Here is a 101428-nt window from a genome sequence, read left to right as displayed (position 1 = left end):
CATCCCGCCCTGCCCGGTCGACTGCATCGAGCTGATCGCAATCTAGCAGTCTCGCTGGTAGCTGCCTTGCAGCTGCACTTGCAGGTGCTTTTGTAGGAGCGGCGTAAGCCGCGAAGCTGATGGAAATCCAGCTGGCGAAGATTCCAATCGCAGGCATGTATCTGGCGAGCCTTGGCTGCCCAAGATCATGTTGAACGCTGCAATCCAAATGCCGCAGGCCTCGCGGCTGACGCCGCTCCTACAAAAGCACAGGAGCCGGCTTCGTCAGCGAGTGAGTGTGGGAGCGGCGTCAGCCGCGAAGCTGGTGGAAATCCAGCTGACAAAGATTCCAATCGCAGGCGTGCATCTAGCGATGCCTTGGCTGCCCGGAATCATGCTGAACACTGCAATCCACTTGTAATCGGCTTCGCGGCTGATGCCACTCCCACAAAACAGCAGAGCGGCCAAAGCGGCACGCCTGCTCAGTATTCGTCGTCTTCCGCTTTCGGCGGCAACGGCGGCACCGTGTACTGGCGGCCGTGTGCGTGACAATCCGCGATCAAGGCCTCCGCGTCCGCGCGCACTATCGCACGCGTGCCCAGCGGGAACCGATCATCCTCGACCAGATCCGTGCGCAGGTCGGTGACCGGCGAGAACGAGGCCGACACTGCATACCGCTCCTCCGACGTGGCCAGCGCATCACCACCCCACCAGCGGATCAACCACTGGGCGTTGTCCCAAAGCAGCACTGTCTCCAACTGGCCACTCCCCAGCTGATAACCCACCGCGCAGAATCGATTGGGTACGCTGCGGTCGCCATGGCGTCGCACCGTGTTGCGCAGCTCCGCTTCGATCAGCTTGAACTGCAGGTAGTCCTGCGGCTCGATGCGCTGCAACGGTGCCTGCTTGTAGATCAGTTTCGTCAGCGCGGCTTGCGCCGGTGCCGCCGCATGCAGTGCACCGCTGGCAGCCACGGCTGCGAACAACAGGTAACGCATCATTTCCATCCCTGCCTCGCTGCAAAAAAACCAAACCAATCAAGCGGCTGTCTGCCCCGGACACCGTAGCCTCCAGGGCAGACGACTGCTATCGCAGCAGCTGCTTACGGCACTGCAGCGGTAATCACGATCTCGATCTTCCACGCCGGGTTGGCCAGCTTGGCCTGCACGGTGGCGCGCGCCGGCGTCGCACCCTGCGGTACCCACTTGTCCCAGGCTTCGTTCATGCCTGCGAAGTCGGCCATGTCGGCGATGAAGATTTCCGCACGCAGGATGTTGCTCTTGTCGGTCGGCGCCAGACGCAGCAGATCGTCAATGGCCTGCAATACCTGCTGGGTCTGGCCAACGATATCGGCGCTGGTGTCTTCCGGCACCTGCCCGGCCAGGTAGGCCACGCCGTGGTGGATGGTCATTTCGGACATGCGCGGACCGGTATCGAAGCGTTGGATCATGGCTGACTCGCTGTTGTGAATGTACCCATCATTGTGCCCCCAAGTGGAAGTTTCAGGCGTTTCTTTGCGTGAACGCCGCCATGACGCCAGCGCAACGAGCAGCAGCCAGCCCACCACGGTGGCAATCACCAGCTTCTGGCCCAGCCCACGCGGGCTGTCACGCCACAGCACGTGCAGCCACAAGGCGGCAAACGCAACCCACGCCCACCACCAGGCCAGTCGATGCTGATGCTGCCAGCGCGGATCGCGTCCGAACCACCATGCCTGCAACAGCATTGCCACGGTCACGCACAGGAACGCGGTCTGCGCCGCAAATCCGTGCAGCAAGGGTGCCAGCAGCGGCGCATGCTGCGGCAGCCAGCTGTCACCGATGGCCACCGCTGCCAGTGCCACTCCTGCAACCACGAACAGCACTGCCGGCAAGCCCCGCCGCGCAGGCCCGTTCGCCTGCCGGTACAACATCACGCCGAGTGCGGCGATGGCCGATGCCAGCAGGCAATAGGCCACGCGCAGCAGCACGCCATAAGGGCCATGCAGATAAAGGCTGAGGGTGGCGCGCATCCAGTCCAGATCATCACGGGCAAACTGCAGCGCGATGGCGATCAGCAAAAACGTCAGCAATGCCAACACCACCGCCACGACCAGTGCCGGACGTGGCAACCCGGCCCCTTGCGAACCACCACCCATGCCCTCTCCCCTACGCCTGAGCCTTGAGCCACCCAGTCTAGTGCGCCTGCCACCGCCGCGCCGACTGAAGCCGATGGAAACGCCCTGCAGGCGACATGCAGCCATCATCACGCACTACCGCTAGTCTTATGACTCCGCGCCGTACCAGCGCCCAGCCCGCCGAACCTGCATGACCGCGTCTGCCACGCCTTCGCACCCGTCCGCACCGGGCTGGCGACGTATTGCCGCCATCCTGGTAACCCTGGCCATCATGGCAATGGCCCTGCATGCCTTGGCCGGGGAGTTCAGCGACCACGGCTACCACCAGATCCGCGCGGCGGTGCGCGGGCTGTCATGGTCGCAGCTGGGGCTGGCGACGCTGCTGGGCATGGCCAGCTACGCCTGCCTGATCGGGTTCGACGCCATTGGCCTGCGTCGCGCCAGGCATCCCTTGCCGGCCACCCGGGTGGCTCTCACCGCCTTCCTCGCCCACGCCGCCGGGCAGACGCTGGGGTTTGCGGCACTGACCGGTGGTGCCGTCCGCGTGCGCAGCTATGGCCGCGCAGGGCTCAGCCTTGCCGAAATCGGCCAGGTGGTGCTGATGAGCACGCTGGGCTTCGTGTTTGGCGCCTGGCTGTTGCTGGGCTTTGCCCTGTTGCTGGAGCCGGGCGCGGCCGCGCTGGCCTTGCCGATCCCGGCAATGGCAGTACACGCAGTGGGCGTGGCCATGCTGGTCGGCTTCGCTGCGATGTTGCTGCTGGTTGGGCGCCAGGGCCGCAGCATCGGTTGGGGCCAACACCGCATGTGGATACCCGACCGGCGCACGGTGCTGGAAGTCACCGCCTTGAGCGTGGTCGAGTTATGCCTGGCATCGGCGGCGTTCTATGTGCTGCTGCCGGCACAGGGCGAGGTCGGTTTTGTCGGCTTCGTTGGCCTGTATCTGGTGGCGGTGGTGGCGGGCCTGGTTTCCACCGTGCCGGCCGGGCTGGGCGTATTCGAATGGAGCCTGCTCAAGCTGCTGCCGCATGTGGCACCGGCGGCCCTGCTGGCCGCCGCCGTGGCCTACCGGGTCACCTACTACCTGCTGCCCTTGTTCCTGTCCGCATTGCTGGCGGCACTGGCCAGCGTGCGCCGGCCACTGCGTAGTGGCGCCGGCACCGCCTGGACGGTAGTGCGGCCGTGGCTGCCGCAGCTGATAGCGCTGGCGGTATTCGCCGCCGGCGCGCTGCTGCTGATCGATGGCACCTTGCCGGTACCGCATCAGCGGGTTCTACCGGCGCCGCTGCCCATCGTGGAAACCTCGCATCTGCTGGGCAGCCTCGGCGGCATCCTGCTGTTGTTGATCGGCCAGGGCCTGCAGCGGCGCAGTCATGCCGCCTGGATGCTGGCATTCGCGCTGTGCATCGCGCTGCCGTTGCCGGCCTGGTTGCGCGGCGGCCATCTCACCGTGGCACTTACCCTGCCGCTGTTGGCGATGGCCTTGTGGGCGGCACGGCGCGAGTTCTACCGCGAGGGCGCGTTGCTGGATGAAGCCTGGTCCTGGCCCTGGCTGCGCAATGTGGCGCTGGTGCTGGTGGCCACGGTATGGCTGTTGTTCTTCGTCTACAGCCACGTCGAATACCAGAGCGAGCTCTGGTGGCAGTTCGCCACCTCCGGCAATGCACCGCGTGCGCTGCGTGCCCTGTTGCTGGTCTGCATCGCCGTGGTCATCTTCGGCTTGGCACGGCTGCTGCACAGCACCCGCAGTCCACTGCCCTTGCCCGATGACGCCACGCTGGAACAGCTGCGGCCGATCCTGGCGCAGGCCGAGGACACCCAGGCCTGCGTGGCGATGACCGGCGACAAGGCGATCCTGCGCAGCGAAGCCGGCGATGGCTTCGTGATGCTGCAGCGCTATGGCGGCTCACTGGTAGCCATGGGCGACCCGGTCGGGCCGGCGCAGGTGGCCACGGCGCTGATCTGGAAATTCCGTGAAGAAGCGGACCGCCTCGGCCTGCGCCCGGTGTTCTATCAGACCAGCGGCAAGTACTGGCAGAACTATCTGGACCTGGGCCTGACCCTGGTGAAACTGGGCGAGGAAGCGATGGTGCCGCTGAATGATTTCAGCCTGGCCGGCAGCGAACGCGCCGACCTGCGCCAGGCATGGAACAAGGGCAAGCGCATGGGCCTGAGCTTCAAGCTGGTGGCGGCGGGCGAGGTGCCGGCGCTGCTGGATGCGCTGGCCGAAATCTCGGACGCCTGGCTGGACGAAAAAGCCGGCGAGGAGAAAGGCTTCTCACTGGGCAGCTTCGAGCCCGGCTACATGAGCCGCTTCCCGGTGGCGTTGGTCGAGGCCGAAGGACGCATCGTCGCCTTCGCCAATATCTGGCAGGCACCGGCCGGCAAGGAGCTCTCCGTCGATCTGATGCGGCACCGCCCGGATGCGCCCAAGGGCACGATGGATTTCCTGTTCATCGAGCTGTTCCTGTGGGGCGCGGCCAATGGCTATACCCGCTTCTCGCTGGGCATGGCACCGCTGACCGGTCTGGCCCAGCACCGTCTGGCCGGCCGCTGGAATCGCTTCGCCAATCTGGTCGCGCGGCATGGCGAGCGCTTCTATGGTTTCACCGGCTTGCGCCGTTTCAAATCCAAGTTCGCGCCGGAATGGCGGCCGCGTTATCTGGCCGCCCCCGGCGGTGTGCATCTGCCGGCGGCACTGCTGGATGTGACCCGGCTGATTTCGCTGGATCCAAGCAGAAAGTAGTCGTTTTGATTTGCTGGTTTGCTGGTTTGCTGGTTTGTGGGAGCGGCGTCAGCCGCGAAGCTGGTGAACCGAAACGACGTCAGCTTCGCGGCTCACGCCGCTCCCACAAGCACTTCAACAACGTAGCGGTGGCATTTGTAGGAGCGGCGTCAGCCGCGAAGCCGGTGAACTGAAACGACGTCAGCTTCGCGGCTTACGCCGCTCCTACAGGTGGTCGTTTGGGATTGCCGGCTTCGCGGCTTACGCCGCTCCCACAAGCACATCGATGCTGCTGCCAGGCCTTATCGGCTCTGCACGTGCTGCAGGATCACCTTGGCCAGGCCGGCGTAGTCGCCTTCGAAATGGTGATCGCCGGGCAGCTTCAGCAACTGCGCGCTGCCGGCTGGCAGCTTCGGGCACAGCGCGTCGTCGTCGTCCTCGCCATAGATGCACAAGGTGCGGTCGGCGGCCAGCTTGCGCATTTCCGGCGCGATCGGCAGGCCATCATCGCCGCCGCTGGAAATCCAGTTGCTGACATGGAATTCGTAGTCCGCGCGCTCGCCCAGCGACATCAGTGCGGTCATGCTCAGCATCTGCGCGCTGGGCGGCGGCAGCTTGTTGATCGCCGCAGGCAATACGTCGGCGCCCTGCGAGAAACCGACCAGCAGCAGTTTCGGCCGCTGCCAGTGGTTGGCGTAGTAGCGCGCGATGCGATCCAGATCAGTGGCAAACCCGGCCGGTGTGCGTTCGCTCCAGAAGTAACGCAGCGAATCCACGCCCACCACCGGAATACCGGCCTGCGCCAGGGCGCCTGCGACCTCCTTGTCCAATCCCGCCCAGCCACCATCGCCGGAGACGAACACCGCGAAGGTATCGCCCGGCCCGCTGGTCGGCACTTCCACCAGCGGCAGACCATCCAAGTCCGCTGGCACCGCAGGCAGACTGACGCCGTGTTGCGCGCCCAGCACCCGCGCGGCAGCAAGCTCACCGGGCAAGGCACTGCCCGCACGGGTACGCGCAAACGGCCGCGCCCACGGCACCGCGGCGGTGAAGGTATTGACCGTCGTCGCCGGGCAAGCCTGCGCAGTGCCGGCGGCAGCATTCAACCACGGGAAACGCAGCGGCTGCGGCTGCAGACTGCGGCCCTTGATGGCATCACCGCAGATCATCGTCGCGTTGTGCAGTTGCGGGCAGAAATCCTCGGTCAGCAAGCCGGCAAACACGTCCGCATCGGCCTGTGTTGCCACCGCATAGGCCAAGGCCGCACCGGCACCGTCGCCGCCAAGTATCGGCAGACGGTAGGTGGGCACACGGTAGTAGGCTTGTACGTAGCGCGAGAAGTTCTCCACGTCACCGGCCGAAAAGCCGCAATGCGCGCCTTCCTTGGCCAGTACCTGGTACAGCTGGCGGGTGTCGATATCGACCACCATGGCGCCGTCATCGCGCAGCGCCTGCAGCCGCGCCTGATGCTGCGCCGCCGGCGCGTGGCCATCGCCGAACCACAGCACCACCCGTTCTGCTGGGGTGCCGGGCAATAACACCGGTACGTTTTGAAAACGGCCATGGCTGACCTGTTCGGCCGCCAATGCCGTCACCACGGGTGCCACCAGCAGGCTCAGCGCCAGCACACTTCTTCCCCAGATCACACGCGCCATCCATCCAGTCCCGGTTTCTAACCGGCCCAGCCTACGCCTGCTGTTGGCAGAAAGATGTCGAAAGCGCTGGCTCAGGCCTGTGCTTCGGGATGCCGTGCGGTCCAATCGGCCAGGCGCTGCCGGTAGGCGGCCAGTTCGTCGGCATAGATGTCCATCACGCAGATGGGGCAGCCACTTTCGCAGCATTCATTCGGCCCCGGTGCTTCAGGCGGTTGCGGGCGCGGATCGGGATCCGGCGCGGCAGGATCATGGACGGGCAGTTCGTTCATCACAGCGGCCAACGCGGCCTTATCAACGGTGGGACAACCGCTAGTTTAGCCAAGCACTGCGCTCAGCCCGCAACCCGGCGCAGATTTACCCGCGCCTGTGCATCGTAACGTTCATGGAAAAAATCGCTGAAGAAGATCCGCGGCTGCGCCAATACCTTGCGCAGGAAACGACGCCGATTGAGCCGGAACAGGAAGCCCGGCACCTTGCCCTGGTACTCCTCGGCGATGCCGCGGTCATAGGCGTCGAAGATCGCATCCGGGGCACCGAGGATGGCCATGTCGCTGTCCAGGAACAGCGCGGCATCAGCATCCAGGGCATCCGCGCCAAGGCTGCCGTGCTGTGCGGTGAGTTCGATCAGCGCCACCACCCGCGCCACATCCACCGTGGTATCCGGCAACCAGCGCTCGATACCCGCCGCCGCCAACTGGGCCGAACGCGCCTCGTTGTCGCCCCGCCCGGCCTCATAGATCGCATCGTGGTACAGCACGGCCAGCAGCACCTCCAACGGCTGCTGCCAGCCGGGCCCGGCGGCGACATCGCGGTAATGCTGCAACAAGGCCTGCACATGGCCGAAGTTGTGATAAGCGCGCGGCGGCTGCGCGTAAGCGGTTTTCAGCTCGGCCAGCAGCGGAGGCGGCAAGGTCTGCAGCAAGTCGTTCATGCCTGCATCTTGGCATGAAGCCGTGACCACCAAACAGGATTTGCGGGGGCTGGCCGACGCTGAGACCACACAGCGCTCCCTCAACCGCAGGCGCTCAACCCAGCTGCCAACGGCCTTCAATCTGGTATCTCCCCTGGCCGAGGAAACTGCGCACGAGGATGAATTCGCGCACGAACCAGCGGAACGGCTGCACCGGCTGGATCGGCAGACGCCGCCTGTCGTACAGCAGGGTCATGTGCGGAGTGAAGCGCGGGTCCAGCTTGCCGCCTACGCCGTGCAGGCAGCGCGCCAGTTCCTCGTGCAGGCCATTCAACAACTCGGCGCCGTATTCACTGCGCAGCACGAACGGGTTCTTCGCACCGCCGGCAAAGCTGCCCACCTGATCAAAGCAGACCTCGAACTCGGGCATGCGCACCCGCGCCGCAGCTTGGCGGACCTTGGGCAGCAGGCTCGGCGGCAGGCCAGCGTAGTCACCCAGGTGGTGCAGGGTCACGTGCAGGCGCTCGGGCGCCAACGGATGCCCGAGCAGGCCATGTTCCTCGCGCAAGCCGTCGGCCAGCTCGGCCACGCGCTCGGCCGTCATCGGGTCCGGCATCACGGCAAAGAACAGGCGCTCGGTTGGAATGTCGCTGCCCAGGCCCAGCGTCATCTGGGCCTCGGTGGAGGAAAGCTGCTTCGTCATGGTCTGGTATCGAAAGCCGGCCGTCGTACCCGCTCCGTTGCGGCGGCCAATACTGTCTGGGGCCGCGGATACTAGCAGACAGCGCCGGCCGCGGCCCGGCCATGGCGAAAATTTCACCACCACTTACCGAGCCACGCCGCACAAGGGCTGCCGGTAGTTATCCACATGTTTGCACAGGGCTGGTCCACACCCGCTGTGGATTTGTACCCGCCGGCTGCCATCCACCGGCAACAGGCCTACACTGGGCATGCCGCAGCAAACTCCGGGTGATCGCCATGATCGGTTGGAATGCGTTAGTCCTGCTCGCCGCCAGCAGCGTAGCCTTGGCCGCGCCAGCGCCCTCCCCTACTCCTGTGTCGGCAGCTGCCCCAGCGCCGGTTCCCACGCCGGAGCAGGTAATGGCAATCCCAGCGGAAGTACGTGCGCAACTGCAGGAACGGGTGATCAACCTCGCCAACTCCCCCGAGCAGCGCTTGCACCTGCTGGTTGAGCTGGTGTTCCGCCCGGAGGGGCTGGGACTGGAATACGACACCGAGGCGACCTTGACGGTGGCCGAGACCTGGCAGCAGCACCGAGCCAACTGTCTGTCCTTCACCCTGTTGTTTGTTGCCCTGGCCCGCGAGATCGGCCTGGACGCGCGCATGCAGGAAGTCGGGCAAGTGGTGTCCTGGTACCAGGACCAGGGTCTGATCTTCAATGCCGGCCACGTCAATGTCGGTATGCGTGTGGACGGCCGCAGCGCCACCTTGGACCTGGACAGCAATGTGCTGTACGACCGCCGCGGGCCACAGCCCATCGGTGACAGGCGCGCCCTGGCCCATTTCTACAACAACCGCGGTGCCGAGCAGTTGGCCGCGCACGATTACCCCAGCGCCCGTGCCTACTTTGAAGCATCCCTGCGGATGGATCGGCGCTTCGTGCCGGCATGGAGCAACCTGGGCGTACTCGAATCGCGCGAGAACGACCTGGATGCGGCCGCCAGGGATCTTGAAACCGCACTGGCGATCAACGCCACGCACGCCCCCGCCCTGCACAACGCCACCAAGCTTTACCAGCGCATGGGTGATACACGCCGCGTCGCGCAGCTGCAGACGCGACTGGAACAGGTACGCAAGCGTGATCCGTTCTATCAGTACATGCAGGGCAATAGCGCCGAAACAGCCGGCGACTATGCTCTTGCAGCGCACTACTACCGCGAAGCGGTGCGGCTGTACGGCAATGCCCATCAGTTCCATTTCGGCCTTGCCCGCGCCTACTTCCTAAGCGGCAACAACCGGCTGGCCGAGCGCGAAATGAAACGTGCCCGCGACCTGGGCGGCGATCCACTGCGGGCGGTGTACCAGAGCAAGCTCGACGGCATCCGCCGGCTGGAAGCGCGCCACGCGGCGCGCTGATCGCACGCCACTGCGCGGTGCAGTGTGGCTGCGCCGCGCGAAGCTGGCTCAGGCCTTGCGCAGGAAGCAGGTCTTCAGCACCAGGCCCTTGATCTTTTCCGAGTTGCCTTCGATGTGTTCGGCATCGTCCTCGACCAGGCGGATGTTGCGGATCACCGTGCCCTGCTTGAGCGGGATCGACGAACCCTTGACCTTCAGGTCCTTGATCACGGTGACGGTGTCGCCAGCCACCAGCACATTGCCGTTGCTGTCGCGTACCACCAGGCTCGACTCGGCCGCTTCACCTGCGGTCCATTCATGGCCGCAATCGGCACAGATCCACAACGCGCCATCGGCATAGACGTTTTCCAGCGAACACTGCGGGCAGGAAGCAACAGACATGGGGGACTCCCGGACATTGAATAGCCGCCTATTCTAGCCGCTGGGGTCACAGTCGCTCACACCACCGCCACGCAGCGGGCGGGAAAGTGGCCGCGCGGCAGCCTGCGCCGCGCTGGCAGGACAACAAGTGGCAAAAAAAAGCGGCTCGCGATTCGTCATCTATGTGGCCCTCGCCGGCAATCTCGGCATTGCCGTGGCCAAATTCATTGCCGCAGCGGTTTCTGGCAGCTCGGCGATGTTCAGTGAAGGCGTACATTCGCTGGTGGACACCACCAATGAAGTGCTGTTGCTGCACGGCCTCAACCGTGCCAGCCAACCACCGGACCGGACCCATCCGTTCGGCCGTGGCCGCGAGCTGTACTTCTGGAGTTTCATCGTTGCGGTGCTGGTATTTGCGATGGGTGCGGGCATCTCGCTGTACCAGGGCATCGTCCATCTGCGCGATCCCGAACCGGTCGCCAACCCCACCATCGCCTACATCGTGCTGGCCGTGTCGCTGCTGTTCGAGGGCACCTCGTGGTGGGTTGCACTGCGCGAGTTCCGTGCCAGCAAAGGCCGCTATGGCTATTTCGAAGCGTTCCGGCGCAGCAAGGACCCCAGCACCTTCACCGTGCTGCTGGAAGACAGCGCGGCGATGCTCGGTCTGCTGATCGCCCTGGCCGGCCTGGCGGGCGCGCAGTGGCTGGGCATTCCTGAACTCGATGCACTGGCATCGATCGGCATAGCCGCGGTGCTGGCGGTGGCGGCCTACCTGCTGGCGCGCGAAACCAAGGGCCTGCTGATCGGCGAGCCCGCCCATCCTGAATTGGGCCAGGCCCTGCTGCAGCGGGCCAACGCCGATCCCGACATTGAAAGCGCGAACGGCGTGCTGACCATCCAGGTTGGCCCGAACCAGGTGCTGGCCACGCTCAGCGCGGCGTTTGACGACCGTTGCACCACCGTGCAGATCGAAGCCTGTGTAGCCCGCATCGAGCAGGCCGCGCGCCAGCACCACCCGGAGATCGTCGCATTGTTCGTCAAGCCGGAGACCCCACAGGCCTGGCAGGCCCGGCTGGATGCACTGGAACCGGAATCGAAACCGGGGCCGGCCAACGGCATGTGAAGCCAGCGGCGCGGCCGCGTAGTAAAGTGCGCGGCCGATTCAGCAGCAAGACGTGCAGGCATGATGAAACTCGGCATCGACTTTGGCACCAGCAACTCGGCCGCCGCCGCCCATATCGACGGCAAGGTGGTACCGGTCAGTTTTGGTGAAGCCCAGCAATTCCGCACCACGGTGTACTTCCCCGAGGTGATGCGCGACCCCAACGACTTCGAGCTGACCCCGGCGCTGGAACAGCAGGTCGACGAACTGATCGAATCCGGCCGCCGCAGCGCGCGCGCAGCAGGCACCACGCGCAGCCAGGAGCAGCTGCGCGGCGATGCGATCCGTGTGGTCCGCCGCCAATGGATGGAAGAGCGCATCCGCGAACCCCGCAGCTCCACCGCGCTGCTGCAGAACGCGGTCTATGGCGACGACGCGCTGGAAGCCTACTTCGAAGAGAACGAAGGCAACCTGGTGCAGAGCCCGAAATCGATGCTGGGCTACAACCTGCATCCGCGCGCCAAGCAGACCATCACCGGCATCGCCACCCACATCCTGGAACACATCCGCCTGACCGCTTCGCGCCAGCTGCAGCAGAACGTGCGCAGCGCCCTGCTTGGCCGCCCGGTGCAGTTCCGCAGCTCGATTGGCGCGGCCGGCAACGACCAGGCGCTGGATATCCTGCGCAACGCGGCAATGGCGGCCGGCTTTGACGAAGTGGATTTCCTTGAAGAACCCGCCGCTGCCGCAATGCACTACCACGCTGTCAGCAGCGAGCGCCATGAAGCGGTGATCGTCGACGTCGGCGGCGGCACCACCGACATCGCCCATGCCAGCGTGGGTGGCAATACCTCGCCACAGATCCACCGCGCCTGGGGTATCGCCCGTGGCGGTACCGATATCGATCTGGCCTTGAGCCTGGCCGGCTACATGCCGCTGTTCGGCCGTGGCATCACCCGCGTGCCGGCGCACCACTACGTGGAAGCGGCGATGGTGCAGGACATGACCCGCCAGCGCGATTTCCGCCAGCACAACTACGATGCGGTGGATTTACCGTACGGCCCGCGCCTGCAGGCATTGCAGGACACCGGCAACACCGCGCGCCTGTACCGCGCGGTGGAGCACTGCAAGATCGCCCTGAGCAGCCAGCCCAACCACAGCAGCGCGCTGGACTTCATCGAGCCGGGCCTGTCGGTCGACATCGATGCTCCGCATCTGACCGCGGCGGCCGGTGGCTACCTGTCCGAACTGGAGACTCTGCTGCAGCAGGTGCGCGCTGATATCGGGCACGATCCAGCAGCGGTATTCCTGACCGGCGGCATGTCGCGCGCCGGTTACATCCAGCAGGCGGCAGCGGCGGCGTTCCCGAATGCCAAGCTGGTGCACGGCGACCCATCGTTCGGCGTGGTGCAGGGGCTGGCGTTGGCAGCGGCAGCAAACACCGCAGGTGTGGGAGTGGCGTAAGCCACGAAGCTGAAGCTCTCAAAAGCCGAGAGCTACCCCTCCCCAACCCTCCCCTTGCCTACGGCAAAGGGAGGGAGCTTTTGAAGCTACCCCTCCCCAACCCTCCCCTTGCCTGCGGCAAAGGGAGGGAGCTTTTGAAGCCATCCCTCCCAACCTCCCCTTACCTGCGGCAAAAGGAGGGAGCTTTTGAAGCCATCCCTCCCAACCTCCCCTTACCTGCGGCAAAAGGAGGGAGCGGATGTATCAGCGGTCCAGATTCACCCGCACGGTGCCCGAATGCGACTGGATCGAAATATCGCCGTCGCCGCCACCGATGCGTGCATCAAGATTCTTGCCTGGCCCGTAACGCGGGCTCTCCACCTGGCCTACATCGGAGCGGATGCTGCCGCTGAAGGTGCTGACCTTCAACTGCGCCGAAGTACTGGCCGGCAAGCCAAGCGTGACCGAGCCACTCACCGTCTCCAGGTTGACCCGGCCGCCGGGCTGCAAGCCAGCGCTGCGCACGCCCAGACTGCCTGATACCGACTCGGCATTGAGCCGTTGCACCTTGGCCAGATCCAGCGTGATACCACCCGACACGGTGTTCGCTGAAACCTCGCCACCGCTGCCACCGGCCGCATTGATTCCACCGCTGACCGTTCTGGTCTCCAGGCGCGTTGTCTGCAGCTGCGAGCGGATCGCGCCGCTGACCGTGGTCAACTCCGCCTCACCAGCGCGCCCATTGGCGGTGATGCTGCCACTGACGGTGGAGCTCTGCAGTCGACGCAGATCCACCTCGGCCACATCCACCGTCGCGCTGACCGTGCTGGTCTGCAACTGCGCCGCGCGCGGCACCCGCAGCTCCAGCACCGCGCCACGATTGCTGCTGCGGTTCTGTGGATAGACCACTTTCAGCGCCACGCGGTTGGCGCTGCTTTCCACCTCCAGGCGCTGGCCTTCGCCGAGCGAGCCGGTCAGCTGCACTTCATTGCGGTCCCAGCCACGCACGGTCACCGAGCCGGCAATATTGCTCAATTCCACCCGGCCACCGCTGGACAGCGGCAGGCTGCGGTTGACGGCGGTCTGCGCGAACGCGCTGGTCAGGGGCGCAAGCAACAGGGCTGCTGCCAATAGCCGCTGCAAAGAAACATTCATGAGGAGCTCCTTCAAGTCGAAATTCCGGTCGGGTTGACGCCCTTGCGGGTGAGTTCCAGCCGCAGCGCATAGGTACGCTGCAACTGTCCAAGTAGAAACGTGGCATCGGGGCTCTGCGCGATGGCGCTGCGGATGCTGCCGGCGCTCGCATCCAGCTCGCGCAGTGCCGGTTGCAGCTCGACAGGCAGCGACTGCTGCGGCAGCGTCGCCATCGCCTGCCGGTACTGATAGGTGATGGTATTGGCCTGCTGCTGCAGCGCCGATTCCGTCACCGCCACTGCGGCAGGCGGCTGCTGTGGCAGCAACAGCATGCTTGCCACGCCGACCAAGGCGACTACGCCCGCCGCAGCGGCGTAGCGCGGCCAATGCCGGCGCAGGGCGCGCATTGCGGGTGCGGCGCTGGTGGCAGGAACCGCTGCCACGGGCGGCTGCAGCAAGCGCGGTGTCTGCTCCAGCTGGGCGGCGATGCGCTGCCATACCGCCGCCGGTGCTACCCGTTCGGACGGCAACCCGCGCAGGCGCTGCGCCAGCGCATCATCGTGATCGTTGTCGTGGTGGTTCATCATGCGTCTCCAAGCCGCGTGCGCAACAAGCTGCGCGCACGATGCAGCTGTGCCTTGGAACTGCCGACAGCCATCTGCAGTTCCACGGCGATTTCCTGGTGTTTCCAGCCTTCAATGTCGTGCAATACCAGCACCGCACGAGCACGCGGTGGCAGCGTCAACAGCGCCCGTTCCAGGTCCATGCCGGTGGCATGGCAGCGCGGGGTGTCGGCCATTTCGGCCAATATGTCCATCCCCGACTCACCAATATCCAGCGACTCGAACGTCGCCGCGCGCAGCTCCATCAGCGCCGTATTCACCGCCAGCCGATGCAACCAGGTGGCCAGCGCGCTCTCGAAGCGGAACTGCGGCAGCTTGCGCCAGGCCTGGATGAAGGTCTCCTGCAGCACATCCTCGGCACGCGCGGCGTTGCCGCCGCACAGGCGCCACAACAACGCATACAGGCGCGGCGAATGCCGCCGGTAGATGCGCTCGTAGGCGCGGGTGTCGCCTTCGGCGGCGGCACGGGCCAGCGCGGCATCGTCGATGACGGGCGGTGAGGGAGCGGCAGCGGTCACAAGGGTGTCGAGCATATCCATTGGATGCGGCAAGCAGCAAAAAGGTTTAAAGCCATCGCAAATGTTTTGCCGAAGCGGCTGGCAGCCCGGCCGCGACTGGCAGCAAAGGCCGCGCTGGCCGACAATCGTGGTTTACCAGACCTTTGCTGCCGAATGTTGCGTACCCCTGCCCTGCTGCTCTGCACCGCCCTTGCCCTGGCCGGTTGCGCCAGCACACCTGCCGCCACCGAGGCCGCCACCGACGCGGCAACAGCTGCAGCCGGCCTGCCGCGCGACGCGCAGGCACCGGTGATCCTGGTCTCCATCGATGGCTTCCGCAACGACTATCTGCAGCGTGGCCTGACCCCGACACTGGCGGCGATGGCCGCCAACGGTGCCCGTGCCGAGTACATGCGTCCCTCGTACCCGTCGATTACCTTCCCCAACCACTACACCCTGGTCACCGGCCTGCGCCCGGATCACCACGGCGTGATCGCCAACTTCATGACCGACCCGGATATTCCCGGCGTGCGCTTCAGCATGTTCGACCCGGCCACGGTCGGCGACGAGCGCTGGTGGGACGGCGGCAAGCCGCTGTGGACCAGCGTACGCGAACAGGGCGGACGTGCCGCGGCCATGTTCTGGGTAGGCTCGGAGGCGCCGGTGCACGGCGCGCGGCCCGAATTCTGGCGCCCGTTCGACATCAAGGTGAACTCGCAGCAGCGCGTGCAGCAGGTATTGCAGTGGCTGGCACTGCCCGCCGAACAGCGCCCGCATTTCATCACCCTGTACTTCGACAAGGTCGACACCATCGGCCACCGCCATGGACCCGACTCGGCCGAATTGAACGCAGCGCTGGGCGAGGTGGACGCTGCGATGGCTGAGTTGCTGGCCGGCATCGCCGCGCAGGGCCTGCAGCAGAAGATCAACATCGTGGTCACCTCCGACCACGGCATGACCAACACCAGCCCGGCCCAGCAGATCTACCTGGATGACCTGGTCGATGTCAGCCAGCTGGACTTCGGCTGGACCGGCGCCTACGCCTCGTTCAATGCCCTGCCCGGCGGTGAAGCCGCCGCGCAGCAGCTGCTGTCGGGCAGCTACCCGCACATCACCTGCATGACCCGCGAGCAGATCCCGGCCCGCTTTGAATATGGGCATCACCCCCGTGTACCGTCCTATATCTGCAGCGCCGAGCTGGGCTGGCAGGTCACCACCCGCCAGGCCGAGAAGCGCAAGGGCCACGAGCTATTGGGCGAGCACGGTTACGACAACACTTTGCCGGACATGTATTCACCGTTCATCGGTCATGGCCCGGCCTTCGCCCAGGGCGTGACCATCGCGCCCATCGACAATGTCGACATCTATCCGCTGCTGGCCCGCCTGTTGAACATCACCCCGGCCAGCAACGACGGCAATCCCCGCCATACCGACGCTGCACTGAAGCGCTGACGCACTCGCAAGGAAAACGCATGAAGCACTACCTCCCCACCTCGATGCAGCAATGGATTGAACCCATCAATACCGGCTTGAGCATCCTGCTGATCCTGGTCGTGGCCTGGCTGCTGCGCCTGCTCACACGGCGCCTGCTGGCACGGGTGGGCAAGCACTACACGCTGCCGGCGCAGATCGAGATGGCGATCCGCCGCCTGTCCAACTTCATCATCGGCGCGGTGGCACTGATAGCCATCCTGCAGGCATTGAACGTCCAGGCCAGCGTGCTGTGGACCGCCTTCACGGGCTTCGCCGCAGTGGGTGCGGTGGCGTTTTTTGCGGCCTGGAGCGTGCTGTCCAACATTTTCTGCACCTTCCTGATCTTCACTACCCGCCCGTTCCGCCTCGGTGACCAGATCGAGCTGCTGGAAAACGGCGAGAAACCGGGCCTGAAGGGCGTGGTCACCGACATCAACCTGATCTACACCACCCTGCACGAAGTCGGCGGGCCGAGCGAAGGCACGCTGATGCAGATCCCCAACAGCCTGTTCTTCCAGCGCGGCCTGCGCCGCTGGCGTGGCAGCGACACCCTGCCCACCACTGTGCAGGGAGACGGCTGAGCCGCCACGACGCCTGCTGCAGGTTGGCCGCCTCATCCCCACCGAGTTGGGGATGACGGCCGCGACAGAACAACGCATACAGCCGCAACATCGCCTCGCAATCAGCGCCTGCAGCGCATTGCGGGGCCGGACCGGGCCGCCAGCGGCATCACCCAACTGAACAAAGCCGCCACGCGCTCGCCCCAATCCACAGTGTTCCGCTCCCGTCCACACAGTGCGTGCGAAAATTGCCGGTATTGAGCGACCGGCCCGGTCGCAAGCCCCCGCACGTAATGTCCGCCTCTCCCAATACTTCCTGCCCTGCCCCGCAGGCAGGCGACGCTTTTGCCGTTGCCGACGTCCAGCAACCCCGCTCCGACCGCCAACGCTGGCTCAGCGTCATCGCCCTGGCGCTGGCCGCCTTTGTCTTCAACACCAGTGAATTCGTTCCGGTAGGCCTGCTCAGCGACATCGGCGCCGACTTCGGCAAACCGATCGAACATGTCGGCCTGATGCTGACCATCTACGCATGGGTGGTAGCACTGACCTCGCTGCCGTGCATGCTGCTGACCCGCAATTTCGACCGCCGCAAGCTGCTGCTCGCCGTGTTCGCGGTGTTCATCCTCAGCCACGTGCTGTCAGCCATCGCCTGGAGCTACCCGGTGCTGATGGCCAGCCGCGTCGGCATTGCCCTGGCCCATGCGGTGTTCTGGTCGATCACCGCTTCGCTGGCTGTGCGCGTGGCGCCGCAGGACAAACGCCCGCAGGCGCTGGGCCTGTTGGCTACCGGCACCTCGGTGGCGATGGTGCTGGGCATCCCGTTGGGTCGTATCGTCGGCGAGCTGCTGGGCTGGCGCATCACTTTCGTCGCCATCGGCGGCGTCGCCCTGCTGGTGATGCTGGTGCTGGCCCGGCTGCTGCCGGCCCTGCCCAGCCAGAACAGCGGCTCGGCCAGCAGCATCCCGGTACTGCTGCGACGCCCGGCATTGATGGCCTTGTACCTGCTGGTGATGGTGGTGGTGTCGGCGCAGTTCACCGGCTACAGCTACATCGAACCGTTCGTGCAGAAGATCGGCGGCTTCGATGCGCATGTGACCACGCTGGTGCTGCTGTTGTTCGGCGGCATGGGTTTCCTCGGCAGCGTGCTGTTCTCGCGCTACGGCCTGCGCTGGCCGCGCGGTTTCCTGTTGAGTGCCATCGGCACCCTGGCCGCCAGCCTGTTGCTGCTGCGCACCGGCCTGCACAGTAATTTGTTGCTGTATGTGCTGGTCTCGGTATGGGGCGTGGCGATGATCAGCTTTGCGTTGTCTATGCAGTCGAAGGTATTGAACCTGGCCTCCGATGCCACCGACGTGGCGATGGCGCTGTTCTCCGGCATCTTCAACATCGGTATTGGCGCCGGCGCGCTGATCGGCAGCCAGGTCAGCCTGCAGCTGGGCATGCAACATATCGGCCTGGTTGGCGGCCTGATCGCCACCGCCGGCTGGCTGTGGTGCGTGTACGCGATGCTGCGCTGGAGCGGCAGTTTCCGCCATGGCGGCGTAAACCACTGAGCTGCGGGGGCGCACACATTTACAGTGCGCCCGCTGCAGGTATGCTTCCGCCCACGCCCCTGCTTCCGGGGGTGCTGGTTGGGGGGAGCAAGTGGATCAGGACATCACTGTGCGCGACGCAAACGTCGCCGACGCCGACGCGCTGAGCGCGCTGGTCACGCCGCTGGCACGGCACCTGCTGGATGCCGATAGCGGCGCCAACGCGCATGCCTTCCTCGCGTCATTGACCCCGGCCAGCTTTGCCGAGCGCCTGGGCAACAAGGAATTCGCGCATTACGTGGTTGACGATGCCGGCGCGCTCGCCGGCATGATCGCAATGCGTGGCGACAGCCACATCCATCATCTGTTTGTCAGCCGCAGCTGCCGTAGACGCGGCATTTCCCGTTTGCTGTGGGAGCACGCCTTGCGCGTGCATGGGCGCCGCGAGTACACGGTCAACTCGTCCGAAATCGCGGTGCCGGTGTATGAGCGTTTTGGCTTCATCAGCAAGGCCGCGCCGCAGACAGTGAAGGGCGTGCGCTTCGTACTGATGGAACGGCCGCGGCTGGTGCAGCGTGTCGTGCAGAAGCAATACTTGAACGATGTGCTGCCGCTGGCGGGCAAAAGCTGAGGGTTTCAGTTTTTTTGCCTGCACATGCGCATTCACGGCTGCGCGGGAATGGCAGGCCGATACCACCAGCACGGTCACAGCAGCGCTAGCGCAGCTGGCTGTCCTTGCTGCCGCGCCGGTTGTAGCCGGCAAATGCTTCGTCTTCGTCCTGCGCCTGCTGGCAGGCAATGCACAGCCTCACACCCGGCACGGCCTTGCGCCGCGCTTCGGGAATGGGCGCATCACATTCTTCGCAGTGTTCCAGCCCCGGACCGCTGGGCATGCGGCTGCGCGCACGCTTGATGGCGTCCTCGACGGTGGCATCAATCTGATCCTGAACGGCGGTATCGCCCGCCCAACCGGTGGCCATGACCTGTCTCCACGTACAGCAACAGGTTCAAGCTGCCGCCTGCGCGGCCACAATTCAAGGCCTGCGTGCGCGCCGTTCAGCTATCTGCAGCGCGCCGCAGGCCTTCTTTCACCACATCAGGTCGTCGGGCACCTGGAACTGCGCGTAGTAGGCATCGTCTTCGGCATTGCCGGTGGTAACCGGCGTGTCCGCACTCTGGCCGTGGTCGAGCACGATCAGGCTGGCATCGCGCTCACGCACCTTTTCGGCTGCCACTCGCGGCAGCAGCTCGAAGCCGTCGCCGTGCCGCGCGATCACCAGTGCGCCATTGGCCAGCTGGGCGCGCAGCGCTTCAGTGACCAGGATCGTGCGGATCAACGTACCGTCATTGAAGCGATATTCCAGCTCGCCGGCGCGCGGCAGCTTGCGGTCACTGATGATCTGCCGGGCCTGCGCGCGCAGTTCATCGGCGCGGCGCTGGGCATTGCGCTCGGCGGCCAGCAGGCGGTCCTTTTCGGCCTTTTCGGCGCGTGCACGCTCAGCCTCGCGCTGGCTGTCGGTCGCCGTCGCCGGGCCTTTGCCATGGCGAGCCTTGACCTGCTCACGCGCCACCTGCGAGACCTGTGATTTCTTCACCAGACCAGCCTTGAGCAGCTGTTCCTGCAGCGGATTACCCTTTGCCATCGTCGTTGTTCATGGTTTTGTTGCCGAGGCTGCCATGATAGCGGCCTGCCCGGCCCTACCCAACTCCCCTGCCCGAATCCCGATGCTTGCGCTGAAATACCTGAATGGCTATCCCGAACACCTGCAGCAGCGCGCCCGCGAGCTGCTGGACGCAGGCAAGCTGGGCGAAGCCGTGCGCAAGCGCTATGCCGAGCCGCACGCGGTGCGCAACGACCGCCAGCTCTACGACTACGTACAGGCCATCAAGGAGCGCCACCTGCGCCAGTCGGTACCGCTGGGCAAGGTGCTGTATGACGGCAAGCTGCAGGTGGTCAAGCACGCGCTGGGCACGCATACCGCCATTTCCCGCAACCATGGCGGCAAGCTCAAGGCCAGCCGCGAGATCCGCATCGCCAGCGTGTTCCGCGAGGCGCCGGCCGGGTTCCTGCGGATGATCGTGGTGCACGAGCTGGCGCATATCAAGGAGGCCGACCACAACAAGGCCTTCTACCAGTTGTGCCTGCATATGGAGCCGGATTACCACCAGCTGGAGTTCGACCTGCGCCTGTACCTGACCGCCTTGGAACATGAACCCGCCTGAGCCGCCCATCGCCCAGGCCCCGCCACGGCGCTACACTCCCCGCCCTTCGTAGAACCCTTTGACGCCATGACCACCCCGATCCGTCTCGACAAGCGCGTTTCCGCGCAGCTGCAGTGCTCGCGCTCGCAGGCCCAGCAGTACATCGAAGGCGGCTGGATCAGCGTCGACGGCGTGGTGGTGGAAACCCCGCAGACCATGGTGACCGAGGAAGTCATCACCCTGGGCAGTGAGGGCAGCACCGAGGCCGCCGAAGCGGCCACTTTCCTGATCAACAAGCCGGCCGGCTGCAGCGCCGACCAGCTGGTCGCCCTGCTGAGCGACGACAACCGCTTTGCCGACGACGCTTCCGGCATCCGCCCACTGAGCCGTCATTTCCAGCGCCTGGACTATCTGATGCCACTGGACGATGCCGCCACCGGCCTGGTGGTGCTGACCCAGGACTGGCGCGTGCGCCGCCACCTGCAGGAGTCCGGTTCCAGCCTGGAGCAGGAGTACGTGGTCGAAGTCAGCGGTGAACCCAGCCCGTGGGCCATGCCCAAGCTCACCCACGGCCTGATCTATGAAGGTCGCGGCCTGCCGCAGGCCAAGATCAGCTGGCAGAGCGAGCAGCGCCTGCGTTTCGCGATCAAGGATGTGCGCCTGGGGCAGCTGCAGAACATGTGCGGCCAGGTCGGTCTGAAGGCCGAGCAGATCCGCCGCCTGCGCATCGGCCGTGTCGGCCTGAGCAAGATGCCCGAAGGCCAGTGGCGTTATCTGGCTGCCGATCAGAAGTTCTAGGCCAAGGCCCGCTCCGGCGCCGCAGGAGCCGCCGCTTTGTAGGAGCGGCGTAAGCCGCGAAGCTGGCCGTCTCTCCGGTCACGAAACAAGACGCCATCAAACAATCTGCAGTGACAGGCGATCAGTGGCCGAACGAAGTCCGGCTTCGCGGCTCAAGTTCCACGCCAAGACCTCTCCGTCTGTGCAGGAGCCGCAGTTTTGTGGGAGCTGCGTAAGCCGCGAAGCTGACCATCTCTCCGGTCACGAAACAAAACGCCATCAAACAATCTGCAGTGACAGGCGATCAGCGCGCGGACAAAGCACCGGCTTCGCGGCTTACGCCGCTCCTACAACCGCCAGCAGCGCTCAAAGCAACCGTATAGCCGCCGCTGCCGCCGCACCCACAATCACCACCAGCAGAAACGGCAGCCGCAGCATCAACGCAAGCGCCGCTGCCAGCAACGCGCCTATGCGTGCGTCGAAGGCCAGCCCCTGCCCGGCCGAAACGGTATTCATCGCCGTCAACGAGGCCAGCAAGCCTATCGTCAGGCAACCGGCAACACGGTTCATGCGCGGTGACTGCAGCCAGCGCACCGGCACCAGATAGCCGGCAAACTTGATCGCCCATGCGGCAATACAGCCCAGCACGATCCACGCCCACAGCGTCATCGCTCCAACTCCGGCCCGGTCGTGGGCGCGACATCCGGCTCCAACCCTTCATCGGCAGGGCCGTGCCCGAACCAGCCCCACACCGCCGCAACGGCAGCGGCGAACAGAATCGGCACCCCGGCAGGCAGCCACGGCAGCGCCAGCACTGTCACCAGCGCGCAGACCACGGCAATGGCCACCGGCTCACGTGAGCGCAGACGCGGCCACAGCAGCCCGAGGAAAGCGGCCACCGCCGCGCCATCCAATCCCCATTGGCGGGGGTCGCCCAGCGCATCACCGAGCAGCGCTCCCAACAGGGTGAACAGGTTCCAGCACAGGTACACGCCCAGCCCGGCTACCCAGAAACCGCGCCGCTGCTCCCGCGGATCGCTCTGGCTGGCGGCGGTTGCCGCCGATTCGTCAATGGTGACCTGTGCTGCCACCGGCTTGAGCCAGCCACGCGGGCTCAGCATGCGGTTGATCTGCGCGCCGTATACCGCGTTGCGGATACCCAGCAAGGTGGCTGCGCCAAACGCCGCCGCCCCCGCACCACCGGCGCCGATCACGCCGATGAAGGCAAACTGCGAGCCGCCGGTGAACATCAACAGGCTCAACGCAGCGGTCTGCGCCACGCTGAAACCCGATGCCACCGCCAATGCACCAAACGAGATGCCGTACAGGCCAGTCGCAATCGCTATCGAAATGCCGATGCGTACCGCTGGCGTGATACGCCCAGCGGTGGCCATCAGCCGCGTCCGCGCGCTTGTTCGGCCGCAGCCACAAACACCACGTCGGTGGACGAGTTCAAGGCGGTTTCAGCCGAGTCCTGGACCACGCCGACGATGAAGCCCACCGCCACCACCTGCATCGCTATGTCGTTGGGAATGCCGAACAACCCACAGGCCAGCGGAATCAGCAGCAAAGAACCGCCAGGCACACCGGAGGCACCACAGGCACCCACCGCTGCCAGCACGCTGAGCAGCAAAGCGGTCGGCAGATCGACCGGATAGCCCAGGGTATTGACCGCAGCCAGGGTCAGCACCGAGATCGTGATTGCCGCACCGGCCATGTTGATGGTCGCCCCCAGCGGAATGGCGACCGAATAGGTTTCCTCATGCAGGCCAAGCTTGCGGCACAGCTCCATGTTGACCGGGATGTTGGCGGCCGAGGAACGGGTGAAGAACGCGGTGATGCCGCTCTCACGCAGGCAGCGCAGCACCAGCGGATACGGATTGCGCCGCGTCACCACCGCCACGATCAGCGGGTTGCCGATAAAGGCCATGAACAGCATCGCGCCAACCAGCACCGCCAGCAGATGCGCATATTGCTTCAATGCGCCCAACCCGGACTCGGCCAACAGCGAGGCGACAATGCCGAACACACCCAGCGGTGCCAGCTTGATCACCAGCCGCACCACCCAGGTGATGGCATCGGACAGATCGCTGACCAGCGTGCGCGTGGTCTGACTGGCGTGACGCAAGGCCAGGCCCAGGCCCACCGCCCAGGCAAGCAAGCCGATGTAGTTGGCATTGAGCAGCGCATGCACCGGGTTGTCGACGATCTGCATCAACAAGGTCTTGAGCACCTCGCCAATGCCACCTGGCGCGCTCATGCCAGCCTCGGCAGCCTTCAGCGCCAGCTTGCTCGGGAACAGGAAGCTGGCTGCAACGCCAACCAATGCCGCGGCCAGGGTGCCGATCACATACAGCAGCAGAATCATCCGGATATGGGTCTTCTGCCCGTGCTGGTGGTTGGCGATGGACGCCGTCACCAGCACCAGCACCAGGACCGGCGCCACCGCCTTCAGCGCGGAAATGAACACCGTGCCGAGCAGGCCAACGGCGGTCGCCCCGGCCGGCCAGGCCATCGCCAACACGATGCCGGCGATCAGGCCGATGACAATCTGCAGCACCAGACTGGGCGCTCGGAAGGAGGAAGAACGTTCGGTCATTACGGGGCTCGCGGCAAACGCAAACCCCGATTCTCGCCCAGCCGGGGCACCCACCGCACCCCCGGAACGTCATGGCTGCAGGACAAAATGCCGCCAACACACGAACACCGCTAGGATGCGCACATGAACAAGCCGCCTCGCCCCCACCGTCTGCTGCGCTTGATGGCCTATCTGTTCGGCGCGCTGCTGTTGCTGGTTGGCAGCGGCTTGCTGCTGGGCGATCACCTGACGCCCAAGGCCGTTGGCCTGCCTTCGCAGGTCTTGCCGCTGCAGCCACAGCAGACCTTGATCGACCGCCAGCTGCAGCCACTGCTGGCCCAGAACCCTGGCAAAAGCGGCGCGGTCTACCTCTCAGACGGGCTCGAAGCGTATGCAGCACGCTCCATCGTCACCCGCCAGGCGGGGCGCAGCCTGGACCTGCAGTACTACATGTGGCACGACGACCTGCTCGGCCACCTGCTGGCCCACGATGTCTACCAGGCCGCCGAGCGCGGTGTACGCGTGCGCCTGCTGCTGGACGACATGAATGCCGCCGGCCTGGACCCGCAGATGCTGGCACTGGACCAGCACCCCAACATCGAGATCCGCCTGTACAACCCGTTCCGCAACCGCGACGGCCTGTGGCGCCTGGTCGAAATGGTGCAAAGGGCCTTCAGCATCAACCACCGCATGCACAACAAGGCATGGATCGCAGATGGCCGTGTGGCCATCGTCGGTGGTCGCAATATCGGCGCCGAATATTTCGACGCGCGCCCGGACGTGAACTTCCGCGACCTCGATCTATTGCTGGCCGGCCCGGTTGCCAGCGATGCGAGCAGCATCTTCGATGACTTCTGGAACAGCGACGCGGTGGTGCCGATCGCCGCCCTGCATTACAGCACCGACCAGCAGATGGCCAATTTCGTCAGCCAGGCCGAAGTGGACGCACGCCAGCAGGAGGCCGCGCCATACCTGCAGCGCGTGCGCGCACGGCTCAGCGATGCCTACCTCAGCAAACAATTGGACCTGCATTGGACCAAGGACGTACGCATCCGTTCCGATCCGCCGCGCAAACCCAGTGGTGGTGACAGCAGCCAATGGCTGGTCACCCGCCTGATCGAGGTACTGAGCAGCGCCGAGCATAAATCACTGCTGATATCGCCCTACTTCGTCCCCGGCGCGACCGGCACCAAGGCCTTGATCGAGCAGGTGCGCGACGGCGTGCAGATCGGCATCATCACCAACTCGCTGGCCGCCAACGACGTGGCCGCCGTGCATAGCGGCTACATGCATTACCGCCGCCCGCTGCTGGCCGGCGGCGTGCAGCTGTACGAACTGAAATCACACGGGCATACCAGCAAGGCCTCGCCGTTCGGCAGCAGCGGTGCCAGCCTGCATACCAAGGCCTTCCTGGTTGACGACCGGCGCGGCTTTGTCGGCTCGTTCAACCTCGACCCGCGCTCGGCCTACCTCAATACCGAAATGGGCGCCCTGTTCGACGACCCGGTATTGGCCGCGCGCCTGCACCAGGAATATCTACGCCTCTCCAGCCCCGAGCTGAGTTACTGGGTGTATTTGAACAAGGATCACGAACTGCGTTGGCTGGACCGCGCCAGGACCCCGCCGATCAGCATGCGCACCGAACCGGATACCAACTTCATGCAACGCGCCAGCACGCGGGTGATCAGCTGGTTGCCGTTGGAGTCGCAGCTGTAGGCCGCCCGTGCCGCCATGTAGCGCACAACGCAAGGCCAATGCAGTACCGCTTCACCGGGCTGCGCGGCCTATTCCTGCACGCCATCCGCCTGATTCATCCGCTTCCATAGCCACGTCGCCACATGTTCTGGCAGCTCGCTGGCAAGCGCGGCACAGGCATCGGCCTCGCTCATCCAGCCCTGCGCGTGCAGCATCGCCGCGCTGGCCGCAAGCTGGCCTATCTGCAGCGAGCGCGCCAGACCGGTAGCTGCGGCGGCGTCCACCTGTTTGAGTGCCTGCACTATCGCCGCCGACAGCTTCCAGTGCTCGGCGATACGCACGGCGGTAGGCGCCGTGCAGCGTTCCAGTATGTCCAGCAAGGTACCCGGCTCGCGCGTCCGTAGCGGTGGCCGCACCAGCACATCGGCCGCAGCCTGCATCGCCATGGCTGCGCTCAGCCCCAACAACAGGCCAGCCAGCTGTGCGGCAAAGCCATCCTCGCGCTCCACGCTGCGGGCATGGTCTGCCGCCGCCAGCGACACACGCAAGGTGTACTCCCACAACAGGCGTGCGAACTCGGCGTCCACCCCGCTGGCAGACTCCATCACCGGCTGCACCAGCGCAGCGGAAATGATCTGGCGGATGCCATCGTTGCCGATCAGGGTGACCGCACGCTCGATGCTCTGCACATCCTGTTGCTGCAGCCGGTACAGCGGACTGTTGGCGATGCGCAGCAAGGTGGCCGCCAGCACCGCATCGCTGCCGATGATCCGCGCGATCGAACGCGAGGAGGCCGTGCTGTCATTGACGCTCTGGATCAGCTGCGGCAACAGATTTGGCCGCCGTGGCGTGTAGCGCGAGGACAAATCGGCACGACTGAGCGCTGCCACCACGTCATCGACCACCGCCCGCTGCACCCGCAGCGCGTCGGCCGGTATTTCCGCTGCGCCAAGCGCGCTCAACAGAAAGCGCCGCTGCAGGTCGTCGGCGCAGATCGCCGGACCGGGCGTTCCGGCTGGGGAGGCCGCAACAGCCGGGGCCACATACACGCGGCGCCGCGGCTGCGGCGCGTCGTCACGGCCTCGCAGCCAGAGCCAGACCAAGCCTCCGACCACAACTGCTGCAAGCACTGCCGAAATAATCACCATGAGAAAGCAGAAAACATCCACGCGGAAGCCTGCCTGCTATATCGGCCCGCCCTCACCCTTCTTTAGCCACCCAGCCGGACCGCTGCACAGGCCAATGAAACAACATCTGCAGGTCCACGGCGCGCCGCCGCCAAACCTGCCTTTAGGACGAATCTCAAAATAACCGGAAATGCGAAATTCCATATTGTAAATTCCGAAAAAATGGTAATTATTAAAACCAATAATTACGGTAATGGAAGGTCACGAAAAACCAGCCCGCCAGGCCGAAAATTCCCAACTGAATCCCAATAAAACCCTTACAAATCAATCATTCACCAAAATTCCCCTCATTAGATCGCTGACACCAGACTCAAGCCGCACGCGAGACTTTGAAGGGCAGCATCAAATACTTGGTTTCACCCGCTAAACCATAATCACGCTGCACAGCAACGGCCAAGGGAAGGCCATATCCAAACCAAGCAAACAGTGCGCACCAAATACCAGATTTGTGAATAACAGCACAGGCAAATGGCAACTTCCCCGATTGCAGTAAATCCAATCATTGCTATGGTCAATAGAAGTTTATGTATTTGGATTTAGTTCCAAATATAAAACCACTCCCTCAATAGCCACGCACGGGCAAACCATATGCGCTGTAAAACCGGCTGCAACACAATGCGGGTGCGCGGCGGGCGCCGCTTTGCCACCACGATGAAAGGCAAGGAGCCCCGCAGTTTCCTGGTCGATGGCGGCTACGCCACCGAAGCTGGTCTGTCCGCTTGGCCATGCCGTGCAACGCGAGGGTTTCTTCAGGGACAGCAGAGGCAAGTACCCGCTGCCTTGAGCGGTGGCCGGCATCCGCTGCGGCCGCTGTCTGCAATGCCACCGATACCCCACCGACATCGACGACACCTTCCGTACCCGCCGTCCAGCCTGGCGGGTTTCGTCAGCGCACAGCGCCTGCCCGTCAATGGCGGCTTTGTCTTCAACTAAAGGGAAGACGGTAATGTCATCGCCCCATGCAACACCCTTGAAAGAACAGACCCGCTACATGGTGCCGGCTCTGGAGAAAGGCCTGAACATGTTGCAGCTGTTTGGACAGAATGGCGAGCTGAGTTTCACCCAGGTCTGTCAGCGCACTGGTCTGCCCAAAGCATCGGTGTACCGCACGGTGCAGACGCTGGAGCAGATGCGTTTCCTTACACGCAATAGCGCCAGTGGCGGCTATAGCCTGGGCATCAGCGTGCTGCGCCTTGGCTTTGACTATCTGTCATCAATGGACATCGTGCAGATCGGGCGGCCGGTGATACAGCGCCTGCGCGATATCACCAGCTATTCGGCACAGCTGTGCGTGCTGGATGGTCGCGAGATCGTCTACGTCGCACGGGCCAGCGCGGTTGGCGAAGCAGCGGCTGCGGTGGGCGTGGGTACGCGCCTGCCTGCGCATTCCACCGCCATTGGCCGGGTATTGCTGATGGCCCTGCCACAGCAGGACCTCAGCCAACTGTTCCCCGAGCCCAGCCTCTCCTTCACCACCGAGCAGGGCCCGAAGACGCCGCAGGAGCTGATCGAACTGCTCGGCAGCGACTACCGGCGTGGCCATGCCATCAGCGAGTCTTTCTACCAGCCCGGGGTATCCGCGGTGGCCTACCCGCTGCGGGACCGTGACGGCAACGTGGTGGCGTCGATCAGCGTCATGGTTCCGCGCTCGGTCCTGCCAGCAGACCTGAAGACCTCACTGAGCACGCAGGTGCAGAAGGCCGCGCATGAACTCGAAAAGTTCCTGCACACCGTCTAGCTGCGCGCCAGGCGCGGCCAGAAACCGGGTTGTTGCCACACGTCCAGTCATCCGCCCTTTGTATGCCGGCGCCAGCTGCTGCAAGCGCGGAGCGGCGCAGCGCCAGCTCCCCTTCGTTGCCCTGCAAGCGTAATCGTGCCCGTTACCAGCGTCGTCGCAACGCGGTAGCGGTATTGGCTTACTTTTCCTGCTTCTGCAGACGGACGCCCATCGGCCCCTGCAGCGAACCGTCCTCATTGAGCGTGAACTCCAGCATCTCGCCGTTGCTGTCAGGTACCTCGACCTTCAGCGTGTCGCCTTCGCGGGCGTAGTGGGTCTGCTGCGACTTGCCCAGCATTTCGACCATCACCTTGCCATCGGAGGCAAAGGTGTAGCTCACCATGCCCATGCTGTCGCTCCAGGTGCCGCTCAAACCCTGGCTGCACGCGGCCAGCAGCGCCGCCAGCACGACGATCAGTAATTTCTTCATGCACCACTCCCGTAGAATCCGCCGCCGCAGCGGTGTCGCTGCAATTATTCTGGCACAGCACCAATCAGGCTACGCTGCTGCAATCCACAACAGAGTCCGCCGCCATGGGTCGCATTGTTTTATCGCTTTGCCTGCTGGGCCTGCTGCTGGGCTGCAGCAGTACGCCCACCTCAGCTACCAGCACCCAGGCGCATGGGCGGTTCGTGGCGCGGCAGCTGGATTTCGAAGGCCACCAATTCCGTTATCAGGTATTTGTACCGGCCACTGCGGCAACGCCGCCCGGTGCCCGCCCGCTGGTGTTGTTCCTGCACGGCTCGGGCGAACGTGGCGATGACGGGCTCAAGCCAACGCTGGCCGGCATTGGCCCTTGGCTGACCCAGAACCCCGATACGTTCCCGGCGCTGGTGGTGTTCCCACAAGTGCCGGAGAACGAGGAATGGCGCGGGCGCAATGCACGCATGGCGCTGGCCGTGCTGGATGCGGCCAGCGCCGAGTTCGCTGCCGACCCGCGCCGCATCTATCTCACTGGTATCTCGATGGGCGGCTACGGCAGCTGGGAACTGGCCCTGACCCGGCCCGATCAGTTCGCCGCGCTGGTCCCGATCTGCGGCGCCCTGCGCGCACCGCGTGCCGACCGCCCGGGCCTGATGGTGGACCAGGTAGCCAACGCCGACGATCCCTACCAGGCCACGGTGGCGCGCCTGCGCGATGTGCCGACCTGGATCTTCCATGGCGCGCTGGACCAACTGGTCCCCACCACCGATGACCGCGCCATCGCCGCCGCCAGCCAGCAACTGGGCGCGGGCTGGCGCTATACGGAGTACCCCGACGTCCCCCACAACGCCTGGGACCCGACCTATCGCAATCCTGCCATGTGGCAATGGCTGTTCAGCCAGCAGCGCCATTGACCGGCCGGCGGCGCCGCCTGCCCTTTGCGCAGGCGGCAAACCCACCGCAGTGCCCATGTTTGCATGCCTCGGCGGCGAGCCGATGCGCCAGCAGCGATAGCTTGATGGCAATCACGCACCAGCCGCCCCGCCTACACCGTTCCTACACAGCGTGGATTGGACAGTTGCAGGCACAGGCGCACGCTTCTGCATCCCTTCACAAACAAGGACGGTTCGTGCCATAACAGCGCCACGCCGTGCCTGCCACCTGCGGCTGCGGCGATGCAACGCATTACGCTGTAACGGAAACCGGAGACTCAGGCTTGGCAACTACCGCATCGGCAACGTTTGACCCGTTGCCGCGTCCCCGTGGTCTCTATTCGCGGCTGCACCTGCTCATTCTTGCCACCCTGTTGCCACTGCTGGTGATCGGCGCCTTTGCGGTCTGGAATGCAGCGCGCGACTACCGCCAAAGCTCGGAGCAGCGCCTGCAGGAGACCGCTACCGCCCTGGCCCGCGGCGTGGATCAAGGCATCGAGGACAACATCAACCAGCTGCGCCTGCTGTCGTTGCTGGCGCCGCAGTTGCAGCACACCGCCCCGGAACTGCAGGCATGGGCACGCCAGAATCCGGACATCCGGCTGATCCAGGACGACAGTGCGGATGCCCGCACCCTGCCCTCAGACCTGCTGTACGACGCACGCCGCGAGGGCAAGGTGCAGGTCTCGGACCTGTTCACCAATATCGACAGCAAGGCCCCTGAAGTGGCCATCGCGTTGCCCTTCGAAGCTGCCGGAACCACCCGCGTGCTGACCCTGGTGCAGCCCTCCAACCGCTTGATCGCCAGCATCACCGGCGCCGGCAGTGACCACCACCTGCTCGCTGCCGTGGTCGACAGCAAGGGCGTCATTGCCGCACGCTCACTGTCGCCGGAACGTTTCATCGGCAAACCCGTGCCCGACTGGGACATCCTGCAACGCCGCGGCGGCCAGCAGGGCCTGATCGACGCCAACAGCAAGGAAGGCACACCGATCATCCTGGCCTTCCACATGCTGCAGGCCGCGCCCGGCTGGGCATTGGTGGTGGGTGAACCACAACAGAGCTTCCAGGCACGCTGGCAACAGCCCCTGCTCGGGATCATTTTCGGTGGCATCGTGGCGGCGCTGATCGCCCTTCTGTTCGCCCATGCCATTGCCCGCAGCATCCTGCTGCCGATCCGCTCGCTGGCCCAGCGCAGCCACAGCGTTGTGGCCAACACGCCCGGCCCTCCCGATCCGCAACCGTCCAGCATCCGCGAAGTACGCAGCCTGCAGAGCAGCCTCAGTGGCACCGTGGATGCATTGAAGAAAAGCGCCGATGAAGCGCGCGATCTTGCCCGTGACCTCAAGGCCAGCGAACAGCGTTACCGCGCCGTGGCCGAAGCTGGAGCGCTGGTACTTTGGCAATCGGACCGCAACGGCCGGGTGCTTTCGGCCACCGGTTGGCGCGAGTTGACCGGCCAGCCCGATGATCATGCGCTCGGCAAGGGATGGCTGCGCCGGGTCAACGAGGACGATCTGGCACAGATCGAAATCGCGCTGGAGCAGAGCTTCACCGCCGCGACCTTGACGCCATTGGATGTGGAGTTCCGCATCCTCGATCTGCATGGGAATTGGCGCTGGCTGCGGGCACGCGGCGCGCGCATCGGCCACACCCAGAGCAGTTGGGCCGGCGTGTTGGAAGATGTGGACGCACGCCGCCAGGCCCAGGCCCGCATCGCCTATCTGGCCCAGCACGATCCACTGACCGGGTTACCCAATCGCGCTGTGTTGTTTGAAAAACTCGAACACGCCCTTCTCGCTGCCCGCCGTGGCCACCGCAGTGCCTTGCTGCTGTTGGACCTGGACCGCTTCAAGGAGGTCAACGACAGCCTCGGCCATCCCAGCGGCGACCGCCTGCTGCAGCAGGTTGCACAGCGCATCCTCGGCTGTGTGCGCGGCAATGATCTGGTGGCCCGCCTGGGCGGTGATGAGTTCGCGGTGCTGATGGCACCGGAGAGCCGTGCTCCCGAAGCCGCATCCTCGCTGGCCGCACGGCTGGTGGAGGAACTGGGCCGCAGCGTCGAGTTGGAGGGACATCAATTCGTGGTCAGCACCAGCATCGGCATCGTACTGATCGACAGCCAGTCCACTGCCACCGATAGCCTGATGCGCAATGCCGACCTGGCGCTGTACCGGGCCAAGGATGAGGGCCGTGGCTGCTATCGCTTCTTCGAGGCGGAGATGGACACCCGCATGCAGCGCCGCCGGCAACTGGAAACCGAACTTCGCACGGCGCTGCAACAGCAGCAGTTTGAACTGCACTACCAACCCCTGGTGGATCTGCGCCAGCGCAGCGTCAGTGGCTTCGAAGCCCTGCTGCGCTGGAACCATCCACAGCGCGGCCTGCTTGAACCCGTCCACTTCCTGGGCCTGGCCGAGGACATCGGCATGATGGTGGTCTTGGGTGACTGGGTGTTGCGCCGGGCCGCGCACGACGCCTGCCAATGGCCGGAGCAGATGAAGGTGGCGGTGAACCTGTCGGTATCGCAGCTGGCCCAGCCCAACCTGGCCGAGGCCGTTGAACAGGTTCTGGCCGCAACCGGCCTGGCGCCGTCCCGGCTGAAGTTGGAAATCACCGAGAACGCCCTGATCGCCAACATCCAGGCGGCATCGGCGCACCTGCTGCGGCTGAAGATGGCCGGCGTATCGATCGTGATGGACGACTTCGGCACGGGTTACTCGTCGCTGGGCTATCTGCGCGCGTTCCCGTTCGACAAGGTAAAGATCGACAAGTCCTTCATCCGCGACCTTGGCGAACAGAGCCAGGGCAGCGCCATCATCGGTGCGGTTTCGCACCTGTGCGCCAAGCTCGGCATCACCTCCACCATTGAAGGGGTGGAGACCCAGGCGCAACTGGCGCAGCTCACCGAAGAGCACTGCGCCGAAGGCCAGGGCTATGTATTCGGCAGGCCGATGCCGCTGGCGCAGGTGGATGAGTTCATCCGCGACTGGCCCATGCGCTGGAACCGCGACAGCTGAGCCACCGCAACCCGGCCTGCTGCCGGCCCAGCAGAAGCTGTGCCGGCAACTGCGGGTTTAGTTCACCCCGCGGATCGCCAGGGTCAATGCAAGCACACTCAGGATCACCGCGATGGTGCCATCCAGAATCCGCCAGGTGGACGGCTTGGTGAACAACGGTGCCAGCATCCGCGCGCCCAGCCCCTGCACGGTCAGCCACACGCCGCTGGCGGTGACCACACCGGCAGCAAACGCCATGCGCGAATCACCAAAGTTGTCGGCAATGGAACCGATCACCATCATGTCCAGCCAGAAATGCGGGTTGATGATGGAGAAACCGGCCGCCGCCATCAGCGCGGTACGCAGTGACTGCTCGCCGTTGTCGTCCAGCTTCATGCCGCCACCGCCCACTACCGCGCGGCGCGCCGACTGCAGCGCATACCAGGTAAGGAAGGCCACGCCACCCCAGAGCAGCACGGTGGTCAGCCACGGCAGCTGATCGGTCAGCTGGCGCAAGCCGGCCACGCTGGCCAGGATGAACACCGCGTCGATGGCGAAACAGGTGGCGATGATCGGAATCACGTGCTGGCGCATGATGCCTTGGCGCAGGATGAACGCACTCTGCGCACCAACGATGGCGAACAGACCAATACCGATACCGGCACCACTGAGCCAGGCACTGCCTGCGGCTTGGGCGGAAATGACCGAAAACATGGGAAACAACCTTGTTACTTGGGGGGATGGACGCAGCGGGAGAACCCACCGGCACGTCCGGACGCGACAATTGTCGCAATGCAGCATCAAAAAGTAGAGCTAAACTTAGTTAACCGTCTTTAGCAGAACTTAATATGCGCATCGACCACGCCCAGCTGCGGGCCTTGGCTGCAGTGATCCGTGAAGGCAGCTTCGAGCGTGCCGCGTTGTCGTTGAATGTCACCGCCTCGGCGGTATCGCAGCGGATCAAGGCGCTGGAGGACAGAGTCGGCAAACTGCTGATCAAGCGCACCATCCCCACCGAGGCGACACCGGAAGGCCAGGTGCTGGTACAGCTGGCCGAGCAGACCGCCCTGCTCGAGCGTGATGCGTTCGAACGTATTGGCCTCAGCGATGCCGAGCTGCCACGTGCCAGCATCCCGGTGGCGGTCAACCACGACAGCATGGAAACCTGGTTCCCGGAGGCGGTGCAGAGCTTCTCGCAGAGCACCTCCACCACCCTGGACCTGCATACCGAAGACCAGGACCATACCGTCGCCCTGCTGCGCCAGGGCGCGGTGATGGGCGCGGTCACCACCCTGTCCGAGCCGGTGCAGGGCTGCCAGATCCACGCCCTGGGCAGCATCCGCTACGCCGCCACCTGCACCCCCGAGTTCCATGCCCGCTACTTTGCCAAGGGCGTCACCGCACAGGCTTTGGCCCAGGCGCCGGTGCTGGTGTTCAACCGCAAGGACGATATGCAGGCCCGCTATGCGCGGCGTCTGGCCGGGGTCGAACAGCCACACAACGCGCCCACCTGGTGGATTCCTTCAACCCGCGCCTTTGTCCACGCCAATCTTGGCGGGCTGGGCTGGACCATGAACCCGCTGCCGCTGGTGCGCCGGCACCTGGACAGCGGCCGCCTGGTCTACGTCAAGGCGCGCGCCTGGGAAGACGTGCCGCTGTACTGGCAGCACTGGAAGGGCGAGGTCAAGACCATGGCCCTGCTGACCCGCGCCATCCTGCAGGCCTCGACCTCGCTGGTGCGCAAGCGCAAGTAAGCAGGCGGCTGGCGGACGAACACATGCTGCGTTGCAAGTTTCCCTAAAGGACACTGTCTGTACCCGGCGCCCGGGCGGATGCTGCGTTGATCGCAACGCCCACCCGTGAGGAGCTGCCAGATGTCGATCAACCGGTCTGTCCCCGTCGTTTCCTGCTGGCTGCTCGGTGCGCTGGCCGCGCCGCTGGCCGGTGCCATGCTGATGTTGATGCCGGCCCGTGCCGAGGCGCTGGACTGTGGCAGCAACAATGGCTACACCTGCAGCGGCACCGCCAACCAGTACGCCGGCGGCTTCAACCCAGGCGTCGGCCAGGGCGGTTTTGGCGGTGGTAGCTGCACCGCGACCAAGACCCCGGTGGTGTTCATCCCCGGCAATGGCGACAGCGCGATCAGCTTCGACATGCCAGCCGGCGCGGTGAGCGGCTTCACCACCCCGCCACGCTCGATCTATGCCGAGCTCAAGGCAGCCGGCTACAACGATTGCGAACTGTTCGGAATCACCTACCTCAGCGCCAGCGAGCGCGCCGCGCCGCAGTACAACTACCACTCCCCGGCTACCTATCAGGTGCTCAAGACCTTCATCGACAAGGTCAAGGCCTATACCGGCAAGAGCCAGGTCGACATCGTCAGCCATTCGCTGGGTTCAACCATGGCGCTGGCGATGATCAAGTACTCCGGCAACCAGGCCAGCGTGCGGCGCTTCATCAATATCGCCGGCGGCCTGCGCGGCCTGCAGACCTGCCGCAGCACCGGCTATCAATCCACGCTGGCGCCCACCTGCAATGCCGAGGCCTACGTCTACCCGTACAACTACTACACCTTTGGCCTGTACCCAAGCACCGGCGTCAGCTACTACGGCTACAACCGCTGGACCGGCAGTGGCAGCGGCAGCCTGCGGACCTTCCCGGCCAGCTATACCGGCATCCGCTTCTACACCATCACCGCCGGCTCGCGTGACCAGGTGCATTGCTTCACCACCAGCTACAGCGCTGGCTGTGCCGATGGCGCGCTGTTCAACAGCAGCACCAATGTTTACGCCCAGGTCGATGTAGGCGCCGGCAGCAGCGCCTACAGCTTCGACTGGAACTGGAGCGATGGCAGCCCTTACAACTTCGGTGGCGGCGATACCAGCAGCGGCGTTGGCCACTTCCGCTCCAAGAACAACGCCGGCCTGATCGTCCGCAACATGCTCGGCAGTGATTGCAGCAGCGATTGCGCGGCAGGCTACAGCGGCGTTTACGGGCCCGCGCTGAATCGCTGAGCGCACCGCTCAGTCGAAGTAGATCGACACGCCCAGCCCGCCCTGCCAGTCGATGGTGTCCGCATCCAGTCCACGCAACACCGAGGCATCCAGCTGCAGGCGCGGGCGCGCCATCCAGGTGACACCGGCACCGGCCGCACGCATGTATTGCGCGCCGGTGCCGTAACCGGCTTCGACATAGGCCGAAACATCGTCGGCCACCGTGATGCTGTAGCTGGGCGAGAACAACCAGCCCTTGCCGCTGTCGCCCCATTGGCGGTCGGCATACAGAGCAAGACTGCTATCGCCCGGCAATGCCCAGGCAACGCTGATACCCAGATCGTAGTCGTGCCCGCCATCGCCCAATGGCGCCCGGCCCCAGGGCAGCGTGGCGCCGGCCTTGAGGGCCAAGGTGAGCTGATCACTGGCCAGCGTTGGCGCCCATTTCAGCGCCACATTGCCATCGCCACCGCCCTTCTCATCCACATGCAGGCCCGCGCCACGTACACGCAATCCGGCCCAGCTGTCGGCGCCCAGCTGCAACTCCAGCGTATCGGCCAGACCATAGCGCAGCAGCGTGTCTGCACTCCACTGGGTGACCGTCACGCCGCCGCTGCGGTCACGGCTGGCATCGGGCAGCCCCTGCTCCCACGCCCACACCTGCTTGCCAATCGTACTTGTGGAAAAACCAATGCCGGGCCGGTCGAATTCGGGCGCGTCATCGGCACGGGCGTAAGGGGCGGCCAGCGCGAGTACGACAAACAGAGGGATCGGGAGGTTCATGGCGGCCATGGTCCACAGCGGCCGTGCTTGACCGTGTGAACGTGGCGCGCATCGTCGGGTAGCCACTGGCTTGGCGGCGTTCGCCCGACGGATGGGTGTCTGTAGAGCTGCTGGCTTCCCGGGTGCGCTTCGCTTACCCGGGCTACGGTGCGGATCAATCGATGCCGGCGGAGCTGTCGGCTTCCCGGGTGCGCTTACCCGGGCTACGGTGCCGGGCGACCTCAGTTGTGAGTCAGCGCGTATTCCAGCGCGCCGATCACGGCGGCTACCTGCGCGTCGTTGCACTGCTGCGGGGTTGCCTTGGGGCTGTCCGGATACACTTCGGTGGTGGTGGTGTAACGCGCACCACTGACGCTGGCGCACAAGCCCAGCGCCTTCAACGGATACTCGATGACGCCTTCAGCGACCACGGTTGAGCCGATGATCTCGCCGCGTTCGTCGGCCGGTGCCAGATGGGTCACCTTGGCAACCTCGGCATTGACGGCCTGCTGGAACTGCGGCTGGCGGTTTTCGGTGTCATCCACCAGATAGAACCCGTCCGGAATCTCGCCCGGCTCGAACGGCTTGCCATCGCGCGCAGCCAATGCCGGACGGAACTCGGTTTCGTCGGTATCGGTGGTTTCGTGCAGATCGATATGCATCAGCACCCGCCCCTGCAGCGGTGCAACCAGCGCCATCAACGCGGCCGACTCCTGCGCCGGGCTGTTCGCCACGAAGGAACGGTTCGGGTCCAGCGCCACTGCATTCCAACGCTGGATGCGCTCATAGCCCCACGGGCTCACACAGGGTGCGACCAGCAGATTGCAGCGGCCGGCATAGGATTGCGCATGCTGGTCGACAAATTGCAAAGCGCCCTGCACGCCACTGGTTTCGTAGCCGTGCACACCGCCGGTAACCAACATCACCGGCAGGGTCTCGTCCCAGTTGCGGCTGCGGATGGCGAACAGCGGATAGCGGCCCGACGGGTAGTCCAGCTCGCCGTACTGGCTCACGTCGAAACGCTCGCGCAAGGCATCGATCCTGCTCACCACTTCGCCGGCATAGCTGCGCTGCACCTGTTGCAAGGCCAGCCATTGCGCACGCTCGGGTGCGCCCCAGGGCTGGCCGGGAGTACCTACGGGATAGAAAGCGGCAACAGTGCTCATGCGCGGTTCTCTTCAATACGAATGATGGCGCGCACTCTACACCCAAGCCGCATCGCCTTCAGGCAACTGCACCGCAAAGCATGAACACCGGTTCAATCGCGATGGCCGCACTTCACCTGGAATTGCAGTTGCCGCGTGCAGGCTGGGGCCACATTGGCGCCAGCGTGCGCCGCCAGCAACAGGAGTCCGCCATGGGCAAGTTTCGCCTCTCTCTCGCCTCGGCCATCGCCGCCACCGCCATCACGCTGTCCGCCGGTGCGCAGGCACAGAATTACGGCCCCAACGATGAAGGCCGCCGCTTCAATGACGGTAGCCGCGTGGTCTGCCACAAGGTTGAGGTAGCCAACAACGCACGTGACCAGAACCGCATTGCCGGCACGGCCACCGGCGCGGTTGTCGGCGGCCTGCTGGGCAACCAGGTCGGCAAGGGCAATGGCCGCAAACTTGCCACGGTGGGTGGTGCGGTGGCCGGTGGCCTTGTCGGACGCAATGTGCAGGGCCGTAACCAGGAGCGCAACGGGCAACGCGCAGTTGAAACCCGCTGCGAGCGCGTCTACCGCTGACACCGCGAACGAGACAAACAACAAAGGCCCCGTCAGGGGCCTTTGTTTTGTGCGGCCTTGGTGATCAGGCCTTGTTTTCGAGCATGCGGCTGATGTCTTCATCCTTCTGCAGCCACAAGCCGTTCATCCACTGCTGGAACTGCGCGCGGAAGTTGCGATCTTCCTGGTAATTGCGGCCGATGAACTCGGCGGGGATCGGCAGCTTGCGTACCAGCACCTTCACTTCCGGCAGGCGGTTGGCCATCAGGTCCATCATCGAGGGAATGCCCTTGGGATAGACGATGGTCACATCCAGCAAGGCGTTCAGGCCCTTGCCCATCGCGTCCAGCACGAACGCAACGCCCCCGGACTTGGGCTTGAGCAGATGCTTGAACGGCGAGGCCTGGCCGGCATGCTTCTCCGCGGTGAAGCGGGTGCCCTCAACGAAGTTCATCACCGCTACCGGAATGCTGGCGAATTTCTCGCAGGCCTTGCGGGTCACTTCCATGTCACGCCGCCCCAGCTCGGGGTTCTTGGCGATCTGCTTGCGGGTGTAGCGGCCCATGAACGGGAAATCCAGCGCCCACCAGGCCAAGCCCAGCACTGGCACCCAGAACAACGAGCGCTTCAGGAAGAAGCGCAGCAGCGGGATACGCCGGTTGAACACTTTCTGCAGCACCAGAATATCAACCCAGCTCTGGTGGTTGGCCAGCACCAGGTAGTGCCCATCGCGCTCCAGCCCTTCGGTACCGCTGACTGTGAAACGGGTGGCGGTGAAGGTATGGATCATGGCGCTGTTGACCGCGATCCAGCTCTCGGCCAGCCCGGTCAGCAAAGGATTGCAGGCCCTGCGTACCGCCTGGAATGGCAATGCCGCCTTGAACAGCGCCACCACGAACAACGGCAGGCAATGTGCCAGCGTGTTGATCACGATCAACGGGAGAATCAGAGCTACACGCAACCACACCATGGAAATAACCGCGGGGAACGACCCCAGAACCCAAAGAAGCACAGGGTAGCAAAAGCGGCGCTTCAGGTTTTATCTCAAGCCCACTTCATGGCCCCGTGTTGCGGCCAAGCCCCTGGATTGTCTACGGTTTGTCCACGGCAGCGGGCCAGAAACCAGTACGGACATTCAGCCGACGGCCGCTGCCGGCAGCAAGCCTATTGCAGGCTGGTCTGCACCACCTCAACCCGGATGCCGGCATCGGCCATGGCCTGGTTGGCGGCCGCCAACTTCAGCCGCATGTCCTTGCGGAAGCACTGGTCGATGGCGTGCTCGATCTCCGGCTCGCGTGCCATCAGCTTGCGCAGGGCATGCCGCTCCAGCGCCAGGTAGCGCGTCGGCTTGGCGGTGATGATCGTTGCCGTGGCCGGCATGTCGGTCAGCACGCTGATCTCCCCGGACAGGGCGCCGGCACCACACCAGCCCACCACCACCTCGTTCACCACCACCGCTACTTCGCCGTCGGCAATGAACAGCATGTGGCTGGCCTGTTCGCCGTGCCGTATCAACACCTCGCCAACCCCGGCCTCGCACCATTGGCCCAGGTCCAGCACCCGCCGCGCCTGCGCCGGTTCCAGCAAAGGCAACACCGCTTCGCGGAAGCGCCGCTCCTCGACGGAAAAATGGCTGATGCGGTTGCGATAGACCTGCAATGACAGCTGGCCCACATTGACGGCCACGAAGATGACCTCCCACGTGGCGCTGACGTAGTCGGAGATCATCACCGAGTAGGTGATGCTGAGCAGCCCGGACGCCACCGCCAAGCTGCGCAGCCACATCATGCGCGTCATCAGCATCGACAGGATCAACAACAGGTAGCTGGCATGGCCAACCATGCCGTCAAGCGAAAGGGCGGATTGGAAAAAGCTGTTCAGGTCCATGCGCGGAGCATGGGTCAAGCCCTGCCCGCCCGCAATCAACACGCTCAGGCAGGGCCCCACCGACACCCGGAAGCGCCGCGCCCTGGCCACGCCCGGCAAACAAATGCCCGCTCTTACGGTGACACGGCGCGGCCAACGCGCAGTACCTGCGGACCTGCCACGTCCGCCGCGCCCCGACTCGGCAGCCTGCCCACCTCCACAAGCCAGGGGTGTGGGCCGCAGCCTGACAGACGCTGTAATCTGGACACCGCATAATCCCTGCCCCGCCCTCGCAACGCTCTTTCATGCCTTTCAAGCTGCCACCACTGGGTGAGGTATTGGATCTGCTGCCCGACGCGGTATGCATGGTTGCGCCCGACGGCGAGTTGCTGATGGTCAACGCCGCATTCGAGACCATCTTCGGCTACAGCCCCGCCGAGGCAGTCGGCAGGCAGATCATGGACCTGGTGCACCCGGATGATCGTGCCGCCACCGAGCAGTCGGCGCAGGATGCGATGCAAGGCCGGCCGCGCTCAAATTTCCGCAACCGCTACATCCGCAAGGATGGAACCGCCGTCGACATCCAATGGTCAGCCAAATGGCTGCCCGAGTACGGCATTCGCATCGGCGTTGGCCATGAGGTAACCGCATTGCGCGGCATCGAGCGCCAGTTGGAGCACCTCGCCAGCCACGACGCGCTCACCGGCCTGCCCAACCGTTACCACCTGCGCCGCGAGCTGGAAGCCGCGCTGGCGCGTTCCACATGCAGCGCTGAAGGCCTGGCCCTGCTCTATATCGACCTGGACGGCTTCAAGGCCGCCAACGACCGCTATGGGCATGAGGCCGGGGACCGCCTGCTGCGCGACGCAGCCCGCCAACTGCGCGACGGCCTGCGCCAGAACGACCTGATCGCCCGCGTCGGCGGCGATGAATTCGTCGCCGTCCTGCCGGCCTGCGCCAGCCGTGATGACGCCTTGTCCATTGCTGCTGCCCTGCGCGCACGGCTGGCAATGCTGGAGAGCCTCGGCGCTGACACACCACAGATCGACGCCAGCGTCGGTGTGGCCTGTTTCCCGGTCGACGGCGATGATGTGGACGCGTTGCTGCGCCACGCTGATGCGGCCATGTACGCCGCCAAAGCAAAGAAACGCCTGGGCGACAGACCTTCCGATCCTTTCCTGGATCCGGCGCTTTGATGCAAGTGGTTGCGGCGCCTGCCACAGCGTACGGCGACGCGCCCTGTTTCGAACGCGACCATCCTCTTGCGCCCGACCTGCCGAGCAGCGTCACCGGCAACATGAGCGGTTACTTCGACCATGATCGCTTCAGGGTGGCCGTGGACGACAACATGCTGGTCGTGTCCCAAGCCGAGGATCCTCCGCGCCGCTTGCAAGCGCTGTCGCCTACACGCTTCGTCAAGCCTGCCGGCGACACCTCGCAACCGCGTTACGAGTTCCTGCGCGGCGCGGACGGCAAGGTGCGGGGGCTGCGTGTGCAACGGGACGGTGGGCAACTGCACTTTCACAAGCTGTAAGTCAGTCCAAGCCGGCCCTGAGCAGCGCGGCCCATGCCATCATTCCGGCACCTTGTTGGAACTGCCGGTAATGAGCACCGAACACGAAGATCTTGAGCGTATACACAACCATGTCTACGCGGCGGTGGACGCTGGCCAACTCAGCGATGCCACGCGCGCTTTCGACGTGCTGCTGCAACACCATCCGGACAACCCGTTCTATCACTACATGCGCGGGCTGGCGCTGAAATACCAGATGGACTGGGCCGGATCGCTGCGTGACAACCTCCGCGCCATCGAACTTTCCGAGGAATTCGGCCAGGCCCAGCATTGGAACGCAGCCATTGCCGCAACCGGCCTTGGCCAATGGGCAACGGTGCGCGAGCTGTGGGCCGCCTGCGGCATCGCCATTCCTGAAGGCGACGGCCCCATCGACGGCGACTTCGGTGTGGCGGTGGTGCGATTGAACCCGTGGAGCACCGGCGAGACGGTGTTCATGCGCCGCATTGATCCGGTGCGCGCACGCATCCTCAATGTGCCGCTACCGGAAAGCGGCCACCGCTTCGGTGACATCGTGCTGCACGACGGCGCCGCCACCGGCGCGCGCTTTGATGGCGAACGCGAGGTGCACGTCTTCAACGAACTGGAACGCGTGGTGCCGTCCGATTTCCAGACCTTCGTGGTGTTCGTGCGCGCGGAAAGCCGCGAAGACCTCGACGCACTGTTGCGCGCCAGCGCACCGGGCATCGGCTATGCCGAGGACTGGAGCCACAGCATTCGCCACTATTGCCTGCGCTGCAGCTACGGCGCGCCGCACACTCATGCGCAGCCGGCGGACCAGGATCAGGCCCAGCCGTGGCAGCCTGAGCGCAACCTCGGCATCGCCGCGCAAAGCCACCTGTCGGTCGAAAAACTGCTGAAAGACTGGGTCGCCGGCCACCCCGGCCGACAGCTGGACGCGATTGAAACCCGCGAATGTGCAACGCCGGTGCGCGAAGATGGCCATGCATGGTGGCTGTCGCCAGACGAAGCAGACGAGGATGAAGCTGCGCCCAGCGACGAGGACGAATGAAGCATCGGCAACAGCGACGTGACGGCTACCCGTCACGTCGCAACCGGCGTCACGCGCCGCTGAGTACCGGCTCCAGCAGCCGAAACGTACCCGCGTCGGCATCCATTTCCACCTTGCCACCGACCGGCACGATGAACTGCTCCTTGATGTGGCCGATCATCGCACCGCGATACGCCGGGATCTTCAACGGCACGATGTAGTCGTCGAAGATCTGGTCCAGGGTCAAAGACCCATAACCATCGCCCGGCGAACAATCGGTGCACTCACCAAAAATAAAGCCGGCGATCTTGTCCAGCGCGCCCATCAGCTTCAAGGTGCTGAACATGCGGTCGATGCGGTAAGGCGCTTCGGCCACGTCTTCCAGGAACAGGATCTTGCCGCTGAAGTCCGGCAGGTAGGGCGACCCCGCCAATGCGGTCAGCACCGTCAGGTTGCCACCGACCAATTCGCCACGGGCCTTGCCGCCGCGCAAGGTCAAGGTGCGGTTTTCTCTGGGTACCAGCTCGTCATCCGGCTCGCTGCGGTTCTGGTAGTGCATCAGCTCGCGCTTGAAGAAAAGCCGATCAAACTGGTCGACATTGAAACGGTTCCAGCTGCCCGCGCCGATCTGCCCATGGAAGGTGATCAGCCCGGTCTTGGCCTGGATGGCGCAATGCAGGGCGGTGATATCCGAATAACCCAGCAGGACCTTGGGATTGGCGCGGATGCGGTCATAGTCGAGCAGCGGCAGCAGCCGCGCCGCGCCGGAGCCGCCGCGTACGCAGATGATGGCCTTGACCTGCTTGTCGCCGAACATGGCGTTCAAGTCGCCGGCGCGCTCAGCATCAGTACCGGCCAGATGACCATGACGCGCGTCGTAGTGGGCACCGGTCTTGACCACAAAGCCCAGCGCTTCCATCGCCTCGCGCGCAAGTTGCAGGCTGAGCCGCTCACTGCTGGCCGAGGAAGGACTCACCAGGCCAACCATATCGCCCTTGTTGAGCCCGGCGGCAAGCAGTTGCTTGTGGGTGGCGGCAAGTGCGCCCTGCATGCCGATCAGAGGCAATGCAGCCGCCACTGCAGCCCCACCGATGAAACGCCGTCTATCCATGTTGTTGCCTGTAACCGGGATGTAGCCCAAGAGTAGCAGCGCCCAGCGGTAGAGCCGAGCCATGCTCGGCTGGGGCTTTACCGGGAAGGCTTCTGCCGAGCATGGCTCGGCACTACAGGTGAAGCGCTGCATCGCCGTGGGTAGAACCCGCTTACATATTGCGGCGGTACTCGCCGCCCACGTCGTACAGGGCGTGGCTGATCTGGCCGAGGCTGTGGGTTTTCACTGCTTCGATCAGCGCCTCGAACACGTTGCGGCGGTCGCGTGCGGTCTTCTGCAGGTAGGCCAGGCCGTGGCCATCGTGGGCTTCCTCGTTCGCGGCCAAGCCTTCAATCTCGTGCGAATGCGAGGTTTCGCCGGCCGGCGCCAGCGCATTGCGATTGCGCTGCCAGCTGTGCACGTTTTCGATCTGCTGGCCCTTCTCTTCCTCGGTCGAGCGGATCAACTCGATCTCGGTCGCCACTTCACCGGCATGCTCCTTGGGCAGGAACATGTTGACGCCGACCAGCGGCAGGCTGCCGTCGTGCTTCTTGTGCTCGTAATACAGCGACTCTTCCTGGATCTTGCCGCGCTGGTACATGGTGTCCATCGCGCCCAGCACGCCGCCGCGCTCGCTGATCGCCTCGAACTCCTTGTAGACGGCTTCTTCGACAATGTCGGTGAGCTTGTCGACGATGAAGCTGCCCTGCCACGGGTTCTCGCAGAAGTTCAGCCCCAGCTCCTTGTTGATGATCATCTGGATCGCCACCGCGCGGCGTACGCTCTCCTCGGTCGGCGTGGTGATCGCCTCGTCATAGGCGTTGGTATGCAGGCTGTTGCAGTTGTCGAACAGCGCATACAAGGCCTGCAGCGTGGTGCGGATGTCGTTGAACTGGATCTCCTGCGCGTGCAGCGAACGGCCCGAGGTCTGGATGTGGTACTTCATCATCTGGCTGCGCTCGTTGGCGCCGTAACGCTCGCGCATCGCGCGGGCCCAGATGCGGCGCGCCACGCGGCCGATCACCGTGTACTCCGGGTCCATGCCGTTGGAGAAGAAGAACGACAGGTTGGGCGCGAAGTCATCGATCTTCATGCCACGCGCCAGGTAGTACTCGACGATGGTGAAGCCGTTGGACAGGGTGAAGGCCAGCTGGCTGATCGGGTTCGCACCGGCCTCTGCGATGTGATACCCGGAAATCGACACCGAATAGAAGTTGCGCACCTTGTTGTCGACGAAATACTGCTGGATGTCGCCCATCATCCGCAGCGCGAACTCGGTGGAGAAGATGCAGGTGTTCTGCGCCTGGTCTTCCTTGAGGATGTCGGCCTGCACCGTGCCACGCACGGTGGACAGGGTTTCGGCCTTGATCCGCGCATAGGTTTCGGCATCCACCAGCTGGTCGCCGGCAACGCCGAGCAGTGCCAAGCCGAGGCCGTTGTTGGTCGGCGGCAGCTCGCCGTGGTACTGCGGGCGGCTACGGCCTTCGAACAGCTTGGCGATCCTGGCTTCCGCCTCGGCCCAGCGCGCGGGGTCTTCCTGCAGGTATTTCTCTATCTGCTGGTCGACGGCGGTGTTCATGAACATCGCCAGGATCATCGGCGCTGGGCCGTTGATGGTCATCGACACCGAGGTGGTCGGCGCGCACAGGTCGAAGCCGGAGTACAGCTTCTTCATGTCGTCCAGCGTTGGGATGTTGACGCCGGAGTTGCCGATCTTGCCGTAGATGTCCGGCCGCGGTGCCGGGTCTTCGCCGTAAAGGGTGACGCTGTCGAACGCGGTGGACAGGCGCGCGGCCGGCTGGCCCACGCTCAGGTAATGGAAGCGACGGTTGGTGCGCTCGGGCGTGCCTTCACCGGCGAACATGCGGATCGGGTCTTCGCCGCTGCGGCGATACGGGTAGACGCCGCCGGTATACGGGTACGAGCCCGGCAGGTTTTCCTTCTGCAGGAACACCAGCAGCTCGCCCCAACTGCGGTAGGTAGGCGCGGCGATCTTGGGGATCTGCTGGTGGCTGAGCGATTCGCGGTAGTTCTCGACGCGGATGGTCTTGCCGCGCACCTGGTACTCATTGACCGGCTCGGTGATCGACTTCAGACGTGCCGGCCACTCGCGCAGCAGCCGCAGTGCTTCGGAATCAAGCGACTGCACGGCGTCGTTGTAACGCTGACGCAGAGTCAACAGTGAACGATCAACCTGAGCCCCTCTCTCGGCGGGAGAGGGGTTGGGGTGAGAGCGCGACGCATCGGCATTGTCGACAGCCCTACCTTCTCCCCCGGAGGAAGAGGGGAGCAAGGCATCGCCGGCATACAGATCCAAGGCATTCGGCAACGCTGCATCGTCTAGCTCCTTCAAGGCCTGCCACAACCCCTGCGCGCGCTCGGCAACCTCGGCCTGCGATTCAATGCGGGCATTGATGCCCCTGCCCTGCTCGGCGATCTCGGCCAGGTAGCGCACGCGGCTGCCCGGTATCAATACCGTGGCGCGCGGCTCTTTCAGCGTTGTATCGATCTGCGGCGCCAGCTCGGCCTTGGTCTTCGCGCTCAGCAGGCGACACAGATTGGCGAACATCCAACTGATGCCCGGGTCGTTGAACTGGCTGGCGATGGTCGGGTAGACCGGCACATCTTCGTCCTTCATGGTGAAGGCGACGCGGTTGCGCTTCCACTGTTTGCGCACGTCACGCAGTGCGTCTTCGGCACCACGCTTGTCGAACTTGTTCAGCACCACCAGCTCGGCGTAATCGAGCATGTCGATCTTTTCAAGCTGGCTGGGCGCGCCGAAATCGCTGGTCATCACATACATCGGGAAATCGACCAGGTCGACAATCTCCGAGTCACTCTGGCCGATACCGGCGGTCTCGACGATCACCAGATCGAAGTGCAGCGACTTGAGGAAGCCGATGCAGTCACGCAGCACCGTATTGATCGCCGCATGCTGGCGGCGGGTGGCCATCGAGCGCATGTACACGCGCTTGGAACGCAGCGAGTTCATGCGGATGCGGTCACCCAGCAGCGCGCCACCGGTGCGGCGGCGGGTCGGGTCCACCGAGATCACCGCAATGCGCATCTGCGGGAAGCTGGCAAGAAAGCGATTGAGCAGTTCGTCGGTCACCGATGACTTGCCCGCACCGCCGGTGCCGGTAATACCGATCACCGGCGTGGCACCTGCCGCCAACTGCCACTGTTTGCGCAGGTGGGCCAGCTCCGCTTCGGAATGACTGCCATCTTCCAGCTCCGACAACACCCGGCCGATGCCGATCTCGTCCTCGATCAACGGCGTTTCGATGTCATCGTTGCGCGCAGCGGCGTCACGGGCCTTGCCGGCACGCGCCACCACATCTTCGATCATCTCCACCAACCCCATCTTCATGCCGTCGTTGGGATGGTAGATGCGCTCCACGCCGTAGGCCTGCAGCTCGCGGATTTCTTCCGGGGTAATGGTGCCGCCACCGCCGCCGAATACCTTGATATGGCCAGCGCCCTTTTCCCGCAGCATGTCGACCATGTACTTGAAGTACTCGACGTGGCCGCCCTGGTAGGACGACAGCGCGATGGCATCGGCATCTTCCTGCAGCGCGGCGCGCACCACGTCTTCCACGCTGCGGTTGTGGCCGAGGTGGATGACCTCCGCGCCCTGCGCCTGGATCAGGCGGCGCATGATGTTGATGGCCGCATCGTGGCCATCGAACAAGCTGGCGGCGGTGACAAAGCGCAGCGGGGTGGTTTCAGGCTGCGTCTGCGGGAGCTGGGAGGCGGGGGTACTCATGGGCCGTGCAACATCCGGTTTCTATTGCAACCGATGATAGAACCGCTGGCCCTGCAGGTCAGGTTGCAGCGCAGCGTGACCTTTTGCAGGTTTGCGCTCCCGATGGGCATACGGGGCGCCACCTGCAGCAAAGCCGGCGGCCATGGAGGGTAGCCAAGCCTGAACATTCCCCCAGCGCGAATGGATTAGAATGGCCCATCCGCGACCCGTCACTGCCCCGACGAAGTCGCATTTTTTGTTTTCCGGCCAGCCATTTTGGCCACACGATCACTGACGTTGTGGCAAACACGCCATCGGAGCCCGCATGTTGTTCGAAACCCTCGAGACCTCCGGCCATGAGCAGGTTCTGTTCTGCCAGAACCGCGATGCCGGCCTGAAGGCAATCATCGCCATCCACAACACCACGCTGGGTCCGGCCCTGGGCGGCGTGCGCATGCGCCCCTACGCCAACACCGACGATGCGCTGCGCGACGTGCTGCGCCTGAGCCGCACCATGACCTACAAGAACGCCCTGGCCGGGCTGAATGTGGGCGGCGGCAAGGCGGTGATCATCGGCGACCCCAAGACCGCCAAGAGCGAAGTCCTGTTCCGTGCCTTCGGCCGCCAGGTCGAAGCGCTGGCGGGCCGCTACATCACCGCCGAAGACGTGGGCACCGACGTCAACGACATGGAAAACATCTACCTGGAAACCGGCTTCGTCACCGGCGTGCACCAGGTCCATGGTGGCTCCGGCGACCCGGCACCCTTCACCGCCTATGGCGCCCTGCAGGCACTGATGGCCTCGGTAAAACGCAAATTCGGCCATGAGGAAATCGGCAAGCTCAGCATCGCCGTGCAGGGCCTGGGCCATATCGGCATGGAATTGGTGAAGCTGCTGCGCGAACGCGGCGCCAAGCTCTATGTCACCGATCTGGACCCGGTACTGGTGCAGAAGGCCGTGGCTGAATACGGTTGCGAGGCGGTCAAGCCCGACGCCATCTATGACGTGGCTGCCGACGTGTTCGCGCCCTGCGCGATGGAAGGCGCCATCGACATGACCACCCTTGAGCGGCTCAAGGCCAAGGTCATCTGCGGCACCGCCAACAACCAGCTGGCCAGCCATGCGGTCGGCGATGAGCTGTACAAGCGCGGCGTGCTGTGGGCACCGGACTATGCGGTCAATGCCGGCGGCGTGATGAACGTGTCGCTGGAGATCGACGGCTACAACCGTGAGCGCGCGATGCGCCTGATCCGCAGCATTTACCACAACCTCGGCAAGATCTTCGACCAGTCCGAACGCGATGCGGTTTCACCGCAGCGCGCGGCCGACCGCATCGCCGAAAACCGGCTCGAAGCCATCGGCAAACTGAAGATGCCGATGGGCCGCGCGGTCCCGCGCATGAACCGCCTGCGCGGCGAGTAAACAGCACCGCAAAAACACAGAAGGCGGGCGATCATCTCGCCCGCCTTCTGCTTTGTGGGCCTGCAAAGGCCGCGCCGATCAGAACGCCTGTTGCAGCCGCAACGACACCTGGCGGTTGTCACCGCGCGGACCGAAGCGCTGGTCATAACCCAGCGACAGCCGGGTATTGCGGGCCAGCCACGACTCCACCGACAGCCCGAACAGGCCGCCAGCGCGGGCAGGCTGCAGGCCGGCAATCGGCGCCCAGGCATCCACACCCACAAAACTGGCGTCCAGACTCAGGCCATTGCCGCCCACCGCCTGCTGCCATTCGGCATAGCCGTTGAACGCCACCTGCTTCCACAGGTACTGGCCACGCAGGCCGGCCAAGGCCTGCACGCGGCTGCTGCTCCAGTCATCGGCGCGCAGGCCAAAACCGTAGCCACCCTGTTCATTGAAGGCACCACCGTCGATACGCGTGTAATCGGCGCCCAGATACGGGGTGAGCTGGGCCGAACCACGCCCCAGCCGATAGCCGGCTTCCACGCTGCTGGACAGGAAGTTGCCGCTGTAACGCGCATGCACGCCGGCACGTTCGGCGCCCAGCAGCAGGCCACGGTCCAGCTCGCGCTGGTACTGACCAAACCCGGCCTGGCCCAGCACATAGGCATCGCCGCGCTGCCAACCCGCATACAACTGTGACTGGGTCTGGCGGTCGCGGCCGCGATCCTGGGTTACCCCGCCGTTACCGTTGGCACGGGTTTCACCAAACGCAAAGCCCAGCACGGCGTTGCCGGAGAGCGCCGCTTCGCCACCCATCATCCAGCCGGCAACACTGTAGTCACTGCCCAGGTAGCCACCCTGGCCGCTACCGCCCAGGTTGCGCATCCACACACCACTGGCCGCTGCCCGCGTGCCGCCTTCGGCAAACTGGCTGGACAGCGCGCGGCGGCTCATGTCGATGCTGTCGAAGGTCATTGCCGTGGCCGTGGCATGGGCTTGCCCGCTCAGGCTTTCCAGGCTCTGCGCCAGGCCGGAAAAACCGCCGCCCACGCCTTGCACGGAGCCCGCCGCCGCACCGAATGCCGTGGCCTGCAGGCCGGTATCGGTATCCAGCAGTTCGAAGGCCTGCTCCACCCGCTGCGCCGCCGACATCGCGCGCAGGCCGACGCCGGCCGTGTTCGCCATCGCGGTGACACTCACCTGATCCAACTGCAGCCAGGCGTTGTTGGCGTCGTAGCCATATTTGGCATCCAGCAGGGTCACGCCGGTGACACCGGTTGCCGCTGTCGCGAACTGTCCGGTAACCCCACCGCCGGCATGCAGCAGGTCCTGGCGACGGCCGTTCTGCGGCACATAGCCATTGACCGCACCACTGACCGTCACCCCGCCGTCCAGGCTGGCAGTGCCCGTCACCTGCAGGGCATTGGAGCCCAAGGCAACCATCAGCTGCGCGCCGGAGCGCTGCAGGTAGTTGCCCTCGATCGTTGCCGAACCCACATTGCTGAGCGCGATGACGCTGGCGCCATTGTCCACGTTGCCCACCACGCGTGTGGTGCCGCCCATGAACTGCAACGCAGCAGCACTGGGATTGGATTGCGCATCGATGGTGACGTTGGAACGGATCGAGCCTCCGTCCAGCAAGGCGAGCGTGCCCCGCTGGATGCGGGTAGCGCCGGCGTAGGTGTTGGCGGCCGACAACCCCAAGGAGCCGCTGCCACTTTTCACCAGGCCACCGGCGCCACTGATCGGATTGCTCCACACAGAACCCAGCCCGGTCTGGTTCACATCAACCTTGATATCGCCCCAGTCCGCCTTGCCCGGACCCTTCACTGCCTTGCCCACATTGAGCAGGCCATAGCCGAACACCGCATCCGGGCCGGCATCGCCCAGGTCGGTGGCGGTACCCAGCAGGGTCTGCCGCACCAGGTCGTTGTTGAAATAGGGGAAAGCCTGCCACACCAGTGCCGCCGCGCCTGACACCAGCGGTGCCGCATACGAGGTGCCGCTGCCATAGAAGTAGGCCAGATTGTTGGCGGTACTGTCGTGGCCGATGAACATCGATGTGCCCGGCGCCACCAGACAGTAATTCTTGGCCACACCGCAGGCGTTGGAGTAATACGCCAATGCAGTTGGATTGGCTGTATCCAGTGCCGCCACCGCCAACCAGCCGCGCTCCAGGTCCGCCGCCGGGTAGGTACCGGGGCCGCCCACCTTGCTCGGCAGCGCCGCCATGTCCGACGGATTGGCCTTGGACTCGTTGCCGGTGGCAAACACCACCAGGCCGTCATTGTCCTTGATGAAGGGGCGGTACTCGTTGGCGATCTCGGCGGTCACCGTAGGCCGGGTCCAGTACAGGCCGCCCCAGGAGTTGTTCATGATGCGCATGCCGTCGCGGATCAGGTCGGCATGGATGGGCGCCAGACCCAGCGCGCCGGTCACCTCATTGCCGTTACCGGAACCGTCGTCGGTAGGTGCCTTGTCGGCGATGATGCGTGCCGACAGGATCTGCGCCCCCGGCGCGATACCGCCCGGCCATTGCCCGGCGGGTGCGCCGGCAGCCAGCTGCGCCACCGTGGTGCCGTGGCCGACCACGTCGTCCACCGACAGGTTGTTCTGGGTTGAACTGATGTAGTTGCGATTGGACAGCACCCGCCCCGCCAGCGTCGGGTGGTTGCGCATCACCCCCGAATCGATCACGCCGATGGGGTAGCCAGCACCGGTCAGGCCCATCGCATGCGCGGCCTTGGTATTGGTCAAGGCCAAGTGGGCGTCAAACGCCGGTTGCGGGGTCACTGGTGGGGTGACGACGGGCGGTTTGGTGGTTGGCGGCGGGTTCACCGGTGGTGTCACCGGCGGCGGCGGATCGGATTTGGGTCCACTGCCACTTCCGCAGGCGGCCAACGCCAGCGCCAAAGAACTGACCAATACGCCGCGCGCCACGCTACGGCTTTCCATTGCACTGCTCATTACTTTCCCCTCCGTCCTGTGGATGATTCGCCAATTCAGGTATTACCTGATTTCGGTAGCGCTCCGGCTACCTTCTATACTGCAACGACAATCCCCTGTCTGTGGGGATGTGCCGTTGGTCCAATGTGCCCGGCCCCGCGGACGTTCGATAATTGCCGCAAGGTATAACCGAGATTGCTCATGTCTGACATCGTCATCGCCGCCGCCAAGCGTACCGCCATTGGCTCCTTCCTTGGCCAGTTCAACGGCGTCCCCACCCCGACCCTCGGTGCAGCCGCGATCAGCGCGGCCATGCAGCAGTCCGGCATCCCTGCCAGCGACGTGTCCGAAGTGATCATGGGCTGCGTGCTGCCCGCCAACCTCGGCCAGGCACCGGCCCGCCAGGCCGCGCTGGCCGCCGGCCTGCCGACCAGCACCGGCGCCACCACCCTCAACAAGGTCTGCGGCTCGGGCATGAAAGCCATCATGCTGGGCCATGACCTGATCAAGGCCGGCTCGGCCAGCATCGTGGTCGCCGGCGGCATGGAATCCATGTCCAACGCCCCGCACATGCTGCCTAATTCGCGCACCGGCAACCGCTACGGCAATTTCCAGGCGGTGGACCACATGGCGTGGGACGGTCTGACCAATCCGTACGACGGCCAGGCCATGGGCGTGTTTGCCGAGGCCACCGTGGCCAAGTTCGGCTTCACCCGCGAAGAACAGGACGCCTACGCCATCGAGTCGGTCAGCCGTGCCCAGGCCGCCGTGGCCAATGGTGCGTTTGCCGATGAGATCGTTGCCGTCAAGGTTGCCACCCGCAAGGGTGAAGTGGAGTTCAACCAGGACGAGCAGCCGGGCAAGTCGGACATCAGCAAAATCCCTACCCTGCGCCCGGCTTTCAAGAAGGACGGCAGCGTCACCGCCGCCAGTTCCTCCAGCATTTCCGACGGCGCCGCCGCGCTGGTACTGCTGTCTGCCGACGATGCCGCCAAGCGCGGCGTGCAGCCGCTGGCCCGCATCGCCGCGCATGCCACCTTCTCGCAGGAACCGGAGTGGTTCACCACCGCACCGATCGGCGCGATCACCAAGGTGCTGGAAAAAGCCGGCTGGAACATCGGCGACGTTGACCTGTTCGAAATCAACGAAGCCTTCGCTGTGGTGGCCATGGCACCGATCCGCGAACTGGGCATCCCGCATGCCAAGATCAACGTCAACGGTGGTGCCTGTGCATTGGGTCATCCGATCGGCGCTTCGGGTGCCCGCTTGGTGGTTACGCTGGTAAATGCATTGCGCACACGCGGCCTCAAGCGGGGCATTGCATCCCTCTGCATCGGCGGCGGCGAAGCAACCGCTATCGCCATTGAATTGATTTGATTGAAAAATTTCAGATATTTTCAAACCTGAATGCGGGACCGCTTGACAGTCAAAATGGGCTTGTCATCATGTTCCCGGCGCGCAATGGCGCGTTGCCTAATTTCACGACGAGGATTCACAAATGAGCATCAACAAGCTGCTGATCGCGATGACCCTGGGTCTGGCCCTGACCGCCTGCTCGAAGCAGGAACAGGCTGCTGACGCTGCCGCTGACGCCAACCAGGCTGCTTCGGAAGCACAGGTCGCTGCTGACCAGGCTGCTACCGCCGGCGCTGCTACCGCCGACGCTGCCCAGGCTGCTGCTGACACCGCCGCTACCGCTGCTGACGCCGCTGGCGAAGCTGCTGGCGCCGCTGCTGCTGCCACCACCGACGCTGCTGCTGGCGCCGCTGCTGACGCTGCCAAGGCTGCTGAAGACGTTGCTGGCCAGGCCAAGGACGCTGCTGAAGAAGCCAAGAAGTAATAACTTCTGCTTCCAAGCTAGTCTTGAAAAGCCGCTGGTTCGCCAGCGGCTTTTCTTTTGCCTGCAGCAAACCGCGCGACACCAGCGCATGGCTGCGGCAACCAGCTCGCATACCCGCCATCGCCCTGCACAGCGATTGCCGGAGCGGTTGCGCAGGCCCAGTCCCGCGCAGACGCCAGGGCTCACCAGCGCAGCGATGCGCGACAACAACGCAACAGGCACGCGCCGCCACGACATCCATGTCTGGCCCTTGCCCCGTCTGCGGCGCACACGACGCTGTTCCTCCCGCGTTGCCGCACGCGATGAGCCGTCTTCATCGTCAAGAGTGGATGTATCGCCTGCAGCAAACACCGCGCAGGCAACCCACTGGCTTGCGCGCATCAACTTGCTTAACCGATGCCCTCTGGAAAGCTTGGTCTTGACGCGATCTGAATACGCCAGCACCTAGGCTGTGGCCATCACTCAGACAACGGAGAGGCCCATGAAATCATTTATCCCCGTACTGGCCGCAGGCTTGATTCTGGCGCTGGCAGGGTGCAATGACCGCAACGCCGAGCAGGCCAAACAAGATGCCGCCGCAGCCGCTGACCACGCCGGTGATGCCGCACGCAACGCGGCCGCTTCGGCTGCCGACGCCACCCGCGATGCGGCCGATTCCGCAGCAGCTGCTACCCGCAGTGCAGCCGCCGAATCGCAACAAGCCCTGGACAAGGCCGCTGACGCCACCAGCAAAGCTGCCGATGATGCTTCCGTAGCAGCCAAGGACGCTGCCGCTGATGCCAGTGCCGCTACTGCGAACGCCGCACAGAAGGTGGCCGATGAGGCCCACGATGCCGCCGAGCACGCACGCGACAAGGCGGACGCAGCCAAGCATTGATAGACTTCACCGCGCAGCCGTCAGGTGACGGCTGCGTGGCATTCGCGCGGGATGCGTGATGCCATCGGGGGCCGGATGCAAACCATCCGAGCGGGCAGGTGATCCAGCGCGCATGGCAGCACGCGCGCATCACCTTGGTCATGCGGTCAAGGGCGCGATGCAGAAACGCACTAGCAGTAAATTCGCGCTGATATTCTCGGCGCTGGTTTTTGTCGCCATTGGCGTTGGTGTTTTTGTTGGTGCGCGACACTTCATTGCCGACGCACGGCTGGTGGCACACACCCATGAAGTCATCAGCCGCATCGACGAGATCCAGTCGACGGTGCTGGATGCCGAGTCGGCGGAACGTGGCTATCTGCTGACCGGCAGCCAAGCCTATCTGTTGGACTACCAGATGAGCGTCGAGCGCCTGCCACTGCTGCTGGCCGCGCTGTCCAGATCGGTTACCGACAATCCCGACCAGGTGCACAACGCCAGCAAGCTCAAGGAGCTGGTGAACCGGCGGCTGCAGCAGATCCAGCACGTGGTCGACATCTTCGATGCGCAGGGCCTGGACAGCGCCCGCGCGGCAATCAACCAGACCGCATCCCGCACCACCAGCGCCATCCGCGAACAGGTGCGGACCATGGTCGAGCAGGAACACGAGCTGCTGGTGGAACGCGCCGCCAGCTCGCGCCGCAGTGCCGACCTGCTGCTGGGCCTGGCGTTTGCCGGCATTCCGTTTGGCCTGGCCGTGGTCGCCTCGGTGTACGGCATCCTGCTGTCCGAACTGCGACGCCGCAGCCGCGCTGAAAAACGCGCAGCCAACGCCAGCCAGCAATTGGCCGGCAACCTGGAACAGATCGAGCGCTCCAGCGCCGACCTGCAGACGCTGGGGCGCTACACCGGCCTGCTGCAGAGCTGCGCCAATCCGGAGGAAGCACTGGACATCAGCGCACGTACGTTGGAAGCGCTGATGCCCAATGTCGCCGGCTCGGTCTATCTGCTGCGAGCATCCAATGACCGCGCCGAAAACATCGTCAGCTGGGGTACGCCACTGATCGAAACCAGTGCGTTCCTGGTACCCAGCGATTGCTGGGCAATCCGCCGTGGGCAACCGCATGTCATCGATGATCTGCTGCGCGACGCAAGTTGCCCGCACATCACTCGGCCCGAGCCCGGAAAAAGCGTGGCCACCGCCTGCATCCCGATGTCGGCACAAGGCACGCAGATCGGCTTTTTGTTTCTGTCCGGCGCCGGCCCTGGCCCGCTGCCGCGCCTGCACATCGCCGAATCGGCGGTGGAGCAGCTGTCATTGGCGCTGAGTAACCTGCGCCTGCGCGAGTCACTGCGGCTGCAGTCCATCCGCGATCCATTGACCGGCCTGTACAACCGCCGCTACCTGGAAGAATCGCTGACCCGGGAAATCGCCCGCTGCGGCCGCCGCGACTTCCCGCTGTCGGTGATCATGCTGGATGTGGATCACTTCAAGCAGTTCAATGACACCCACGGTCACGGCGGCGGCGACGCGTTGCTGGCCGCCATTGGCCAGCTGCTGAGTTCGCGCCTGCGCGGCGAAGACATCGCCTGCCGCTATGGCGGCGAGGAGTTCACCGTGATCCTGCCCGAATCGGACAACAGCAATGCGCTGCGGCAGGCAGAGGAACTGCGCCTTGCCCTGTCGCAGATGAGCGTGCCGCTGGCCGGCAAAACGCTGCCGCCGATCACCGCCTCGTTGGGTGTAGCGACCTACCCGGTCGATGGCGTGGCCGGCCTGACCTTGCTGCGCAAGGCCGATGCTGCCTTGTACCGGGCCAAGCGCAGCGGCCGCAACCGCGTCGTGCCCTTTGATGCCACGCTGGACGGCGCCGGCTGATCAGCTGTGCGGCAGCGCCCGTTCCAGTATTTCGCCAAACCCAACTTGCGCCGGCAGGACGCCATACACACCGGCCGCACGCGGTAACCGTGTCTGCACGAACCATGCTGCGAGCGGGCTGCCTGCGCGCAACAAGGCCGCTGCCTGCAACAACACCGCAATACCGCTGACCAGGCTGCGCGCACCGGCCTGTTCCAGTTCAGCGCCCTGCAGCTGGGTCAGCACAGCATCCAGCGCGTGATCGTAGCCAGCGTCGCGCCCGGCAACCTGCTGCAGCTCAGCCTGCAGCGCACCCCGGGTTTCCGGTTCGCGTTGCAGTGCGCGCAGCACGTCCAGGCATTGCACGTTGCCACTGCCTTCCCAGATCGAGTTCAACGGCGCCTGCCGGTACAGACGCGGCAACATCGACTCTTCCACGTAACCGGCGCCACCCAGGCATTCCTGCGCTTCGTTGACGAAGGCCGGTGCGCGCTTGCATATCCAGAACTTGCCGATGGCGGTGGCAATGCGTGCAAATGCCGCTTGCTGCGGATCATGGCCTGCGGCGTCCACCGCACCAGCCACACGCATCGCCAATGTGGTGGCCGCCTCCGATTCGATGGCCAGATCGCTCAATACATTGGCCATCAACGGATGCTCGACCAAGCGCTTGCCGAAGCTGCGCCGGTGCCGCGCGTGATGCAGCGCCTGCGCCAAGGCCATGCGCATCTGCGCGGCCGAGCCCAGCATGCAATCGAGCCGGGTCAGCATCACCATCTCGATGATGGTCGCCACGCCACGCCCCTCGTCACCTACACGGCGCGCCCAGGCGCCGCAGAACTCCACTTCGCTGGACGCATTGGCCCAGTCGCCGAGCTTGTCCTTGAGCCGCATCAGGTGAAAATTATTACGCCGCCCACAGGCAAGTCGACGCGGCATCAGGAAGCAACTCAAGCCGCCCGGCGCCTGCGCCAATACCAGCCAGCCGTCGGACATCGGCGCGGAGAAAAACCATTTATGCCCGACCAGGCTGTACTCGCCCTCGCCCGCCAAAGGCGTGGCCAAGGTGGTATTGCTGCGCACATCCGAGCCGCCCTGCTTCTCGGTCATGCCCATACCAACGGTGATGCCCGGCTTGTCGCCGATGGGCAGGTCACGGGCGTCGTAGAACGGCGCTGCCGCCTTGCTGGCCCACTCGGCCAACGCCGGCTCCTGCCGCAGCACCGGTACTGCGGCATGGGTCATGGTCAACGGGCAGCTGGTGCCGGCCTCGGCCTGATGATGCAGGTAACTCAGTGCGGCGCGCGCTACGTGCGCGCCCGGCTGCGGTGAGCGCCAGGACAAACCGGCGACGCCACGGGTTTTCGCCGCGGCCATCAAGCGGTGGTAGGCCGGATGGAAATCAACGCTGTCGATCCGGTTGCCCTGCGCGTCGTGGGTACGCAGCAGCGGCCGCTGCCTGTTGGCATCAAAGCCGATCCGGTACAGCTCGCCGCCAGCCAGTGCGCCGTACTGCTGCAATACGGCTGTAAAAGCCTGCGCACCTTCGCGCGCCACGCTCTGCTGCAGAACCTGATCATCCAGCCACAGATCGCGCTCGCCGAACGGCGGCGGCTGGTTGTCGACGACATGGGTTTCAAACGGTGGCGGCTGCGGCAGCATGGCGGCGACTCGGGGAGGACCGCCCTTGATTCTGCCGCATGCGCCCGTCGCCTGCGCGTCGTTCAGCGCTTCACGGCGACCTCGGCCAAGGCTGCGATGAAGTCATCCTGCAGTGCCAGCTTGCCGAACAGTCCGTGCTGGGTGCCGCTCAACACGCGCAGCATATGGCCGCGTCCGCCGGGCATGCGCCCCATCGGCTTGAACAGCAGGTCACGGCCGTTGGCGACCCAATCGCGATCGGATTGGAAAATCGGCGTCAGCCAGCGGCTCCAGAACTGGTACAGCCATACATGCGCCTTGCGCAGTTGCTGGTACTGCGCCAGCGCCGCGTCGATGTCCGGCTGCGCACGCAGGGCATCACGCAAGGCCATCGCATCCATCAGCGCCATGTTGACGCCCTGCCCCAACTGCGGGCTCATCGAATGTGCGGCGTCGCCGGCCAATACCAGCCGGCCGCGGTACCAGCGGTCCATCACCGCATCGCGGTAACTGGCGCGGGCCAGCTGCGTCTGCAAGCGGACCCCGGCAAGGCGCTCGCGTGCCTGCGGCCACAGCGTGGCGATCTCATCCAGCCACGGCTCCAGACCATCGCGCTCCCAGGCCTGGAAACCATCGCGCGGCAGGCTCCAGAAGAAGCTCAGGCGCTGCTCGCTGTCGCCCGGGCGGCTGCCCACCGGCAACAGCCCGATCATCTTGCGCGCCGCCACATAGCGCTGGCGCAGCTCATCGCCGTGCTGCCAGTCCCCGCGCGGCAGCAGGCACCACAGCGCGCCCCACGGGTAAACCCGGTCCAGCCGCGTGCCCTGCACCTGCGCGCGCAGCCCCGAGGCGGAGCCGTCGGTGGCGATCACCAGATCAAATGGCCCGTGCCAGTGGCCGTGCTGGTCCTGTACGCGCTGCAGGCTGTCATCGATGGCGCCGATGCGGCTGTCCACGCGCAGCGCCTGGCGGCCGTCCCAGGCTGCGTCCAACAGCGAAAACAAGGCCCCGCGCTGCATGCCGACGCCACACAAGCGCGCGTCCAGCCCGGCATAGTTCATGTCCATCACCGCGCGCCCGCACGGGGTTTCGCCATACAGGCGGCGCACCACCGCGCCGTGCTCGAGCACCTGCGGCATCAGCTGCATCTGCCACAGCGCCTGCAGGCCACTGGGCTGCAGCAGGAAGCCCGCCCCTACCGGACCCGGCGTGGCCGCCTGCTCGAACACCTGCACCCGGTGCCCGTCGCGCGAGAGCAGTACCGCCAGCGCCTGGCCGGCCGTGCCGTAGCCGACGATGGCGATATCCAGTGTCTTGTTCATTACAGTCCCTCCCTGGGCGACCGCCTTTGCTAAAAAAAAACCCCGCCGAAGCGGGGTTTTTCCGCACAGCCGGGTGGATTACTCGGCCGGCGTGATGTTCGAAGCCTGGGCGCCCTTCGGGCCCTGGGTCACGTCATAGCTGACGCGCTGGCCTTCCTGCAGGCTGCGGAAGCCCTTGGAATTGATCGCGGAGAAGTGCGCGAAGACATCGGCGCTGCCGTCCTCCGGTGAGATGAAGCCAAATCCCTTGGCGTCGTTGAACCACTTGACGGTACCGTTCGGCATGGTGATGCGAGACCTTCTTCGATGAATGGATTGATGTACGCTGAATGAAGCGCACTGGCGGAGTATGCAAAGCTTAAGCCGGGATGACAATCACCCCCGGGCCAATTCACCCACCAAAGTCGGCAAACCAGACGAAGCTGCGTCCACATTGGCCAAAACCTCGGCCATGGTGATCTCTGCCGCGTCACCGCAGCCGGCGGCCCAATTGGCCACAATCGCCAGACAGGCGTATTCCAGCCCCAGTTCGCGCGCCAGCCCGGCCTCGGGCATGCCGGTCATGCCGACCAGATCACAGCCATCACGGCGCATCCGCGCGATTTCCGCATTGGTTTCCAGCCGCGGCCCCTGGGTGGCGCCGTAGCAGCCGCCGTCCTGCATCGCCACACCCTTGGCCTTGGCCGCCGCCAGCACCTTGGCGCGGAACGCGGGGGTATAGGGGTGGCCGAAGTCCACATGCAGCACCTCGCTGCCGGGCTCCTCGCTGAGCGTGGAAATGCGGCCCCAGGTGTAGTCGATCAGCTGGTCCGGACAGGCCAGCACGCGCGGGCCGAAGTTGTCACCAATGCCACCCACCGTGTTCAAGGCCAGCACCCGGCTGGCGCCAAGCTGCTTGAGCGCGGCCAGATTGGCGCGGTAGTTGATCTTGTGCGGCGGGATCGAATGACCTTCGCCGTGGCGGGCAAGGAACGCCACCCGCTGGCCGTTCAACATGCCCACCCGCACCGGGCCGGACGGGGCGCCGTAGGCGGTTTCCACTTCATGGGTCTGGACATCGTCCAGCGCCGCCAACTTGTAAACGCCGGTGCCGCCGATCACGGCCAGGGCAATAGGTTCCATGCTCATTCCTGATGTTCCCGTTGGGCACGCGCAGGCCACGCGCATGGCGTGGCCTGTGTGCGGTCAAACCGATCGCCGATGCCAGGCATCGGCTGCCGGTATTACTGCTTCATTGCGTAGATGGCCGGCAGCGAGCGCAGCGCTTCGTTGACGTCCATGCCGAAGCCGAACACGAAACGGTCGGGCAGCTCGATGCCGGAGTAGTCGGCCTTGACGCCCGCCAGGCAGCGGTCGTGCTTCTTCACCGTCAGCACGGCGATGCGCACATCGGTAGCGCCCTGCTCCAGGCACCATTCGCGCACGCCCTGCAGGGTGAAACCTTCGTCCAGGATGTCGTCGACCAGAATCACCCGGCGGCCGAACAGGGCCGACACCGGGCGGTGCTTCCAGACCAGGTCGCCGCCGCTCTCGCCGTGGTAACGCGAGGCCTGCATGTAGTCGAACTGCGCGTCCTGACCACGTGCGCCCAGCTCCAGCGCCAGCTGGCCGGCGAACGGCAGCGCGCCGTTCATGATCGAGATGAACACCGGCACTTCGCCCTTGTAGTCGCGCGCGATGGCGTCGGCGATGCCGGCGATGGCGGTGTCGATGGTGGGGCGGTCGACCAGCAGGTCGGCCTGGGCCACGGCTTGTTCAAGAGTGAGTTTGCTGGACATCAGGCGGTTCTTCCAAGGTTTTCAGACAGATGATTACGGGTATCAGTGTGGCGGGCATCGGCCAGCAGGCCGCCCCAGCCCATCGCGCCGCGGCCGATCAGGCTCAGCAGCGCGGCGGTGTTCAAGCTGCGGCCGGACACGGCCTGCAGCGATTCTTCGACCAGCTCCGGGTGGCACACCAGCACCACGTCACAGCCGGCATCCAGGTGTGCATCGACCCGGGCCTTGACCCCACCGGCCGCGAACGACGCCGCCATGCCGATGTCGTCGGAGAACACCACGCCGCGGAAGCCCATCTGCTCACGCAGGATCTGATTGATCCAGCGCGGCGAATAGCCTGCCGGCTCGGGTGCCACCTGCGGGTAGATGACATGGGCCATCATCACCGCATCGGCACCGGCAGCGATGCCGGCACGGAACGGTATCAGGTCGTGCGCTTCAATTTCGGAGAGCGGGCGCGGGTCGACGGCGGTGTCCACATGGGTGTCTTCGCGCACCGTGCCGTGGCCGGGGAAATGCTTGAGCGTGGCCGCCATGCCGACCGAATGCATGCCGCGCACATAGGCTGCGGTCAGTGCAGCAACCACCTGCGGATCTTCGCCGAATGCACGGTTACCGATGGCCAGGTTGGCATGGCCCACGTCCACCACCGGGGCAAAACTCAGGTCCAGCCCGGTGGCGCGGATTTCGCTGGCCATCAACCAGGCATGCTGTTCGGCCAGCGCCAGGGCGGCGTCCGGATCGCTTGCATACAGCTTGCCGAAGCCTTCAAGCGGCGGCAGCTCGGCATAGCCGTCGCGGAAACGCTGCACGCGCCCGCCTTCCTGGTCGACGGTGATCAGCAGCGGCCGCGCGGTGGCGGCGCGGATCGCCGCGGTCAGTTCCGTGACCTGCTCACGCGAGGCGAAGTTGCGCTTGAACAGCACCACCCCGGCCACCGCGTCGTGCTGCAGCCAGCCTCGCTCCTGGGCGCTCAGTTCAGTACCGGCAACGCCGATCAAAAGCATGCAAGGACTCCAATCCACCGCGGACTGCGGCCTAGCGGAGCATTGTCGCAGATGGCGCCCGCCGCGTCAGAGCCCGCGTTCAGACGCTGCAGCCATCCGGGCCACAGGCCTGTTCATCCTGGCTGGCAGCCGGCGCGGGTGCCTGTTCAGCGGCTACCTTGCGCAGCACCTGGGCGAATACTTCCGGCGGTTGCCCGCCCTGCACTGCGTACTGGCCGTTGATGACGAAGGTCGGCACCGACTGGATGCCCAGCGCCTGCGCCTGGCCGATCCCGGCCTGGACTTCAGCCAGCCCCTCGTCCGAGGCCAACATGGCCTGCACCCGCTCGGCCGGGATATCGCCGGCAGCAGCGGCGGCGATCAATACCTGCGGGTCGGCCAGATTGCGGCCTTCGGCAAAATGCGCGCGGAACAACGCCTCACCGACCTGCTCCTGCACACCGTACTGCCCGGCCAGCCACAGCAGCCGATGTGCCGGCAGGGTACTGACCTTGACTTGGCCCTGGCTGAAATCCATTGGCAGGCCCATGGCCTGGGCAGCGGACTGGGTCTGCGCCAGCATCTGCTGGGTACGCTCGACCCCGCCGAATTTGGCCGCGTAGGCCTCCATCAACGGCACCGGCGTGGTGCCCGCCTCCGGATCAAGCAGGAACGGATGCCAGTGCACGTCCAACTGCGGCGCGTCCTCACCCAGCAGCTCAACGCCACGCTGGAAGCGGTGCTTGCCGATCCAGCACCAGGGGCAGACGACGTCGGACCAGATATCGATGCGCATGAGGGTTCCTAATATCCAATGTAGTGCCGAGCCATGCTCGGCAGGGGCTTCACCAGCAATGCCGTTGGTGCGGCGTCAGCCGCGAAGCCGGTGGCACATCCGATGGACACATATCTGCAATTGCAACAAACCCGGTTACCCGGTGGCTATCGGCTTCGCGGCTGACGCCGCTCCTACAAACAGCGTTTTACCACTGGCAATAGGGTTTCGACGCCAAGGCCAGATTGTAATAACGCAATTCGTCGGTCACTTCCGCACCGGCCCAATCAGGCTTGGCGAACACCTGGTCGGCGCTTTCCAGCTCCACTTCGGCCACCACCAGACCGGCGTTGTCGCCGAGAAACTCGTCCACTTCCCACAACAATCCGCCGTGCTGAACGAGGTGCCGGCGCTTGTCGATCAGGCCACCAACGCACAGCTGCAGCAGCTCCCGCGCCTCACTGACCGGCACCGGGTAATCGAACTCCTGGCGGGTATGGCCGAGCTCGCGCGACTTGATGTTCAAGTACGCCTCCTCGCCCTGGATGCGCACCCGCACCGAGGCTTTCTGCGCGCCACTGTCCATGGCCGCCATATCGTTGATATAGCCCTGCGCCATCGGAATCACCGCATGCGCGGCAGCGCGCCAGCTGTCATCGGTGACAAGGAACTTGCGTTCGATCTCGATGCCCATGGCTTAGTGCTTCTCGAACACGGCAATGCTTTCCACATGCGCGGTATGCGGGAACATGTCCATCGCACCGGCGGAAACCAGGGTAAAGCCCCGCTCATTGACCAGGTAGCCGGCATCACGGGCCAGCGAGCCCGGGTGGCAGCTGACGTAGACGATGCGTTTGAACTGATCCAGCGGCAACTGCTTGAGCACGTCGATCGCGCCCGAACGCGGCGGATCCAACAACAGCTTGTCAAAGCCCTGCTGCATCCACGGCGCACTGCTCTGATCCAGGGTCAGATCGGCGGCGTAAAACTCGGCGTTGTGCAAACCATTGCGCTCGGCGTTTTCCTTGGCGCGCGCGACCAGACCGGCCTCACCTTCCACGCCGACCACTGCGCGCACGGTGCGCGCCAGCGGCAAGGTGAAATTGCCCAGACCGCAGAACAGGTCAAGCACGCGCTCGTCCGGCTGTGCGTCCAGCAGAGTCAGCGCATGCGCGATCATCTTCTGGTTGAGCTTGGCATTGACCTGGATGAAATCCAGCGGCTGGAACGCCAGCTCCACATCCCATTGCGGCAACGCGAACGACAGCGCCACGCCCTCGGCGGGCCACAACGGTGCAACCGTGTGCAGGCCACCGGACTGCAGGTAGATCGCAAAACCGTGTGCCTGGCCGAACGCGATCCATGCCTGCCGATCCGCATCGCTGAGCGGCTGCAGGTGGCGCACGGTCAGCGCGATGGCGGCATCGCCGGCGATGAACTCGATCTGCGGGATGTCACGCTTGCCATCCAGCGTCTCGATGAATTCGGACAGTGCCGCAACCTTGCTGCCGATCTCCGGGATTACCGTCAGGCACTGCGACAGGTCGGCAACAAAACGGGGGTCCAGCTCGCGGAAGCCGACCAGGGTCTTGTCCTTCTTCTCGACGCGGCGCACCGAAAAACGGCCCTTGCGGCGATAGCCCCAGCTGTCACCCACCAGCGCCGGCAACACGCTGCCAGGGCTGACGTGACCGATGCGGGTCAGGTTCTCGGTCAGCACATGCTGCTTGGCCACGATCTGCTGCGACTCTTCCAGATGTTGCAGCACGCAGCCGGAACACACGCCGAAATGCGGGCAGCGCGGCTGCACGCGATCCGGCGAGGCCTTGAGCACTTCCACCGTCTTGGCTTCGTCGAAATGCCGGCTCTTGCCGGTCTGTTCAGCCATCACCGTTTCACCCGGCAGTGCACCGTTGATGAAGGTGACTTTGCCGCCCTCGCCGTCGCGGCGCGCAACGCCACGGCCATCGTGGCTCAGGTCGAGGATGTCGGTCTGGAACGGGGTTTTGTCTATGCGGGGGGATCTGGATCGGGCCACGTGGCAAAAGGCTGCGGGCAAAAGGGCGCACATTGTCGCAGATGCGCGCCGCGAACACCCCGACGGCTTGCACAACGCCACGCCCTCGCTAATATGCGGGCTGTAGCTGACATGGAGGCAGCAGATGAATACGCATCACCAAGGAAACCTACCGCGCCTGTTACTGGTCGAGGACGACATGACCAGCCAGGGCTTCTTCCAGTTCGTGCTGGAATCGCTGCCGGCCAAGGTTGATATCGCCGATTCCTGCGCCAGTGCGCTGCGCCTGGCCCAGGCCGGCGCTTACGACATGTGGCTGCTCGATGTGAATCTGCCCGACGGCAACGGCGCCAACCTGCTGCGCATTCTGCGTGAGCGGCATCCGCACACCGTTGCGCTGGCGCATACCGCCGACACCAGCCAGGAAATACAACGCACGCTGCAACAGGCCGGTTTCCAGGAAACGCTGGTCAAGCCCATCAGTCGCGATGCTTTGCTCAAAAGCGTGCGCCGCGCCCTGGCCAAGTCAGCGACAAAGGCCGAGGGCGAGGTTGCCGAAGCCGCGCTGGATTGGGACGAATCAGCGGCGATGAACGCGCTCAATGGGCAACAGGCGCATGTTCGTGCACTGCGCGAATTGTTCCTGTCCGAGTTGCCCAGCACCCGCGATGCGGTCAGCCACGCGCTGGAAGAACACGACGATAAAACCCTGCATGCACAACTGCACAAACTGCAGGCCAGTTGCGGTTTTGTCGGTGCTTCGCGGCTGGCCTATGCGGTGCGCCAGTTGAACCACGACCCCGCATCGATGCAGGCACGCCAGCAGTTCGGCAGCGCCGTCAGCGCACTGCTGCGCTGATCCCCTCAAATGCCCGATGTAGTGCCGAGCCATGCTCGGCAGGGGCGTTCCCGGTAAAGCCTCTTGCCGAGCATGGCTCGGCACTACGGTTGGATTTTGGGTACTGCGCCTGCCGAGCGTGGCTCGGCACTACGCTTGCGGGCGGGCCAGTTCGCCCAGCATTTCCCAGGATTTCAATCCACGCCCGCCGAGGTGATGCAGCAATACCGCACGCATCTGCAGGCGCAGGCTGGCCAGGTCGCTGTTGCGGGGCTGCTGGTCCAGGGCCAGCGCCAGCAAGGCACTGCCGGTGGCCAAGGTGCGGCGCTCGTTGTTGCGTTCATTGAGCAGGCGTAACGGGCCCTGCAGCGGGTCCAGCCGATAGCGGGCGGCCGGATCGATCGGCTCGCCGTCGGCGGCGCTGCTCCAGTCAAAGCCAACGCCCAATGCATCCAGCAGGTCGCGCTCGAAGCGCCGCAACGACCAGGCCAGCGTCGCCGGCTGGTCCAGCTGCGCACGCAGCTGGCCATAGGCCACATACAACTCGGGTAACGGGTCCTGCCGTGGCGTCAGACGCATTACCAGCTCATTGATATAGAAACCGGCCAACATCGCGTGACCGTGCAGGCGCGGGGCAACGTCCTGGCTTTCGGCACGGCGCAGCTGCGCCAACTCGCCAGTTTGCTGCGCATCGAAACGGATTGCCTGCAAAGGCTGCAGGGCAGCACGCAGCGCCTGTTTCTTCGGCCCCTGCACACCGCGCGCAAGCAAGCCGATGCGTCCATGCTCCAGGCTCAGCACCTCGACCAGCAGACTGGTCTCGCGCCAGGGCCGGGCATGCAGCACGTAAGCGGGCTGGTCTTCAATGCGCATTGCGGGGGAGCCGTGGGTCGGGATAGGCAACCGCCTGCGGCCGTAGCGGCGCAGGCTTCATCCAACATCTTAGCGGCCGGGCCCAAGGCGCAGGCAAGAAGCCGAAACAACCAGGCGTGTCGCGCCCCTGCCCTGTGTCAGTCGCGGGCGGCCGCCATGGCTGCCGCCCCTTTCGAACCAGCCATTGCCGGCCAGGAATTACTGCTCGCCGTAACCGAAGGCCTTCAGCGCGGCCTCGTCATCGGACCAGCCTTCACGCACGCGCACCCAGGTTTCCAGGAACACCTTGGCACCGAACAGCCGTTCCATCTGCAGGCGGGCCTTGGCGCCGATTTCCTTCAGGCGGGTGCCACCCTTGCCAATCACAATCGCCTTCTGGCCTTCGCGCTCGACCCAGATCACCGCGCCGATACGCAGCAGCGCACCGTCTTCGGCGAAGCGCTCGATCTCCACCGTGGTGGCGTACGGCAGTTCTTCGCCGAGCTGGCGCATCAGCTGCTCGCGGACCAGCTCGCCGGCCAGGAAACGCTGACTGCGGTCGGTGATTTCGTCTTCGCCATACATTGGCGGGGCTTCCGGCACCAAGCCGATCAGGTCGCGTACCAGCGACTCCAGGCCGTTGCGCTTGAGCGCCGAAATCGGGTGCACGGCAGCGAAGTCGCGGCCAACGGTAATCTCCTGCAGGAACGGCAGCAGCGCCCCCTTGTCCTTCATCCGGTCAACCTTGTTGACCACCAGCACCACCGGGATACCGGCGTCGCGCAGCACGTTGAACGCAAGGGTGTCTTCTTCGTCCCAGCGGCCGGCTTCGATAACCAGCAGGCCGGCGTCCACGCCTTCCAGCGAGGCCCGGGCGGCACGGTTCATCACCCGGTTCATCGCGCGCTTCTGCTGGCGATGCAATCCGGGTGTGTCGACCAGCACCAGCTGCCCTTCCGGGTAGGTGGCGATGCCGAGCAGGCGGTGACGGGTGGTCTGCGGGCGGTTGGAGACGATGCTGACCTTGGCGCCCACCAGGGCATTGGTCAGGGTCGATTTACCGACGTTGGGGCGGCCGATGACGGCGACGCTGCCACAGCGATGAGAGGAGGTGTCGTTCACTTGGAATCCAATTGCTCTATTGCGGCGGCTGCCGCCTGTTGTTCGGCCAGCCGTCGCGAAGTGCCTTCGCCTTCGGTACTTACGGCAGGGTCAGCCACGCAACAGCGCACATGGAAGTGCTTGGCGTGGTCGTCGCCGGTCTCCGATACCAGCTCGTATACCGGCAGAGGCTTCTGCCGGGCCTGCAACCATTCCTGCAGGCGTGTCTTGGGGTCTTTCTCGGGCTTGCCCACCGGCACCGCCGACAGCGAGGCTTCGAACCACGGCATGATCCGTTCGCGGCAGGCTTCGAAACCGGCGTCCAGGTAGATCGCGGCAACCACTGCCTCGACCGTGTCGGCCAGGATGGAGTCGCGGCGGTGGCCGCCCGACTTCATCTCGCCCGGGCCCAGCGTCAGCCGCTCGCCCAGCTCCAGGCTGCGCGCGATCACCGCCAATGCGCCTTCACACACCAGCGAGGCGCGGGCGCGGGTGAGCGCGCCTTCGTCAGCCTTGGGCCAGCGCGTGAACAGCGCCTCGGCGATCAGCATGTTGACGATGCTGTCGCCAAGGAATTCCAGGCGCTCGTTATGCGGCGCACCGGCACTGCGATGGGTCAGGGCCTGCTTCAGCAAACCCTGATCCTTGAATGGATGACCGATCAGGTCACCCCGTTGGAACGTTCTAGTCAACACTGCTTCCAGTCAATTCCTGCGAATTCTCGAAGTTGCCGACGATGTCCAGGTTACCCACCAGCGGACGGCGCACTTCGTACTTGACGTTCATGCGGACACCACCATCGATGCGCTCGAACTTGATGTTGTCACGGGTCACCGACTCGGAACTGTTGATGTCCATGCGCTTGAAGAACAGCTCCAGCGCCTTGTTCGGATCCGAGCTTCCCGGTTCCTGGGCCAAGGACTTCATCGAAGTCTTGACCGCGTAGAACTCCTGGTACATCGGGAACAGCTTCATTGCCACGTACAGGCCGAAGCCCACCACCGCCAACACCATCAGGAACGAGGTCAGCGTCATACCCGCTTGCTTGTGCTTCATTGCGATCTCCCCAGAAACGCGTTGTCCACTCATTGAATGCCCGTCCCGATACGTGACGGCTCGAAACTACCCTTGCAGAACCAGCCTTCACAGTTCAGCCAGATCAGGAAGGCCTTGCCGCGCAGGTTCTCTTCCGGCAGGAAATGGGTCTGCTGCCAGAAGCGACTGTCCTCGCTGTTGTCGCGATTGTCACCCATCACGAAGTACTGGCCTTCCGGCACCACCCAGTCGCCCTGCCCGCGCGGGTCGGCACGACCCAGCAGTTCCAGGATGGTATGGCTGCGACCCGGCAGCTGCTCGCTGAGCAGCGAGGCGCCGGTCATTTCTGCGCCACGGCCCTTGCCGACGTACTCGCCGCGGTCTTCGTAGACCATCGGCACGCCGTTGATCGACAAGGTATCGCCATGAAAGCCGATGCGGTCGCCCGGCAGGCCGATCACCCGCTTGATCCAGTTCTGGTCAGGCGCGTGCGGCGGCTTGAACACCACCACGTCGCCGCGCTTGGGCTCGGACACCGGGATGATCTTGGTGTTGGTGATGGGCAGGCGGAAACCGTAGGAGAACTTGTTGACCAGGATGAAGTCACCGATCAGCAGGTTGGGCATCATCGAGCTGGACGGGATCTTGTACGGCTCGGCCACGAAGCTGCGCAGGATCAACACCACTGCCAGCACCGGGAAGAACGCGCGCGAGTAATCCACTACCGCCGGCTCTTCGCTGTCCAGCAGGCTGGCCTTTTCGGCGCGGCGCTTGCGCAGGTACAACTTGTCCAGCAGCACCACCAGGCCCGAGCCCAGGGTCAGCACGACCAGGATGATTTCAAACCATTTCATTCGGTGTTCCTTCGGAATGGGACTGGTGACGGGGGCCGCCGGATGCGCGATTGCTGAAGCGGATGCCGCCCTCTGCAATCACGCGTCCCAAGCCCCCGATCACGGTTACTTGTCCATCTGCAGCACAGCGAGGAAGGCTTCCTGCGGGATCTCCACACGACCCACCTGCTTCATGCGCTTCTTGCCTTCTTTCTGCTTCTCCAACAGCTTCTTCTTACGCGAAACGTCGCCACCATAGCACTTGGCCAAAACGTTCTTGCGCATGGCCTTGACCGTGGTCCGGGCGATGATCTGCGCGCCCACCGCGGCCTGGATGGCCACGTCGAACATCTGCCGGGGAATCAGGTCCTTCATCTTTTCGCAGAGCTCGCGGCCGCGACGATCAGCATGGCTGCGGTGCACGATCAAGGACAGGGCATCGACCTTGTCGCCATTGATCAGCACGTCCAGACGCGCGAACGGGCCGGCCTCGAAACGCACGAAGTGGTATTCCAGCGAGGCGTAGCCACGGCTGACCGACTTGAGCTTGTCGAAGAAGTCCAACACCACTTCGGCCATCGGCAGCTCATAGCTGATCTGCACCTGGCTGCCCATGTAGTTGATGCCGATCTGGCTGCCACGCTTTTCTTCGCACAGCTTGATGATGCTGCCGATGTATTCCTCGGGGGTGAGGATGTTGGCGCGGATGATCGGCTCGCGGATTTCGGCCACGGCATTGCCCCCCGGCAACTTGGCCGGGTTGTCCATCATCAGGATGCTGCCGTCGGTCTTGAGCACCTCGTAGATCACCGTCGGCGCGGTGCTGATCAGGTCGAGGTTGTATTCGCGCTCCAGGCGCTCCTGCACGATTTCCATGTGCAGCATGCCGAGGAAGCCGCAGCGGAAGCCGAAGCCCATCGCCTCGGAGCTTTCCGGCTCGAAGCGCAGCGCGGCGTCGTTCAGGCGCAGCTTGTCGAGGGCTTCGCGCAGGTCCGGGTAGTCCTCGGCGTCGACCGGGAACAGGCCGGCGAACACGCGCGGCTGCATTTCCTGGAAACCGGGCAGCGGCTCGGCGGCCGGGTCGGCCAGCAGGGTCAGGGTGTCGCCGACCGGCGCACCGTGCACGTCCTTGATGCTGGCATTGATCCAGCCCACTTCACCGGCACGCAGCGCAGGCATTTCCTTGCGCTTGGGGGTGAACACGCCGACCTTGTCGACCAGATGCCAACGGCCGGTGGACATGACCTGGATCTTGTCGCCGGGCTTGATCTGGCCCTGCATCACGCGCACCAGCGAGACCACGCCCAGGTAGTTGTCGAACCAGGAGTCGATGATCAGCGCCTGCAGCTTGTCGCTGCCACGGTCAACCGGCGGCGGAATGCGGTGCACGATGGCTTCCAGCACCTCTTCCATGTTCAGCCCGGTCTTGGCGCTGACCGCGACTGCGTCGGAGGCATCGATACCGATCACCGCCTCGATCTCGGCCTTGGCACGGTCGATATCGGCGGTGGGCAGGTCGATCTTGTTCAGCACCGGCACCACTTCCAGGCCCTGTTCGATGGCCGTGTAGCAGTTGGCAACCGACTGCGCCTCCACACCCTGCGCCGCATCGACCACCAGCAGCGCGCCTTCGCAGGCGGCCAGCGAACGGCTGACTTCATAGGAGAAGTCGACGTGGCCGGGGGTATCGATGAAGTTCAGGAAGTAGGTCTGGCCGTTGCGGGCCGTATACGGCACCGACACCGACTGCGACTTGATGGTGATGCCACGTTCGCGTTCGATCGGGTTGTTGTCCAGGACCTGCGCTTCCATTTCGCGCGCGGTCAAGCCGCCACACAACTGGATGATGCGGTCGGCCAAGGTGGACTTGCCGTGGTCAACGTGGGCAATGATGGAAAAGTTGCGGATCATCCGCATTGAATCATGTGACATAGGTGGCGGCGGCGGCGCTGCGTCGTCAGGATAACGGGGCATTATCGCATGCCGGAGCCGGCCCCCGCACAGGGTTTGGCCGGCAGATGAACGAAAGGAGCCGCCCGAAGGCGGCTCCTGTAGGCACGACAAGGCCTGAGCGGCTTATTCGCCGGCCCGGATCGGGACAAAGGCACTGTTGGCGCCGGCGCGGATCAGCAGCATGACCACGTCACCCTTCTTGTAACCGGCCAGCTCCCGGTTCAGCGCGGCGACACTGCCTACCGGGGTACGCCCGACCTGCAGCACCACCATCCCCGGAGCCAGACGTGCCTCGCGGCCGGCCTGGCTGTTCACACCGGTGATGCGTACACCTTCACCGGCATCCAGACCCAGCTGGCGACGCTCGGCGGCGGTCAGGTCGGCCACTTCCAGCCCCAGCAAGGCATTGGCGCCCACCTGCGGCTTGCCCTCATCGGCACCGGCGGCGGTGTTACCCGGCCGCGCAGCATCTTCAGCCAGCTCGCTCAGGGTCACGGTGACCTCACGCGGCTTGCCTTCACGCATGATCCCCATCCGCACCTTGCTGCCGGGCGCCATCGCGCCAATCATCGGCGGCAGCTCGCTGGCATCGTTGATCTGGGTGCCATTGACCATACGAATCACGTCACCTACCTCGATCCCTGCCTTGGCGGCCGCGCTGTCCGCCACCATCTCGTTGACCAGCGCGCCACGGCTATCCGGCAGCTTGAGTCCCTCGGCGGCATCGCTGGTCAGCGGACCGACCAACACACCCAACTGGCCACGGCTGACCTTGCCGGTCTTCTTGATCTGCTCAACCGCATTCATCGCCAGATCAATCGGGATCGCGAAGCTGATGCCCATGTAACCGCCGGACGCGGAGAAGATCTGCGAGTTGATGCCGACCACCTCACCGCGCGTATTCAGCAAAGGACCGCCGGAGTTGCCCTGGTTGATCGCCACGTCGGTCTGGATGAACGGCACATAGCGCTGATCGTTGCCACCGGTATTGCGGCCCAGCGCACTGACGATGCCGGCGGTGACCGAGTGGTCCAGGCCAAACGGGGAGCCGATCGCCACCACCCACTGGCCGGGCTTGAGCGTATTGGAGTCACCTACGCGCACGGTCGGCAGGTTGCGGCCTTCGACCTTCAGCAAGGCCACGTCGTACTGGGCGTCGCTGCCGACCACCTTGGCGGTGAACTCGCGGCGGTCGCTCAGGGTGATCTTGACCGACTCGGCGCCATCGATGACGTGGTGGTTGGTCAGCACATAGCCGTCATTGGAAATGATGAAGCCCGAGCCCATGCTGCGGCCACGCGGGCCGCTATCCGGCCCCTGCTGGCCCGGCCCCGGCATCTGGAAGTCCGGCCCGAAGAAACGGCGGAAGAACTCCGGCATCTGCTCCATGTCCGGGCCTTGCTGGGCAGTGCGCGGATTGCGGCGGGCGCCAATCACGGTATCCACCTTGACCACGCCCGGACCGACCTGATCGACCAGCTGGGTGAAGTCAGGCAGGCCCTGCACCAGCTGCGGTGCGGGCGCGGCGCGGGTAGCGGCCACCTGTTCGGTCGGCGCATTCGGCGCCGGGCTCTGCGCGCAGGCCACCAACGGCAGGGTCATCGCCAACAGGCCAAACACCTTGTTTTGGATAAGTGGGGTCATCAGCTCGAGCCTCCAATTCAGTCAAAGCGGGAAAGAACAGCCAAGCCCGGTACGCCCAACCACAGCGCACAAACCTGGAATCCGGGGAAAACCGGTCGCCCAGAGGTGGACGACCGGCAAGCACTACTTACTGACGCGGCAACAGCCTGCGCGACTCGCCATCGTCGGCGCTTTGTGCCGGCATGCGCGGTTCAAACGGGTAGAACGTCGCCCCACGCTGCTCCTGTGCCGGGAAACTTGCGTTAAGCGCCCCCTGCGACAGCGTCGGCGCAACCGACGAGCGCGGCCAGGGCCGGGCATGCAGCACGCCGTTGCCGGTGGCGAACGGGTCCTGACGCAAGGCCGGCGTTGCCGGCAGCACCGGTGCGGCGGCAATCGCCCGCTGCGGCTCGGCCATGCGCGCAGTGCCGGCGCGTGCCGCCTGCTGGGTGCGGGTGGCGCTGCCACGGCGGGCCGTGGCGTCCTGACGACGACTCACCGCTGCGGCAACCGCAGGCGCGGCCGCAACCAGGCCAGCGACATTGCCCGCATCCGCCGAAGTCGGCGCAGAGGGCTGCACAGGCGCGGGAGCGACTTCGGCAGTAGTGGCAATCACCGGAGTAGGTGCATTGGTCTCGGGCAACTGCTCACGGGCCATGAACAAGGCCACCGCCGCTACCGACGCCGCCAACGCGGCACCGCCGCCCCAACGACGCCAACCACTGCGGGACTTGCCCGGCGCAGCGGGTGCGACAATCACCGGCCCGTTCTGCTGGGCATCGGCGTCCATCGCCTGGCGCACGCGCGCACTGAAATCCAGCGGGGCCGGTGCGCAGGCTTGGCCGCGCATCACATCGCCCAGCACCTGCCAGCGCTCCTGGCAGGCGGAAAGCTCGCTGTCGTGTTCCAGCCGGCGCAGCATGAAGCGCGCCTCATCGGCCGCCAGCTCGCCATCCACCAGCGCCGACAGCTGCTGGCGGTAATGCAATTCGAATTTGTCCGGCGCAGCTGCGGCCGGGTTACGGTCTTGCGTGCTCATACGCGACTCCGTTCACGGGTAGCGCTGGGGGTATCCAGCAAGGGACGCAGCTGTGCATCGATTGCCTCACGGGCACGGAAGATCCGCGACCGCACCGTTCCGATAGGGCATCCCATTTTCTGCGCGATATCCTCGTAACTCATGCCTTCCACCTCTCGCAACGTAATGGCCGAGCGCAGCTCTTCGGGCAACGCGTCGACCGCCTTCATCACGGTCTGTTCCAGTTCCTGGCGCATCAACTCACGCTCGGGCGTGTCGTTGTCACGCAGCCGGACCCCGCTGTCGAACTGCTCGGCGTCACCGATCTCGATGTCGTCGGTGGGCGGGCGCCGGTTGTGTGCTGCCAGGTAGTTTTTTGCGGTATTCACTGCGATCCGATGCAACCAGGTATAGAACTGGGCGTCGCCACGGAAATTCCCGATCGCGCGGTAAGCGCGGACGAAAGTGTCCTGGGCCACGTCCTGACATTCACTCCAGTCGGCGATGTAGCGCCCGATCAACGCGATGATCCGATGCTGGTACTTGCGTACCAGGACATCGAACGCCGCGCTTTCGCCGCGCTGCACACGCCGGACCAGTTCCAGGTCCAGCTCCTGCGGTGTTTCAACCTCGGCCATAACGGGCCGCACTCCTGTCAGCCCAACCGACGTCGGGCAATAAGACCGCTGTTCGCGGCAAAAGTTCAGCACCCTGTCGCAGCGGTACCGCACCAGCTTTTAACTCCCGTTCGGTTAGCCTCGCGGGGCGCTGACCAGATAAGCCCAACACACTTCCTGACATTGGGATTTGACGGCGGGGAAACAACCTCTGGATCATAGCGGTCTTCTCCATACACAACCGGATGGAACGTCCCATGCTTTCAGGCTTCGACGGGCTCCGCTTCAATCATTGGCACACCGAACTGCGCGAAGACGGCGTGGCTGTGCTCAGCCTCGACCGCAAAGACAGCCCGGTCAATGCCATGTCGCAGGACGTGCTGCTGGAACTGGGCGACATCATCGAGCGCCTGGCCATCGACCCGCCCAAGGGCGTGGTGGTGCGTTCGACCAAGGCGGCCGGCTTCATCGCCGGCGCCGATCTGAAGGAATTCCAGGAATTCGACCGCCGCGGCACCGTCAACGACGCCATCCGCCGCGGCCAGACCGTTTACCAGAAGCTGGCCGAGCTGCCCTGCCCGACCGTGGCCGCGATCCACGGCCACTGCCTGGGTGGCGGCACCGAGCTGGCCCTGGCCTGCCGCTACCGCGTGGCTTCCAACGACCAATCCACCCGCATCGGCCTGCCGGAAACCCAATTGGGCATCTTCCCGGGCTGGGGCGGCAGCTCGCGCCTGCCGCAGCTGGTGGGCGCGCCGGCGGCAATGGACATGATGCTGACCGGCCGTACCCTGTCGGCATCGGCCGCGCGCGCCATCGGCCTGGTCGACAAGGTAGCTGCCCCGGCGGTACTGCTGGATGCAGCCGTGGCCCTGGTACAGACGGGGGTGACCCGCCCGTTCAAGCAGCGCGCCACCGCCTGGGCCACCAACACCTTCCTTGCCCGCAAGATCCTGGCCCCGCAGATGGCCAAACAGGTCGCGCGCAAGGCCAAGAAGGACCAGTACCCGGCGCCTTACGCGCTGATCAGCACCTGGGAGCGCACCGGCGGCAGCCCGATCCAGAAGCGTCTGGACGCCGAGCGCCGCGCCGTGGTCAAGCTGGCCAGCAGCCCGACCGCACGCAACCTGATCCGCATCTTCTTCCTGACCGAGCGGCTCAAGGGCCTGGGCGGCAAGGACTCGGGCATCAAGCATGTGCACGTGGTGGGTGCCGGTGTGATGGGCGGCGATATTGCTGCCTGGGCCGCCTACAAGGGCTTCAATGTGACCCTGCAGGACCGCGAGCAGCGCTTCATCGACCCGGCCATGGCCCGCGCGCAAGCCTTGTTCGACAAGAAGGTCCGTGACGAGAGCAAGCGCCCGGAAGTGGCCGCACGCCTGAAGGCCGACCTGGCCGGCGACGGCGTGGCCCAGGCTGATCTGGTGATCGAAGCCATCATCGAGAACCCGGAAGCCAAGCGCGAGTTGTACCAGACGCTGGAGCCGAAGATGAAGGCCGACGCGCTGCTCACCACCAATACCTCGTCGATCCCGCTGGTCGAGCTGCGTGACCACATCCAGCGCCCGGCGCAGTTTGCCGGCCTGCACTACTTCAACCCGGTGGCACAGATGCCGTTGGTGGAAATCATCCACCACGACGGCATGTCGCCGGAGACGGAGAAGCGCCTGGCGGCATTCTGCAAGGCACTGGGCAAGTTCCCGGTGCCGGTCGCCGGCACCCCGGGCTTCCTGGTCAACCGCGTGCTGTTCCCGTACATGCTGGAAGCCGCAACCGCCTACGCCGAGGGCATCCCCGGCCCGGTGATCGACAAGGCTGCGGTCAAATTCGGCATGCCGATGGGCCCGATCGAGCTGCTGGATACGGTGGGCCTGGACGTGGCCGCTGGCGTCGGCAAGGAGCTGGCGCCATTCCTGGGCCTGCAGATCCCGGCCGCATTGGCGACAGTGGAGCCGAACAAGCGCGGCAAGAAGGACGGCCAGGGCATCTACAAGTGGGAGAACGGCCGCGCGGTGAAGCCTGAAGTGGCCAAAGACTATCAGGCGCCGTCGGATCTGGAAGACCGCCTGATTCTGCCCCTGCTCAACGAAGCGGTAGCCTGCTTGCACGACGGCGTGGTGGCCGATGCCGACCTGCTCGATGCCGGCGTGATCTTCGGCACCGGCTTTGCCCCGTTCCGCGGCGGCCCGATCCAGCATATCCGTGCGACTGGCGTGGATGTACTGGTCGAGAAGCTGAAGACCTTGCAGGCCCGGCACGGTGATCGTTTCGCACCGCGGCCGGGCTGGGACATGCCGGAGCTGCGTGAGCCGGTTGTTTGATTTTTAGTGGCTGATTGAATGAAAAACGGAGCCGAAAGGCTCCGTTTTTCGTTCCACCTGTAGTGCCGAGCCATGCTCGGCAAGGGGTCTTGCCGGCAATTCATCAGCGGTGTTTGTAGGAGCGGCGTAAGCCGCGAAGCCAAAGATCAATCAGATTGCAGTTGTTCCGGTAATTCCAGCAATGCCAGCTTCGCGGCTTACGCCGCTCCCACAATGCCAAAGCGCCACCGGTAAAGCCCCTGCCGAACATGGCTCGGCACTACCTTTAGCGGTGCACATGCCCATGATGACCTTGATCATCCGGCCCGTGCGCATGACCTTCGTGATCATGATCAGCACCGCCCGCCTTCTTGTCAGCACAATCGTCGCCACAGTGATCAGCTTCCACCTGCACCGTCACGTGGTCGATATCAAACCGCTCATGCAGCAGATCGGCCAACTGCCGACGCAGTACGTCCGGCGCCTGTCCATCTTCCATCACCACGTGCACGGTCAAGGCCGGCGTGCTCGATGCCAGCGCCCATACATGCAGATCATGGATACCGGCCACGCCAGCATGACCGCGCAGCGCCTGCTCGATATCGGCCAACACCACGCCCTTGGGCACGCCTTCCAGTAATACGTTGATCGCATCGCGCAGCAGCACCCAGGTGCGCGGCAGCACCCACAAACCAATCAGTACCGCCAGAATCGGATCAACCAAGGTCCAGCCGGTGAAGTGGATGATCAGACCGCCGATGATCACCGCCACCGAGCCAAGCATGTCACTCCACACTTCCAGGTAGGCGCCCTTGACGTTCAGGCTCTCGCCACTGCCCGCACTGAGCAGACGCATCGCGATCAGATTCACCACCAGGCCGAACGCGGCAACCCACATCATCCCGGTCGAGGCAATCGCCTGCGGCTGCTGGAAGCGTTGCGCGGCCTCAAACAAGATATAGATGCCAACGCCGAACAACAGCAGGCCGTTCGCCACCGCACCCAGTGCTTCCAGGCGGGCGTAACCATAAGTGCGCCTGGCATCGGGCGGGCGCCGGCTCAGGCGCACGGCGGTCAGCGCGATCATCAGCCCGAGCGCATCGGTGGCCATATGCGCGGCATCGGACAGCAGCGCCAGGCTGTTGGTCCAGAACGCGCCGATGACTTCGACCACCAGGTAAGCGGTGGTCAGTCCCAGCGCCCACCACAATGGTTTTTCGTGGCGGATCTCGCTGGGCAGATGATTGTGGTCGTGACTCATGGCTGGCTCCTTATGGCGGGGCCAGCTTAGTCAGCCTGTTGTGGCGGAGACTATTACATCGCCGCCACCGATTCAGCGATCAGCGCGGACCCAGTACGGTCTGCATGTCATCACCCTGCGGCATGCCCGAACGCATCTGCACCGTGCCGTCCGCGTCCTTGAACAGAATGCCCGGCGTGCCCTGGAAGCCGAGATCAAGCATCAACGCTTCATTGGCACGCAGCTTGGCCTGTACCGCAGCCGGCACCGTCGCCAGCGGCTTGATGCCGCCCTTGTCGAAATCACGCTCGTTCTGCACCAGCGCCTGCTCCGGCGAGGCTGCACCGAGAATCGCCGCAGCCTTGTTGGCGCTGTCCTCGCGGATCACGCCGACCAGGATCTGCCGGATCTGCACCTTGCCCGCTGCCACCCACGGCTGCGCCGCCTGCCAGAAATGATTGCAGTACGGGCAGTTCGGATCGGAGAAGGAATAAATGATGCGCGGCGCATCCGCCTTGCCATCGCGGACCCAGTGGCTGGCTTCCACCTTGGCCCAGGCCTGCTGGCCCATCGGCCCGGACACCAGCTCCTTGAGCTTGGCTGCGCTGACATCTTCGCCCTTGGCGTTGACCAGGGTGCCCACCACCGCGTACTGGCCATCCTTGGATACGTACACGCCCAGCGGGCGTTGGCCGGCGACACCGGCGTAGCCGGTCAGGCCAACCGGCGTTTCGAACGTGCCCATGAACTCCACTCCCTGCGAACGCAGGGTCTTCACCACGGCCGGTTCATCGGCCGCGGCCGGCTTGGTGGCAGGCGCAGCCGGAGCCGGAGCACTGGCGGTCTGTGCGCAGGCCAGCGGCGACAGCGCCATGGCGGACAACAACAGCAACATGGAACGGGAACGCATCATCGTGTGTCTCTTTCAGTAAAGGAGTTATTGCATCTCGCGCAGACGCGCTTCCAAGGTGGCGCGCGACAACTCGCCCATATGCACATTGCGCAGCCGCCCATCGGCAGCAAAGAACAGCGTTGTCGGCAATGCGCGGGCGCCGGTCTGCTGCATCACCCGCGAGTCGGCATCCAGCAGCACATTGCTCAACTGCATTTTTTCAGCGCGCAGATAGTCGGCAACTTCGTCGCGGGTTTCGCCCTGGTTGGCGAATACGAACTGCACATGCGGGTGCGCCAGCTGCGCCTGTTCCAGCACCGGCATCTCGCGCCGACACGGCCCACACCAGGTCGCCCAAAGATTGATCACGGTGGGCTTGCCAGCGAAGGCGGCCAGCGGCGCCGGCTTGCCCTGCATATCAACCAGCACTGCATCGGGCAACGGAATCGAAGACCGCTGCAACGCGAACAGCGCCATCCCGCCGATCAGCCAGAACGCCGCGCCAGCGGCGAGTCCCAGCAACACTGGCTTGCGCAGAAGGCGTTGGCGCGTTTTCCACAACGCATAAGCGGCGGCGACCAGCAGACCGGCCCAGATCGAATAACCGCCATCGCCCAGGCGAATGATGGACAGCGGCTGCGTCAGGTAGTCACTGGCATGCATAGCCACATGGGCCAGGCGTGCACCCAGCAAACCCAGTAGAAACGCATCCAACACCACCGCGCCGGCACGGCTGCGCATTCCATCGGCAGCCGGTGCCAACGCACGCGCGAAGAACCAACCAATCGCCAGCGCCAACAATGCAACCAACGCCATCAACGGAAACGGACCGGCGCTGATCATTCAGCCAATCCGATGCCGCCAAGCACAACCCAACTTGAACAAACAGTGAATTCAACCATCAACACAAAGTCCTCAAAAAACTGCTGTTGTTGCCGATAATGACCGGCTGCCTCTTGGCACTTTACCGGTCGTACGCATGAATATCGCCCCCTCGCCCCATCCCTCTTCCGACACCGACAGCAGCGCGCTGGCCGACGCCTGGAAACTCAGCCTCGAGGCTGCCGGCCCCGCCGCAGGCAACGTGCTGGCCGATCTGGCCGAGGGCCATGCCGCCGAACTCGCCGCACATTTTTACAAGGTCATGATGAATGACGCGCGTGCCTCACGCTCGATGTCACATGATCAGGTGCGGGTGCGCCTGCAACCGGCGATGCAGCGCTGGGTACGTGATCTTCTGCGGGCCAGCACCGCCGACGTCGAACAGTTGATCGCCCACCAGCGTGTCATCGGCGATGTGCACGCACGCGTGGGCATACCGGTGGACTTGGTCACCCGCGGCACCCGCGTGCTGAAACAACGCCTGTTCCAGTTGATCGGCGAACAGGCCGGGCATGGCGAAACCGCACACGCGGCCATCGCCAGCCTTACCGCTTCGTTCGATATCGCGCTGGAGGGTATGACACTTGCCTATTCCAATGCACGGGAACGTTCATCACGCACCGATGCGGCGTACCGCCTGTTCTCGCTGGTGCAGAACGTCAGCACCGAGCGCGAACGCCAGCGCGCCTTGCTGCTGGACTGGGAAAACACCTTGCTTTACGCACTTGCGGCGCAGGGCGACATGGGCGGTTTCCAGACCCTCGCGCGCTCGGAGTTCGGCCTGTGGTTCAACCACAAGGGTATTCCGAGTTTTGGCGAGAGCTCGGAAACCCGCCAGATCAGCGCCCTGATCAGCGAGGTTGACCAGTTGCTGCAGCACACCCTGCAGCAGGACGGCGACCCCGCCGTGCGCAGTGCGCAGCTGCAGGAGGTACGCACCAAGGTCAGCCAGGCGCGCAGCCTGCTGGGCATGTTGTTCGAACGCATCGGCGAACTGGATGCCGGCTGCGACGCCTTGACCAATCTGCTAAATCGGCGCTTCCTGCCCACTGTGCTGCGCCGTGAGATAGAACTGGCGGAAAAGTCATCCGACGGCTTTGCCGTGCTGTTGCTGGACCTGGACCATTTCAAGGCAATCAACGACACCCATGGCCACGAAGCCGGCGACCGCGCCCTGCAGCATGTGGCCGGCATCCTCAGCCAGTTCACCCGGGGCAGCGATTACGTGTTCCGCTATGGCGGCGAAGAGTTTGTGGTGGTGCTGGTCGCCGTCGACGAACGGCAGGCCCTGGTGATCGCCGATGGCCTGTGCCGGCGCATGGCCGATACCCCCGTCACCCTGGCCGATGGCCAGCTGCTGGAGATCAGTGCCAGCATCGGCGTGGCCCTGTATGACGGTCACCCCGACTACGAGAGAGTAATGGCACGCGCCGATGCCGCCATGTACCAGGCCAAGAAGCAGGGACGCAACCGGGTGGTACTGGGCAATGACGCCCTGCCGGTTGCACCGGGACGCAGCGGGCTGCGCCGCGATTGAGCGCGCGCAACCAACCGATAGCACATGCCGTGCGGGCAGCAACGGCCTAGGCTGGGCACGGGTGCATCAGGTCACCCGACTCCGGAATCCGTCATGCCCGCAACCCGCGCCCTGCTCATCGCGCTGCTGTGCAGTGCCCTGCCCCTGTGGCAGGCCAACGCCCGCGAAGTGCCTGAACCGGCCGACCACGTACCGGCCGATGGCCCTTACCTATTCCGCGACGGCAAACGGCTGCAGGCGCAGTGGATCTGTGACGACCAGGTCATCACCCGCCAAGTCAAACGGAAGCGCGACATCGCCCGCGGCGTGATGCCCGAATGCGGCTACCCGCATCCATTGCACATCGCCCCACTTGCCGATCCCGCCGTAGCCATATTGCCGGCGGTGCCGCGCATCGTCGCCGTCTCCGACATCCACGGCCAGTACGGTCTGCTGCGGCAACTGCTGCGCGCCAACGGCGTCATCGACCCGAACGACAACTGGGCGCTGGGACAGGACACGCTGGTGATCGCCGGCGATGTATTCGACCGCGGCCCGCAGGTCACCGAAGCATTCTGGCTGCTGTACAGCCTGCAGCAGCAGGCCGCGCAGGCTGGTGGCGCAGTGCACTTCGTGCTCGGCAACCACGAGACCATGGTGCTGTACGACGACCTGCGCTACGTCAATCCCAAGTACCTGCGCAGCGCGCAGCTGCTGGGCCGCAGCTACCCGCAGTTGTATGGAGCCGATACGGTGATCGGCCAATGGCTGCGGACCCGGCCGGTATTGCTGCGCATCGGCGATACCTTGTTCCTGCATGGCGGCATTTCGCCCGAGGCCTTGCCGCTGGCTCTGGATCAAACCACAACCAACGCGGCCTACCAGGCATCGCTGGGCCGGCCCAAGGCCGAGGTCAAAGCCGATCCAATCACCGCACCGCTATACGACGGCAAGACCAGCCCGATCTGGTACCGCGGCTATTTCGACGGGCGCCTGGACACGGCCGGCGTACAGGGCGTGCTCGACCAGCTCGGGCTCAAGCGCATCGTCGTCGGCCACACGTCCATGCCGCATGTCAGCAGCTTCCATGGCGATCGCATCATCGCCATCGACAGCAGCATCAAGGATGGTCAGAACGGCGAACTGTTGTTCATCGAGAACGGCAAGCTCAGCCGCGGCTTGCTGGATGGCAGCCGCGTGCCATTGGCGACCGGTCAGATGGAAAGCGAGGACTGAAGAACACGTCGCAAAAAGCTCTCAGAAATTGACTCTTTATGACGTCAGGTTTCATCTGACATTCACATAGCAATAACCTCATCTCGACCATGGTAAATGAGCAGGCTCGGCGCAGATTCGAGGGAGGCGGTCGGCGCGCGGGTAGCGGTTGAACTGGTGATCCCGTGGCAGGAATCCGTTCCGGCCGCCAATGGTGTTTCTCCCCCCGGAACACGCGATGAAACCACTGACGCTGGCCACATTGCTGCCATTTGCACTGCTGCCCGCCACGGCAGGCGCGCAGGACTCCGTTGCCGCCCTGCGCGCAGAAATCGCCCAGGCCCAGCAACACCTGCAGTCGCTCAACGCTCGGCTTGATGCACTGGAACAAGGGCAGCCCAGTCCTTCGGCGAAACCTCCGCCATCGCCGACCTCGGCATCGCAGCTCACAACCGCGCCGCCCAACCCCGAGACTCCGCGCAACAGCCAGTCATCGATTGCGCAGACCATCATTCCCGCCCGCGATTCGGTTGCCGATCCGTCTACCGGCGCCTCGCGCCCGGACAACGCCCCCTCGCCCAACGACCCGGAACTGAAAGGCTTCATCGCCATTCCTGGCACCCAGACCCTGATCCGGCTCGGTGGCTACGCCAAGCTCGACGCCATCGCCGATAGCCGCGCCGCCGGCGACACCGAGCAGTTCATTCCCTCGTCGATGCCGGTGGATGGCCCGCACCGCGATGTCTCGCATTTCGGCATGCATGCCAAGCAGACCCGTTTCAGCTTCGAAGCGCGTCGGCCAACCACGCATGGGAACCTGCGCTTCTACCTGGAGAACGACTTCTTCGGCAGCAGCGACAGCTATGAGTTCCGCCTGCGCCATGCCTACGGGCAGCTGGGCAACACCTATGCCGGCTACGGCTATTCCACCTTCATGGATGCCGACTCGCTGCCGGATACCCTGGACTTTGCCGGGCCCGGTGCGGCCGGCTACCTGCTGGTTGCCGGCATCCACCACAGCTTCGCGCTGGGCAAGGGCAATACCTTGACCGTGGCCGCCGAAGATCCGGATTCACAGCTGGCCAACATCGGCCAGAACGACAGCAGTGTGGAGCACCTTCCCGATGTCAGCCTGATCGCGCGCATGGAGCGCGATTGGGGCCATCTGCAACTGGGCGCGGTGCTGCGCAGCCTGCGCTATGACGGCGACGGCCGCAGCGACCGCACGTTTGGCGGCGGCCTGCAGTTGAGCGGCTCCTATGCCGTGGCCGAGCGCGACCTGTTGCTGTTCGGGCTGGTCGGCGGCAAGGGCATCAGCCGCTATACCGCCGACCTCACCGGATCCAACCTGGATGCCGCCATCGATGGCGACGGCCGGCTCAAGGCGCTGCCGCTGCGCGGCGGCTTCTTCGGCTACACCCATTACTGGTCGGAGCTGTGGCGGTCCAACCTCATCTACGGGCAACTGCAGATCGACAGCGCCGACGCGCTGGCCAGCGATGCGTTCCGCCGCAGCCGCTATGCCGCACTGAACCTGCTCTGGAGCCCGGCACCGTCGTGGACCATGGGCATGGAGCTGCTGTACGGCCAGCAACAACTGCAGGACCGCCGTGATGCGGACACGCTGCGCCTGCAGGGCAGCCTTCAATACAACTTCATCAAGTAACAGGCAGCCGATGCCTGCACGCACCACGTGCAGCTCGCCACCCAACGATTCACGCAATGTCCTTCCCATCGAATGAACCGGCTTAGCCGGTGAAAGGAGATAGTCATGGCAGGTCAGAAGAAAATCGGGGTCGTTGGCGCGACCTTCCTGGTGGCAGGCAACATGATGGGCTCAGGCGTGTTCCTGCTGCCATCGAGCCTGGCCAAAATCGGCACCGCCTCGATCTGGGGTTGGCTGGTAACCACGGCCGGTGCGTTGCTGCTGGCCTTCGTATTCGCAAAGCTCGGCAAGCTGGCGCCCAAAGCCGGTGGCCCCTACGCCTATGCACGTGACTGGTTCGGCCCGTACATGGGCTTCCAGACCAATACCATCTACTGGTTCGCCAACTGGATCGGCAATGTCGCCATCCCGATCGCAGCCGTCGGTTACTTCAGCTACTTCTTTCCCATTCTTTCCGAACCATTGCCCCGCTGCATCGCGGTACTGCTGCTGGTATGGGCATTGAGCTTTGCCAACGTGATCGGCCCGTCCTTCGTCAGCCGCGTGCAGACGGTGACCACAAGCTTCGCGCTGGTGCCGATCCTGGGCATTGCCATCTTCGGCTGGTTCTACTTCGACCCCACCATCTTCAAGGGCGCCTACAACGTTTCCGGCCAATCCAATTTCGGTGCGGTCTCCAGCGCGGCAGCGCTGACCCTGTGGGCCTTCATTGGCGTGGAATCGGCGTCGGTTACCGCCGGCGTGGTGGAAAACCCGGAAAAGAACGTGGCCCGCGCAACCCTGGCCGGGGTATTCCTGGCGGCAATTGCCTATATCGCCAGCTCGTCGGTGATCATGGGCATGGTACCCAACGCCGACCTGCAGGTATCGGATGCGCCGTTCGCGTTGGCCGCGGCAAGCGCGGTGGGTGGCTGGGGCGGCGCGTTGGTGAGCCTGTGCGCCTTCGTCGGTGCCGCCGGTTCATTGGGCGGCTGGATCCTGTTGACCGCGCAGAGTGCCAAGGCGGCCTCGGATGATGGTCTGTTCCCCAGCGTTTTCAGCAAGATCAACAAGGACGAGGTGCCCGTCAGGGGCGTGCTGATCGTCGCCGTGCTGATGACGCTGGCGGTGCTGATCACCTCCACCTCGGAAACCGCCTCAGCGCAGTTCGACGTGATCACTTCGGCGGCGGTGGTGCTGACCCTGCTGCCCTATATCTACTCCTGCGTGGCCTGCTACTTCGTGGTCGAGCGCTCGCATACGCTGGCCCACACCGGCGCGTTCTGGCTGTTGACCAGCATCACCGTCGTCTACTGCCTGTGGGCCATCTATGGTTCGTCCGGCAGCATCGTGCAGTACGCCTTCCTGTTCGTACTGTTCATCACCGTGTTCTATCCGTTCTTCAGCGATGAGCGCCGCAAGCAGCGCCTGGCCAAATTCACTCCGACCGGCACTGCACGTGCCACCTCGAACTGATCCCCCGCTCGGTAGATAGGAACAACGCCATGTATTTCAAATCACTGGACTACCCGATCATCATCATCGATGCCGACTACGAGTCGCCGCGCATCAACGGCATCCTGATCCGCGCCCTGGCCGATGAGCTGCGCAGGAACGACCAGCGCGTGCTCTCCGGCCTGAACCTGGACGATGCCCGCGCCGGCGCACGCACCTATGTGGCCGCCTCGGCGGTACTGATCTCCATCGACGGTACCGAGGACGACGACGATCAGTTCCAACGCCTGCTGGCATTCCTGCGTGAGCAAAGCCAACGTCGCGCCGACCTGCCGGTGTTCCTGTATGGCGAACGCCGCACCATCGAGAAAATACCGAGCAAGCTGCTCAAGTTCGTGCACGGCTACATCTTCCTGTTCGAGGACACCAAGAGCTTCATCGCCCGCCAGGTGATGCGCGCGGCCGAGTCGTACATGGGCAAGCTGCTGCCACCGTTCTTCAAGGCCCTGGTGCACCATTCTGCGGAGTCCAACTATTCGTGGCATACGCCAGGCCATGCAGGCGGCGTCGCCTTCACCAAGTCACCGGTGGGGCGTGCGCTGCATCAGTTCTATGGTGAAAACACCCTGCGCAGCGATCTGTCGATCTCGGTGCCGGAGCTGGGTTCGCTGCTCGACCATACCGGCCCGATCCGTGAGGCCGAAACCGAGGCCGCACGCAACTTTGGTGCGGACCATACCTTCTTCGTCACCAATGGCACCTCCACCGCCAACAAGATCGTCTGGCATGGCACGGTCGGACGCGGCGACATCGTGTTCGTGGACCGCAACTGCCACAAGTCGCTGCTGCACGCGCTGATCATGACCGGTGGCATCCCGGTCTATTTCACTCCCAGCCGCAACGCGCACGGCATCATCGGCCCGATCAGTCTGGATCAGTTCTCCGCAGAAGCACTGCAGAAGATGATCCAGGCCAATCCCTTGGCCAGCAAGGCGGCCAAGCCCGGCGTCAAGCCGCGCATCGCGGTGGTCACCAACTCCACCTATGACGGGCTTTGCTACAACGCCGAGAAGATCGCCGACAACCTCGGCACAGCGGTGGACTTCCTGCACTTCGACGAAGCCTGGTACGCCTATGCCGCGTTCCATCCTTTCTACGAGAACCACTACGGCATGGCCAAGGGCAAGCCGCGCGAGCAGGACGCGATCATCTTCACCACCCATTCCACGCACAAATTGCTGGCTGCGTTCTCGCAGGCATCGATGATCCATGTGCGCAATGCCGCCACGCGCGAACTGGATGCCGAGCGTTTCAACGAATCGTTCATGATGCACACTTCCACCAGCCCGCATTACGGCATCATCGCCGCCTGCGATGTCGCCTCGAAAATGATGGAGGGTGAGGCCGGCAAATCGCTGGTGCAAGAAATGCACGATGAAGCCGTCACCTTCCGCCGGGCGATGCTGCATGTCGGCGAAGACCTGGGCCGTGATGACTGGTGGTTCAAGGTCTGGCAACCCGATGGCGTGGAGCGCAACCTGGCCAAGGGCGACAGCTCCAAGCCGATGGTCACCTCGCGCCCGGACTGGTACCTGCGCCCGGCTGCGCACTGGCACGGTTTCGACAACCTGGCCGATGACTATGTGCTGATCGATCCGGTCAAGGTGACGTTGCTGACGCCAGGGCTGGCGATGGACGGAGAGATGGGCAAGTTGGGCATCCCGGCGGCGGTGCTGAGCAAGTTCCTGTGGTCACGCGGCATCACCGTGGAGAAGACCAATCTGTATTCGGTGCTGTTCCTGTTCTCGATGGGCATCACCAAGGGTAAATGGAGCACGCTGGTCACCGAGTTGCTGGCGTTCAAGGACCTGTACGACGCCAACGCACCACTGAGCCAGTCGCTGCCCAGCCTGCTCGAAGGCGGTGCGACGGCCTACGCTGGCTGGGGGCTGCGCGATCTGTGTACGGCCCTGCATGACTTCAACCGCGAATTCCGCGTGGCCGAGGTGATGCGCGAGATGTATGTGGAGCTGCCGGAACCGGTGATCACCCCGGCCGAAGCCTACAACCACCTGGTGCGCGGCGAGATTGAACGGGTGGACATCGACCAGCTCAGCGGCCGCGTCGCTGGCACCATGCTGGTGCCCTACCCGCCAGGCATCCCGACCATCATGCCCGGTGAACGTTTTGGCGCCAGCGACGAGCCCATCATCCAGTCACTGCGCATCGCCCGCGAGCAGAACGCGCGCTTCCCGGGGTTCGAATCGGATGTGCATGGTTTGATCATCGACACCAGCGGCGAGAAGCCGAGTTATCGGGTAGAGGTTTTGAAGATTTGACCGCAAGGAAAAAGCGGAACCCAGGCTGTTTCTTCTCCCGCTTGCGGGAGAAGGTGGCCCGCAGGGATGGATGAGGGGAGCTTTTGGCTTTTGGCTTTTGGCTTTTGGCTTTTGGCTTTTGGCTTTTGGCTTTTGGCTTTTGGCTTTTGGCTCTGGCTCCGCTCCGCTCCGCTCTGCTCTGCTCAGATCAAAATCTGCTCCACGTGCTATCAAAGCGCCCTCACCCCAACCCCTCTCCCGTAAACGGGAGAGGGGCTTTCAAAGCCTGCCCCCCCCTTACATGGCTACTGCGCCGTCAACCCGCAAATGACCAGCACACGGAAAGAACAACAGGTGTTGCAACGCTCTATCGCCGCAACCGTACTGGTCGCGGCGATCGGTTTCTTTGGCGGCATGCTTGCCCGCTCGCAGGCGATCCTGTTCGATGGCATCTACAGCATGGTGGATCTGGCGCTGACGCTGGTGGCACTGGCGGTGCTGCGGCTGATGGCCAAGGAACAGAGTCCTCGCTTCCAATATGGGTTCTGGCACCTGGAGCCCATGGTTGAAGCGCTGGGCGGCGCCATCCTCAGCCTTGCCTGCATCTACGCGCTGGCCAACGCGGTGATCGGCCTCAGCGATGGCGGCCATGAAACACGACTCGGCCCCGGCCTGCTCTGGGCCGCGCTGCTGGTGGTGGTGGACCTGGCGATGGCAGTCTGGATCGGTCGCCACGCCCGTCGACTGCAATCGGGCCTGCTGGCGCTGGATGCGCGCGCCTGGCTGCTGACCGGCTTGATGAGCCTGGCGGTGGTGCTGTCCTTCGTCATCGCCTTGGCACTGCGCGGTGGCGCGCATGAACACTGGATTCCCTACCTGGACCCGCTGGTGCTGGCCTGCATCAGCCTCGCTACGCTGCCGGTACCGCTGCGTGGCGCGTGGAAGGCCGCCCGTGAAGTGCTGCAGGTTGCCCCCGACGAGCTGGACCAGCTGGTGCAACAGGTGATGCAGCAGTTCGTCGACAAGCATCGGTTTGAAGGCTTCACCAGCCATGTGGCCAAGATCGGCCGCATGCAGTTCGTCGAGATCCACATCCTCACCCGCGCCGACACCCAACTGGGCAGCATCGGTGACGTCGACCGCCTGCGCGATGAAATCGCATCACAGCTGGACGCACGCTCCGGCCGCTTCTGGCTGACCATCGATTTCACTTCCGATCCGGCCTGGACATGAGCACGGCAACACCCCGGAAAATGGGCCTGACCATGGCGACCATGCTGGTCGCCGGCAACATGATTGGCACTGGCGTATTCCTGCTGCCGGCCAACCTGGCCACGGTCGGCAGCATCTCCTCGGTGGGCTGGCTGATTGCCACCGCCGGCGCCATCGCGCTCGGGCTGGTGTTCGCCCGCCTGTCGCAACTGGACCCGCAACCGGGCGGGCCGTACGCCTACGCGCGCGACGCATTCGGCAACTACATCGGCTTCGTCAGCAACTACGCGTATTGGTTCGGCAACTGGATCGGCAATGTCGCCATCGCGCTGGTCGTGACCGGTTACCTCAGTCACCTGTGGCCATGGCTGCAGGATGTCTATCCGCGCCTTGGCTTCACCCTGGCGGTGATCTGGCTGCTGAGCCTGGCCAATGCACGCGGCGCCCGCTGGATCGGCGCGCTGGAAACCGGCACCTTGCTGTTGGCGCTGATCCCGATACTGGGCATCACCATCTTCGGTTGGTGGTGGTTCGACCCGGCGCTGTTCAGTGCCGGCTGGAACGTCAGCGGCATGGACGACAGCGCGGCGATCTCGCGCAGTGCGTCCATCGCGCTGTGGGCGTTCATGGGCGTGGAGAGCGCGGCGGTATCGGCCGATGTGATCGACAACCCCAAACGCAACATCCCGCTCGCCACCCTGCTTGGGCTGGCGCTGGCAGCGGTGATCTACATCAGCTGCTCACTGGTGATCATGGGCATGGTGCCGATGGCCCAGCTGCGCGATTCCTCGGCGCCGTTCGCCGATGTCGCGCAGTTGATGGTCGGGCCGTGGGGCGTGCTGGTGATCGCACTGTGCGCCATCTTCAAATCGGTGGGTGCGCTGGGCGGCTGGATGTTGCTGGTCGGGCAATCGGCCAAGGCGGCGGCAGAGGATGGCCTGTTTCCGCGCGTGTTTTGCCGGCTCAACCGCCACGGCATGCCAGGCACCGGGCTGATGATCGTGGCGGTGTTGATGAGCGGCCTGCTGCTGGTGACGTCCTCGCCCACCCTGGCCCGCCAGTTCGACCAGCTGACCAATATCGCGGTACTGCTGACCATCATTCCTTACCTGTTCTCGGCCGGCGCGCTGATCACCACCACGCTTGAGCGTGGCGAACAGGGCTGGATGCGCGCCGCCTGCCTGCTGACTGCCGCCGTGGCTGTCACCTACTGCCTGTACGCCCTGCTCGGCGCAGACGCCGAACTGCTGGCCTACGCCACCGTGGCAGTCCTGTTCAGCGCGGCACTGTACCCGTTCTTCCGCCAGCGGATGCTGGGGACTGGCAAGACCAGCAGGCCATCGCGCAGCGACTAGGTCAAAGCCTGGAAGACCGTAGTCGATAGCGATGCCGCTCGCCATCCAGCTGCGTACGCAGTCGCTCCGCAGCCAACCGTCGGGCCATCGCAACGATCTCCCCGGTTTTCGTGCATCGCCGGTTCTGGACTGGACGCCGCGCCCTGTGCGAGCGGCACAAGCCGCGCAAATCGCGCACTTGTCCGCTGCAGGCACCAGCGCATTGGCGCCCCTCAGCATCGCAATCCTTGCATATCACCTGCATCGGTCTTGATGAAAATCAAACATCTACCCAACAACAAGCGCCAGCGCGGCGGCCCGTTGCAATGTTCCAATTCAACCAACTCACGCCAACGTGTTGACACCTGCATCACCTGTTGAACATCTTCGTTCCCGCAGATAACGGCAGTCACCCATCAATACCCGTGGAGCTGAGCCCGCAATGGAAGCTAGTGCGACATCGCAGACACGACCATCAACAGGCAACATGCTGCAGGCAGCGAAGATGCCACCCGCTCCGCGTTATCGCAGTGACGATACTCAGCGAACGAACCCGCTTTTCTTTGCTACCACCATCAGCTGTCGCCGACGGATCTCCCCGCCTCACCCGCCAGTGCCAGATCTCTGCAAGGCAGCGCACAACGGGTTGAGGCGCCCGCACTGCACACCGGCCACGAGTCTTCCGCCACACGCCGCCAGCAAGGCCTTTGCTTCGATTGACGCCGCCCCGATCGATCACCCGGGCAAAGCATCGAACGGCGCCACTGGCGACACCTGAGCACTCGCTGCGCTGAGCGCTCATGTAGCGGCGTTCCAGCGCAGCTTTCCCCTTCCATCAACACGGTCGCTTCCGCGCGGTGCGGAACGCGAATGGGCAACGCCGTGCCTGAAAAAAAACCACCCCGCCATCGCCCCGCACTGCCAGCACCCGCAATACCAACGCGCAGTACCGCAGCAGAAAAGCAGGCGTACAAAGCCCCGGCACCGCCGGTTCCGTACCACCACCACTGGAGAGAGTTCATGCAGAAATCGTTCGCCCCGCCAAGACGGCGGGCTGCAGCCATCAACGGTATCAGTCGCCTGTCCTTGGCCCTGCTTTCAGCAATGGCCGCTACACAGCCGGTAATGGCCCAACAGCCGGCAACCGAAGCGGAAACCGCTACCAAGGATCTGGACGCTGTGATGGTCAGGTCCACGCACCAGGTAAAGCCGCTTCAGCGCACGCCGATCTCGATCAGCGTCGTTACCGCCGAACAGCTTGATCGCACCAATATGAGCAACATCTCCGACCTGCAGTATCTGGCCCCGGGCGTTTCGTTTTCGGCCACCGCAGGCACCGCCAACGGCGGCGGCTTCCAGGTTCGCGGTATCGGCACGCAAGCGTTCAGCGTCGCCTCCGAGCAGACCGTGGGCACGGTGGTTGACGATGTCGTCATCGGCATCCCACGCGACCCCGGTGTGACCGGCTTCAGCGATATCGAACATATCGAAGTGCTGCGTGGCCCGCAGGGCACCTTGTTCGGCAAGAACGCCTCTGCCGGCGTGGTCAACATCAGTACCCGCAACCCCGAGATTGGCAGCAACGCCACTTCACTGTCGCTGTCGCTGGGCCAGCGCAACGAACATGTGGCGCGCGTCACCACCAATCTTGCCGTCGGCGATACGTCCGCATTCCGCCTGTCGGCCTATTTCAAGGAGCAGGACGGGTCCATAGCAAGTGCCTTCCACGATTGGAATATCGGCGACCAGACCGGTCGCGGAGTACGCGGCAAGTGGCTGTGGTCGCCCACCGAAAACCTCGACCTGCTGCTGATCGCCGAGCGGCAGACCTTGCTCAATCGCACGATTGCCATACCGTACACGCTGGGCACCGACCAAGGGTTCAACAATGCGCTTGCCGGGCTTGGCGAGGTGGGTGGCGACAACTTCCGCAGCCTGGGCGACGCCGATGCAATGGCGTTTCAAGGGGTGACCGGCTTTTCCGCAAAGGCCGATCTGAAGCTACCCAATGGTGCCCAGCTCACTTCGATCAGCGCTTACCGTGGTTCCACCGTGAACCAGATGCACGACATCGACCAGACCCCAGCCAACTTTCTGAACAACAACCTCACCACCATCCGCGCCCATCAGATCAGCCAGGAATTCCGCCTTGCCGACAGGCTGTTGGATGAGCGGATGGACTATGTCCTGGGCGCCTATTACGTCAACGTGGCCAGTACCTACGAGTATTTTGCCTACGGCGGTTTCAACTACGACATGCCTGAGCCCGATTCCCTGTTTTCACTGAACGGACCAAAGCAGCATGTGGACGCGGACACCAAGAGCTATGCCTTCTACGCCAATACCAGCTACCAACTGAGTGATCGCTGGGCGGCCAGCGCTGGCCTGCGCTATACCCATGACAAGGTGGTCGCAGGCATGACCCCGATCGACGTAGCCACCATCAATGGCAAGCCGCTGCTGCCAATGAACACCGTGCTGGCCTCGTCGGGGCAGATCAGCAAGGACAACGTGTCTGGAAAGGTTGCGGTGCAATTCCAGCAGACGCCTACGTTGATGTGGTACGCGAATGCGGGCACGGGATACAAAGGCCCGACCATAGACCCCACAAACACTGGGTCAGACCGGATCCAGCCTGAGAAATCCACAGCCTACGAAGTCGGTATGAAGTCGCAGTTCCTTGACCGCAGCCTGACTGTGAATGCCAGCCTGTACCGTTCGGACTTCAAGGATTTCCAGGCGCAGGTGTATGTGCCGGAAACCACCGGCTTTGCGATGTCCAACGCCGGCAAGATGCGCACCCAGGGCATGGAGCTGGAGATCAACTGGCGGCCTACCGCTGACTTCACTGTCAATGCCAATGGCGCGATCACCGATGCCGAGTTCATCGATTACTTTGGCCGCTGCAATCCCACCAGCGAAGCAAAATGCACGATCGTTGACGGCATTCTGCAAGGGGACCTGTCCGGCTTCGCGCCAACATTCGTCTCCAAGTACAGCTATTCCCTCAACGGCATTTACTACCGTTCCTTCGGTGAAGGCCTGGCCTTCAATGCCAGCGCCGGCTGGACCCACAAGAGTGGGTTCTACAACGCCGTTGCGCAGGCCCATACCAAGAGTGACGGCTACGGTTTGCTCAACCTTTCCGTCGGCATTGGTGCTGAAGACGGACGCTGGGATGTGTCGGTGTATGCACGCAACGTGCTCGATGAGCATTACCGCAGTCTCATTGATTACGGCATAGTCAATACCGGCGGAATCATGCAGTTCCTGTCGCCCGATAGCTTCCGCACCGTCGGCGTAACGCTGAGCATGAACTTCTAGCCGGGCAGCTGGCAGCGTCCGGATCGCAACGCAGGCGACACTCCTCTCGTTGGCGGCAACCACGCCCCCAATGCGCCTTCGTTGCGATGCGGCAACACGCCGTTCTCAACCGCTCCGGTCAGTCCGATGCGGTCAACCGGCAGTACTCCAATCGCGCATATCCGGCCCTGAATACCCACCACGGCACGCCGCCTGCCAGCACGCAGGCACCGCGGCTTGGACCGCCCGGCCAGCGCCAGCCCGCTCGGGCTTCGTCCTGCCACGGCACAACGCCTACAATGCTCCTCTTTGCGGCAGCCCCCTGCCCGACCGACAAAGTGGACCCCGCGTGACCGAGAAGAAGCCCGAACACACCCCGTTGATGAAGCAATTCTTTGCAGCCAAGTCCGAGTACCCGGACCTGCTGCTGTTCTTCCGGATGGGCGATTTCTACGAACTGTTCTATGACGATGCGCGCAAAGCCGCGCGCCTGCTGGACATCACCCTGACCCAGCGCGGCAGCTCCGGCGGTGCGCCGATTCCGATGGCCGGTGTACCCGTGCATGCCTTTGAGGGCTACTTGGCGCGTTTGGTGGCCGTGGGCGAATCGGTGGCGATCTGCGAGCAGATCGGCGACCCGGCGCTGGCCAAGGGCTTGGTCGAGCGCAAGGTGGTGCGCGTGGTCACGCCTGGCACGGTCACCGATGAAGCACTGCTGGACGAGCGCCGCGACACCTTGCTGATGGCATTGTCACGTGGCAAGGCCGGTTATGGCTTGGCCTGGGCCGATCTGGCCGGTGGCCGCTTCCTGGTCAACGAGGTGGACACCGATGACGCATTGGAAGCCGAGCTGGCCCGGCTGGAACCGGCCGAATTGCTGGTCCCCGACGAAGACAACTGGCCCGAGTTCCTGCGCCATCGCAATGGCGTGCGCCGCCGCGCACCGTGGCTGTTCGATGCCGACAGCGGCCGCCGCCATCTGCTTAACTTCTTCAAACTGCATGACCTCACCGGTTTCGGCATCGATGACAAAGCGCGCGCCACCGGCGCTGCCGGCGCGCTGCTGGGCTACGTCGAGGAAACCCAGAAGCAGCGCCTGCCGCACCTGACCTCCATCTCGATGGAAAACGCCGGCGAAGCGATTGCGATGAATGCGGCCACCCGCCGTCATCTGGAGCTGGACACGCGCGTCGATGGCGACACCCGCAACACCTTGCTCGGCGTGCTCGACAGCACCGTCTCGCCGATGGGCGGGCGCCTGCTGCGGCGCTGGCTGCACCGCCCGCTGCGTCTGCGCAACGTGCTGCAGCAGCGCCACCACGCGGTTGCCACGCTGATTGATCGCGGCACCGACGCCGATCTGCGCGACAGCTTCCGCGCGCTCGGCGACATTGAACGCATCCTCACCCGCATGGCGTTGCGCTCGGCACGCCCGCGCGACTTCTCCACTCTGCGCGACGGTCTGGGCCTGCTGCCGGCAATCACCGCGCAGCTGGAAGCGCTGGATTCGCCGCGCCTGCAACAGCTGCGTGCCGAGCTTGGCTCACACGATGAAAGCGCGCACCTGCTGGCCAGCGCCGTTGCCGAGCAGCCGCCGTTGAAGCTGTCCGATGGTGGCGTGATCGCCGAAGGCTACGACGCCGAGCTCGATGAACTGCGCCGCCTGTCCACCCACGCCGACCAGTTCCTGATCGATCTGGAAGCGCGCGAGCGCCAGGCCAGCGGCATCGCCACCCTGAAGGTTGGCTACAACCGCGTACACGGCTATTACATCGAAATCAGCAAGGGCCAGGCCGACAAGGCGCCGGTGCATTACACCCGTCGCCAGACCCTGACCAACGCCGAGCGCTACATCACCGAGGAGTTGAAGAACTTCGAGGACAAGGTGCTGTCAGCGCGCGAGCGCTCGCTCAGCCGCGAAAAGCTTCTGTATGAAGGCCTGCTCGATATCGTCGGCCAGCACCTGGAGCCGCTGAAGCGCTGCGCCGGTGCATTGAGCGAACTGGACGTGCTGGCCGCATTCGCCGAACGTGCGCAGGCGCTGGATTGGTCGCAGCCGGAACTGCAGGAAGACGCCTGCCTGCGCATCGAACGCGGCCGCCATCCGGTGGTCGAAGCGGTGCGCGATGCGCCGTTCGAACCCAACGATCTGGACCTGCACCCTGACCGCCGCATGCTGGTCATCACCGGCCCGAACATGGGCGGTAAGTCGACCTATATGCGGCAGAACGCGCTGATCGTGCTGCTGGCCCATATCGGCAGCTTCGTGCCGGCCAGCCGCGCGGTGATCGGCCCGATCGACCGCATCCTGACCCGCATCGGCGCCGGCGACGACCTGGCCAAGGGCCAATCCACCTTTATGGTGGAAATGGCCGAGACCAGTTACATCCTGCACCACGCCACCGAGCATTCAGTGGTGTTGATGGACGAAATCGGCCGCGGCACCTCGACCTACGACGGTCTTGCCCTGGCCGACGCGGTGGCCCGCCACCTGGCCTACCAGAACCGCTGCTACACCTTGTTCGCCACCCACTATTTCGAGCTGACCGCACTGGCCGATGAAAGCCATGAAGGCGGCGCCAGCGGCATCGCCAATGTTCACCTGGATGCGGTGGAACACGGCGACACGCTGGTATTCATGCATGCGGTGAAGGATGGCCCGGCCAATCGCAGCTTCGGCCTGCAGGTGGCCGCGCTGGCGGGCCTGCCCAAGTCCACCGTTGCCCAGGCGCGGCGCCGCTTGGCCGAACTGGAACAGCGTGGCGGCGAAACCCAGAGTGCAGCGATGGCACCGCAGGCGCTGGATGCGCCGCAGCAGTTTGGTTTGTTCGCCGCGCCGAATTCAGCGGCGTTGGATGCCTTGCAGGCAATCGACCCGGACGAGCTGACGCCGAAGCAGGCCTTGGAGGCCTTGTATCGGGTGAAGTCGTTGATCTGAGGCGGGCGCTGGCGATCTGCTTTGAGCCCCTCTCCCCTTACGGGAGAGGAGTTGGGGAGAGGGGCGCCGGAGTAGCAATTTGAAGCCGTCGAAGCAGTACCACGAAGCCCGCTGTTGCCGGAAAAGACCGGGGAAACTGCCAGAGCTTGATCTCCTCGGCGGTTCCGTTGCTCCCAGCTTCGCGGCTTATGCCGCTCCCACAGCTTCAACAGCTTCAACAGCTGGGATCAATGCATCGTCCTTGGCGTTGGCACGCAGCGCTGCCGGCCGCTGCAGATGCGGCGCGACATAGTTCTCGAACGCCGCCAGCGGCTCCAGCTCGCCTACCCGCATGTAGTAGCCGAGGAAGGCGACCATATACAGATCGGCCACGGTGAAGCGGTCGCCGACCAGGTACTTCCTGCCTTGCACCGCACCGATCAAGGTGCGCATCAGGTCCGCCTCGCTGCCGTAGCCGGCCTCGATTGCCGGTGCGAGCGCGCCGTGGCGGCGTGCGGTGATGAAGGACTCCACCGGCCCCGCTGCAAAGAACATCCAGCGATAGCACAGGCCGCGCTCGGCGCTGCCTACCGGCGGCAGCAGGCCCTTGTCCGGCACCAGGTCGGCCAGGTGCAGGCAGATGGCCGCGTTCTCGGTCAGCACCACATCGCCCTGGCGCAGCGCCGGTACCTTGCCCATCGGATTGATCGCCAGGAACTCAGGCGATTTCATGCTTTTGCCGTACTCCAGCAGTACCTCGTCGTAAGCCAGGCCGGTTTCCTCCAGCATCCAACGGGCGATACGGGCGCGGGAATAAGGATGGGTATAGAACGTCAGCGTGTTGCTCATGGCAGGCACCTCGTTGGAAGAGCCTGCAGTGTGCGCAGGGGCTGCTGACAGCTGCTGTCAGCAGTCAACCCTTGCGGTGCTGCAGCTGCAGCGCCCGCCAGCGCTTGAGCAGGCTGTGGCGCTGATCGGGATAGCGGCGGCCCGTGTCCTCCAGCGCCAGCATCCGGTCGGCGCGGAAATGACGGAAATCGCCACGCATCTCGCACCAGGCCGCCAGAAACCGCAGCTCGGCCATGAAGGCCATCGCAAATGGCCAGATCACCCGTTCGCTGGCCTGCCCTTCGGCATCGCAGTACTGGATGCGCACCGCATTGCCTTCGCGGATGGCACGCCGCAGTGCCGGCAACCACGGTTCGGGTTCGCTGCGCTTCCATTGCGGGGCGAACAAGCCACTGGTTTCCACCTGCAGCCGCAGCGGCTCGGGCAACACGCCGGTGAGCCTGTCCAGCGCGTTGCCGGCGGCGGCAGCCAGTTCCGGATCGGCATGCGATACCACCCAGCGTGCACCCAGCAACAGGGCTTCCAGCTCTTCGGCGGAGAACATCATCGGCGGCAGCAGAAAGCCCGGCCGCAGTTGGAAGCCAATACCCGGATCACCGACGATCTCGGCGCCCTGCCCGCGCAATGCATCGATATCCCGGTACAGCGTGCGCAGGCTTACCTCCAGCCGTTGCGCCAGTTCGGCGCCGCGCACCGGCGTGCGGCGGCGCCGCAATTCGTCCAGCAGATGCAGTAATCGGGTGGCGCGCTGACTCATGGAACGGTCCACTGAAAGGGGTACGGCAGCAGTGCGCGCAGGAAGCCGACGCTACACCGGGCTTGAAAGAGGCGGGATCGATTCAAGCATGCTGACTGATAGGCAGACCCTATGGCAATGAACGGATCATTTGATTACTCATTTAACGATTCCGTGGTTAAAGTCGATGAAAGATGTCCCCCAACGCCAGCAGGAGCCAGCCATGAGCAACGACACCAAGCCGACCTGTCCGTATCACCAGGCCCCGTCACCGGAACAGGCTGCGCAATCGCAGCGTGACACCAGCACCACACCCAAGCAGAAGCACGGCGATGCCCCCGTCACCCCGCTGACCACCGCCTTCGGTGCACCGGTGGTGGACAACCAGAACAGCAAGACCGCCGGCCCGCGTGGCCCGCTGCTGATGGAAGATGTGTGGCTGCTGGAGAAGCTTGCCAACCTCAACCGCGAAATCATTCCCGAACGCCGCATGCACGCCAAGGGCTCCGGCGCATTCGGCACCTTCACCGTCACCCACGACATCAGCAAGTACACCCGCGCCAAGCTGTTCTCGGCGGTGGGCAAGCAGACCGAGATGTTCGCCCGCTTCACCACCGTGGCCGGTGAGCGCGGCGCGGCCGATGCCGAGCGCGATATCCGTGGCTTCGCGCTGAAGTTCTATACCGAAGAAGGCAACTGGGACCTGGTGGGCAACAACACGCCGGTGTTCTTCCTGCGTGACCCGCGCAAGTTCGGCGACCTCAACAAGGCGGTCAAGCGCGACCCGCACACCAACCTGCGCAGCGCCCGCAACAACTGGGACTTCTGGACCCTGCTGCCGGAAGCGCTGATGCAGGTAACCGTGGTGATGAGTGACCGCGGCATTCCGCGCAGCTTCCGCCACATGAACGGCTTCGGCTCGCATACCTACAGTTTCACCAATGAAGGCGGCGAGCGTTTCTGGGTCAAGTTCCACTTCGTCACCCAGCAGGGCGTGCAGGCACTGACCGATGCGCAGGCCGAAGTGCTGGTCGGCAAGGACCGCGAAAGCAATGGCCGCGACCTGTTCCAGGCGATCGAGCGCGGCGAGTTCCCGAAGTGGAAGCTGTTCGTGCAGGTGATGCCGGAGCTGGAAGCGGAAACCTACCGCATCCATCCCTTCGACCTGACCAAGGTGTGGCCCAAGAGCGATTACCCGCTGATCGAAGTGGGCGAATTCGAGCTCAACCGCAATCCGGACAACTGGTACATGGACGTGGAGCAGTCGGCATTCGCACCGAGCAACCTGGTGCCGGGCATCGGCCCGTCGCCGGACAAGATGCTGCAGGCGCGGCTGTTCGCCTATACCGATGCGCAGCGCTACCGGCTGGGCGTCAACCACCATCAGATCCCGGTCAACGCCGCCCGCTGCCCGGTCTTCAGCAATCACCGCGATGGCGCAATGCGCGTGGACGGCAACTACGGCGGCCTGCCGCATTACGAGCCCAACAGCTTTGGCCAGTGGCAGGAACAGCCGCAGTACCGCGAACCGGCCCTGAAGATCCGTGGCGATGCCGACTTCTGGAACTTCCGCGAAGACGACAACGATTACTTCAGCCAACCCGGCGCGCTGTTCCGCAGCTATAACGCCGAGCAGAGGCAGCGTCTGTTCGAGAACACCGCCCGCGCCCTGGGTGATGCGCCGGACTTCATCAAGCAGCGCCATATCGACAACTGCAACAAGGCCGACCCGGCCTATGGTGCCGGTATTGCCGCCGCCCTGAAGAAGCTGGCCGATGCCAGCGCGTCGGCCGATCCGTTCGCACCGCCGCCGCACCCGGGCAGTGATTTCCCCGCCGGCACCCCGGGCGCGGAGGACATCGAGCTGTAAGCCCGGCCAGAGGCTGAAACGCTGACAGACACACCGCCCGCCGCACGCGGGCGGTGTTGTTTCTACCCACAAACCAACACGTCACTGGCCTCTTCACTTACGCCCCCTTGCGGGAGTTACCATTCCGCTCGGCAACCCAACCTTCAAGGATCCACCTGATGAGCCTGACCGACGACCTCCTCTCCCAGCTGCAGGGCGCACCGCTGCAGCAGGTTTCGCAGCAGCTCGGCATCGACAGCCAGCAGGCCTCGACCGCGATCAGCGCCGCACTGCCGCTGTTGATGGGCGCATTGGGCAACAACGCGGCCAAGCCACAGGGCGCCGAAGCGCTGTTTGGTGCATTGCAGAACAACCATAGTGGTTTGGACATCGGCAGCGTGCTGGGCGCGGTGATGGGCGGTGGCAGCAGCCCGGCAGCCAACGGTGCCGGCATCCTCGGCCATATCTTCGGCGGCAGCCAGGACCGCGCTGAAACCGGCCTGGCCCAGGCCACCGGCCTGAGCCCGAGCACCTCCAGCCAGCTGCTGAAGATCCTCGCCCCGATCGTGATGGCCTACATCGCCCAACGCATGAGCAGCGGCGCAGCACCGGCCAATCCGGACGGCCTGGCGCAGGTCCTGGGCCAGGAGAAGCAACAGGTTGCGCAGGCTGGCGGCATCGGCGGCGGCCTGCTGGGCAGCGTGCTGGACCAGGACGGCGACGGCCAGTTCGGCGTCAGCGATCTGATCAAGCTGGGCAGTGGCCTGCTGGGTAGCGGCAAGCGCTGAGCGGCAAACGACCCACAGAAAACGCCACCGCAAGGTGGCGTTTTTGTATGTAGTGCCGAGCCATGCTCGGCAGGAGGCTTCACAAGCAATGCCCCGTAGTGCCGAGCCATGCTCGGCAGAGGCTTCACCGGCAATGCCCCGTAGTGCCGAGCCATGCTCGGCAGAAGCTTCACCGGTAATGCCC

86 protein-coding genes and 1 pseudogene are annotated in these 101428 nt (G+C 64.5%); 38 read left to right on the top strand and 49 right to left on the bottom strand.

Annotated elements, in window-relative coordinates; translation table 11 throughout:
• Positions 1–461 precede the first annotated feature (461 nt).
• From ACVOKO_RS08885 to ACVOKO_RS08875, 3 genes and pseudogenes are all read right to left on the bottom strand, one after another.
• A complete protein-coding gene (locus ACVOKO_RS08885) occupies positions 462–986 on the bottom strand; it encodes a hypothetical protein (RefSeq protein WP_346498564.1) in 525 nt (174 codons plus the stop codon).
• A 95-nt stretch (positions 987–1081) separates the two neighbouring features.
• A complete protein-coding gene (locus ACVOKO_RS08880; RefSeq protein WP_057627127.1) occupies positions 1082–1429 on the bottom strand; it encodes a RidA family protein in 348 nt (115 codons plus the stop codon).
• Positions 1430–1492: 63 nt separating this feature from the next.
• Positions 1493–2116 (bottom strand): annotated as a pseudogene (locus tag ACVOKO_RS08875) (DUF998 domain-containing protein); the annotation flags it as partial.
• A gap of 169 nt (positions 2117–2285) precedes the next feature.
• Between ACVOKO_RS08875 and mprF the strand changes: the two are divergent.
• Entirely contained in the window at positions 2286–4838 is a 2553-nt protein-coding gene (mprF, locus tag ACVOKO_RS08870) for a bifunctional lysylphosphatidylglycerol flippase/synthetase MprF (protein WP_346498563.1), read from the top strand.
• A gap of 281 nt (positions 4839–5119) precedes the next feature.
• Here the strand turns inward: mprF and ACVOKO_RS08865 are convergent, their stop codons facing one another.
• The 4 genes from ACVOKO_RS08865 to thpR all read right to left on the bottom strand — a co-directional run bounded on the left by ACVOKO_RS08865 (position 5120) and on the right by thpR (position 8085).
• Complete coding sequence (locus ACVOKO_RS08865; RefSeq protein WP_346498562.1) at positions 5120–6472, bottom strand: virulence factor family protein; 1353 nt, start codon at positions 6470–6472, stop codon at positions 5120–5122.
• A 71-nt stretch (positions 6473–6543) separates the two neighbouring features.
• A complete protein-coding gene (locus tag ACVOKO_RS08860; protein ID WP_346498561.1) occupies positions 6544–6741 on the bottom strand; it encodes an oxidoreductase-like domain-containing protein in 198 nt (65 codons plus the stop codon).
• A 62-nt stretch (positions 6742–6803) separates the two neighbouring features.
• Positions 6804–7403 carry an HD domain-containing protein gene (locus ACVOKO_RS08855; protein WP_346498560.1) on the bottom strand — a complete coding sequence of 200 codons (600 nt, stop codon included), beginning with the start codon at positions 7401–7403 and terminating at the stop codon, positions 6804–6806.
• Between the two features lie 94 nt (positions 7404–7497).
• Positions 7498–8085, bottom strand: coding sequence for an RNA 2',3'-cyclic phosphodiesterase (gene thpR, locus ACVOKO_RS08850; RefSeq protein ID WP_346498559.1), 588 nt, complete (start codon positions 8083–8085; stop codon positions 7498–7500).
• A gap of 275 nt (positions 8086–8360) precedes the next feature.
• Here thpR and ACVOKO_RS08845 point away from each other — a divergent pair, with 275 nt between their 5' ends.
• Positions 8361–9479, top strand: a complete 1119-nt coding sequence (locus tag ACVOKO_RS08845; protein ID WP_430980736.1) for a tetratricopeptide repeat protein — start codon at positions 8361–8363, stop codon at positions 9477–9479.
• 48 nt (positions 9480–9527) lie between these two features.
• Here ACVOKO_RS08845 and ACVOKO_RS08840 read toward each other — a convergent pair whose 3' ends face one another.
• The gene (locus ACVOKO_RS08840) at positions 9528–9860 is read right to left on the bottom strand and encodes a zinc ribbon domain-containing protein YjdM (protein WP_346498557.1); all 333 of its coding nucleotides are present in this window, start codon (positions 9858–9860) and stop codon (positions 9528–9530) included.
• A gap of 112 nt (positions 9861–9972) precedes the next feature.
• Here ACVOKO_RS08840 and ACVOKO_RS08835 point away from each other — a divergent pair, with 112 nt between their 5' ends.
• Together ACVOKO_RS08835 and ACVOKO_RS08830 are read left to right on the top strand one after the other, a co-directional pair.
• A complete protein-coding gene (locus ACVOKO_RS08835; RefSeq protein ID WP_346498570.1) occupies positions 9973–10962 on the top strand; it encodes a cation diffusion facilitator family transporter in 990 nt (329 codons plus the stop codon).
• 63 nt (positions 10963–11025) lie between these two features.
• Complete coding sequence (locus ACVOKO_RS08830; protein WP_346498556.1) at positions 11026–12405, top strand: Hsp70 family protein; 1380 nt, start codon at positions 11026–11028, stop codon at positions 12403–12405.
• A gap of 243 nt (positions 12406–12648) precedes the next feature.
• On the opposite strand, the gene ACVOKO_RS08825 is transcribed toward ACVOKO_RS08830, so the two are convergent.
• Genes ACVOKO_RS08825 through ACVOKO_RS08815 form a run of 3 tightly spaced genes read right to left on the bottom strand, consistent with a single transcriptional unit; the run spans position 12649 to position 14674 of the window.
• A complete protein-coding gene (locus ACVOKO_RS08825; RefSeq protein ID WP_346498555.1) occupies positions 12649–13539 on the bottom strand; it encodes a DUF4097 family beta strand repeat-containing protein in 891 nt (296 codons plus the stop codon).
• An 11-nt stretch (positions 13540–13550) separates the two neighbouring features.
• Complete coding sequence (locus ACVOKO_RS08820) at positions 13551–14102, bottom strand: hypothetical protein (RefSeq protein ID WP_430980735.1); 552 nt, start codon at positions 14100–14102, stop codon at positions 13551–13553.
• Positions 14102–14674, bottom strand: a complete 573-nt coding sequence (locus ACVOKO_RS08815; protein ID WP_346498553.1) for an RNA polymerase sigma factor — start codon at positions 14672–14674, stop codon at positions 14102–14104. The genes ACVOKO_RS08820 and ACVOKO_RS08815 overlap by 1 nt, the downstream gene beginning before the upstream one ends.
• 138 nt (positions 14675–14812) lie before the next feature.
• On the opposite strand from ACVOKO_RS08815, the gene ACVOKO_RS08810 reads away from it, so the two are divergent.
• The 4 genes from ACVOKO_RS08810 to ACVOKO_RS08795 all read left to right on the top strand — a co-directional run bounded on the left by ACVOKO_RS08810 (position 14813) and on the right by ACVOKO_RS08795 (position 18834).
• Positions 14813–16090 carry an alkaline phosphatase family protein gene (locus ACVOKO_RS08810; protein WP_346498552.1) on the top strand — a complete coding sequence of 426 codons (1278 nt, stop codon included), beginning with the start codon at positions 14813–14815 and terminating at the stop codon, positions 16088–16090.
• A 20-nt stretch (positions 16091–16110) separates the two neighbouring features.
• A complete protein-coding gene (locus tag ACVOKO_RS08805) occupies positions 16111–16692 on the top strand; it encodes a mechanosensitive ion channel domain-containing protein (RefSeq protein ID WP_346498551.1) in 582 nt (193 codons plus the stop codon).
• 272 nt (positions 16693–16964) lie between these two features.
• A complete protein-coding gene (locus tag ACVOKO_RS08800) occupies positions 16965–18224 on the top strand; it encodes a sugar transporter (RefSeq protein ID WP_346498550.1) in 1260 nt (419 codons plus the stop codon).
• A gap of 109 nt (positions 18225–18333) precedes the next feature.
• Complete coding sequence (locus ACVOKO_RS08795) at positions 18334–18834, top strand: GNAT family N-acetyltransferase (protein WP_346498549.1); 501 nt, start codon at positions 18334–18336, stop codon at positions 18832–18834.
• Positions 18835–18919: 85 nt separating this feature from the next.
• On the opposite strand, the gene ACVOKO_RS08790 is transcribed toward ACVOKO_RS08795, so the two are convergent.
• Complete coding sequence (locus ACVOKO_RS08790; protein WP_282265397.1) at positions 18920–19183, bottom strand: DksA/TraR family C4-type zinc finger protein; 264 nt, start codon at positions 19181–19183, stop codon at positions 18920–18922.
• Between the two features lie 108 nt (positions 19184–19291).
• Positions 19292–19846 carry a DUF2058 domain-containing protein gene (locus ACVOKO_RS08785; RefSeq protein WP_346498548.1) on the bottom strand — a complete coding sequence of 185 codons (555 nt, stop codon included), beginning with the start codon at positions 19844–19846 and terminating at the stop codon, positions 19292–19294.
• A gap of 82 nt (positions 19847–19928) precedes the next feature.
• On the opposite strand from ACVOKO_RS08785, the gene ACVOKO_RS08780 reads away from it, so the two are divergent.
• Together ACVOKO_RS08780 and ACVOKO_RS08775 are read left to right on the top strand one after the other, a co-directional pair.
• Positions 19929–20426, top strand: a complete 498-nt coding sequence (locus tag ACVOKO_RS08780) for a M48 metallopeptidase family protein (RefSeq protein WP_346498547.1) — start codon at positions 19929–19931, stop codon at positions 20424–20426.
• A 66-nt stretch (positions 20427–20492) separates the two neighbouring features.
• Complete coding sequence (locus ACVOKO_RS08775) at positions 20493–21203, top strand: rRNA pseudouridine synthase (protein ID WP_346498546.1); 711 nt, start codon at positions 20493–20495, stop codon at positions 21201–21203.
• A gap of 345 nt (positions 21204–21548) precedes the next feature.
• On the opposite strand, the gene ACVOKO_RS08770 is transcribed toward ACVOKO_RS08775, so the two are convergent.
• The 3 genes from ACVOKO_RS08770 to sstT are packed head-to-tail and all read right to left on the bottom strand — an operon-like array spanning position 21549 to position 23781.
• On the bottom strand, positions 21549–21851 hold the full coding sequence (locus ACVOKO_RS08770; RefSeq protein ID WP_346498545.1) for an AzlD domain-containing protein: 303 nt from the start codon (positions 21849–21851) through the stop codon (positions 21549–21551).
• A complete protein-coding gene (locus ACVOKO_RS08765; RefSeq protein ID WP_346498544.1) occupies positions 21848–22576 on the bottom strand; it encodes an AzlC family ABC transporter permease in 729 nt (242 codons plus the stop codon). Before ACVOKO_RS08765 ends, ACVOKO_RS08770 begins: the two co-directional genes overlap by 4 nt.
• Positions 22576–23781, bottom strand: a complete 1206-nt coding sequence (gene sstT, locus ACVOKO_RS08760; protein ID WP_062168363.1) for a serine/threonine transporter SstT — start codon at positions 23779–23781, stop codon at positions 22576–22578. The genes ACVOKO_RS08765 and sstT overlap by 1 nt, the downstream gene beginning before the upstream one ends.
• A gap of 123 nt (positions 23782–23904) precedes the next feature.
• Here sstT and ACVOKO_RS08755 point away from each other — a divergent pair, with 123 nt between their 5' ends.
• A complete protein-coding gene (locus tag ACVOKO_RS08755; protein WP_346498543.1) occupies positions 23905–25476 on the top strand; it encodes a phospholipase D family protein in 1572 nt (523 codons plus the stop codon).
• Positions 25477–25544: 68 nt separating this feature from the next.
• On the opposite strand, the gene ACVOKO_RS08750 is transcribed toward ACVOKO_RS08755, so the two are convergent.
• Positions 25545–26558 (bottom strand): HDOD domain-containing protein, encoded by a 1014-nt coding sequence (locus ACVOKO_RS08750; protein WP_346498542.1) that lies wholly within the window; start codon positions 26556–26558, stop codon positions 25545–25547.
• Between the two features lie 1030 nt (positions 26559–27588).
• Between ACVOKO_RS08750 and ACVOKO_RS08745 the strand changes: the two genes are divergently transcribed.
• Entirely contained in the window at positions 27589–28380 is a 792-nt protein-coding gene (locus tag ACVOKO_RS08745; protein WP_346498541.1) for an IclR family transcriptional regulator, read from the top strand.
• Between the two features lie 178 nt (positions 28381–28558).
• Here ACVOKO_RS08745 and ACVOKO_RS08740 read toward each other — a convergent pair whose 3' ends face one another.
• A complete protein-coding gene (locus ACVOKO_RS08740; protein WP_346498540.1) occupies positions 28559–28849 on the bottom strand; it encodes a hypothetical protein in 291 nt (96 codons plus the stop codon).
• 104 nt (positions 28850–28953) lie between these two features.
• On the opposite strand from ACVOKO_RS08740, the gene ACVOKO_RS08735 reads away from it, so the two are divergent.
• Together ACVOKO_RS08735 and ACVOKO_RS08730 are read left to right on the top strand one after the other, a co-directional pair.
• Positions 28954–29757, top strand: a complete 804-nt coding sequence (locus ACVOKO_RS08735) for a carboxylesterase family protein (protein WP_346498539.1) — start codon at positions 28954–28956, stop codon at positions 29755–29757.
• A 302-nt stretch (positions 29758–30059) separates the two neighbouring features.
• Positions 30060–32795 carry a bifunctional diguanylate cyclase/phosphodiesterase gene (locus tag ACVOKO_RS08730; protein WP_346498538.1) on the top strand — a complete coding sequence of 912 codons (2736 nt, stop codon included), beginning with the start codon at positions 30060–30062 and terminating at the stop codon, positions 32793–32795.
• Between the two features lie 57 nt (positions 32796–32852).
• Here ACVOKO_RS08730 and ACVOKO_RS08725 read toward each other — a convergent pair whose 3' ends face one another.
• A complete protein-coding gene (locus ACVOKO_RS08725) occupies positions 32853–33488 on the bottom strand; it encodes a LysE/ArgO family amino acid transporter (RefSeq protein ID WP_346498537.1) in 636 nt (211 codons plus the stop codon).
• A gap of 134 nt (positions 33489–33622) precedes the next feature.
• Between ACVOKO_RS08725 and ACVOKO_RS08720 the strand changes: the two genes are divergently transcribed.
• Together ACVOKO_RS08720 and phaZ7 are read left to right on the top strand one after the other, a co-directional pair.
• Positions 33623–34528 (top strand): LysR family transcriptional regulator ArgP, encoded by a 906-nt coding sequence (locus ACVOKO_RS08720; RefSeq protein ID WP_346498536.1) that lies wholly within the window; start codon positions 33623–33625, stop codon positions 34526–34528.
• Positions 34529–34648: 120 nt separating this feature from the next.
• The gene (gene phaZ7, locus ACVOKO_RS08715) at positions 34649–35788 is read left to right on the top strand and encodes an extracellular native short-chain-length polyhydroxyalkanoate depolymerase PhaZ7 (protein WP_346498535.1); all 1140 of its coding nucleotides are present in this window, start codon (positions 34649–34651) and stop codon (positions 35786–35788) included.
• A gap of 9 nt (positions 35789–35797) precedes the next feature.
• Here the strand turns inward: phaZ7 and ACVOKO_RS08710 are convergent, their stop codons facing one another.
• Both ACVOKO_RS08710 and ACVOKO_RS08705 read right to left on the bottom strand, forming a co-directional pair.
• A complete protein-coding gene (locus ACVOKO_RS08710) occupies positions 35798–36550 on the bottom strand; it encodes a transporter (RefSeq protein ID WP_346498534.1) in 753 nt (250 codons plus the stop codon).
• A gap of 221 nt (positions 36551–36771) precedes the next feature.
• Positions 36772–37695: a M14 family metallopeptidase gene (locus ACVOKO_RS08705; RefSeq protein WP_346498533.1), complete on the bottom strand. Its 924-nt coding sequence runs from the start codon at positions 37693–37695 to the stop codon at positions 36772–36774.
• Between the two features lie 191 nt (positions 37696–37886).
• Here ACVOKO_RS08705 and ACVOKO_RS08700 point away from each other — a divergent pair, with 191 nt between their 5' ends.
• Positions 37887–38258, top strand: coding sequence for a glycine zipper 2TM domain-containing protein (locus tag ACVOKO_RS08700; protein WP_346498569.1), 372 nt, complete (start codon positions 37887–37889; stop codon positions 38256–38258).
• 64 nt (positions 38259–38322) lie between these two features.
• Here the strand turns inward: ACVOKO_RS08700 and ACVOKO_RS08695 are convergent, their stop codons facing one another.
• Together ACVOKO_RS08695 and ACVOKO_RS08690 are read right to left on the bottom strand one after the other, a co-directional pair.
• A complete protein-coding gene (locus tag ACVOKO_RS08695) occupies positions 38323–39207 on the bottom strand; it encodes an acyltransferase (protein WP_346498532.1) in 885 nt (294 codons plus the stop codon).
• A 194-nt stretch (positions 39208–39401) separates the two neighbouring features.
• Complete coding sequence (locus ACVOKO_RS08690) at positions 39402–40124, bottom strand: Crp/Fnr family transcriptional regulator (RefSeq protein ID WP_346498531.1); 723 nt, start codon at positions 40122–40124, stop codon at positions 39402–39404.
• A gap of 284 nt (positions 40125–40408) precedes the next feature.
• Between ACVOKO_RS08690 and ACVOKO_RS08685 the strand changes: the two genes are divergently transcribed.
• The 3 genes from ACVOKO_RS08685 (at position 40409) to ACVOKO_RS08675 (ending at position 42688) form a co-directional block, all read left to right on the top strand.
• Entirely contained in the window at positions 40409–41299 is an 891-nt protein-coding gene (locus tag ACVOKO_RS08685) for a sensor domain-containing protein (RefSeq protein WP_346498530.1), read from the top strand.
• Positions 41299–41637 (top strand): hypothetical protein, encoded by a 339-nt coding sequence (locus ACVOKO_RS08680; protein WP_346498529.1) that lies wholly within the window; start codon positions 41299–41301, stop codon positions 41635–41637. Before ACVOKO_RS08685 ends, ACVOKO_RS08680 begins: the two co-directional genes overlap by 1 nt.
• A 70-nt stretch (positions 41638–41707) precedes the next feature.
• Positions 41708–42688 (top strand): tetratricopeptide repeat protein, encoded by a 981-nt coding sequence (locus tag ACVOKO_RS08675; RefSeq protein ID WP_346498528.1) that lies wholly within the window; start codon positions 41708–41710, stop codon positions 42686–42688.
• A gap of 49 nt (positions 42689–42737) precedes the next feature.
• On the opposite strand, the gene ACVOKO_RS08670 is transcribed toward ACVOKO_RS08675, so the two are convergent.
• Together ACVOKO_RS08670 and ACVOKO_RS08665 are read right to left on the bottom strand one after the other, a co-directional pair.
• Positions 42738–43778, bottom strand: coding sequence for a S66 peptidase family protein (locus ACVOKO_RS08670; protein WP_346498527.1), 1041 nt, complete (start codon positions 43776–43778; stop codon positions 42738–42740).
• Between the two features lie 151 nt (positions 43779–43929).
• Positions 43930–47523 (bottom strand): methylmalonyl-CoA mutase family protein, encoded by a 3594-nt coding sequence (locus tag ACVOKO_RS08665; RefSeq protein WP_346498526.1) that lies wholly within the window; start codon positions 47521–47523, stop codon positions 43930–43932.
• A 304-nt stretch (positions 47524–47827) separates the two neighbouring features.
• Here ACVOKO_RS08665 and ACVOKO_RS08660 point away from each other — a divergent pair, with 304 nt between their 5' ends.
• Complete coding sequence (locus tag ACVOKO_RS08660; protein WP_346498525.1) at positions 47828–48925, top strand: Glu/Leu/Phe/Val dehydrogenase dimerization domain-containing protein; 1098 nt, start codon at positions 47828–47830, stop codon at positions 48923–48925.
• 78 nt (positions 48926–49003) lie between these two features.
• Here ACVOKO_RS08660 and ACVOKO_RS08655 read toward each other — a convergent pair whose 3' ends face one another.
• The gene (locus tag ACVOKO_RS08655; RefSeq protein WP_346498568.1) at positions 49004–51862 is read right to left on the bottom strand and encodes a S8 family serine peptidase; all 2859 of its coding nucleotides are present in this window, start codon (positions 51860–51862) and stop codon (positions 49004–49006) included.
• Positions 51863–52054: 192 nt separating this feature from the next.
• Between ACVOKO_RS08655 and ACVOKO_RS08650 the strand changes: the two genes are divergently transcribed.
• The 4 genes from ACVOKO_RS08650 (at position 52055) to ACVOKO_RS08635 (ending at position 56425) form a co-directional block, all read left to right on the top strand.
• A complete protein-coding gene (locus ACVOKO_RS08650) occupies positions 52055–53230 on the top strand; it encodes a thiolase family protein (protein WP_346498524.1) in 1176 nt (391 codons plus the stop codon).
• A 121-nt stretch (positions 53231–53351) separates the two neighbouring features.
• Positions 53352–53693, top strand: coding sequence for a hypothetical protein (locus ACVOKO_RS08645; protein ID WP_057626557.1), 342 nt, complete (start codon positions 53352–53354; stop codon positions 53691–53693).
• A gap of 481 nt (positions 53694–54174) precedes the next feature.
• Positions 54175–54570 (top strand): hypothetical protein, encoded by a 396-nt coding sequence (locus ACVOKO_RS08640; protein ID WP_346498523.1) that lies wholly within the window; start codon positions 54175–54177, stop codon positions 54568–54570.
• Between the two features lie 112 nt (positions 54571–54682).
• Positions 54683–56425, top strand: coding sequence for a diguanylate cyclase (locus ACVOKO_RS08635; protein WP_430980734.1), 1743 nt, complete (start codon positions 54683–54685; stop codon positions 56423–56425).
• Here ACVOKO_RS08635 and ACVOKO_RS08630 read toward each other — a convergent pair whose 3' ends face one another.
• The 9 genes from ACVOKO_RS08630 to rlmD form a co-directional block, all read right to left on the bottom strand.
• Positions 56426–58066 (bottom strand): acyl-CoA dehydrogenase family protein, encoded by a 1641-nt coding sequence (locus tag ACVOKO_RS08630; RefSeq protein ID WP_346498522.1) that lies wholly within the window; start codon positions 58064–58066, stop codon positions 56426–56428.
• Between the two features lie 62 nt (positions 58067–58128).
• A complete protein-coding gene (locus tag ACVOKO_RS08625; RefSeq protein WP_346498521.1) occupies positions 58129–59367 on the bottom strand; it encodes an FAD-dependent oxidoreductase in 1239 nt (412 codons plus the stop codon).
• 78 nt (positions 59368–59445) lie between these two features.
• Positions 59446–59652: a transcription antiterminator/RNA stability regulator CspE gene (cspE, locus tag ACVOKO_RS08620; RefSeq protein ID WP_057506519.1), complete on the bottom strand. Its 207-nt coding sequence runs from the start codon at positions 59650–59652 to the stop codon at positions 59446–59448.
• Between the two features lie 90 nt (positions 59653–59742).
• A complete protein-coding gene (locus ACVOKO_RS08615) occupies positions 59743–60495 on the bottom strand; it encodes an S-methyl-5'-thioinosine phosphorylase (RefSeq protein WP_346498520.1) in 753 nt (250 codons plus the stop codon).
• A gap of 95 nt (positions 60496–60590) precedes the next feature.
• Positions 60591–61145: a hypoxanthine-guanine phosphoribosyltransferase gene (locus tag ACVOKO_RS08610; protein ID WP_346498519.1), complete on the bottom strand. Its 555-nt coding sequence runs from the start codon at positions 61143–61145 to the stop codon at positions 60591–60593.
• Positions 61145–62152 carry a beta-N-acetylhexosaminidase gene (gene nagZ / locus ACVOKO_RS08605; protein WP_346498518.1) on the bottom strand — a complete coding sequence of 336 codons (1008 nt, stop codon included), beginning with the start codon at positions 62150–62152 and terminating at the stop codon, positions 61145–61147. Before nagZ ends, ACVOKO_RS08610 begins: the two co-directional genes overlap by 1 nt.
• A 79-nt stretch (positions 62153–62231) precedes the next feature.
• On the bottom strand, positions 62232–62927 hold the full coding sequence (locus ACVOKO_RS08600) for a DsbA family oxidoreductase (RefSeq protein ID WP_346498517.1): 696 nt from the start codon (positions 62925–62927) through the stop codon (positions 62232–62234).
• Positions 62928–63114: 187 nt separating this feature from the next.
• Positions 63115–63600, bottom strand: coding sequence for a CYTH domain-containing protein (locus ACVOKO_RS08595; protein WP_346498516.1), 486 nt, complete (start codon positions 63598–63600; stop codon positions 63115–63117).
• A gap of 3 nt (positions 63601–63603) precedes the next feature.
• Positions 63604–64944, bottom strand: a complete 1341-nt coding sequence (gene rlmD / locus ACVOKO_RS08590; protein WP_346498515.1) for a 23S rRNA (uracil(1939)-C(5))-methyltransferase RlmD — start codon at positions 64942–64944, stop codon at positions 63604–63606.
• 124 nt (positions 64945–65068) lie between these two features.
• Here rlmD and ACVOKO_RS08585 point away from each other — a divergent pair, with 124 nt between their 5' ends.
• Positions 65069–65782, top strand: a complete 714-nt coding sequence (locus tag ACVOKO_RS08585; RefSeq protein WP_346498514.1) for an Hpt domain-containing response regulator — start codon at positions 65069–65071, stop codon at positions 65780–65782.
• A 129-nt stretch (positions 65783–65911) separates the two neighbouring features.
• On the opposite strand, the gene recO is transcribed toward ACVOKO_RS08585, so the two are convergent.
• The 9 genes from recO to rpoE all read right to left on the bottom strand — a co-directional run bounded on the left by recO (position 65912) and on the right by rpoE (position 74814).
• Positions 65912–66634 carry a DNA repair protein RecO gene (gene recO / locus ACVOKO_RS08580; protein WP_346498513.1) on the bottom strand — a complete coding sequence of 241 codons (723 nt, stop codon included), beginning with the start codon at positions 66632–66634 and terminating at the stop codon, positions 65912–65914.
• A 198-nt stretch (positions 66635–66832) separates the two neighbouring features.
• Entirely contained in the window at positions 66833–67735 is a 903-nt protein-coding gene (era, locus tag ACVOKO_RS08575; protein WP_057626568.1) for a GTPase Era, read from the bottom strand.
• On the bottom strand, positions 67732–68409 hold the full coding sequence (gene rnc, locus ACVOKO_RS08570; protein ID WP_346498512.1) for a ribonuclease III: 678 nt from the start codon (positions 68407–68409) through the stop codon (positions 67732–67734). Before rnc ends, era begins: the two co-directional genes overlap by 4 nt.
• A complete protein-coding gene (locus tag ACVOKO_RS08565) occupies positions 68399–68770 on the bottom strand; it encodes a DUF4845 domain-containing protein (protein WP_346498511.1) in 372 nt (123 codons plus the stop codon). Before ACVOKO_RS08565 ends, rnc begins: the two co-directional genes overlap by 11 nt.
• A gap of 29 nt (positions 68771–68799) precedes the next feature.
• Positions 68800–69603, bottom strand: coding sequence for a signal peptidase I (gene lepB, locus ACVOKO_RS08560; protein ID WP_346498510.1), 804 nt, complete (start codon positions 69601–69603; stop codon positions 68800–68802).
• Positions 69604–69708: 105 nt separating this feature from the next.
• Positions 69709–71499 carry a translation elongation factor 4 gene (gene lepA, locus ACVOKO_RS08555; RefSeq protein WP_346498566.1) on the bottom strand — a complete coding sequence of 597 codons (1791 nt, stop codon included), beginning with the start codon at positions 71497–71499 and terminating at the stop codon, positions 69709–69711.
• 159 nt (positions 71500–71658) lie between these two features.
• Positions 71659–73179, bottom strand: coding sequence for a DegQ family serine endoprotease (locus ACVOKO_RS08550; RefSeq protein ID WP_346498509.1), 1521 nt, complete (start codon positions 73177–73179; stop codon positions 71659–71661).
• Positions 73180–73306: 127 nt separating this feature from the next.
• The gene (locus ACVOKO_RS08545) at positions 73307–74197 is read right to left on the bottom strand and encodes a sigma-E factor negative regulatory protein (RefSeq protein ID WP_346498508.1); all 891 of its coding nucleotides are present in this window, start codon (positions 74195–74197) and stop codon (positions 73307–73309) included.
• Positions 74194–74814 carry an RNA polymerase sigma factor RpoE gene (rpoE, locus tag ACVOKO_RS08540; protein WP_062168440.1) on the bottom strand — a complete coding sequence of 207 codons (621 nt, stop codon included), beginning with the start codon at positions 74812–74814 and terminating at the stop codon, positions 74194–74196. Before rpoE ends, ACVOKO_RS08545 begins: the two co-directional genes overlap by 4 nt.
• Positions 74815–75050: 236 nt before the next feature.
• Here rpoE and ACVOKO_RS08535 point away from each other — a divergent pair, with 236 nt between their 5' ends.
• Complete coding sequence (locus ACVOKO_RS08535) at positions 75051–77114, top strand: 3-hydroxyacyl-CoA dehydrogenase NAD-binding domain-containing protein (RefSeq protein WP_346498507.1); 2064 nt, start codon at positions 75051–75053, stop codon at positions 77112–77114.
• A 265-nt stretch (positions 77115–77379) separates the two neighbouring features.
• Here the strand turns inward: ACVOKO_RS08535 and ACVOKO_RS08530 are convergent, their stop codons facing one another.
• The 3 genes from ACVOKO_RS08530 to ACVOKO_RS08520 all read right to left on the bottom strand — a co-directional run bounded on the left by ACVOKO_RS08530 (position 77380) and on the right by ACVOKO_RS08520 (position 80068).
• Positions 77380–78354 (bottom strand): cation diffusion facilitator family transporter, encoded by a 975-nt coding sequence (locus tag ACVOKO_RS08530; protein WP_346498506.1) that lies wholly within the window; start codon positions 78352–78354, stop codon positions 77380–77382.
• Between the two features lie 79 nt (positions 78355–78433).
• Positions 78434–79246, bottom strand: a complete 813-nt coding sequence (dsbG, locus tag ACVOKO_RS08525) for a thiol:disulfide interchange protein DsbG (protein ID WP_346498505.1) — start codon at positions 79244–79246, stop codon at positions 78434–78436.
• A 24-nt stretch (positions 79247–79270) separates the two neighbouring features.
• On the bottom strand, positions 79271–80068 hold the full coding sequence (locus tag ACVOKO_RS08520) for a prolipoprotein diacylglyceryl transferase family protein (protein WP_346498504.1): 798 nt from the start codon (positions 80066–80068) through the stop codon (positions 79271–79273).
• Positions 80069–80204: 136 nt separating this feature from the next.
• On the opposite strand from ACVOKO_RS08520, the gene ACVOKO_RS08515 reads away from it, so the two are divergent.
• From ACVOKO_RS08515 to mutS, 9 genes are all read left to right on the top strand, one after another.
• Positions 80205–81644 carry a GGDEF domain-containing protein gene (locus tag ACVOKO_RS08515; protein ID WP_346498503.1) on the top strand — a complete coding sequence of 480 codons (1440 nt, stop codon included), beginning with the start codon at positions 80205–80207 and terminating at the stop codon, positions 81642–81644.
• A 93-nt stretch (positions 81645–81737) separates the two neighbouring features.
• Positions 81738–82859, top strand: a complete 1122-nt coding sequence (locus tag ACVOKO_RS08510; RefSeq protein ID WP_346498502.1) for a metallophosphoesterase — start codon at positions 81738–81740, stop codon at positions 82857–82859.
• Positions 82860–83076: 217 nt separating this feature from the next.
• Positions 83077–84504 carry a DcaP family trimeric outer membrane transporter gene (locus ACVOKO_RS08505; RefSeq protein ID WP_346498501.1) on the top strand — a complete coding sequence of 476 codons (1428 nt, stop codon included), beginning with the start codon at positions 83077–83079 and terminating at the stop codon, positions 84502–84504.
• Between the two features lie 105 nt (positions 84505–84609).
• Positions 84610–85959, top strand: a complete 1350-nt coding sequence (adiC, locus tag ACVOKO_RS08500; protein WP_346498500.1) for an arginine/agmatine antiporter — start codon at positions 84610–84612, stop codon at positions 85957–85959.
• A gap of 29 nt (positions 85960–85988) precedes the next feature.
• Positions 85989–88277: an Orn/Lys/Arg family decarboxylase gene (locus ACVOKO_RS08495; RefSeq protein WP_346498499.1), complete on the top strand. Its 2289-nt coding sequence runs from the start codon at positions 85989–85991 to the stop codon at positions 88275–88277.
• A gap of 333 nt (positions 88278–88610) precedes the next feature.
• Positions 88611–89489: a cation diffusion facilitator family transporter gene (locus tag ACVOKO_RS08490; RefSeq protein WP_346498498.1), complete on the top strand. Its 879-nt coding sequence runs from the start codon at positions 88611–88613 to the stop codon at positions 89487–89489.
• Positions 89486–90823, top strand: coding sequence for an amino acid permease (locus tag ACVOKO_RS08485; protein ID WP_346498497.1), 1338 nt, complete (start codon positions 89486–89488; stop codon positions 90821–90823). The genes ACVOKO_RS08490 and ACVOKO_RS08485 overlap by 4 nt, the downstream gene beginning before the upstream one ends.
• Positions 90824–91822: 999 nt before the next feature.
• Complete coding sequence (locus tag ACVOKO_RS08480) at positions 91823–94126, top strand: TonB-dependent receptor (protein ID WP_346498496.1); 2304 nt, start codon at positions 91823–91825, stop codon at positions 94124–94126.
• A 361-nt stretch (positions 94127–94487) separates the two neighbouring features.
• Positions 94488–97043, top strand: a complete 2556-nt coding sequence (mutS, locus tag ACVOKO_RS08475) for a DNA mismatch repair protein MutS (protein WP_346498565.1) — start codon at positions 94488–94490, stop codon at positions 97041–97043.
• Between the two features lie 186 nt (positions 97044–97229).
• Here mutS and ACVOKO_RS08470 read toward each other — a convergent pair whose 3' ends face one another.
• Together ACVOKO_RS08470 and ACVOKO_RS08465 are read right to left on the bottom strand one after the other, a co-directional pair.
• Positions 97230–97871 carry a glutathione S-transferase family protein gene (locus ACVOKO_RS08470; RefSeq protein WP_346498495.1) on the bottom strand — a complete coding sequence of 214 codons (642 nt, stop codon included), beginning with the start codon at positions 97869–97871 and terminating at the stop codon, positions 97230–97232.
• A 64-nt stretch (positions 97872–97935) separates the two neighbouring features.
• Positions 97936–98628, bottom strand: a complete 693-nt coding sequence (locus tag ACVOKO_RS08465) for a helix-turn-helix transcriptional regulator (RefSeq protein ID WP_346498494.1) — start codon at positions 98626–98628, stop codon at positions 97936–97938.
• A 202-nt stretch (positions 98629–98830) separates the two neighbouring features.
• Here ACVOKO_RS08465 and ACVOKO_RS08460 point away from each other — a divergent pair, with 202 nt between their 5' ends.
• Both ACVOKO_RS08460 and ACVOKO_RS08455 read left to right on the top strand, forming a co-directional pair.
• Positions 98831–100477: a catalase gene (locus ACVOKO_RS08460; protein ID WP_346498493.1), complete on the top strand. Its 1647-nt coding sequence runs from the start codon at positions 98831–98833 to the stop codon at positions 100475–100477.
• 158 nt (positions 100478–100635) lie between these two features.
• Positions 100636–101244: a DUF937 domain-containing protein gene (locus tag ACVOKO_RS08455; RefSeq protein ID WP_346498492.1), complete on the top strand. Its 609-nt coding sequence runs from the start codon at positions 100636–100638 to the stop codon at positions 101242–101244.
• The last annotated feature ends 184 nt before the right edge of the window (positions 101245–101428 follow it).

The sequence above is a fragment of the Stenotrophomonas sp. STEN240 genome, from assembly GCF_056756175.1.
This window is presented reverse-complemented; position numbering and strand designations above follow the sequence as displayed.

Coding starts and splice junctions, on each gene's coding strand:
- ACVOKO_RS08820 (WP_430980735.1), bottom strand. CDS start 14,102: ATGAACCACCACGACAACGATCACGATGATGCGCTGGCGCAGCGCCTG.
- mprF (WP_346498563.1), top strand. CDS start 2,286: ATGACCGCGTCTGCCACGCCTTCGCACCCGTCCGCACCGGGCTGGCGA.
- ACVOKO_RS08740 (WP_346498540.1), bottom strand. CDS start 28,849: ATGAAGAAATTACTGATCGTCGTGCTGGCGGCGCTGCTGGCCGCGTGC.
- ACVOKO_RS08840 (WP_346498557.1), bottom strand. CDS start 9,860: ATGTCTGTTGCTTCCTGCCCGCAGTGTTCGCTGGAAAACGTCTATGCC.
- ACVOKO_RS08745 (WP_346498541.1), top strand. CDS start 27,589: ATGTCATCGCCCCATGCAACACCCTTGAAAGAACAGACCCGCTACATG.
- ACVOKO_RS08700 (WP_346498569.1), top strand. CDS start 37,887: ATGGGCAAGTTTCGCCTCTCTCTCGCCTCGGCCATCGCCGCCACCGCC.
- ACVOKO_RS08465 (WP_346498494.1), bottom strand. CDS start 98,628: ATGAGTCAGCGCGCCACCCGATTACTGCATCTGCTGGACGAATTGCGG.
- ACVOKO_RS08670 (WP_346498527.1), bottom strand. CDS start 43,778: ATGGATAGACGGCGTTTCATCGGTGGGGCTGCAGTGGCGGCTGCATTG.
- ACVOKO_RS08705 (WP_346498533.1), bottom strand. CDS start 37,695: ATGAGCACTGTTGCCGCTTTCTATCCCGTAGGTACTCCCGGCCAGCCC.
- ACVOKO_RS08550 (WP_346498509.1), bottom strand. CDS start 73,179: ATGACCCCACTTATCCAAAACAAGGTGTTTGGCCTGTTGGCGATGACC.
- ACVOKO_RS08535 (WP_346498507.1), top strand. CDS start 75,051: ATGCTTTCAGGCTTCGACGGGCTCCGCTTCAATCATTGGCACACCGAA.
- ACVOKO_RS08640 (WP_346498523.1), top strand. CDS start 54,175: ATGAAATCATTTATCCCCGTACTGGCCGCAGGCTTGATTCTGGCGCTG.
- ACVOKO_RS08595 (WP_346498516.1), bottom strand. CDS start 63,600: ATGGGCATCGAGATCGAACGCAAGTTCCTTGTCACCGATGACAGCTGG.
- phaZ7 (WP_346498535.1), top strand. CDS start 34,649: ATGTCGATCAACCGGTCTGTCCCCGTCGTTTCCTGCTGGCTGCTCGGT.
- ACVOKO_RS08785 (WP_346498548.1), bottom strand. CDS start 19,846: ATGGCAAAGGGTAATCCGCTGCAGGAACAGCTGCTCAAGGCTGGTCTG.
- ACVOKO_RS08800 (WP_346498550.1), top strand. CDS start 16,965: ATGTCCGCCTCTCCCAATACTTCCTGCCCTGCCCCGCAGGCAGGCGAC.
- ACVOKO_RS08635 (WP_430980734.1), top strand. CDS start 54,683: ATGGCAGCACGCGCGCATCACCTTGGTCATGCGGTCAAGGGCGCGATG.
- nagZ (WP_346498518.1), bottom strand. CDS start 62,152: ATGCTTTTGATCGGCGTTGCCGGTACTGAACTGAGCGCCCAGGAGCGA.
- ACVOKO_RS08495 (WP_346498499.1), top strand. CDS start 85,989: ATGTATTTCAAATCACTGGACTACCCGATCATCATCATCGATGCCGAC.
- ACVOKO_RS08675 (WP_346498528.1), top strand. CDS start 41,708: ATGAGCACCGAACACGAAGATCTTGAGCGTATACACAACCATGTCTAC.
- ACVOKO_RS08530 (WP_346498506.1), bottom strand. CDS start 78,354: ATGAGTCACGACCACAATCATCTGCCCAGCGAGATCCGCCACGAAAAA.
- ACVOKO_RS08470 (WP_346498495.1), bottom strand. CDS start 97,871: ATGAGCAACACGCTGACGTTCTATACCCATCCTTATTCCCGCGCCCGT.
- rpoE (WP_062168440.1), bottom strand. CDS start 74,814: ATGGCCGAGGTTGAAACACCGCAGGAGCTGGACCTGGAACTGGTCCGG.
- ACVOKO_RS08865 (WP_346498562.1), bottom strand. CDS start 6,472: ATGGCGCGTGTGATCTGGGGAAGAAGTGTGCTGGCGCTGAGCCTGCTG.
- ACVOKO_RS08615 (WP_346498520.1), bottom strand. CDS start 60,495: ATGAGCATGGAACCTATTGCCCTGGCCGTGATCGGCGGCACCGGCGTT.
- ACVOKO_RS08720 (WP_346498536.1), top strand. CDS start 33,623: ATGCGCATCGACCACGCCCAGCTGCGGGCCTTGGCTGCAGTGATCCGT.
- ACVOKO_RS08805 (WP_346498551.1), top strand. CDS start 16,111: ATGAAGCACTACCTCCCCACCTCGATGCAGCAATGGATTGAACCCATC.
- ACVOKO_RS08735 (WP_346498539.1), top strand. CDS start 28,954: ATGGGTCGCATTGTTTTATCGCTTTGCCTGCTGGGCCTGCTGCTGGGC.
- ACVOKO_RS08455 (WP_346498492.1), top strand. CDS start 100,636: ATGAGCCTGACCGACGACCTCCTCTCCCAGCTGCAGGGCGCACCGCTG.
- thpR (WP_346498559.1), bottom strand. CDS start 8,085: ATGACGAAGCAGCTTTCCTCCACCGAGGCCCAGATGACGCTGGGCCTG.
- mutS (WP_346498565.1), top strand. CDS start 94,488: ATGAAGCAATTCTTTGCAGCCAAGTCCGAGTACCCGGACCTGCTGCTG.
- sstT (WP_062168363.1), bottom strand. CDS start 23,781: ATGACCGAACGTTCTTCCTCCTTCCGAGCGCCCAGTCTGGTGCTGCAG.
- ACVOKO_RS08650 (WP_346498524.1), top strand. CDS start 52,055: ATGTCTGACATCGTCATCGCCGCCGCCAAGCGTACCGCCATTGGCTCC.
- ACVOKO_RS08625 (WP_346498521.1), bottom strand. CDS start 59,367: ATGAACAAGACACTGGATATCGCCATCGTCGGCTACGGCACGGCCGGC.
- ACVOKO_RS08885 (WP_346498564.1), bottom strand. CDS start 986: ATGGAAATGATGCGTTACCTGTTGTTCGCAGCCGTGGCTGCCAGCGGT.
- ACVOKO_RS08830 (WP_346498556.1), top strand. CDS start 11,026: ATGAAACTCGGCATCGACTTTGGCACCAGCAACTCGGCCGCCGCCGCC.
- adiC (WP_346498500.1), top strand. CDS start 84,610: ATGGCAGGTCAGAAGAAAATCGGGGTCGTTGGCGCGACCTTCCTGGTG.
- ACVOKO_RS08680 (WP_346498529.1), top strand. CDS start 41,299: ATGCAAGTGGTTGCGGCGCCTGCCACAGCGTACGGCGACGCGCCCTGT.
- ACVOKO_RS08460 (WP_346498493.1), top strand. CDS start 98,831: ATGAGCAACGACACCAAGCCGACCTGTCCGTATCACCAGGCCCCGTCA.
- ACVOKO_RS08860 (WP_346498561.1), bottom strand. CDS start 6,741: ATGAACGAACTGCCCGTCCATGATCCTGCCGCGCCGGATCCCGATCCG.
- ACVOKO_RS08515 (WP_346498503.1), top strand. CDS start 80,205: ATGAATATCGCCCCCTCGCCCCATCCCTCTTCCGACACCGACAGCAGC.
- ACVOKO_RS08825 (WP_346498555.1), bottom strand. CDS start 13,539: ATGAATGTTTCTTTGCAGCGGCTATTGGCAGCAGCCCTGTTGCTTGCG.
- cspE (WP_057506519.1), bottom strand. CDS start 59,652: ATGCCGAACGGTACCGTCAAGTGGTTCAACGACGCCAAGGGATTTGGC.
- ACVOKO_RS08480 (WP_346498496.1), top strand. CDS start 91,823: ATGCAGAAATCGTTCGCCCCGCCAAGACGGCGGGCTGCAGCCATCAAC.
- ACVOKO_RS08600 (WP_346498517.1), bottom strand. CDS start 62,927: ATGCGCATCGATATCTGGTCCGACGTCGTCTGCCCCTGGTGCTGGATC.
- ACVOKO_RS08665 (WP_346498526.1), bottom strand. CDS start 47,523: ATGAGTACCCCCGCCTCCCAGCTCCCGCAGACGCAGCCTGAAACCACC.
- dsbG (WP_346498505.1), bottom strand. CDS start 79,246: ATGATGCGTTCCCGTTCCATGTTGCTGTTGTTGTCCGCCATGGCGCTG.
- ACVOKO_RS08565 (WP_346498511.1), bottom strand. CDS start 68,770: ATGAAGCACAAGCAAGCGGGTATGACGCTGACCTCGTTCCTGATGGTG.
- ACVOKO_RS08585 (WP_346498514.1), top strand. CDS start 65,069: ATGAATACGCATCACCAAGGAAACCTACCGCGCCTGTTACTGGTCGAG.
- lepB (WP_346498510.1), bottom strand. CDS start 69,603: ATGAAATGGTTTGAAATCATCCTGGTCGTGCTGACCCTGGGCTCGGGC.
- recO (WP_346498513.1), bottom strand. CDS start 66,634: ATGCGCATTGAAGACCAGCCCGCTTACGTGCTGCATGCCCGGCCCTGG.
- ACVOKO_RS08855 (WP_346498560.1), bottom strand. CDS start 7,403: ATGAACGACTTGCTGCAGACCTTGCCGCCTCCGCTGCTGGCCGAGCTG.
- ACVOKO_RS08790 (WP_282265397.1), bottom strand. CDS start 19,183: ATGGCCACCGGTTGGGCGGGCGATACCGCCGTTCAGGATCAGATTGAT.
- ACVOKO_RS08780 (WP_346498547.1), top strand. CDS start 19,929: ATGCTTGCGCTGAAATACCTGAATGGCTATCCCGAACACCTGCAGCAG.
- ACVOKO_RS08645 (WP_057626557.1), top strand. CDS start 53,352: ATGAGCATCAACAAGCTGCTGATCGCGATGACCCTGGGTCTGGCCCTG.
- ACVOKO_RS08710 (WP_346498534.1), bottom strand. CDS start 36,550: ATGAACCTCCCGATCCCTCTGTTTGTCGTACTCGCGCTGGCCGCCCCT.
- ACVOKO_RS08815 (WP_346498553.1), bottom strand. CDS start 14,674: ATGCTCGACACCCTTGTGACCGCTGCCGCTCCCTCACCGCCCGTCATC.
- ACVOKO_RS08520 (WP_346498504.1), bottom strand. CDS start 80,068: ATGATCAGCGCCGGTCCGTTTCCGTTGATGGCGTTGGTTGCATTGTTG.
- ACVOKO_RS08810 (WP_346498552.1), top strand. CDS start 14,813: ATGTTGCGTACCCCTGCCCTGCTGCTCTGCACCGCCCTTGCCCTGGCC.
- ACVOKO_RS08775 (WP_346498546.1), top strand. CDS start 20,493: ATGACCACCCCGATCCGTCTCGACAAGCGCGTTTCCGCGCAGCTGCAG.
- ACVOKO_RS08655 (WP_346498568.1), bottom strand. CDS start 51,862: ATGGAAAGCCGTAGCGTGGCGCGCGGCGTATTGGTCAGTTCTTTGGCG.
- ACVOKO_RS08685 (WP_346498530.1), top strand. CDS start 40,409: ATGCCTTTCAAGCTGCCACCACTGGGTGAGGTATTGGATCTGCTGCCC.
- ACVOKO_RS08545 (WP_346498508.1), bottom strand. CDS start 74,197: ATGAGCACGCAAGACCGTAACCCGGCCGCAGCTGCGCCGGACAAATTC.
- ACVOKO_RS08755 (WP_346498543.1), top strand. CDS start 23,905: ATGAACAAGCCGCCTCGCCCCCACCGTCTGCTGCGCTTGATGGCCTAT.
- ACVOKO_RS08660 (WP_346498525.1), top strand. CDS start 47,828: ATGTTGTTCGAAACCCTCGAGACCTCCGGCCATGAGCAGGTTCTGTTC.
- ACVOKO_RS08695 (WP_346498532.1), bottom strand. CDS start 39,207: ATGGTGTGGTTGCGTGTAGCTCTGATTCTCCCGTTGATCGTGATCAAC.
- ACVOKO_RS08725 (WP_346498537.1), bottom strand. CDS start 33,488: ATGTTTTCGGTCATTTCCGCCCAAGCCGCAGGCAGTGCCTGGCTCAGT.
- ACVOKO_RS08485 (WP_346498497.1), top strand. CDS start 89,486: ATGAGCACGGCAACACCCCGGAAAATGGGCCTGACCATGGCGACCATG.
- ACVOKO_RS08505 (WP_346498501.1), top strand. CDS start 83,077: ATGAAACCACTGACGCTGGCCACATTGCTGCCATTTGCACTGCTGCCC.
- ACVOKO_RS08690 (WP_346498531.1), bottom strand. CDS start 40,124: ATGGACCTGAACAGCTTTTTCCAATCCGCCCTTTCGCTTGACGGCATG.
- ACVOKO_RS08610 (WP_346498519.1), bottom strand. CDS start 61,145: ATGTCCAGCAAACTCACTCTTGAACAAGCCGTGGCCCAGGCCGACCTG.
- ACVOKO_RS08845 (WP_430980736.1), top strand. CDS start 8,361: ATGATCGGTTGGAATGCGTTAGTCCTGCTCGCCGCCAGCAGCGTAGCC.
- ACVOKO_RS08510 (WP_346498502.1), top strand. CDS start 81,738: ATGCCCGCAACCCGCGCCCTGCTCATCGCGCTGCTGTGCAGTGCCCTG.
- ACVOKO_RS08630 (WP_346498522.1), bottom strand. CDS start 58,066: ATGCTGCCGCAGCCGCCACCGTTTGAAACCCATGTCGTCGACAACCAG.
- ACVOKO_RS08765 (WP_346498544.1), bottom strand. CDS start 22,576: ATGGCCACCGCTGGGCGTATCACGCCAGCGGTACGCATCGGCATTTCG.
- ACVOKO_RS08880 (WP_057627127.1), bottom strand. CDS start 1,429: ATGATCCAACGCTTCGATACCGGTCCGCGCATGTCCGAAATGACCATC.
- ACVOKO_RS08770 (WP_346498545.1), bottom strand. CDS start 21,851: ATGACGCTGTGGGCGTGGATCGTGCTGGGCTGTATTGCCGCATGGGCG.
- lepA (WP_346498566.1), bottom strand. CDS start 71,499: ATGCGGATGATCCGCAACTTTTCCATCATTGCCCACGTTGACCACGGC.